This is a genomic window from Stutzerimonas nitrititolerans, assembly GCF_003696285.1.
GTDB classification, from domain to species: Bacteria; Pseudomonadota; Gammaproteobacteria; order Pseudomonadales; family Pseudomonadaceae; genus Stutzerimonas; species Stutzerimonas nitrititolerans.
On sequence record NZ_RFFL01000014.1, the window covers coordinates 56,434 to 148,203 of the forward strand.

At 63.6% G+C, this 91,770-nt stretch carries 69 protein-coding genes (1 of these 69 only partly in view); 36 read left to right on the plus strand and 33 right to left on the minus strand.

Annotated elements, in window-relative coordinates; translation table 11 throughout:
• From EA795_RS16855 to xthA, 7 genes are all read right to left on the minus strand, one after another.
• Window positions 1–789, minus strand: the 5' portion of a protein-coding gene (locus EA795_RS16855; protein WP_122078530.1) for a carbohydrate ABC transporter permease. The gene continues 45 nt to the left of window position 1, outside the view; only the first 789 of its 834 coding nucleotides appear in the window; its start codon is at window positions 787–789; its stop codon lies beyond the left edge, outside the window.
• A 10-nt stretch (window positions 790–799) separates the two neighbouring features.
• The gene (locus EA795_RS16860) at window positions 800–1,744 is read right to left on the minus strand and encodes a carbohydrate ABC transporter permease (protein WP_122078532.1); all 945 of its coding nucleotides are present in this window, start codon (window positions 1,742–1,744) and stop codon (window positions 800–802) included.
• 69 nt (window positions 1,745–1,813) lie between these two features.
• Entirely contained in the window at window positions 1,814–3,121 is a 1,308-nt protein-coding gene (locus tag EA795_RS16865; RefSeq protein ID WP_122078534.1) for an ABC transporter substrate-binding protein, read from the minus strand.
• 289 nt (window positions 3,122–3,410) lie between these two features.
• Entirely contained in the window at window positions 3,411–4,316 is a 906-nt protein-coding gene (locus EA795_RS16870) for an AraC family transcriptional regulator (protein WP_122078536.1), read from the minus strand.
• Between the two features lie 84 nt (window positions 4,317–4,400).
• Window positions 4,401–5,360, minus strand: a complete 960-nt coding sequence (locus tag EA795_RS16875; protein ID WP_122078538.1) for a carbohydrate kinase family protein — start codon at window positions 5,358–5,360, stop codon at window positions 4,401–4,403.
• A 108-nt stretch (window positions 5,361–5,468) separates the two neighbouring features.
• Window positions 5,469–6,836, minus strand: a complete 1,368-nt coding sequence (locus EA795_RS16880) for a substrate-binding domain-containing protein (RefSeq protein ID WP_170162247.1) — start codon at window positions 6,834–6,836, stop codon at window positions 5,469–5,471.
• Window positions 6,837–6,928: 92 nt separating this feature from the next.
• Entirely contained in the window at window positions 6,929–7,741 is an 813-nt protein-coding gene (xthA, locus tag EA795_RS16885; RefSeq protein ID WP_122078543.1) for an exodeoxyribonuclease III, read from the minus strand.
• Between the two features lie 148 nt (window positions 7,742–7,889).
• On the opposite strand from xthA, the gene EA795_RS16890 reads away from it, so the two are divergent.
• From EA795_RS16890 to EA795_RS16905, 4 genes are all read left to right on the plus strand, one after another.
• On the plus strand, window positions 7,890–8,525 hold the full coding sequence (locus tag EA795_RS16890; protein ID WP_122078545.1) for a GNAT family N-acetyltransferase: 636 nt from the start codon (window positions 7,890–7,892) through the stop codon (window positions 8,523–8,525).
• A 177-nt stretch (window positions 8,526–8,702) separates the two neighbouring features.
• Window positions 8,703–10,430 carry an autotransporter assembly complex protein TamA gene (locus EA795_RS16895; protein ID WP_122078631.1) on the plus strand — a complete coding sequence of 576 codons (1,728 nt, stop codon included), beginning with the start codon at window positions 8,703–8,705 and terminating at the stop codon, window positions 10,428–10,430.
• A gap of 8 nt (window positions 10,431–10,438) precedes the next feature.
• On the plus strand, window positions 10,439–14,116 hold the full coding sequence (locus EA795_RS16900; RefSeq protein WP_122078547.1) for a translocation/assembly module TamB domain-containing protein: 3,678 nt from the start codon (window positions 10,439–10,441) through the stop codon (window positions 14,114–14,116).
• A gap of 136 nt (window positions 14,117–14,252) precedes the next feature.
• The gene (locus EA795_RS16905; RefSeq protein ID WP_122078549.1) at window positions 14,253–16,175 is read left to right on the plus strand and encodes a HAMP domain-containing methyl-accepting chemotaxis protein; all 1,923 of its coding nucleotides are present in this window, start codon (window positions 14,253–14,255) and stop codon (window positions 16,173–16,175) included.
• A 63-nt stretch (window positions 16,176–16,238) separates the two neighbouring features.
• On the opposite strand, the gene EA795_RS16910 is transcribed toward EA795_RS16905, so the two are convergent.
• Window positions 16,239–17,648, minus strand: a complete 1,410-nt coding sequence (locus EA795_RS16910; RefSeq protein WP_122078551.1) for a hypothetical protein — start codon at window positions 17,646–17,648, stop codon at window positions 16,239–16,241.
• A gap of 282 nt (window positions 17,649–17,930) precedes the next feature.
• On the opposite strand from EA795_RS16910, the gene EA795_RS16915 reads away from it, so the two are divergent.
• The 3 genes from EA795_RS16915 (at window position 17,931) to nahK (ending at window position 23,048) form a co-directional block, all read left to right on the plus strand.
• Window positions 17,931–19,118 carry a porin gene (locus tag EA795_RS16915; RefSeq protein ID WP_122078553.1) on the plus strand — a complete coding sequence of 396 codons (1,188 nt, stop codon included), beginning with the start codon at window positions 17,931–17,933 and terminating at the stop codon, window positions 19,116–19,118.
• A 218-nt stretch (window positions 19,119–19,336) separates the two neighbouring features.
• Window positions 19,337–20,479 (plus strand): nitric oxide-sensing protein NosP, encoded by a 1,143-nt coding sequence (nosP, locus tag EA795_RS16920; protein ID WP_170162249.1) that lies wholly within the window; start codon window positions 19,337–19,339, stop codon window positions 20,477–20,479.
• Window positions 20,409–23,048 (plus strand): hybrid sensor histidine kinase/response regulator NahK/ErcS', encoded by a 2,640-nt coding sequence (gene nahK / locus EA795_RS16925; RefSeq protein WP_170162248.1) that lies wholly within the window; start codon window positions 20,409–20,411, stop codon window positions 23,046–23,048. Before nosP ends, nahK begins: the two co-directional genes overlap by 71 nt.
• Window positions 23,049–23,129: 81 nt before the next feature.
• Here the strand turns inward: nahK and EA795_RS16930 are convergent, their stop codons facing one another.
• Window positions 23,130–23,795: a response regulator transcription factor gene (locus tag EA795_RS16930; RefSeq protein ID WP_058075897.1), complete on the minus strand. Its 666-nt coding sequence runs from the start codon at window positions 23,793–23,795 to the stop codon at window positions 23,130–23,132.
• Window positions 23,796–24,047: 252 nt separating this feature from the next.
• Window positions 24,048–24,605: a PQQ-dependent catabolism-associated CXXCW motif protein gene (locus EA795_RS16935; protein ID WP_122078559.1), complete on the minus strand. Its 558-nt coding sequence runs from the start codon at window positions 24,603–24,605 to the stop codon at window positions 24,048–24,050.
• Between the two features lie 1,016 nt (window positions 24,606–25,621).
• Between EA795_RS16935 and EA795_RS16945 the strand changes: the two genes are divergently transcribed.
• A complete protein-coding gene (locus EA795_RS16945; RefSeq protein WP_122078561.1) occupies window positions 25,622–26,281 on the plus strand; it encodes a response regulator in 660 nt (219 codons plus the stop codon).
• 32 nt (window positions 26,282–26,313) lie between these two features.
• On the opposite strand, the gene EA795_RS16950 is transcribed toward EA795_RS16945, so the two are convergent.
• Window positions 26,314–26,961, minus strand: coding sequence for a pentapeptide repeat-containing protein (locus EA795_RS16950; protein ID WP_122078633.1), 648 nt, complete (start codon window positions 26,959–26,961; stop codon window positions 26,314–26,316).
• A gap of 87 nt (window positions 26,962–27,048) precedes the next feature.
• On the minus strand, window positions 27,049–28,920 hold the full coding sequence (gene exaA / locus EA795_RS16955) for a quinoprotein ethanol dehydrogenase (RefSeq protein WP_122078563.1): 1,872 nt from the start codon (window positions 28,918–28,920) through the stop codon (window positions 27,049–27,051).
• Between the two features lie 350 nt (window positions 28,921–29,270).
• On the opposite strand from exaA, the gene pedF reads away from it, so the two are divergent.
• Genes pedF through EA795_RS16970 form a run of 3 tightly spaced genes read left to right on the plus strand, consistent with a single transcriptional unit; the run spans window position 29,271 to window position 31,450 of the window.
• On the plus strand, window positions 29,271–29,708 hold the full coding sequence (gene pedF / locus EA795_RS16960; protein ID WP_058075895.1) for a cytochrome c-550 PedF: 438 nt from the start codon (window positions 29,271–29,273) through the stop codon (window positions 29,706–29,708).
• A 29-nt stretch (window positions 29,709–29,737) separates the two neighbouring features.
• The gene (locus tag EA795_RS16965) at window positions 29,738–30,487 is read left to right on the plus strand and encodes a quinoprotein dehydrogenase-associated SoxYZ-like carrier (protein WP_122078565.1); all 750 of its coding nucleotides are present in this window, start codon (window positions 29,738–29,740) and stop codon (window positions 30,485–30,487) included.
• A 33-nt stretch (window positions 30,488–30,520) separates the two neighbouring features.
• The gene (locus EA795_RS16970) at window positions 30,521–31,450 is read left to right on the plus strand and encodes a quinoprotein relay system zinc metallohydrolase 1 (RefSeq protein WP_122078567.1); all 930 of its coding nucleotides are present in this window, start codon (window positions 30,521–30,523) and stop codon (window positions 31,448–31,450) included.
• Window positions 31,451–31,485: 35 nt separating this feature from the next.
• On the opposite strand, the gene EA795_RS16975 is transcribed toward EA795_RS16970, so the two are convergent.
• On the minus strand, window positions 31,486–32,403 hold the full coding sequence (locus EA795_RS16975; RefSeq protein ID WP_058075892.1) for a LysR family transcriptional regulator: 918 nt from the start codon (window positions 32,401–32,403) through the stop codon (window positions 31,486–31,488).
• 270 nt (window positions 32,404–32,673) lie between these two features.
• Here EA795_RS16975 and EA795_RS16980 point away from each other — a divergent pair, with 270 nt between their 5' ends.
• The 11 genes from EA795_RS16980 to glgB all read left to right on the plus strand — a co-directional run bounded on the left by EA795_RS16980 (window position 32,674) and on the right by glgB (window position 50,299).
• Window positions 32,674–33,690, plus strand: coding sequence for a zinc-dependent alcohol dehydrogenase family protein (locus EA795_RS16980; RefSeq protein ID WP_122078569.1), 1,017 nt, complete (start codon window positions 32,674–32,676; stop codon window positions 33,688–33,690).
• A 95-nt stretch (window positions 33,691–33,785) separates the two neighbouring features.
• Entirely contained in the window at window positions 33,786–34,643 is an 858-nt protein-coding gene (locus EA795_RS16985) for an SDR family oxidoreductase (RefSeq protein ID WP_122078571.1), read from the plus strand.
• A 25-nt stretch (window positions 34,644–34,668) separates the two neighbouring features.
• Entirely contained in the window at window positions 34,669–35,637 is a 969-nt protein-coding gene (gene ku, locus EA795_RS16990; RefSeq protein ID WP_122078573.1) for a non-homologous end joining protein Ku, read from the plus strand.
• A gap of 18 nt (window positions 35,638–35,655) precedes the next feature.
• Complete coding sequence (gene ligD, locus EA795_RS16995) at window positions 35,656–36,579, plus strand: non-homologous end-joining DNA ligase (protein WP_122078575.1); 924 nt, start codon at window positions 35,656–35,658, stop codon at window positions 36,577–36,579.
• A gap of 108 nt (window positions 36,580–36,687) precedes the next feature.
• Complete coding sequence (gene fdnG, locus EA795_RS17005) at window positions 36,688–39,762, plus strand: formate dehydrogenase-N subunit alpha (protein ID WP_147456318.1); 3,075 nt, start codon at window positions 36,688–36,690, stop codon at window positions 39,760–39,762.
• Window positions 39,762–40,697, plus strand: a complete 936-nt coding sequence (gene fdxH, locus EA795_RS17010; protein ID WP_014852782.1) for a formate dehydrogenase subunit beta — start codon at window positions 39,762–39,764, stop codon at window positions 40,695–40,697. Before fdnG ends, fdxH begins: the two co-directional genes overlap by 1 nt.
• Window positions 40,694–41,383: a formate dehydrogenase subunit gamma gene (locus EA795_RS17015; protein WP_122078577.1), complete on the plus strand. Its 690-nt coding sequence runs from the start codon at window positions 40,694–40,696 to the stop codon at window positions 41,381–41,383. Before fdxH ends, EA795_RS17015 begins: the two co-directional genes overlap by 4 nt.
• On the plus strand, window positions 41,380–42,318 hold the full coding sequence (gene fdhE / locus EA795_RS17020; RefSeq protein ID WP_058078639.1) for a formate dehydrogenase accessory protein FdhE: 939 nt from the start codon (window positions 41,380–41,382) through the stop codon (window positions 42,316–42,318). Before EA795_RS17015 ends, fdhE begins: the two co-directional genes overlap by 4 nt.
• 299 nt (window positions 42,319–42,617) lie before the next feature.
• Window positions 42,618–44,636 carry an alpha-1,4-glucan--maltose-1-phosphate maltosyltransferase gene (locus tag EA795_RS17025; protein ID WP_014852785.1) on the plus strand — a complete coding sequence of 673 codons (2,019 nt, stop codon included), beginning with the start codon at window positions 42,618–42,620 and terminating at the stop codon, window positions 44,634–44,636.
• A gap of 127 nt (window positions 44,637–44,763) precedes the next feature.
• Complete coding sequence (gene treS, locus EA795_RS17030; RefSeq protein WP_122078579.1) at window positions 44,764–48,090, plus strand: maltose alpha-D-glucosyltransferase; 3,327 nt, start codon at window positions 44,764–44,766, stop codon at window positions 48,088–48,090.
• On the plus strand, window positions 48,083–50,299 hold the full coding sequence (gene glgB, locus EA795_RS17035) for a 1,4-alpha-glucan branching protein GlgB (protein WP_122078581.1): 2,217 nt from the start codon (window positions 48,083–48,085) through the stop codon (window positions 50,297–50,299). Before treS ends, glgB begins: the two co-directional genes overlap by 8 nt.
• A gap of 770 nt (window positions 50,300–51,069) precedes the next feature.
• On the opposite strand, the gene cadR is transcribed toward glgB, so the two are convergent.
• On the minus strand, window positions 51,070–51,519 hold the full coding sequence (gene cadR / locus EA795_RS17040) for a Cd(II)/Pb(II)-responsive transcriptional regulator (protein ID WP_058078634.1): 450 nt from the start codon (window positions 51,517–51,519) through the stop codon (window positions 51,070–51,072).
• Window positions 51,520–51,595: 76 nt separating this feature from the next.
• Between cadR and EA795_RS17045 the strand changes: the two genes are divergently transcribed.
• From EA795_RS17045 to EA795_RS17055, 3 genes are all read left to right on the plus strand, one after another.
• Window positions 51,596–53,797, plus strand: coding sequence for a heavy metal translocating P-type ATPase (locus EA795_RS17045; protein ID WP_058078633.1), 2,202 nt, complete (start codon window positions 51,596–51,598; stop codon window positions 53,795–53,797).
• Window positions 53,798–53,943: 146 nt separating this feature from the next.
• Window positions 53,944–54,981, plus strand: a complete 1,038-nt coding sequence (locus tag EA795_RS17050; RefSeq protein ID WP_122078583.1) for an NADPH-dependent curcumin/dihydrocurcumin reductase — start codon at window positions 53,944–53,946, stop codon at window positions 54,979–54,981.
• A gap of 392 nt (window positions 54,982–55,373) precedes the next feature.
• Window positions 55,374–56,564 (plus strand): MFS transporter, encoded by a 1,191-nt coding sequence (locus EA795_RS17055; RefSeq protein ID WP_083237891.1) that lies wholly within the window; start codon window positions 55,374–55,376, stop codon window positions 56,562–56,564.
• Between the two features lie 3 nt (window positions 56,565–56,567).
• Here the strand turns inward: EA795_RS17055 and EA795_RS17060 are convergent, their stop codons facing one another.
• The 5 genes from EA795_RS17060 to EA795_RS17080 form a co-directional block, all read right to left on the minus strand.
• Window positions 56,568–57,572, minus strand: coding sequence for a lysylphosphatidylglycerol synthase domain-containing protein (locus tag EA795_RS17060; RefSeq protein WP_122078585.1), 1,005 nt, complete (start codon window positions 57,570–57,572; stop codon window positions 56,568–56,570).
• Complete coding sequence (gene clsB, locus EA795_RS17065; RefSeq protein WP_122078587.1) at window positions 57,569–58,825, minus strand: cardiolipin synthase ClsB; 1,257 nt, start codon at window positions 58,823–58,825, stop codon at window positions 57,569–57,571. The genes EA795_RS17060 and clsB overlap by 4 nt, the downstream gene beginning before the upstream one ends.
• Window positions 58,822–59,625 carry an endonuclease/exonuclease/phosphatase family protein gene (locus tag EA795_RS17070; RefSeq protein WP_014852791.1) on the minus strand — a complete coding sequence of 268 codons (804 nt, stop codon included), beginning with the start codon at window positions 59,623–59,625 and terminating at the stop codon, window positions 58,822–58,824. Before EA795_RS17070 ends, clsB begins: the two co-directional genes overlap by 4 nt.
• Window positions 59,622–60,539, minus strand: coding sequence for a DUF72 domain-containing protein (locus EA795_RS17075; protein ID WP_122078589.1), 918 nt, complete (start codon window positions 60,537–60,539; stop codon window positions 59,622–59,624). Before EA795_RS17075 ends, EA795_RS17070 begins: the two co-directional genes overlap by 4 nt.
• 415 nt (window positions 60,540–60,954) lie before the next feature.
• Window positions 60,955–61,860, minus strand: coding sequence for a LysR family transcriptional regulator (locus EA795_RS17080; RefSeq protein WP_122078591.1), 906 nt, complete (start codon window positions 61,858–61,860; stop codon window positions 60,955–60,957).
• Between the two features lie 105 nt (window positions 61,861–61,965).
• On the opposite strand from EA795_RS17080, the gene EA795_RS17085 reads away from it, so the two are divergent.
• Genes EA795_RS17085 through EA795_RS17095 form a run of 3 tightly spaced genes read left to right on the plus strand, consistent with a single transcriptional unit; the run spans window position 61,966 to window position 63,678 of the window.
• Entirely contained in the window at window positions 61,966–62,781 is an 816-nt protein-coding gene (locus tag EA795_RS17085; protein ID WP_122078593.1) for a DODA-type extradiol aromatic ring-opening family dioxygenase, read from the plus strand.
• 59 nt (window positions 62,782–62,840) lie between these two features.
• A complete protein-coding gene (locus tag EA795_RS17090) occupies window positions 62,841–63,122 on the plus strand; it encodes a DUF2218 domain-containing protein (RefSeq protein WP_122078595.1) in 282 nt (93 codons plus the stop codon).
• Window positions 63,123–63,156: 34 nt separating this feature from the next.
• Entirely contained in the window at window positions 63,157–63,678 is a 522-nt protein-coding gene (locus tag EA795_RS17095) for a cytochrome b (protein WP_205891498.1), read from the plus strand.
• Here EA795_RS17095 and EA795_RS17100 read toward each other — a convergent pair.
• From EA795_RS17100 to glgA, 7 genes are all read right to left on the minus strand, one after another.
• The gene (locus EA795_RS17100) at window positions 63,636–64,526 is read right to left on the minus strand and encodes a M23 family metallopeptidase (protein ID WP_122078597.1); all 891 of its coding nucleotides are present in this window, start codon (window positions 64,524–64,526) and stop codon (window positions 63,636–63,638) included. The two genes, EA795_RS17095 and EA795_RS17100, sit on opposite strands and share 43 nt — an antisense overlap.
• Before the next feature lie 213 nt (window positions 64,527–64,739).
• Window positions 64,740–66,890, minus strand: coding sequence for a glycogen debranching protein GlgX (gene glgX / locus EA795_RS17105; protein ID WP_122078599.1), 2,151 nt, complete (start codon window positions 66,888–66,890; stop codon window positions 64,740–64,742).
• Window positions 66,891–67,002: 112 nt separating this feature from the next.
• Window positions 67,003–67,362 carry a DUF2934 domain-containing protein gene (locus EA795_RS17110; RefSeq protein WP_058075872.1) on the minus strand — a complete coding sequence of 120 codons (360 nt, stop codon included), beginning with the start codon at window positions 67,360–67,362 and terminating at the stop codon, window positions 67,003–67,005.
• Complete coding sequence (locus tag EA795_RS17115) at window positions 67,359–70,172, minus strand: malto-oligosyltrehalose synthase (RefSeq protein ID WP_122078602.1); 2,814 nt, start codon at window positions 70,170–70,172, stop codon at window positions 67,359–67,361. Before EA795_RS17115 ends, EA795_RS17110 begins: the two co-directional genes overlap by 4 nt.
• Window positions 70,169–72,250 carry a 4-alpha-glucanotransferase gene (gene malQ, locus EA795_RS17120; protein ID WP_122078604.1) on the minus strand — a complete coding sequence of 694 codons (2,082 nt, stop codon included), beginning with the start codon at window positions 72,248–72,250 and terminating at the stop codon, window positions 70,169–70,171. Before malQ ends, EA795_RS17115 begins: the two co-directional genes overlap by 4 nt.
• Window positions 72,240–74,027, minus strand: coding sequence for a malto-oligosyltrehalose trehalohydrolase (gene treZ, locus EA795_RS17125; RefSeq protein WP_240645034.1), 1,788 nt, complete (start codon window positions 74,025–74,027; stop codon window positions 72,240–72,242). Before treZ ends, malQ begins: the two co-directional genes overlap by 11 nt.
• On the minus strand, window positions 74,014–75,564 hold the full coding sequence (gene glgA, locus EA795_RS17130; RefSeq protein ID WP_122078608.1) for a glycogen synthase GlgA: 1,551 nt from the start codon (window positions 75,562–75,564) through the stop codon (window positions 74,014–74,016). The genes treZ and glgA overlap by 14 nt, the downstream gene beginning before the upstream one ends.
• 279 nt (window positions 75,565–75,843) lie before the next feature.
• On the opposite strand from glgA, the gene EA795_RS17135 reads away from it, so the two are divergent.
• The 3 genes from EA795_RS17135 to EA795_RS17145 all read left to right on the plus strand — a co-directional run bounded on the left by EA795_RS17135 (window position 75,844) and on the right by EA795_RS17145 (window position 77,449).
• Window positions 75,844–76,359 carry a CinA family protein gene (locus EA795_RS17135; protein ID WP_122078610.1) on the plus strand — a complete coding sequence of 172 codons (516 nt, stop codon included), beginning with the start codon at window positions 75,844–75,846 and terminating at the stop codon, window positions 76,357–76,359.
• 199 nt (window positions 76,360–76,558) lie between these two features.
• Window positions 76,559–77,089 carry a ferritin-like domain-containing protein gene (locus tag EA795_RS17140; RefSeq protein ID WP_058075866.1) on the plus strand — a complete coding sequence of 177 codons (531 nt, stop codon included), beginning with the start codon at window positions 76,559–76,561 and terminating at the stop codon, window positions 77,087–77,089.
• 90 nt (window positions 77,090–77,179) lie between these two features.
• Window positions 77,180–77,449: a DUF2061 domain-containing protein gene (locus EA795_RS17145; RefSeq protein ID WP_058075865.1), complete on the plus strand. Its 270-nt coding sequence runs from the start codon at window positions 77,180–77,182 to the stop codon at window positions 77,447–77,449.
• Window positions 77,450–77,453: 4 nt separating this feature from the next.
• On the opposite strand, the gene EA795_RS17150 is transcribed toward EA795_RS17145, so the two are convergent.
• Window positions 77,454–77,726: a DUF1652 domain-containing protein gene (locus tag EA795_RS17150; protein ID WP_058075864.1), complete on the minus strand. Its 273-nt coding sequence runs from the start codon at window positions 77,724–77,726 to the stop codon at window positions 77,454–77,456.
• Between the two features lie 287 nt (window positions 77,727–78,013).
• On the opposite strand from EA795_RS17150, the gene EA795_RS17155 reads away from it, so the two are divergent.
• Both EA795_RS17155 and ligD (EA795_RS17160) read left to right on the plus strand, forming a co-directional pair.
• Window positions 78,014–78,319 carry a hypothetical protein gene (locus tag EA795_RS17155; protein ID WP_058075863.1) on the plus strand — a complete coding sequence of 102 codons (306 nt, stop codon included), beginning with the start codon at window positions 78,014–78,016 and terminating at the stop codon, window positions 78,317–78,319.
• A 10-nt stretch (window positions 78,320–78,329) separates the two neighbouring features.
• Window positions 78,330–80,852 carry a DNA ligase D gene (gene ligD / locus EA795_RS17160; RefSeq protein WP_122078612.1) on the plus strand — a complete coding sequence of 841 codons (2,523 nt, stop codon included), beginning with the start codon at window positions 78,330–78,332 and terminating at the stop codon, window positions 80,850–80,852.
• A gap of 25 nt (window positions 80,853–80,877) precedes the next feature.
• On the opposite strand, the gene EA795_RS17165 is transcribed toward ligD (EA795_RS17160), so the two are convergent.
• The 6 genes from EA795_RS17165 to EA795_RS17190 all read right to left on the minus strand — a co-directional run bounded on the left by EA795_RS17165 (window position 80,878) and on the right by EA795_RS17190 (window position 87,102).
• Window positions 80,878–81,114: a DUF2790 domain-containing protein gene (locus EA795_RS17165; protein WP_014852813.1), complete on the minus strand. Its 237-nt coding sequence runs from the start codon at window positions 81,112–81,114 to the stop codon at window positions 80,878–80,880.
• A gap of 255 nt (window positions 81,115–81,369) precedes the next feature.
• Window positions 81,370–82,320 (minus strand): LysR family transcriptional regulator, encoded by a 951-nt coding sequence (locus tag EA795_RS17170; RefSeq protein ID WP_043942785.1) that lies wholly within the window; start codon window positions 82,318–82,320, stop codon window positions 81,370–81,372.
• A 162-nt stretch (window positions 82,321–82,482) separates the two neighbouring features.
• The gene (locus tag EA795_RS17175; RefSeq protein WP_122078613.1) at window positions 82,483–83,943 is read right to left on the minus strand and encodes an efflux transporter outer membrane subunit; all 1,461 of its coding nucleotides are present in this window, start codon (window positions 83,941–83,943) and stop codon (window positions 82,483–82,485) included.
• Window positions 83,940–84,839, minus strand: a complete 900-nt coding sequence (locus tag EA795_RS17180; protein ID WP_043942601.1) for an efflux RND transporter periplasmic adaptor subunit — start codon at window positions 84,837–84,839, stop codon at window positions 83,940–83,942. Before EA795_RS17180 ends, EA795_RS17175 begins: the two co-directional genes overlap by 4 nt.
• Window positions 84,836–85,045, minus strand: coding sequence for a DUF1656 domain-containing protein (locus EA795_RS17185; protein WP_014852817.1), 210 nt, complete (start codon window positions 85,043–85,045; stop codon window positions 84,836–84,838). The genes EA795_RS17180 and EA795_RS17185 overlap by 4 nt, the downstream gene beginning before the upstream one ends.
• Window positions 85,042–87,102 carry an FUSC family protein gene (locus tag EA795_RS17190; protein ID WP_122078615.1) on the minus strand — a complete coding sequence of 687 codons (2,061 nt, stop codon included), beginning with the start codon at window positions 87,100–87,102 and terminating at the stop codon, window positions 85,042–85,044. Before EA795_RS17190 ends, EA795_RS17185 begins: the two co-directional genes overlap by 4 nt.
• Before the next feature lie 181 nt (window positions 87,103–87,283).
• Here EA795_RS17190 and EA795_RS17195 point away from each other — a divergent pair, with 181 nt between their 5' ends.
• The 3 genes from EA795_RS17195 (at window position 87,284) to EA795_RS17210 (ending at window position 91,444) form a co-directional block, all read left to right on the plus strand.
• Entirely contained in the window at window positions 87,284–88,168 is an 885-nt protein-coding gene (locus EA795_RS17195; protein ID WP_122078617.1) for a helix-turn-helix domain-containing protein, read from the plus strand.
• Window positions 88,169–88,598: 430 nt separating this feature from the next.
• Window positions 88,599–89,837, plus strand: a complete 1,239-nt coding sequence (locus EA795_RS17205) for a serine hydrolase domain-containing protein (RefSeq protein ID WP_122078621.1) — start codon at window positions 88,599–88,601, stop codon at window positions 89,835–89,837.
• Between the two features lie 425 nt (window positions 89,838–90,262).
• Window positions 90,263–91,444 (plus strand): integrase, encoded by a 1,182-nt coding sequence (locus EA795_RS17210; protein WP_226924974.1) that lies wholly within the window; start codon window positions 90,263–90,265, stop codon window positions 91,442–91,444.
• Window positions 91,445–91,770 lie beyond the last annotated feature (326 nt).

Sequence of the window (91,770 nt, forward strand, 5' to 3'; positions counted from 1 at the left end):
GCTGATCCAGCCGAAAACCAGGATGGGGGCGCAGGCGAGGGTGGAGACGGCCGAGAGCTTGGCCCAGAACAGCCCCTCGGGACTGGAGTAGGAGGCGATCAGCGCCGTCAGCGGCGCGGCATTGGAGGAGGTGAGGTTGAGCGACCAGAAGGCCTCGTTCCAGCACAGGATCAGCGACAGCAGCATGGTGGACGCCAGGCCGCCCTTGCTGATGGGCAGCAGCACGCGAAGCATCTCCTGCGACAGGGTGGCGCCATCCATGCGCGCCGCTTCGAGGATGTCGCGCGGAATGTCCTTGAAGTAGGTGTAGGTCATCCAGACCAGGATCGGCAGGTTGATCAGCGTGTAGATGACGATCAGCACCGTGCGGCTGTCGAGCAGGCCGAACTGCTTGGCCAGCAGGTAGATCGGCACCAGCACGCCGACCGCCGGCAGCATCTTGGTGGAGAGCATCCACAGCAGCGTGCCCTTGGTCCGCCTGGTCTCGAAGAAGGCCATGGAGTAGGCGGCGGGAATGGCGATCAGCATGCCGAGGAGGGTGGCGCCGAAAGAGATGGTCACCGAATTCCAGGCGTACTTGAAATAACCGCTGCGCTCCTGGATGTGCAGGTAGTTGTCCAGCGTCGGGGTGAAGATGAACTGGGGCGGCGTGGCGAAGGCGTCGATCTCGGTCTTGAAGCTCGTCATGAGCATCCAGAGGATCGGGAAGAACAGCAGCAGCGCCACGCCCCAGGCGAGCACGCCGACCAGCAGGGTGTTGAGGCGGCGACTTTGTTTCAGCGTCAGCATCGGTCTGTCCTCAGTATTTCTCGGTGAGATTCTTGCCGAGCATCCGCACCAGGATGATCGCCGCGATATTGGCGATGACCACCGCGATCAGGCCGCCGGCCGAAGCCATGCCGACGTCGAATTGCAGCAGCGCCTGGGTGTAGATCAGGTAGGCGAGGTTGGTGGAGGCGTAGCCGGGGCCGCCGCTGGTGGTGGTGAAGATTTCGGCGAAGACCGAGAGCAGGAAGATGGTCTCGATCATCACCACCACGGCGATCGGCCGGGCCAGGTGCGGCAGCGTCAGGTGCCAGAAGATGGCGATGGGGCCGGCGCCGTCGAGGCGGGCCGCTTCCTTCTGCTCCTGGTCCAGCGACTGCATGGCGGTCATCAGGATCAGGATGGCGAAGGGCAGCCATTGCCAGGACACGATGATCACGATGGAAGCCAGCGGGTGCTGCGCCAGCCAGTCCACGGGCTGTGCGCCGAAGAACTTCCAGACGGCGGCGAGAATGCCCGAGACCGGATGGTAGATCAGGTTCTTCCAGACCAGCGCGCTGACGGTCGGCATGATGAAGAACGGCGAGATCAACAAGACCCGGACGATGCCGCGCCCGGCGAAGTCCGCCGCTTCCAGCAGGGCCGAGATCAACACGCCGAGCACCACGCTGATCAGCAGCACGCTGCCGACCAGGATCAGGGTGTTGGTCATGCCGGGCATGAAGCCGGCATCGGTCAGGAAGTAATGGAAGTTCTCCAGCCCGACGAAATCGTTCTCGCCCGGATAGAGCAGGTTGTAGCGGATGACCGAGAAGTAGAGGGTCATCGACAGCGGCACCAGCATCCACAGCAGCAATAGCGCAACGGAGGGGCTGACGAGGAACCAGCCGGGGCCGAGCCGCCGGCGATGGCGCTGGTCCGCTTCGCTGCTCGTGCGAGTGTCGGGGGCCTTGGGCAAGGCGGTGCTCGTGGTGCTCATGGGCTCACTCCTGACAGGGCTCTGGCGAACCCTGTCTGGTTGGACGGCTGCGTCGGGGAGGCTGCTGGCCTACTTGGGATAGCCGGCGCGCTTCATCTCGCGCGTGGTCGACTGCTGCACGGCGGTGAGCATCTGCTCCACTGGCATCTGCCCGGTGAGGGCCGCGGCAAACATCTTGCCGACCTGGGTGCCGATGGCCTGGAACTCGGGAATGGTCACTAGCTGGATGCCGACATAAGGCACCGGCTTGGCCGAGGGCGAGGCAGGATCGGCCTGTTTTAGCGATTCCAGGGTGACTTTGGCGAACGGCGCGGCTGCCATGTATTCGGCGCTGTAGGTCGATTCGCGGGTGCCCGGCGGCACGTTGGCCACGCCATCGGTTTCGGCGACCAGCTTGGCGTAGTCTTTGGATGTCGCCCAGGTGGTAAAGGCCTTGGCCGCTTCCTGCTTCTTCGATGTGCTGGGAATGGCCAGCGCCCAGGAGTACAGCCAGGCCGAGCCCTTGTCGGTGTCCTGCTGCGGCGCGAAGGTGAAGCCGACCTTGTCGGCGACCTTGCTCTGCGAGGCGTCGGTGACGAAGGAGCCGGCCACCGTGGCGTCGACCCACATGGCGCACTTGCCGGTGTTGAACAGCGCCAGGTTCTCGTTGAAGCCGTTGCTGGAGGCGCCCGGCGGACCGTATTTGCTCAGCAGGTCGACATAGAAGGTGGCGGCACGGGTCCATTCGGGGCCGTTGAATTCAGGTTGCCATTGCTCGTCGAACCAGCGCGCACCGAAGGCATTGGCGACGGTGGTGACCAGCGCCATGTTCTCGCCCCAGCCGGCCTTGCCGCGCAGGCACATGCCGTATTGGTCCTGATCCGGCTTGTGCAGCTTCTCGGCGAATTCGGCCATCTGGGTCCAGGTCGGGCGCTCCGGCATCTGCAGGCCGGCCTGCTCGAACAGGTCGGTGCGGTAGTAGGTCATCGAGCTTTCGGCGTAGAACGGCAGCGCATAGAGCGTGCCGTCGACCGACAGGCCTTCGCGCACCGAGGGGAACACGTCGTCGAGATCGTAATCGGCGGGCAGGTCGGACATCGGTGCCAGCCAGCCCTTGTCGCCCCACAGCGAGGCTTCGTACATGCCGATGGTCAGCACGTCGAACTGGCCGCCCTGGGTGGCGATGTCGGTGGTCAGGCGCTGGCGCAGGACGTTTTCCTCGAGCACGACCCAGTTGAGATCGATCTCGGGATTCTGTTTTTCGAAAGTCTGGGAGAGGCGCTGCATGCGGATCATGTCCGCGTTGTTGACCGTGGCGATGGTCAAAGTCTGCGCGGCGCTCGCGGCGCCGGCCAAGGCAATACAGGTAGAGCCGAGCAATAATCTGCTGAGGTTCATTTCGGTCTCCTCTTCCAACCCCTGGGGATGTGGAAGCGCTTATTGTTTTTGTTGTTGCTCGCGTACTGCGGTACGAGCGTCTCGGGGTCATTACAGCGCTGCGGCGGCGCCTGTACAAAGCCCTTGCTGCACATCGATCGATACTTTCTTGCACTCCTTCACAGGTGCCGACAGTACCCGTGCTGCCTGTCGCGAATGCGCCAGCGTGCCCGCCGCGACGGCGATGACGAGGAGGACGACGAGGGCTGCGCCAGGGCGAGACCCGGCGCTTTGGCGAGGGTGCTGCGTATCAGCCGGCAAGATTCTGTTCGGTCAGGCGTTGCTCGACCAGGTGACGGTAACGCGAAGGGGTCATCCCCTTGATTTGCTGGAAGCGCCGGTTGAAGTTGGACAGATTGTTGAAGCCCGATTCGAAGCAGATGTCGGTCACCGGCTTTTCGTTGTCCAGCAGCAGTTCGCAGGATTTGCTGATACGCAGACTGTTGACGAATTCCACGTAGCAACGCCCGGTGGCGCGCTTGAAGAAGCGCGAGAAATAGGTGGGTTTCATGCTCAGATGCGAGGCCACTTCCTCCAGCGGCAGCTCGCGCATGTAGTTCTCGAAGATGTAGTTGACGGCCATGTTGGTGCGGTCGCTGTGGTTGTCGTCGCCCAGCTGCGAGGAGGTCGCGCCGGATAGCAGCTGGTAGTCGTCACACTCGGCGAGCAGCTCCAGCATGATGAAGAAATAGCCCAGTCGGGTGGCGCCACGGCTGTCGGCGAGTTTCTGCATCAAGCGACTGGCCTCGGCCAGGGTGTTGGGGCAGCGGAATTCGATGCCGTACTGCGAGCGTTCCAGCATCGGGGTCAGGCGGCGCAGTTCGGAAAATACGCTATTGCCGGCTTCGAACAGCTCGTCGGTGAAATTCACCAGCATGTCCCGCTTGGCGACCACTTCGCCATCCGCGACCTGGCTGATCCAGTTGTGCGGCAGGTGCGGGCCGGTGAGGAACAGGCTGCCGGGGCCGAAGTTGCCGACATAGTCGCCGATGAACACCTTGCCGGCGCTGGCGATGATCAGGTGCAGCTCGTATTCCTTGTGGTTGTGCCAACGCACCAGCGGGCAGGGAAAGCCGTGCTGCCGATAGATGAGCGAATTGCCGTGGTGATCGTCCATCAACTCGTAGGAGGGGTCGGTAGTCTTCAATCCTTTCATTGCGGGTTGCACCGTACTCTTATTGTTCTGGTCTGTTGCTGATAGGGGGCTCTGATGCGTCAGGCGGCAGGCGACCCCTTGTTCTTATAGACACTGTTGCGACGCTGGCCAGTCAATTTCGTATCGGCAGGGCAGGTCGGGGCCGGTGCGTGAGCAAGTGACGGCCGCTGCCTGCACCGCAAAACCAAGCATGCTCTCGAGCTGGTCGCGACCCAGCTCGGCCAGCGCCGCTGCGGTCCGTACACCTTGTTCGTGCAGGTAAGCCAATAGCGCTGCCTGGAAGGTATCGCCGGCGCCGACCGTGTCGCGGACGACCGTAGGCCTTGCCGCTGCGTGGAATTGACCATGGCGACGGCTGAACAGTTGCGCACCTTTGCTGCCGCGAGTCAGCACCACCAGCTCACAGCGATCCTTGAGCCAGCCCTGGGCGATGCGCTCGGGTGCCTCGCCGGGGTAGAGCAACGCGAGATCCTCGTCGCTGGCCTTGATCAGGTGCGCATGCCTGGCGAATGCCTCGACGCGTTCGCGCCAGCGCGGCAGCTTGGGCTCGACAGTGGGACGTACGTTAGGGTCCATCGAGATCAGGCGCCGGTGGCTTTCGCGGGACACCAGCGCGTGAAGCGTGTCGGCGATCGGCGGCACGACCATGCTGTAGGAACCGACGTGGATGGCGCCGATATCGTCGGCGAGTGGCCTGAGGTGCGTTTCCCGGAGCAGGCGGTCGGCGCAGCCCTCGCCGCGAAAGCTGTAGCGTGGCGAGCCGTCTGCGCCAAGCGCGACCATCGCCAGGGTGGTAGGCGCTTCAAAGGGCACCAGGTAATCGTCGATCACACCTTCGTCGCTCAGGATCTGGCGCAGGCGCTCGCCGAAGCTGTCGTTCGAGATTCCGCCGAGCAAGGCTGCCGGCACGCCCAGCCGTGAAAGGCCGACGGCGACGTTGAAGGGTGAGCCGCCGGCAACCGCTTCCAGTGTCAGGCGGTTGCCCGGACCGTCTCCACTTGCAGTGAATACATCGAACAAGGCTTCGCCGCAGATCAGGTACATGAGCAGTCGCTACTGTTGTTGTTTGCGCCGAGCTTAGTACCCACTCGGCTCTTCGGACAGTACGAAGCGTTCGTCTGACTGATACGTTTTTGTCTTGAGCCCGATTCGCTAGTGAACCCAGACTTCCACGCGCTGGTTCTTCAAGCGCCCGGCACCCTGGTTGGAAGCCACTGGAAGTTCATCGCCCAACCCATTGATTTCTTTCACAAGAATGCCGCCGCGCGCCAGCTCGCTGCGCACGGCCATGGCGCGCAGCTTGGACAGCAGCGCGGTGCGCGCCGGGTCGCTTCTGGGGTCGCCGAAACCTACCAGCGTCGCAGCGCTCATGCGCTTGCCGTTGGCGTTGAGGTAGGCGACGAGCCGGTCGATATCGCGCCGGGCCTTGTTGTCGAGGCGTGCGCTGCCCTGGTCGAAGCGGAAGTTCACCGTGAGCCGCTGGGCTTCCCTGGCCAGTTGCTGATAGGTCGGCGGCATGTCGGCCTGGGCCGTCAGCTTTATCGCCCTGATGGACTGCGCCACATAGCCGGATCGCTCGACGATGGCCTGGCCGGCTGCGCCATGCACATAGGTGATGAACGCCTGCAACTGGGCGGACTGCTCGTCGGGACGGGCATAGAGAAATAGCCGGCGCGACAGCGGATAGTCCTCGGTGGCGATCGATGCGCTGGTGGGCGCCATGGGTTGCGAGTCGCCGTCGGCAATGGCCAGTGGCTTGGCCGAACCCACCGAGGCGAGGCCGACGAAGCCGATGGCGCCGGGCACCTTGCTGACGTCCTGCGAGAGCTGGTCGTTGGATTCGTAGCGTCGTGCACGCAAGGCGAGTGTCTTGTCCTGATTGCCGAGCACCAGTTCCTTGAAGGTGTCGTAGGTGCCCGAGCGATCATCGCGGGCAAACAGCTTGACGGCGATGTCGGCACCGCCCAGTTCACGCCAGTTGCTCACCTCGCCAGCGAACAGCTGTGCCACTTGGGCAACGGTCAGGGTGCTCAGCGGGTTGTCCGGATGGACGATGATCGCCAGACCATCGATGGCGATGACTTGCTCCGCCTCGGCACTGCGCAGGTCACCCAGCTCGGCCAGGGCATCCAGTTCACTCTGTTTGATGGGCCGCGAGGCGGCTGCCAGGTCGGCGCTGGCATCTTTCAGACCGGCGAAGCCGGTGCCGGTACCATGCGCGGCCACCTCCGCGAATACCATCCGGCCATCGGCGGCGGTGGCGCTGATGCGCTGTTCGTTCTCCCGCCCAGCGGGGGCGATGCGGACGTCCCGCAGGCCCTGACTTTCGAAGAAACCGGCGATCAGCATGGGCGCAAGCTTGGCGCCGACCGTGTTCGAACCCTGGATGCTCAGCACGGGACGATCGGCGGCTGGGGCGGCGCCGATGGCCAGGCCGGGGAAGCTGTAGCACACGAAACCCAGCAACAGCAGGGAAAACGCTCGACTCCAGACGTCGCGCTCTGAAACGGAAACTGCCAATGCCTGACCCTCTCGACCGATGGAAGTCGCGAGACTAAGTCAGTTGCATGACCATCATGTGACAGGCGCTGCGTCCGTCTGGCCTGCGGGTTTCAGCACAGTGCCAGCCAGACCGGGCAGTGGTCGGATGGTTTTTCCATGCCGCGAATTTCGTAGTCCACGCCGCAATCGATGACGCGGTCATGCAAGGCCTGGGTGGTCAGGATCAGGTCGATGCGCAGCCCACGACGTGGTTCGTCCTCGAAGCCACGGCTGCGGTAGTCGAACCAGCTGAAACGGTCGGCGACTTCCGGGTTGAGCGTGCGGAAGCTGTCCTGCAAACCCCAGTTCTTGAGGCGGGCCAGCCATTCGCGCTCCTCGGGCAGGAAACTGCATTTGCCGGTGCGCAACCAGCGCTTGGCGTTCACCTCGCCGATGCCGATGTCGCAGTCCTCCGGGGAAATGTTGAAGTCGCCCATGACTGCCACTGCGTGGTCGGGGCTGAAGCGCTCTTCTAGCAGTGCCTGCAGGTCGGCATAGAACCTGGTCTTGGCCGGGAACTTGGTGGGATGCACACGGCTTTCCCCCTGGGGGAAATAGCCATTCATGACGGTCACCGGCTGGCCGTTGGCATCGGCGAAACGACCCCAGATGAAACGCTTCTGCGATTCCTCGCCGTCGCCCGGAAAGCCCTTGTGAATCTCCAGCGGTGCCTGGCGCGACAGCAGCGCGACACCGTAATGGCCCTTCTGGCCGTGGTAATGCACGTGGTAACCGAGCGCCTCGATTTGCGCCTGGGGGAACTGCTCGTCGGCCACCTTGGTTTCCTGCAGGCCGATGACGTCGGGCCGATGCTTGTCGATGATCGCAGCCAGTTGATGAGGTCTGGCACGCAACCCATTGATATTGAAAGAAACGAGTTTCATGGGCGATCTCCGGAAGAAGGGCGATTCTAAGGGCTGTAGTCCGGGAAGTGAAAGGCAGAAGCCGTGGGGCATGTGCTACGCAACGGCATATTGCCGATCTGGTGCTAAGGTCCAGATAGATCGAAAAACAACAATAAGAGAGCCTGCGATGCCGATGCCCACCGAAATACGGATGCTGGACAGTGGCTACAACCGGGAAACCCGCTCCCTGCTGTACAACGCCTACCGACACGAGCCGACCTTCGCCTATCTGTTCGAGGCCGACCGCCCCGGCTACGACCAGCGGGTGCGCGCGACGGTGCGGGAGCTGGTCAACCAGCATTTTCTTCAGGACCAGCCCGCACTGGGGCTGATGCAGGGCGACCGGCTGATCGGTGCCGCCCTGATCGCGCCACCGCAACGACGGCTGGATATCACCGAAAGCTGGGCCTGGCGGATGCGCATGCTGCTGACGGCGGGCTTTCGTTGCACCCGCCGTTATCTCGACTACCACCAGGCCATCCTCGGCTGTCTGCCGCCCGGGGCTTTCCACGTGCTGCCACTGATGGCCGTACATCCCCAGTTCCAGGGCCAGCAGTATGGCGAGCGGCTGCTCCAGGCGCTGCATGACTGGTGCGCCGAAGACCCGACCTCTGAAGGCTTGGTCATCGACACCGGCAATGCGCGCTATCGCAACTTCTACCAACGCCAGGGATACGAAGAGATCGGCCAGGTGGCCATCGGGCCGGTGGTCGAATATGTGTTCTTCCATCCGACGCCAAGGGCCGAACGGGCCGAGGGCTGACGGCGAATTACCCCGGGTCGCGGCGGTCACAGGGGCTATGGATGGTGCATTCACGTGCGCTGAAACATCCATCGCCCCAGTTACCGGACGGCCGCCGAAGTTATCCATGCCCCTGCTGAAACGACCGAGACAAAGGCTTTGCAGTGCCAGGTTCGCGCCATGCTAGCATTCGCCGCCATGTGCATATCCAACCGTCGCGGCGTCGCTCTGGCCGGCCTTCTTCTCGTTTCTGCAACCGAACTGGCGGCGGCCGAGCTGGACGTTCGGATCGAGCCCGGCAACCGGACACTGCGCGAGAACATCGAGAACCATATCGGCGACCTCGGTGATCGTGACGAGCGTGAGTTGCTGCGCTACAGCCGCATCGCACGGGAGCAGGCACAGAAGGCGTTGCAGGCGCTGGGGTATTACAACGCGGCGATCGACAGCGAGGTGATCGCCGGCGAGCCGCCCCGGCTGAGTCTGCGCGTCAAGCCGGGGCCACCGGTGCGCTTGCGCACCGTCCGGGTGCGGGTGGAAGGACCGGCGGCTGAACTGAAGAGCTTCCAGAATCCGCAGGGGGCGCTGGAGCCGGGTACCACGCTCAATCATGGTCGTTACGAAGAGGTCAAGCAGCGTATCGCCAATCAGGCTTCGCGCTTCGGTTTCTTCGAAGGCCGTTTCACTCGCCAGCGTCTGGCGGTCGATCCCCGGGAAAATTTCGCAGACATCGAACTGGTGTTCGAGAGCGGGCCGCGTTACCACCTCGGCGAGGTCAGCTTCGAGGGCGACGCGCCTTTCGATGCCGACCTGCTCGAACGCATGGTGCCCTTCGAACCGGGTACGCCTTATGACTCCGAATGGGTGGCCGAGCTGAGCCAGGCCTTGCAGTCGAGCGGTTATTTCGAGGGCGTACGGGTCGATGCCAACCCCGCCAACGCCAGCGAACAGCGCATCCCGGTCAGCGTCCTGCTCACCACGCGCGAGCCCCGCACCCTGGGCCTGGGGCTGGGCTTCTCCACCGACGTGGGGCCGCGCATACGGCTGGACTGGACCCGCCACTGGGTCAACCCGCAGGGGCACAGTTACGGTGCCGAGGCCGAGCTGTCCGCACCGCGGCAGAACGTCGGCCTCTGGTACGACGTGCCGCTCGATCCGCCGCTGACCGACAAGCTGCGCTATGCGGGCGGTTACCAGTACGAGGAGCTGGGCGACAACGACAGCCTGAGCCGGTTGCTGACGGTCGGGCCCGAGTGGCATCGCCGGCTGGGCAACGGCTGGAAACGGGTGTGGTCGTTGAAATGGCAGCACGAGGAATACCGCCTCGGCGATGATTCGGGCGTCAGCACGCTGTTGATGCCGGGCATCGCCTACAGCCTGCTGCGCAGCGACAACCGCATCGACCCCAACCGTGGCTATCGGCTGGAATTCGAGCTGGCGGGCGCAAAACAGGGCCTGATGTCCGATGCCGATCTGATCCACGCCAACGCGATGCTCAAGGGCCTAGGCACGCTTTTCGAACGCCACCGTTTTCTCGGCAGCGTGCAGCTGGGTGCCAACATCACCGACGAATACACCCAAGTGCCGCCGTCGCTGCGCTATTTCGCCGGCGGCGACCAGAGCGTGCGCGGCTACGACTATCAGAGCCTGTCACCGACCAACTCCGACGGTGACCGTATCGGTGGGCGCTACCAGTTCGCCGTATCCGCCGAATACCAGTACTCGCTCACCGAGAAGTGGCGCGTGGCGACCTTCATGGATCAGGGTAACGCCTTCAATTCGGCGGACTTTCCCAGCCTCAAGAGCAGTGTGGGCGTGGGCGTGCGCTGGGTGTCGCCGGTGGGGCCGATCCGGCTCGACCTTGCTCACCCGCTGGATGGTGACGGTGGCGTGCGTCTGCATTTCTCCATGGGGCCCGAGCTTTGAGACGGCCAGTGAAGATACTGGGCTGGAGCCTGTCTGCGCTGTTGGCATTGCTGCTCCTGATAGGCGGGGTTGTTGGCACATTGCTGGGTACGACCGGTGGCAGCCGCTGGTTGCTGGCACAAGCGCCCGGAGTGCAGGTCGATGGCTTCCAGGGGCGTCTCGGCGGCCGCTGGCAGGCCGAGCAGCTGCGCTGGAGCCAGGCGGACAACAGCGTGGTGGTGAAGCAGCCACGCTTGGACTGGTCGGCCGCGTGCCTGTTGCGGATGACCTTGTGCATCGACGAGCTCGCCGCCGAAAGCATCGAACTGGTCTTCCCGCCGGGGACGGAAGAGGCGCCCAGCGAACCTTTCAGCCTGCCGGACCTCCAGCTTCCACTCGAGCTGCAGGTGCTACAGGTCGATCTCGGCCCGCTGCGCCTGAATGGCGAGGAGCTCCTGCAATCACTGCAACTGCGGGCCGATTGGCGCCGTGCCGGGCTGGACATCCGCGAGCTGCGTGCCAGCCGTGCCGACATGAAACTGTCGCTGGCCGGTCGGCTGCAGCCCAGCGGCGCCTGGCCCCTGAGCCTGCAAGGCGATGCCGCGCTGCAGATCGTCGACGAGCAGCCCTGGACGCTGCAATTCGACGTGCAGGGCGATGTGCGCGAGCGCCTTGGGCTGAACGTCGATAGCGCCGGCTACCTGGACGGCAACCTGAGCGGCCAGTTGCAGCCCCTGGCCACCGGGTTGCCCGCGACGCTGAAACTGACCCTGGACGGCTTCAAGGCCAGCCCCGATCTGCCGGACAGTTTGCGTCTGGACGGCTTCGTGCTGACCGCCGAGGGCGAGCTCGACGAGGGTTATCGGCTGCTCGCCAGTGGCCGCCTGGCGGGCGAGGGCGGGGCGGTGGCCTTGCAGCTGGACGGGCTGGTCAACCAGGCGGGCGCGCGCGTGGACAGGGCCGAGCTGGTGGCCAACGAACGGCAGCGGGTCGGCCTCGCAGGGCATCTGGACTGGCGCGAGGCCCTGCAAGGCGAGGCGTCGCTGCAGTGGCAGGATTTTCCCTGGTGGCGCCTGTATCCACAGCCGGAACCGCTGCCGGTGACATTGCGTACCCTGACGGCACAGCTGCAATACGATGCGGGCAACTACCTGGGCCATTTCGATGCCGCCATGAGCGGGCCGGCGGGCGATTTCACGCTGAAAAGCCCGCTCAGTGGGGATCTGCAACGCGTGCACCTGCCACAGCTGGAATTACAGGCGGGACAAGGCGGGGCGGCGGGCAACCTGAGCGTCGGCTTCGCCGATGGCATCGACTGGCGCACCGCGCTGGCGTTGCGCGATGTCGATCCTTCCTACTGGCTGGCGGAGCTGCCAGGCAAGTTGGGCGGGACGCTGGAGAGCCAGGGCGCTCTGCGCGGCGAGCAGCTCGAAGCCCATGTGGCACTGGCCATGGACGGGCGCCTGCGCGGGCAACCGGCTCGCCTGCAACTCCAGGCCAGCGGGCGCGAGGCGCGCTGGGAATTGCCCACGCTGGACCTGCAGCTGGGCGACAACCGCATCCAGGGCAGCGGCCAATGGACCGAAACGCTGCAGGGGCAATTGCGCCTCGAGCTGCCTCGGCTGGCGCAGCTGTGGCCTGAACTCGGTGGCCGCCTGAGCGGCGACCTGAGCATCGCCGGTACGCCGGCAGCGCCCCAGGGCCGGCTTGAGCTAGAGGGCCAGACGATCCGCTATCAGGACAATCACCTGCAGCGTCTGCAACTCGCCGCCAACCTTGCCGATGGCGAACGTGCACGCCTGCGCATGACTGTCGACGGCATTACATCGGGCGATACCGAACTGGGCCAGCTGCAGCTGAACGCCGACGGCACGCTCGATGCGCACCAGGCGGCGCTGCAGCTGCAAGGCGGGCCGCTCGATCTTTCCCTCGCGGCGGAAGGCGGCATGCGGGGCGGCGACTGGCGTGGCCGCCTGTTGCGCGCGGCGGTCGATGCCTACCAGCAGCAATGGGCGCTGCAGCAGCCGGTGGCGATCGAACGCCTGGCAAACGGACGGCTCGACCTGGCCGCGCACTGTTTCGCGTCCGGCCCGGCAACGCTGTGCGCACCGGCCCAGCGCCTGATGCCCGATACGCAGTTGCGCTATCGGTTGCGTGATTTTCCGCTCGAATCGCTGGCGGCCAACCTGCCCGATACCCTGGCCTGGCAGGGTGAGCTCAACGCCGACCTGCAACTGGAGCTCCCGCAGGCGGGGCCGAATGGCGAGATTTCCGTGAACGCAGGCCCCGGAGTGCTGCGTTTTCGCGAAGAGGACATCTGGCACGACTTTCCCTACCAGACTCTGGCTCTGAACAGTCGTCTAAGGCCCGAGCGGATCGACAGCCGGGTGCATTTCGTTGGCGGTGACCTGGGCGAGCTGGACGTGCAGCTGCGCATCGACCCGCAGGGCGAGATCAAGCCCATCGATGGCGAGTTCAGCCTGCGTGACCTGGATATTTCCGTCGCCCGGCCCTTCGTGCCGCAGGTGGACCGGCTGCAAGGTCAGCTCAACGGTGCCGGGCGACTGTCGGGAACGCTGCAAAGCCCGCAGTTGAACGGCGATCTGCGTTTGAGCGAGGCGGAGATTTCCGGCAGTGAGCTGCCCGTCAGCTTCGAAGGGTTGCAGGTCGACATCGGTATCGAAGGGCAGCAACTGCGCGTCGACGGTAACTGGCGCAGCGGCGAACAGGGCCAGGGTCGCCTGAACGGCACTCTGGACTGGCAGCAGGCGCTCGACCTGGATCTGCACCTCGCTGGCACGCGGCTGCCGGTAGTGGTCGAGCCTTACGCCGAGCTGGAAGTCGAACCGGACCTGCATCTGGTGCTGGCCGATGAGCGGCTGGCGGTGAGCGGGCGAATCAAAGTCCCGCGCGGGGACATCACCGTCCGCGAGCTGCCGCCGTCCACGGTGAAGGTGTCCGAGGACACCGTCATCGTCGGCGAAGAGGCGGAGCAAGCGGATACGGCCCTGGCGATCGGCATGGATATCGACGTCGAAGTCGGCGAGGATCGCCTGCGTTTTTCCGGCTTCGGTCTGACCGCCGACCTGGCCGGCTACCTGCACATCGGCGACAACCTCGATGCCCGCGGCGAACTCAAGCTGAACAACGGCCGCTATCGTGCCTACGGTCAGCGACTGACCATCCGCCGCGCGCAGCTGCTGTTCACCGGCGTGCTGACACAGCCGTTCCTGGATATCGAAGCCATTCGGCGGATTCCCGAGGATGACGTGGTCGCCGGCCTGCGCATCACCGGCAGCGCCGAACAACCGCGTATCCAGGTGTTCGCCGAGCCGGCGATGAGCCAGGAACAGGCGCTTTCCTATCTGGTGCTGGGGCGGGCGCTGGGGGCGGACAGCGGCGACAGCAACCTGCTGGCCAATGCCGCGCTCAGCCTCGGCCTGGCCGGCAGCGCCTCCTTCACCGGCGATCTGGCGAACCGGCTGGGCATCGACGACTTCCAGCTGGACACCGAAGGCAGCGGGGCCAATACCAGCGTCGTCGCCAGCGGGCGCCTGACCGAGCGGCTGACGCTTCGCTACGGCGTGGGCGTGTTCGAGCCTGCCAATACCGTCGCGTTGCGCTATCGACTGACCCGGCGAATCTTCCTCGAGGCTGCCAGCGGCCTGGCCAGTTCGCTGGATCTGTTCTACCGACGCAACTTCTGAGGAGGTGGTTGGCTGGGCCCTGGTCCTGTCTAGCGCGGGAGTTGTGGCAGGAATTTTCGTTCCCTCGACCTTCAGCTTTGCCGGCCCTCGCCGATAAGAGTTGACCAGTTGGTCACGGTTCGGTCTGGAGTAGCGAATGAAGAATCTCAAGGTTGCCCTGAAGCTGGGTTCAGGTTTTGGCGCAGTCGGTGTGTTGGCGATCATCGTGGCGATCATCGGGGTTCGCAGCCTCGATAATCTGGTGTCACGCAGCGATAAAGCCCTTGCATCCTACGGGCTGCTCAATGAAGCGAATTACGTCCGGCATCTGCAATCGGTCTTCGACGCTACCGGTGACAGAGCGCATATCAACGAGCTGAACCGGTCGATCGACAAGATCCTCCAAGTTGCGAAATCCACCAGGCAAAACTTCACCTCGGCGGACGATATCGAGAATATCGATGCCGTCACCTCGGCAATGTTGGCTTATCAGGCCAGTTTTCATCGTCTGGCCAGCGCGGCCGAGCAGAAAATCAAGACGCGTAGCGGCTGGTTACAAGCCGGCAACGAGGCGGATCGGCTGGCGGTGGAGCTCGAAAGCGATCTCGCCGGAACGCCCGACGCGCCAGTGATGCATTTCGATGCGCATCAGGCAGGGTTGGCGCTTTTCGCTGTCGAGCTGGCGAAACAGAATCGCCAGTTGCGCTTTGCTGTCAGCCGCTACCTTACGGATGAGGCGGATGAGACCCTTAAGGCGCTGATACAGCAGTTCGACCTGGCTCGGGCAGCTTCCAAGCCGCTCGAGGGCGAACTTCGGGAAGACCAGGCTGAAATGCTCCAGCAATTCCAGACGCGGGTGAACGAGTACATCGGGCACGTAGAGCAACTGCCCCCGCTCGTGGAGCAGGAGCGGCAGGCACGCCGGGACATGGCCGAGCATTTCCAGACGGCCTATGCCAGTGTCGAGAAAATTGTCGAAGGGCAGATCGCGAAGAGTGAATCGGACGCCGCCGCCGCCGAAATATTGATGCTCCTGGTTACCGCTCTGGCGCTGGTGCTTGCCGGCTTGATCAGTTGGCTGATCGTCCGCCAGGTCACGCGGCCGTTGAACAATGCCCTGAAAATCGCCGAGGCCATCGGTGCCGGTGACATGACGGAAGTTGCGATCGAGCGCCGTGGCGACGAGTTCGGCGCGTTGCTCGGTTCGCTGGACAGGACACGACAGAACCTGCGTGGGCTGCTTGCCCATGTGACCGATAGCACCATCCAGCTGGCCTCGGCGGCCGAGCAGCTGTCGGCCGTGACCGAGCAGACCAGCGCCGGCGTCAGCAGCCAGCGCCAGGAGACCGACCAGGTCGCGACCGCGATGAACGAGATGGCCGCGACGGTCCACGAGGTCGCACAGAATGCACAGGAGGCCTCCAGCGCCGCCCAGCGTGCCGATAACCAGGCTGCCCATGGTTCCGTGGTGCTCCAGCGGGCGCTGACCCAGATCGGCAAGCTGACCGATGAGGTGTCGCTTTCCACCGACGCCGTCAACCGACTGAACGAGGAAAGCGTAAGCATCAGCACGGTACTGACCGTCATCAACGGCATCGCCGAGCAGACCAATCTCCTGGCCTTGAACGCTGCGATCGAGGCGGCGCGGGCCGGTGAGGCCGGGCGCGGCTTCGCGGTGGTCGCCGACGAGGTCCGGGGCCTAGCCCAGCGAACCCAGGAGTCGACCGCCCAGATCGAGCAGCTCATCGCCGGATTGCAGAGCCGCGCCCGAGGCGCATCGGACATGATGAATGCGAGCAACACGCTGGCTCAGGACACGGTGGTGCTCGCCAGGGAAGTCGAAACAGGTCTGAACGACGTGGTGCAGACCATCTCGCTGATCCAGGCGATGAACATGCAGATCGCCACCGCGGCCGAAGAGCAGAGTTCGGTGGCCGAGGAGATCAATCGCTCGGTGCTGAACGTACGGGATGTGGCCGAACAGTCGGCGGCGGCGGTGGAGGAGACGGCCGCCTCGACCGCCGAGCTGGCCCGTCTGGGCAACGAATTGCAGTCGAGGGTCAGCTTCTTCAAGGTCTGAGCCCGCTCCGCACGGTGCCGATCAAGGTTCATTGATCGGCGCCGCTTGGCCGGTTGGCCGGACTCAGTCTCGCCGCCACCGACCGGTCAGGCGCCGCCAGCGCGAGGGCGGCAGCTCCGGCGGCTCGGGCCAGTGGGCCTTCTTGCTTTCGCATTGCACGATGCCATTGACCCCGAGCCGCAGGCGCCAGCGCTGGGCCGAGGGGAAATGCTGGCCAGGAACGCGGTGTACCAGCAGCAGGTTGTAGTCGTGCTGTTTCTCGATGGGGTGGGCCTGGATGGCGAACGGGTCCTCGTCGTCGGTACGGACGAACAGCTTGTTGTGGCTGGCCTGGATCATCGCGCAGAGCTGTTCGCAGTCGAGCGTCAGGCGCTCGCGGATTTCGTCATGCTCCAGCGCGGCCTTGTCCAGGTTGAGCAGCGAGCGGTAGCAGATGATCTGCCGTTCCTCGTTGGTGGCCCATTTGCCGGAGTGCTCGCGGATCAGCGGCGGCAGGTCGGGCAGCTTGCGGTAGTCGAGCCAGACCCATTGCTGGGCCAGTAGCTTGCGGGTGTAGGGCATGAGCAGGCGAATCTTCCAGCGCGGCTTGCCCTTGCGCAGCTTGCGGGTGATGGCGGTGATCATGTCGTCGCGCAGCAGGTCGCGAATGGCGTAGACCAGCGCAATGCCCAGCAGCAGGGTGAGCGACAGCTTCTGGCTGGCGTCGCGCGCGTTGAACAGGAAATAGGTGAACAGCGACATGATCAGCATGGTGGAAGCCGCCTTCACCAGCTTGTGGGTGCCGGCGCCCAGTTCGGTGACCTTGGCACGCAGCAGCACGGGATATTCCAGCAACCGGTGATACAGCCCCATGCGGTTCCAGACACGGGTAGGGGTGCCATGGAAGTCGCTCAGGTATTCGCGTTCCTTGCGGTACTTGAGCTCCTGGCGCAGAAACTCGGTCACGGCCTGCTTGAGCTCGTCGTCGAGTTCGGCGAACCCTTCGAGGGTCATGCACTCCAGCAGGAACTGTTCGGCATGCCACGAAAAGTAGATGTCCATCTGCCGGAAATAGCGCAGCTGGTTGCTCTGCTGGGGCACGGACTTGCGCAGGCGCTGGGCGAAGTTCTGGCTCAGGCGCAGGGCACGGGCAATCGGCTCCGCTGCCGCACCGGAAGCCAACAACTGCTGGCGTAACCGTTCCATCGAGGCCTGGTACCGGAAGAACCAGGAGCCGTACATGATTTCGTAGTGGGGGGACAGCAGCACGAAGGAGCCGTCCGCCTTGCTGACGCGGTCTTTCGATGGCATGCCCAGCAAGCCGAAGCTGTGGGTGAGGGCGCTGAAGAAAAACTGCTCCTCGGCCAGGGTCCAGGCGGAGAGGTTGCTCTCGTGCGGGGTGAACAGATACAGCTCGATCCGGTGCCGTCCAGGCTCCTTGAGCGTACGGGTCAGCTGCAGACGGTAATCGCCCTTGCGCTTCAGTGAAAACACGGAACCCCCGATGACAGTTGACCGCGCTCAGGATACCAAGCTTGCCGATGAAAGAGCGCGAGGCCGCTGAAGCCATGGAGCGGCCTGTTGGCCACAAGCGCTACGGCGTAATACCAAAGCGCCAGTGCCCCCGGTCAGCGCCGCTCGTGCGCGGGAGGCAGTACGGATGACAGGGCCAAAGCACTAGCCATTCGCCGCCATCGCAGCGTATGTGTGCCCAGGTGGCCTTTCGATAATCGCTCCCGTCACGACTGCCTGTCGTCAAATACAGCGGAGAGCGCCATGCACAACAACAAGAAAGCCGTTTCAACCCTGCTGCCTGTGGCCCTGGCCGGTGCCGTCGCCCTGTCGGCGAGCCAGTCGGCATTGGCTGAAATCGTGCTTTACGACCAGGATGACACTCGCTTTTCCACCGATGGTTACTTCAACACCTTCTATGTGCACAGCGATGTCGATCGTGCCGGCGAGCAGTTCGACCGCAAGCAATCGCGGGTCAAGATGGGCTTCCTGCCCAACTACATTGGCTTCAACTTCAGCAAGCAGGTCGAGGACCTCAAGCTGGGCGGCCGTTCCTCGTTCTGGGTAACCATCAACGACAGCGACACCAATGGCACCGAGACCGGCATCGACGTCCGCCAGTTCTACGCCACGGTGTCCAACGATGCCTGGGGCGAGGTGCTGTTCGGCAAGGATTTCGGTCTGTTCGCCCGTTCCAACATCCTGCTCGATGAAATGCTCACCGGCTATGGCCAGGTCAGCGACACCCTGGGCCTGGTGGACGGCGGCGGCGTCTCCTTTGGCAACATCGGCACCGGCTACCCCTATCCGTTCCCGACATCCCAGGTCACCTATCGCTCCCCGGTGATGAGCGGGTTGCGCATTGCGGTCGGCATCATGGACCCGGTGGACACCACCGAGGACAGCAGCTCCACCCTGGACAAGGCCTACCAGGAAGAGCCGCGCCTGGAAGCCGAGGTGACCTACCAGTTCGAGCTGGGCGGCACCCAGTTCTATACCTGGATCAACGCCATGCAGCAGAACTCGGACAACACCGACAGCAGCATCGAGGATGTCACATCCAAGGGCCTCGGCTACGGCGTGCAGGCGAAGATGGGCAGCTTCTCGCTGACCGCCTCGGGCTTCCAGGCCGAGGGCATCAACCCATTCTTCACCAACAACGCCGGCGAAGCCTTGCTGCGCGAGGTGGACAGTGATGGCTACCTGCTGCAGGGCTCGTACCGCTTCGGCAAGAACCGCATCGCGCTGTCCTACGGCAAGACCAAGGACGACGGCAACGGCCTGGGCACCGCCGCCGACTACGAGACCCGCGGCATCGCGCTGTTCCACGACATCAACGACAACCTCAAGCTGGTCGCCGAACTCAACGAGTTCGAGATCGCGGGGCGGAGCACCAATGCCGTCGACGAGGAAACCCGGACCTTCGCCGTGGGCGCTGCGCTGAGCTTCTGAGCCCGGCAGGCAGCACAGAGGCTGGTCCCCGCGAGGGGGCCGGCCTTTTCCGTATTCCTCCATCCTCTTCGCGTGACGATCCGGCCAGGCATCGCTACCTAGGCAGGTCCGTTCCGGTACTCAAGTAGCATTTTCGTACCGCAAGCCCTGACCAAGAATGGGGTCAATCCGATACGGGTGAGACGGGAGGACGGTGCGTGAGTGAACAGCAGGCGCAGATGATACGCACGGCAATGTCCGAAGCGCGGCTGGCCGAGACGGTGGCCCAGGACCTGGCGCGCCAGCTGATCCATCCGCACCTCGGTTTCGTGCTGTTCTTCTGCTCGGCCGAATACGATCTGCCGGCCCTGGGCGATGCGTTGCAGCAGTACTTCGGCGGCGTGCGTCTGGTGGGCTGCACCTCGGCGGGGGAGATCACCGCCCAGGGCTACAGTCGCAGTTGCGTCAGCGCCATCGGCTTCGACCACCGCAGTTTTTCGATCGCCTGCGAGCTGATCGACGAAATGGAGCGTTTCAGCCTGATCGATGCCCAGCAACTGGTGGAGCGGCTGGGCAGCGCCTGTCGCAGCAATTCCCTGGCGCCGATCAAGGACCACAGCTTCGCCCTGACCCTGCTCGACGGCCTGTCCAGCCGCGAGGAACAGGTGCTCGCCGCGCTCAGTGCGGCTTTCGGCAGCATCCCCCATTTCGGCGGCTCGGCGGGCGACGACAATCACCTGAGCGATACTCACGTCTACTACGACGGCCGTTTCCACAGTGGTGCGGCCATCGTGGTGTTGGTCAACACCTGGCTGGATTTCGAGGTGTTCACCACCCACCACATCCTGCCCAATGGCGAGAAGCTGGTGGTCACTCGCGCCGACAGCAACGGTCGGCGCGTCTTCGAGCTGAATGCCGAGCCCGCCGCCGAGGAATACGCGCGGCTGATCGGCGTGCCGGTCGCCGAACTCGACCACCGGCTGTTCGCCGCGCATCCCTTGGCGGTGCGCATCAACGAGCAGTACTACGTGCGCTCGATCCAGAAGGTCAACGACGACCTGAGCCTGACCTTCTACTGCGCGGTGGAGAACGGCATCGTGCTGACGGCCATGCAGCCCGGCCCGTTGATGCCCAATCTCGAAGCGCTGTTCCGGCGGCTCGAACAGCGTCTCGGGCCGCCGCTCCTCACCATTGGCTGCGATTGCTTCCTGCGCCGCCTGGAAATCGAGGCCAACGGCGCCAGCGAGCAGGTTTCGGCTTTTCTCAGGCGCCAGCAGGTGATCGGCTTCAACACCTACGGAGAGCAGTTCAATGGCATGCACATCAACCAGACCTTCACCGGTGTCGCCATTGGTCGGCCTGGAGGGCGGGGCGGTCGTTGACCTGCTGGCGCGCCAGGCCGAGCTGGAGCGCGAGAACCACAAGCTGGCGCGCATCAACGCCGCCCTGATCGAACGGGTCGAGTCCAGCGGCGCCGGGCGTGATGCGCCCTATGCAGCCTTCCAGCATTCGGTGGAACTGGCCGAGCAGGTACGCGAGCGTACCGATGCGCTGAACCAGGCGATGGCCGAACTCAAGGGCAGCAACCAGCTGCTCAGCGACGCGCGCCTGCGGGCAGAAACTGCCCACCAGCACCTGGTCGATGCCATCGAGAGCATTTCCGATGCCTTCGTGCTGTTCGACCGCGAGCAGCGCATCGTGCTGTTCAATCGTCGTTTCAAGTCGCTGTGGAGCCGCACCCGCGCGCGTATCAATGCCGGCACGCGGCTGATCGACGTGCGCCAGCTGGCCGAGAGCACCGGATTGATCGTCGAGGAGCACCGCGGCAAGGGCGACGAGCCGACCGTCTACCGGCTGAACAACGGGCGCTGGGTGCAGGTCAGCGAGCGGCCGACGCGCGAGGGTGGGCTGGTCATCCTCTACACCGACATCACCGAGGTGAAAGTCAGCGAAACCATGCGCCGCGAGCAGGCACTGGCACAGAAGTCGCGCCTGCTGCAGCGCGCGGTCGACAACCTGTCCCAGGGGGTGGCCATGGTCGGTGCCGAGGGCGCGCTGGAACTGTGGAACCGACGCTTCCTCGAACTCTGCGGGCTGGCGCCGATCGAGGCGCACCGGCCGTTCGAGGAAGTGATGGCCGAGAGCGAGCTGAAGCTCCTGACGCCGAATACCCGGGATGGGCAGGATCGGCCGGTACGTGAACTGGAACAACGCCTGTTCGACGGCCGCATGCTGGAAATCCGCACCCATGCGCTGCCCACCGGCGGTTTCGTCAACACCTTCACCGACATTACCGAACGCTACCGCCATGCCGAAGCGCTGCGCGAGAGCGAGCGCTGGATCCGCCTGATCACCGATCATGTGCCGGCGCTGATCGCCTACGTGTCGTCCGACCTGACTTACGAATTCACCAACAAGGTCTACGAGGAATGGTACCGCTGGCCCAGCGACGGCATGCTCGGGCAGAGCCTGCCCGAAGTGCACAGCGGCGAGCACTGGCGGCAGCTGGCGCCTTACATCGATCGCGCCTTGTCCGGCGAGAACGTCAGCTTCGAGATATCCGAGCGCAACCATGCCGGTCAGCAGCGCTACATGCTGCGTTCCTACGTACCGAACCGGCTTTCCAGCGGCGAGGTCGCCGGCATCTTCGTGCTGATCCAGGACATTACCGACCGTCGGCGCACCGCCGAGGCGCTGCACCAGGCCTACCAGAACCTGGAACAGCGGGTGCGCGAGCGCACCGCCGAGCTGACCAGCCTCAACGACCAGCTGTTGCGCGAGATCGACGAGCGCAGCCTGGTGGAGGCGCGATTGCGCGAGGCCAAGCGCGAGGCGGAGCTGGCCAACCTGTCCAAGACCAAATTCCTCGCCGCCGTCAGCCATGACCTGCTGCAACCGCTGAACGCCGCTCGGCTGTTCACCAGCGCGTTGCTGGAACAGCCGGCAGAGCCCAGCGGCGGGCTGGTGCGCAACATCAGCAATTCGCTGGAGGACGTGGAGAACCTGCTCGGCACCCTGGTGGATATTTCCAAGCTCGACGCCGGTGTGATCAAGCCGGATATTGCCCCGTTCGCCGTCAGCGAGCTGCTGGAGAACCTCGCCATGGAGTTCCGCCAGATTGCCGGGGCCGAGCGCCTGCAACTGGACTTCATCCCCAGCTCGGCACTGGTGCGCAGCGATATCCAGCTGCTGGCGCGCATCCTGCGCAACCTGCTGACCAATGCCATCCGCTATACGCCGCAGGGGCGCGTGCTGCTGGGCTGCCGGCGGCGTCGGCAGCGGCTGTCGATCGAGGTGTGGGACACCGGCGTCGGCATCGCCGACGACAAACTCGAGGAAATCTTCCAGGAGTTCAAGCGCGGGGAGGGCGTGCGGCCGAACCAGGACCGTGGCCTGGGCCTCGGCCTGGCCATCGTCGAGAAGATCGCGCGCATGCTCGGTCATCGCATTCAGGTCAGCTCGCAGCCGGGGCGTGGGTCCCGGTTCGCCATCGAGGTGCCACTGGCCAGGCGCGCGCCCCTGCTGCGTGCCGAGCCGACCACCACCGAACTGGTACTCCAGCGCCTGCAAGGCGCGCGCGTCTGGGTGCTGGATAACGATACGGCGATCTGCGCCGGCATGCGCACCCTGCTCGAAGGCTGGGGCTGCGCGGTGACCACGGCGCTCTCGGAAGAAGATCTGGCGCGCCAGGTGGACGACTTCCATGCCGAGGCCGACCTGCTGATCGCCGATTACCACCTGGACAACGGCCACACCGGCATCGACGTGGTCGCCAAGGTCAACGCCCGTCGCGCCAACCCGCTGCCGGCGCTGATGATCACGGCCAACTACAGCAACGAACTCAAGCAACAGGTACGCGAGCTGGGGCACATGCTGATGCACAAGCCGGTACGGCCGATGAAGCTGAAGACCGCCATGTGCCATATGCTGGAACACGGGCAGGCGGGCTGAATGGGCAGGCTGCGTTGATGCGTGGGACGTGCCTGTGAACGCACCGCGCCGAGTGCGCCACCGCCGAACCCGGTACTCGCCTTAGCGCCGCAGGTAGGCGGTGAAGTCGATATCGCCGGCCGAGAGGATCGCCTGCACGCGGTTGTGCACGTTGAGCTTGCGCAGGATCGCCGAGACGTGTGCCTTGACCGTGGTTTCGGCGATGTCGAGGTTGTAGGCGATCTGCTTGTTGGATTCGCCCTTGGTCATGCGCTCCAGTACCAGCAGTTGCTTGCGGGTCAGCGCCTGCAGCAGCTCGGGCGGGATCGAGGGTTCGTTGTAGCTGGTCTGGCGCCGGCCGCTTTTCTGGCTGCGGATGATGTCCGAAGGCAGGTAGACGTTGCCGTTGAGAATCTGCTCGATGGCCTCGGTCATCTGGGCCCGCGGCGACGATTTGGTGATGAAGCCGACCGCGCCGTAGGTGATCGCCTGCAGCACGATCTGCTTGTCCTGCTCGGCGGAAACGATCACCACCGGAATGGTCGGAGCCTCGTTGCGCAGGTTGATCAGTCCGTTCAGGCCGTGCATGCCGGGCATGTTGAGGTCGAGCAGGACCAGGTCGAGGTCGTCGTGTTCGAGGGTCAGGGCCAGCGCGCTGTCGAGGTCGGCGGTTTCCAGGATCTCGCTGTCGGGAAAGCCGTCGCGAATGACATTGTGGATGGCTTCGCGAAACAGCGGATGGTCATCGGCAATCAGAATCTTGTACAAGGCCGTTCACCTCTTTGTTGTGGTTATGGTCGGCACGTTCAGCGGTTCACTAGCAGGCCGCTGAAAAAACTATCTGCGTTGGCAATACTGCGTTAAAAACGGCCTCAAAATGCTCATTTAGAACACCTAAACTGCGCTTTTGACTCACTGCGTTCGCCCTGCGGGCCAGCCTACGGCTGTTACTTCGCTGCGCTACGTTTCGGCCGTTTTTGCCTTGTCTTGCCTGCCTCGCCTACGTTTTTCAACGGCCTGCTAGGGGCTGTTCAGCGGCTCCGGTGTTGCTGGATTCAGGGGCAGGCCGGCCTGTTCCCAGCCATCCACGCCATCGCGATACCAGTAGAGCCTCGTATAGCCCAGGGCGTGCGCCCGCCGGGTGGCGTTCCAGCCGAGCCAGCAATCGGAGCGGCAGTAGAATACCAGCGGGCGATCGCTCTGCCCCTGGCTGATGCGAGCCAGGTTCTCGGCGAAGTAATCGGCCCATTGCGGCTGCAGCGTTCCATCACCGGTATTGGCCAGCCAGATGCTGCCGGGCAGGTTGGCGTGCGCCTCGGTTTCGATGAAGCGGCCTGCCAGCCACTGGCGACGATAGACATCCACCAGCACCAGCTGCGGCTCGTTATCCAGCAATGCGCGTAGCGACGCGGTGTCCAGCGTCTGCGCACCCTCGGCGGTGGCTGGCGTCGGGCTGCGGTAGTGCGCCTGGCGGTAACCTTCGGCTGAGAACAGCTCGCCGTCCGTTTGCGCAGGTGCTGCCTGGCTGAGCCCAAGGCAAACCGTCGTGATGAGCAGTAATGGGGGGAACCGCGACATCGTCTTGCTTCCTGAGTGTTCCGGTGACTCGATTACAGAACAATGGTGCTGGCTTTGAAATCCTACGATGGAGGCGAAAACTGGTACCAAAGTAGTAGGGGCTGTTCGTTCATCGTGCTTTCCTTGGGGGAGCACGGGTTGGCACCGGACTGGCAAGTTTGTGTGTTGAATGAAAGTTTCGCTTTCGTGATCGTTTATCGATTTGCTCGATGGCGTGGGTTTCGCCCTGCTGGGCGACTCACTTTTTTCAGTCGCGAAAAAAGTAAGCAAAAACGCTTGCCCCTACATACGGCCCTGCGCTGCGCGCAGGGTTCGTTCGCTCCATCGCCGCTCCGAAGGCCGTCGTACAAGGGCCATCCTTGGCCCTTTACGACTCTCGCCGCATCCCTGCGGCTCGCCCTCTACGCAACGATTCCGCTCACCCTTCTGAAAGGGGCGGTTGGTGTCGCCTGTTGGTTCGTGCAAAAAGAAGCAAAGCCCAAGCAACACCAACAATCTTTCAAGCGACTCGGACCCCATCCCCCGTCAGGAGGCCGAGTGGAGGTGTTGCGCAGGGGGACGCGAGGCATGGACGCCGAGCGAGGAGCGAAGGGGCAGGGACGCCCCTTCGTGACGGCCCCCGGAGCGGCACCGGAGCGAGGGGAGTCTGGCCACAGGCCAGACCCGGATGTCGGGCGCGCTTTCTCTTTGGTTACTTTCTCTTTCGCGCGAGCAAAGAGAAAGTGACTCGGCCGGGGGGCCGAAACCAGAAGTGTCAGCACACTCGGTAATCGCCCTGATCTGCAAGCTACAAGCCTAAGCCAGCTGGCAGCACCACCCAAACTTGCCAGTCCGATATCAACCCTCATGTCGCACCGCGCACCAGACACCAGCGGAAGCCATGAAAATGCACGGAAAGTAGCGCTCCGGCAGTACCAAGGTAGTAGGGGGGCGAGCGTTTCCAGGTTCTAGCATGGGGTTGTCCGAAAACAGAACCGGGGCATACAACGACCACCCCGTGGCATCGGAGGTAGCCTGTGAAGATTCTTCTGGTGGACGACCACGCCATGGTGCGTCAGGGCTGCGCCGCGCTGCTGCGTGCGGTACTGCCCGAAGTGCAACTGAGCGAGGCCTGCGATGGCGAACAGGCGCTGGACGAGTGCCAGCGGGACATTCCCAGCCTGGTGATCATGGACATCGGCCTGCCGGGCATCAGCGGCCTGGAAACCACGCGGCGCTTGCGTCAGCGCTTGCCGCAGTTGCGGGTACTGTTCTTCAGCATGCACGACGAGCTGACCCTGGTTCGCCAGGCGCTGGATGCCGGTGCGGCGGGCTACATCACCAAGGGCGCCTCGCCGCAGGTGCTGATCGACGCGGTGCGGCGCGTCCTCTCCGGCCATGCCTATATCGAGCAACCGCTGGCGACCGAACTGGCGCGCAATCCGGTTCATGGCGGCTCGCCGGACCCGCGCCTGCAGGGCATGACCCAGCGCGAATTCGAAATCTTCGTGATGCTCGCCAGGGGCACGCCTGCCCGGCAGATCGCCGAGCAGCTGTGCATCAGCGGCAAGACCGTCTCCAACTACCTGACCCTGCTCAAGAGCAAGCTTCAGGTCGGCTCGCACGCCGAGCTGGTACACCTGGCCATCGATACCGGCGTGCTGCGCGTTGGCGAGCGAAGGATGGTCCAGGCGTAGTTCCCGCTCGGCAACGCGGCGCTTCGCCAAGGCTACTTTTCCCAATCCATCGGGCAATCCGTGCAGCCTTCCATGTTGGTGCCCTGGAAGGACGCGTAATGCCGCCGCGCACCTGTGAGAATGGCATTCTCGAGGTTGGCGTCATTGAGCTTGGCTTCCTGCAGGTTGGCGTCGATCAGGCTGGCGCCCTTGAGATCGGCCTTGCTCAGCCAGGTCATTTCCAGGTCGGCGGCGCGCAAATCACTGCCGTGCATCTTGGCGCCGCTCATGCGGGCGAACTCGAGGTAGGCGGCGGTGAGATTGGCGCCCTTGAATTGCGCCGCCTGGGCGAACAATCCCCAGCCCTGGATGGCTACCAACTGGGCGTCGGTGAAGTTGGCCAGGCGCAGATTGGCCTGTTGCAGGCTGGCGCGATTGAGGGTGGCGCCGGTGAGGTTGGCCTTTTCCAGGTTGGCGAGATCAAGGATGGCATGGCGCAGGTTGGCTCCGGAAAGGTCGGCGCCGGCCAGGTTGATCTTGCGCAGGTCCTGGTTGCTGAGGTCGGCACCGCGTAGGTCGGCGTTGGCGCATTGGCTTTCCGGCTGCAGGGTGCAACCGTTGACGGTCAGGGGCTGATCGTCCGCGGCGAAGGCCGAGGCGGTAGCGAGCAGCAAGGGGAGTAGCAGGCTGGACGTTTTCATGTTGGGACCCATGCATTGGTCGGGCGCCGGGGCGCCCGTTCCGAGTGAATAGGCCGTGCCCGCGACAGCGCAGGCACGGCCGGGACATCAACGCTTGGCGGTCTTGTTTTCCCATGCGGGCAACTTGAACACCCAGAACGAGCCGCCCTGTGCGACCGGCTTGGTCAGCTCGGCCATGTCGCCGCCCCACAGCGGCACGGCGCCGCCGTAGCCGACGGTCACGCCGATGTACTGCTCGCCGTCCTGCTCCCAGGTCACGGGCGGGGAGATGATTCCGCTGCCGGTCTGGAATTTCCACAGCTCGTCGCCGGTCTTGGCGTCGAAGGCCTTGAAGTAGCCGTCGCTGGTACCGGTGAACACCAGGTTGCCCTTGGTGGCCAGTACGCCGGCCCACAGCGGCAACTTCTCCTTGTGTTCCCACTCCACCTTGCCGGTGGTGGGGTTCATGGCGCGCAGGACGCCGACGTGGTCGTCATACATGCGCTTGATGCGGAAGCCCTGGCCGAGGTAGGCCGAACCCTTCTTGTAGCTGACTTCCTCGGTCCAGTAGTCCTCCTTCCAGTGGTTGGCGGGCACATAGAACAGGCCGGTGTCCTGGCTGTAGGCCATGGGGTTCCAGTTCTTGCCGCCGAGGAAGGGCGGCGAGACCTCGACCGACTTGCCGTGCTTCTCGCCTGGCTCGGGCTTGGGTGGGCGCTGGCCTTCGTTCTCGATCGGGCGTCCGGTCTTGAGGTCGATGCCCTTGGCCCAGGTGATGTTATCGACGAAGGGGAAGGCGTTCTGCAACTTGCCATCCTTGCGGTCGACCACGTAGAAGAAGCCGTTGCGGTCGGCGTGGGCGGTGGCTTTCACCGTCTTGCCGTTCTTGTCCTTGTAGTCGAACAGCACCAGTTCGTTGTTGCCGGAGAAGTCCCAGGCATCGTTCGGCGTGTGCTGGTAGAACCACTTCACTTCGCCGGTGCTCGGGTCGACGCCGACCTGGCCGGAGGTATAGAGGCTGTCGTAGTCCTGCGGCTTGCCATCCTTGGAAGTGCGTGCCCAGCCGTTCCACGGCGCGGGGTTGCCGGCGCCGACGATGATGGTATTGGTCTCGGCATCGAAGCTCGCGCTCTGCCACGGTGCGCCGCCGCCCTGGCTCCAGGCTTCGACCTTGCCGGTGGGGGAGTTGGGGTCGTCCGGCCAGGACGGTGCCTTGATGTCGCCGGTGGGGGTACTGTCCTTGCCGTTCAGGCGGCCCACGTGGCCTTCGACGAAGGGCCGCATCCAGATTTCCTCGCCGGTGTCCGGGTCGCGAGCGAAGAGCTTGCCGACCACGCCGAATTCGTCACCGGAGCTGCCGTGGATCAGCAGCACCTTGCCGGTCTTGCCGTCCTTCACGAGGGTCGGCGCGCCGGTCATGGTGTAGCCGGCGCCGTGATCGCCGAACTTCTTGTTCCAGACGACCTTGCCGGTGTCCTTGTTCAGCGCCACGACGCGGGCGTCGAGGGTGCCGAAGTAGATCTTGTCGCCATAGATGGCGGCGCCACGGTTGACCACGTCGCAGCAGGGGCGAATGTCGTCGGGCAGGCGGTGGGCGTAGCTCCACAGGCGCTTGCCGGTCTTGGCATCCAGGGCGAAGACGCGCGAATAGGAGCCGGTCACGTAGATCACGCCATCGTGGATAAGGGCCTGGGATTCCTGGCCGCGCTGTTTCTCGTCGCCGAAGGAGAACGACCAGGCCGGCGTCAGCTTGAAGACGTTCTTGTCGTTGACCAGAGCCAGCGGGCTGAAGCGTTGGGCGTGGGTGCCCAGGCCATATTGCAGGACGTTATGGGTGGAGAGATGGTCGTTGGCAATGTCTTCCCAGCTGACCGGCTTGGCCTGGGCGGTGCCGATCAGTGCAAGGCTGCCCGCCAGCGCCAGGCATTGCACGGCGAGGGCGAGGGGACGTTTGCTGCCGGGGTGCGATCTTGTTGTCATGGTTGCGATTCCCTTGGTCGGTTCGGACTAGGCCATCGGCGCAATGCGCAGACGTGGTGTCTGGCATGAGCGACGACCTGGCGAATCGATTATTGGAAGCGCGGCGCCGGGGCCGATACGGAAAAACTCCCGCGAACGCCGGGAAAACTTCCCAAACGCCTGGTGATTTGGCCTTGCTCCCCAAGTGCCGTTCGACCTGCTGCCAAAGGCGGTGGCGAAACCCGCTACCAAGGGAGGAGGCGCCGGCATCCAAAGCAGGATTCTGTCGACCCGACAGCATCGCCAACATGACCGCCATGCGCTCCCGACGGGGGCTGCCTTGCACGGTTTCACGAAACGAGGTGGTAGTCATGAACAACAAGAATCCAATGCGCGTACTCCTGGCCGCAGGCCTGCTCGCGATGTCCGGCCTGGCGCTGGCACACGGTGATGTCGTACCCCATGCGGTCGAGACCAAGGGCCTGCCCGAGCTCGGTGAAGAATGGGTGGACGAGAACCCCTATCGTGAACCGGGCGAGCATCACGACCTGGCCGTGGAGATCGGCTCTTCGGCCTACAACCAGAACTGCGCCCGTTGCCACGGGCTGGAAGCCATCTCTGGCGGCATCGCCCCGGACCTGCGTGAACTGGAGGCCGATATAAGCGGTGACGAATGGTTCAAGGAGCGCGTGATCAACGGCGCGGTGCGCGACGGTGCGGTGTACATGCCACGCATGGCCGACACCCTCAGCCAGGAAGCGTTGTGGGCGATCCGCACCTATATAGAAAACGAGGCGGCCAAGCAGTAAAAGACAGCGCTCTGCGCGGGAGAGTCGATATGCGCGTTCGTGAACTGCTGCTGGTCTTCACCCTGTTGCCGCTGGACGGGGTGTTGGCCGCTCAGCCCGACCCGCTGCAATCGGTCATGTGGCAGCACCACCACGAGCGCGTGCTGAACGGCGAGCCCTATGTGTTCGACGATCGCGTCAAGGTACTGGTACCGCCCTTCGCCGAAGACGCTCGCCAGGTACCGATGCATGTCGATGCGCGCGCGCTGGGCGATGAGGTGGTGCGCATCGAAGCCTGGGCCGAGCTCAATCCCATCCCGCGCGTGTTCAGCTTCGTTCCGGGCGAGCAGGTCGTGCCGCTGGTGGCCATTCGCTTTCGCGTGGAGCAGGCCACGCCGATCCGCGCGGCGGTACTCACGCGAGATGGTGTCTGGCACGTGGGCTCGGCCCGGGTGGATGCCGCCGGCGGCGGCTGTTCGGCGCCGAGTGTGGTGCGCACCCAGCCCGGCTGGGAACAGCGGCTGGGAAGGGTAGTGGGCGGTCGTTTCGAGCGCGCTGCCGGCAGCCGTCTGCGCTTGCAGGTCTCGCACCCGATGGACAACGGCCTGGTCGGCGGCATTCCCGAGTTCTTCCTCAACCAGGCCGAACTGCGCGACACGGAAGGCAACACCCTGGCGACGCTGGAACTATACCCCGCCGTCAGCGAGAACCCGACGCTGAGTCTGGAAGTGAAGGGCCAGCAAAGCAGCCGCCTGTGGCTGCGCGACAACAACGGCAACGAGTTCGAAGCGGCGTTGTAGCGTGCCGCAGTTCACTCAAGCCAAGGAGGCCACATGCGCCTGTTCATCCTGACCCTCGCGCTCTGCCTGGCCCTGCCTGCACAGGCCGAGCTGCAATACCGGCTGCAGCCACGCCAGATCGCCGAAGATGTCTGGCTGCTGGAAGGCTCGACGGACAACTTCGACCCGCGCAACGGCGGCAACATCGTCAATACCGGCTTCATCGTGACCTCGAACGGTGTCGTGGTGATCGACAGCGGTCCCTCCAGACGCTACGGCGAGGCCATGCGTGCCGCCATCGCCGAAGTGACCGATAGCCCCGTCATCAAGGTGCTGCTCACCCATCATCATCCCGACCATGTGCTGGGCAACCAGGCCTTCGCCGGCGTGCCCATCGCCGCGCTCGCCGGCACCACCGAACTGCTGCGCGAGCAGGGCGATGCCATGGCCGAGAACATGTACCGGATGGTCGGCGACTGGATGCGCGGCACCGAGGTGGTGCTGCCGAACGAAACGCTGGAGCCCGGCCTGCTGGAAATCGGTGATCGCAGGCTGCACCTGCTGCAATTGCGTGGACACACCGGGGCCGACCTGGCGGTGCTCGATGAAAGCAGTGGCGTGCTGTTCGCCGGCGACATCCTCTTTCATCAGCGCGCCCTGACCACGCCCAACAGTCCCGGGCTGGATGTGTGGCTGGCGGATCTCGATCGTCTCGAAGCCACGCCCTGGAAATTGCTGGTGCCCGGCCACGGACCGCTGAGCCGCGACAGCGCTCCGTTCGAACAGATGCGCGACTATCTGGGTTGGCTCGACGGTCTGCTACGCGACGCGGTGGCCAGCGGCGCCGACATGAACGAGGTCATCCAGAGCCCGATCCCCGAACGTTTCTCCGGCATCAGCCTGACGCGCTACGAGCTGATCCGCGGCGTCAGCCACCTGTATCCGAAGTACGAAGCAGGGCAATTGCAGCGGGTGGACGAGTAACCGATCGGTATATCGCGCAGTGGTTTCCTGCACGCTCAGAGACTGTCCGGGTCGCCCACGAACATCTGGATGCGCGAGCGCAACCAGCGCTCGGCGGGGTCGTTGTCCTGGGCGCCGCGCCAGGCCATGGACAGCTCGAAATCCTGGCTGGTCTCGAACGGCAGTGGTTCGGCGCGTACGCCACCGCTGGCTGCCAGAGCCGCCGCGGCGTAGTCCGGTACCGTGGCCACCAGGTCTGTGCCTGCCAGCAGGCTCGCCAGGCCGTTGAACTGCGGCACGGCGAGCACCACCTGGCGCTTGCAGCCATGCAGGGCCAGCTCCTCGTCGATGTAGCCGTTCAGATCGCCAGCGAAGGACACCATCGCATGCGGGCGGGAGCAGTAGTCGTCCATGCTCATGCGCCCCGGGATGGCATCGGCGCGCAGCAGCATCGGCTTCGGACGGCGTAATACCTTGCGCTTGGCATTGGCTGGCAGTTCCTCGGTGTAGCAGACACCAACGGAGATTTCGCCCGATGCCAGCAGCCCCGGCATCAGCAGGTAGTTGGCACGGCGCACCACCAGCACCACTCCCGGCGCTTCGGCCCGAATGCGGCGCAGCAGGGGCGGCAGCAGGGCGAACTCGACTTCGTCGGTCAGGCCGATGCGGAACACCTGGGTGCTGGTGGCGGGGTCGAAGCTGGACGCGCGACTGACGGCGGTGGAGATCGAATCCAGCGCCGGTGACAGCAGCCGGGCGATTTCCTGGGCGCGGGCGGTGGGCTCCATGCTGCGACCGGTGCGTACGAACAGCGGATCGTCGAACAGCGCGCGCAAGCGGGCCAGCGCGGCGCTGATCGCCGGCTGTCCGAGAAACAGCTTCTCGGCGGCACGGGTCACGCTGCGCTCGTGCATCAGGGTCTCGAAGACGATCAGCAGGTTCAGATCCACACGGCGAAGGTCGTTGCGATTCATGCCATTCACTTCATGTTGCGGTCGGACGACAGGCCCTTCCTCGAAGGTTGCGACTGCATTCTAGACAGATCGAAGCGCGCCACGCATGCCCATTTCCGCTCGCAAATTGCACGAAGCTGTCATGGATGCGTTCATACATACGGAGCTGCATGCAAACCATCATCATCGCTGGGCATGGCGACTATCGACCGGAATGCCGCACGGGCGGCTGGAGTTGTGCCCGCGGGACGGATAGAGTCACCAATACAGTAGTAACCGAGGGGTCTTTCCATGTCCCGCATCATCCGCTTCCATCAGTTCGGTCCCGCCGAGGTGCTGCGCTACGAGCAGCAGGAAACATCCAGGCCCGGCCCCGGCGAGGTGCTGGTGAAGGTCGCTGCGATCGGCGTGAGCTGGAACGACGTGCTCTGGCGACAGGATCTGGCGCCACGCCACGCAAGGCTGCCGGCGGGCCTGGGAAGCGAAGTGGCCGGGTTGGTAATGGCCGTGGGCGAAGGCGTCGAGGGCTTCGCCATTGGCGACCGGGTAGCCAGCTTTCCGGCTCACGACATCAACGACTATCCGCTGTATGGCGAACAGGTGCGCGTTCCGCAGACTTCGCTGGTGCACTATCCGGCGATGCTCAGCCCCGTCGAGGCTAGCGTGCACTACACGCCGTTGCTGATTTCCTACTTCGCGCTGGTGGAGCTCGCGCAACTCGAGCCCGGCCAGCACGTGCTGGTCACTCAGGCCCGGCACTGCACGGGGCCGGCCGTGGTGCAGCTGGCCAAGGCGCTCGGCGCGCGGGTCATCGCGACCTGCGAGCACAGCGAAGACCGGGAATTCCTGCTGGGCCTGGGGGCCGAGACGGTCATCGCCACCGAGGAGGAGGACCTCGTCGGTCGCCTCGACAGGATCACCGGCGGCAAAGGCGTGGAAGTCGTGCTCGACGCCTGCGGTGGTTCGCAGATGAAACTGCTCGGCGATGTGATCGCGCCGCGCGGCAAGCTGATTCTCTACGGCATCATCGGCGGCAACGAGGCGGCTTTTCCCGCATGCGCGGCGTTCAAGAAGAACGTCAAGTTCTTCCTGCATTGTCTCGGCAACTTCACCGGCCAGCCGGAACTGGGCATCGAGCAGAACCGTGAGGCGGTGGAGCGTGCGCTGTTGCACCTCAATCAGCTGACTGCCGATCGGCTGGTCAGTCCCCAGATCGACAAGGTGTTTCCCTTCGAAGAGGCGGTCGCCGCGCACCAGTACATGGAAAGCGGCGAGGCCCGAGGGCGCGTCGTCCTGCAGGTCGAATGAGGCTCCGTAGGCTGCCTCTCATCACCCGCTAGAAACTTTTCGGCTGGCCATCCAGTCCTCCGCAGACAGGTTATTCACTTGACGGAGGACTCGGCATGGCCGACCAGAAGCAGACTATGCCCCCGCAACAGCAACCGGAGCCGGGCAAGGAAGACGAAATGACACCTCGCCCGGAATTCCGTGGCGAGGATTACAAGGCCGCCGGCAAGCTGCAGGACAAGGTGGCGATCATCACGGGCGGCGACAGCGGCATCGGCCGCTCGGTGGCGGTGCTGTTCGCACGCGAGGGCGCCGATGTGGTGATCCTCTATCTGGATCAGTATCAGGATGCCGACGAAACACGCCGCGTGGTGGAGCAGCAGGGGCGCCGCTGCCTGACCTTCGCCGGCGACGTGGCCGACCAGGATGTCTGCCGCAAGGTGGTCGACGAGACGGTAGCCACGTTCGGCAAGCTCGACATCCTGGTCAACAACGCCGCCGAGCAACACCCGCAGAAGCGCTTCGAGGACGTCACCCAGCAGCAGTGGGAAAAGACCTTCCGCACCAACGTCTTCGGCATGTTCCAGATGACCCAGGCGGCGCTGCCGCACCTCGGCAAAGGCGCTTCGATCATCAACACCACCTCGGTCACCGCCTATAAGGGCAACCCGATGCTGATCGACTACTCCTCGACCAAGGGCGCGATCGTCGGCTTCACCCGTGCGCTGTCGATGAGCCTGGTCGAGCGCGGCATCCGCGTGAACGGCGTGGCGCCGGGGCCGATCTGGACGCCGCTGATCCCATCCACCTTCGATGCCGACAAGGTGGCCGAATTCGGCGCCAACGTGCCGCTCAAGCGCCCCGGCCAGCCGGAGGAAGTCGCCCCGGCCTACGTCTACCTGGCCAGCAGCGATTCGTCATACGTCACCGGTCAGGTGATCCACGTCAACGGTGGCACGGTGGTCAACGGCTGACCGTCCGCCGACAGGAGTAAGAGCCATGCCGCGCACGATCTGGAAGGGCGCTGTCAGTTTCGGGCTGGTGCATATCCCGGTGGCCTTGGTCCCTGCCACCAGCCGCAGCGGAATCGATTTCGACTGGCTGGACAAGCGCAGCATGGACCGCGTGGGCTACAAGCGCATCAACAAGACCACCGGCGAAGAGATCGACAGCGAGAACATCGTCAAGGGCGTCGAATACGAGAAGGGCCATTACGTCGTGCTCAGCGACGAGGAAATCAAGGCCGCCCATCCCAAGGCGACCCAGACGGTGGATATCGTTTCTTTCGTCGATGCCAAGGACATCTCCTTCCTCTACATCGACACGCCGTACTACCTCACCCCCGACCGTCGCGGCGAGAAGGTCTACGCGCTGCTGCGCGAAACACTCATCGAGACCGGCAAGGTCGGCATCGCCAACGTGGTGCTGCGCAACAAGCAGCACCTGGCGGTGGTGATGCCGCTGGGCAAGGCACTGGTGATGAATACCTTGCGCTGGGCCGACGAGGTGCGCGGTGTCGAGTACCTGGAAATGAAGGACGAGGCGCTCAATGCCGATCTGAACAAGCGCGAGCTGGACATGGCCAAGCGGCTGGTGGAGGACATGACCGAAGACTGGGACCCGACCCAGTTCAAGGACACCTTCCAGGACCAGATCATGGAACTGGTGGAGACCAAGGCGCGCGAAGGCCGGTTGGAGGCCGTGGGTGGACCGGAAGAGGCGGTGGACCGGCGCAGCGCCGATGTCATCGACCTGACCGAGCTGCTCAAGCGCAGCCTGGCGGCCAAGCCGAAGAGCAAGGCCGGGGCCAGCGAGGAGGTCACCGATCCCGACGAGGACGGGGACGACGGCGAGGAAAACGGCAAGGCCAGCGCCTCCAAGGGCAAGCCCAGGACGCGCAAGACCACCGGCAAGACCGGCACCTCCGCACCCCGCAAACCGGCCGGCAAGAGCCGAAAAACCGGCTGATCGGCTCGGGAGGAACCCATGTCCGAAGGACGCAGCAAGCGGCCGCTGGTGGGTGGGATCGGAATCAGCAGTCCGCAGCGGGTGATCGATGCACGAACGGGCGCCACCAAGCTGCAGCTCGCCGAATACTACCTGTCGCTCCAGGATCGGCTGGTGCCGCACCTGCGTGGCAGGCCGCTGTCGATCGTGCGGGCGCCGGATGGCGTGGATGCGGACAGCTTCTTCCAGCGCCATTGCGGCCGGTTGAAGATGCCGCACATGCGTGTGCTGGATCGCTCGCTGGACCCCGAGCATGCACGCCTGATCCAGGCCGATGACATCTGCGCGGTGATCGAGGCGGTGCAGATGGGCACCGTCGAATTCCATACCTGGAACGCGCGCAGCGACCGGATCGAACGGCCGGACCGGGTGATCTTCGATCTCGATCCCGACACGCAGCTGGGCTGGTCGCGGATGGCCGAGGCGACCTGTCTGACGCTGGACCTGCTCGAGGAGCTCGGCCTGCAGGCCTTTCTCAAGACCAGCGGGGGGCGCGGCATGCATGTGGTGGTGCCGATCGACCGTCGCCACAGCTGGGATACCGTGCGCGCCTTCGCCCAGGGCGTCAGCCTGCGCCTGGCGGAACAGGCGCCCGACCGGCTGGTGGCCAGGATGGGGGCGAAGAACCGGGTCGGCAAGGTGTTCGTCGATTACCTGCGCAACCAGCGCGGTGCCAGCACGGTGGCCGCCTATTCGGTGCGAGCGCGACCGGGGCTGGCGGTTTCGGTGCCTGTCGAGCGTGACGAGTTGCACGAACTCGACGGCGCGGGGCAGTGGTCTATCCTCAATATCAAGCAGCGCCTGGACCAGCAGCGCAGCGACCCCTGGGCGGCCTACGACTCGACCCGTCAGGGGCTCACGAAGGCCATGTTGCGCCACCTCGGTGTTCGCGACCAAGACTGACAAACCTGTTGCCTGGAGCTTTCCCAACGAAGCGGAACCATACAAAAACGAGGCAGTCGACAACATCAGTTGGCTCGCCAACATAATTACAAGGAGATACCCATGACCGTGAGAGTATCCCGTCGCCAGTTCCTCAAGTTCGGTGCCGCCGGTGTTGGCGCATCGAGCATGGCCATGATGGGTTTTGCCCCGGATGAGGCTGTCGCTTCCGTCCGAAATTTCAAACTCAGCGCCTCCCGCATGACGCGCAACATCTGCACCTACTGCTCGGTGGGTTGCGGCATGTTGCTCTATTCGCGTGGCGATCAGTCGATCAACGTCGTCGGCGAAATCTTCCACGTCGAAGGCGACCCGGATCATCCGGTCAGCCGCGGCTCGCTATGCCCCCGCGGAGCCGGCGTGCTGGATTTCATCAAGAGCGAATCGCGGGTCAAGTATCCCGAGGTCCGCGAGCCGCACAGCAACGAATGGAAGCGAATCAGCTGGGACGAGGCGCTCACGCGCATCGCACGGCACATGAAGGATGACCGCGACAAGAACTTCGAGACCCATGACGAGCAGGGCAGGCTGGTCAACCGCTGGCTGACCACTTCGATGGTCGCCGCTTCGGCCTGTACCAACGAGACGGCTTACCTGACGCAGAAGATCACCCGGGCGCTGGGCATCCTTCAGCTGGACAACCAGGCGCGCGTCTGACACGGACCAACGGTGGCAGGTCTTGCCCCAACATTTGGTCGCGGTGCCATGACGAACCACTGGGCGGACATCGCCAATGCTGATGTCATCCTGTCCATGGGCGGCAATTCGGCCGAGGCGCATCCGGTGGGCTTCCGCTGGGTCATGCGGGCCAAGGAGCGCAGCAATGCGATCCTGATTTCCATCGACCCGCGTTTCAACCGCACCACGGCAGTGGCGGATCATCACGCCTGGCTGCGCACCGGCACGGACATCGTCTTCCTCGGCGGGCTGATCAACTACCTGATCGAGAACGACCGCTACGCACACGACTACGTGCGTGAGTACACCGACGCGCGGCTGATTGTGGCCGAAGGTTTCGGCTTCGAGGAAGGCCTGTTCACCGGCTACGACCCGGCCAGCAAGACCTACGACCGGCAAACCTGGAACTTCGAACTCGACGAGAACGGTTTCGCGCGCAGCGACCCGAGCCTGCAGCACCCGCGTTGCGTGTTCCAACTGATGCGCCAGCATTACAGCCGCTACACGCTGGAGCAGGTCGAGAACATCTGCGGCATGCCGCGAGAAAAGGCCGTCGAGCTCTGGGAGCTGATCGCGCAGACCGCGGCGCCCGACAAGACCATGACCATCCTCTATGCCCTGGGCTGGACCCAGCACTCCATCGGCTCGCAGATCATTCGCTGCGGTGCCATGGTGCAACTGCTGCTGGGCAACATGGGCATGCCGGGCGGTGGCGTGAATGCGTTGCGCGGCCACTCGAATATCCAGGGGCTCACCGACATCGGGCTGCTGTCGAACCTGTTGCCGGGTTACCTGAACCTGCCATCGGCCAACCTGCAGACCTACGCCGACTACATGCGCACCCGCATCAAGCAACCGCTGGTCGAGGGTGAGGTCTCGTACTGGAAGTTCTACGAGCGTTTCTTCGTCAGCCTGATGAAGGACTGGTACGGCGATGTCGCCACGGCGGAGAACGACTGGTGCTACGACTGGCTGCCGAAACTTTCGGTGCCGATCTACGACATCCTCTACGCCATCAACGACATGACCCTCGGCAAGATGACCGGTGCGTTCTGCCAGGGCTTCAACATCCTCGCGGCGTTCCCGAACAAGGCGAAGGTGTTCGATGGTCTGTCGAAGCTGAAGTACTTCGTGATCATGGACCCGCTCAAGGTGGAAACCGGCGAGTTCTGGCGCAATTTCGGCGAATACCACGACGTGGACCCTTCGCAGATCGGTACCGAGGTGTTCCGCCTGCCGACCACCTGCTTCGCCGAGGACGATGGCTCCATCACCAACAGCTCGCGCTGGCTGCAATGGCATGACAAGTCCGCGCCGGGGCCCGGCGAGTCGATGACCGATACGGAAATCCTCGGCGAGGTGATGCTGCGGCTCAAGCGGATGTACCAGGAAGAGGGCGGCGCATTCCCCGATCCGATCCTCAACCTGACTTGGAACTACAAGGTGCCCAACTATCCCACGGCCGAGGAGCTGGCCAAGGAATACAACGGCAGGGCACTGACGGACCTGACCGACGACACCGGGCAGGTCGTTCGTCGCAAGGGCGAGCTGTTGAAGGATTTCAGCGAACTGCGTGCCGACGGCAGCACGGCCTGCGGCTGCTGGATCTACTCGGGCGCCTGGACCGAGCAAGGCAACATGATGGCCCGGCGCGACAACTCGGACCCTTACGACACCGGCAACACCATCGGTTGGGCCTGGGCCTGGCCAATGAACCGTCGCGTGCTCTACAACCGCGCTTCGGCGCGGCCCGACGGTACGCCCTGGGCACCGAACAAGGCCTTCATCTGGTGGGATGGCGAGCGCTGGACCGGCGCGGACGTGCCGGACTTCCCGCTGACGTCACCGCCGTCCGAGGGCGTGCGGCCGTTCATCATCACCCAGAGTGGCGGCGGGCACTTCTTCGCGGCCGAATGGCTGAACGAAGGGCCCTTTCCCGAGCACTACGAGCCCATGGAGTCGCCGATCGACCGCAACCCCATGAGCCCGAACAACCCGCAGGCATTCAACAACCCCATCGTCCGGGTCTTCGAGCAGGATCGCGACTCGTTCGGTTCCAACAAGGACTTCCCTTACGCGGCGACGACCTACCGTTTGACCGAGCACTTCCACTACTGGACGACCCATGCGCGGCTCAACTCGATCGCGCAGCCGGAGAAGTTCATCGAGATCGGCGAACTCCTAGCCAACGAACTGGGCATCAGCGCCGGCGACCGGGTCAAGGTGACGTCCAAGCGTGGCTACATCACTGCCGTGGCGGTGGTGACCAAGCGCCTGATTCCGCTGGAAATCGATGGCCGCACCGTCCACCAGATCGGCATTCCGATCCACTGGGGCTTCAAGGGCGTTGCCCGCAAGGCGCATCTCACCAACACCCTGACGCCCTTCGTGGGTGACGGGAACACGCAGACACCGGAATTCAAGTCGTTTCTGGTGAACGTGGAGAAATTCGGGGGGACCGTCTGATGCGTGGCGACCAGATCAATCTGCAGAACATCATCGCCCGCTCCGCGAGCACCGTGCCGTCACCGCAGGTGCGGCACGGCGGCGTGGACAAGGTGACCAAGCTCATCGACGTGTCGGTCTGCATCGGCTGCAAGGCCTGCCAGGTGGCATGTTCGGAGTGGAACGACCTGCGTGACGATGTGGGCACCTGCGACGGTACCTACAACAACCCGCAGGACCTGACGGCCGAATCCTTCGAAGTCATGCGCTTCTCCGAATACGAGGACGAGCAGGGCAACCTCGAATGGCTGATCCGCAAGGACAACTGCATGCACTGCGCCGAGCCGGGCTGCCTCAAGGCCTGCCCGTCGCCCGGCGCCATCGTGCAGTACGCCAACGGCATCGTCGATTTCAACTCCGAGCACTGCATCGGCTGCGGCTACTGCGTGGCGGGCTGTCCCTTCGATATCCCGCGGATCTCGAAGAAGGACAACAAGGCCTACAAGTGCACGCTGTGCTCCGACCGGGTGTTCAACGGGCTGGAACCCGCCTGCGTGAAGAGCTGCCCGACTTCGGCGATCATGTTCGGCACCAAGGAAGACATGCTCGACTACGGCGCCAAGCGGGTCGCGCACCTCAACGATCGTGGCTACGAGAATGCCGGCATCTACGACCCCGCGGGAGTGGGCGGCACCCATGTGGTTTATGTGCTGCAGCACGCGGACAAGCCGGAGATCTACAGCGGCTTGCCACGCGACCCGCATATCGCGCCGACCGTCGAACTGTGGAAGGGCATCACCAAACCGATCATGTCCGTGGCGCTGGGCGTCTCGGTACTGGCAGGCTTCTTCCACTACGTGATGCAGGGTCCGAAAGAAGAACCGGAGGACGACCCCGATCCCGATAGGGCGGCAGCCGAACTTGAACTCGATCGTCGTGGGGAGGACAGGCCATGAGCCATTCCAACACCAGGTACGGCATCCTGCGTTACAGCAAGTGGACCCGGGTCAATCACTGGATAGTGGCGATCAGTTTCGTTCTGCTCACGCTGAGCGGGTTGGCGCTTTTCTATCCGGCGTTTTTCGGGCTGACCGCGCTGTTCGGCGGGCCGGAGCCGACACGCATCGTGCACCCCTATATCGGCGTGTTCATGTCGCTGCTGTTCATTATCCAGGCGGTGCGCTTTTTCGGCGACAACCTGTTCCGTCGTCACGACGTGCAGTGGATGAGGCAGATCCGCGATCTGCTCGGCAACCGTGACGAGCGTCTGCCTCCTGTGGGCAAGAACAACGCCGGACAGAAACTGGTGTACTGGATCTTCCTGGCGACGGTACCAGTGCTGCTGGTCACCGGCATCGTGCTCTGGCGTCCGTGGATCGCCGATGGCATGCCGGTATGGGCGTTGCGCTGGGCCGTTACCATTCATGCCTACGCGGCGTTCATCGCGATCATCACGCTGGTGATCCACATCTACTCGGCCATCTGGGTCAAGGGTTCGATACGGGCCATGACTCAGGGGCGTGTCAGCCACGCCTGGGCGAGGCATCATCACGGGCTCTGGTACGAGGACATCATGCGTAACAGGAAGTCGGATGCGCAGAGCGCTGCGTCGAACAGCGAAGTCCAGCAGGAGCGTCGATGAAAGGATCCGCAGTGAACCACACCTATGGAAGTGCGCCTTCGGGAATCATGGAGGCGCCCGAGGTCGTCCTGGCCGATGCCACGCTGTTCAGTAAACGTGCCTTGCGGCTGCGCGAGCTGGTCCAGCAGGTGCCGGCGCTGGACGAGTTCCTGGAGTTCATGGCGCGGCTGTCGCAGGCGCAGCATCAGGTTCTGAGCGAACGCGAACCGGCCTGGCGCCCTGCGCCCGATGCATTCGACGCCGCATTGCTGCACGGCATGCCGCCGCTCGGGCACCGTGCGCTGCGGCGTGACATGGACTGGCAGGCCGATCTGCTGGCGATTCTCGATGCGCTGGAGTTGCATGTGGGCGAGCGTCAGCGCCCATTGCTGAAGGCCTTGCGCGAGATGCCGGCCGACGAACGCAATGCCCTGGCCGAAGACGTGCTGGAAGCACGCCCTGGCAGCGAGACAACGCGCGGGTTGATGCCATTGGCCGCTGCGGCGCTGCAGGTCAGCTGGTTGCGTCTGGTCCTGGCATTGCCCAAGCCGCCGGCCAAGCCGGGCGAGGAAGCACGCGCGCTGTGTCCCTGTTGCGGCTCCCTGCCGGTGGCCAGCGTGATCCACAACGATCGGCAACGTAGCGGTGTGCGCTATCTGCATTGCAGCCTGTGCGCGACCGAGTGGCATCTGGAACGGGTCAAGTGCAGTGGATGCAACAGCGGCAAGCTGGCGTACCTCACGCTCGATGACGAGAAAGGCAAACCATTCCTGCCGGTGCAGGCCGAAGCCTGTAGCGATTGCCACAGCTATCTGAAACTGGCGCAGCGCGAACTGCACGGTCGCGCCGACCCGGTCGCCGATGACCTGGCGAGCCTGGCCCTCGACCTGTTGCTGGCGGAGCAGGGCGAATACGAACGAAACGGCTACAACCCCTTGCTAATCTTCGGCGATTGATCCGGCAGGGCGGCTCGGCAGATCCTGTCGAGCCGCCTACCGTGTCGCAGCCTTCCTCGAACTCCCTTCAGTTCCCTCCTGAGTGCTCTGCACCCCGGCATCTGTGCGCCTTTCGGCCACAAGCCGATCACCGGCCAGAGCCATCGCTGAACTTTTACGACGACTCCTCGCTCGGAAGTACAGAGCCCGAGAAAGCCCGAGGAACGGGCTTTCAAGGCGATCTACCCAGCCCTCAAGATCAATCTGGATACGGATGGGTATCGCCGTTCTGTCATGCCTCGTGCCTCAGGAGCCCCTCGATGTCCGATACCCAACCCCACGCCACGACTCACCCCGAACTTGAACAGGCGCTGCGAATGTCGCGTATCGCCATCGAGGCGACGCAGCCCGTGCTGGAGGAGGGGCGCTTCGCGGCCAAGGCGGTCATCGGGCAGCCGGTCGTCGTCAGCAGCCGGGTATTCGCCGATGGTCACGATCAGCTCGCCGCGGCCGTGTGCTGGCGGCAGAAGGGTGACGAAGGCTGGCGGCGCGCACCGCTGAAGCGGGTGGATCATGGACGGGACATCTGGCAGGGCCAGTTCACCGCCACTCAGGTCGCCACACACGAATTCCGTATCGAGGCCTGGTGGGACGTCTACGAAAGCTACCGATACGAGCTTTCCAAGAAGCACGCCGCCGGCGTTCCAGTGGGGCTGGAGCTGACGGAGGGCCGCCTGCTGGTCGAACGCGCCGTGCAACGCGCGCAGGGTGAAACCCGGGCGGTGCTGGATGACCTGCTGCATCGGCTCGACAGCGCCCACCTGGACGACGAGCGGGTCTCGGTACTGCTGGCCCATGAAACCGCGGCAGCGATGGCCGCCGCCGACCCACGTGAGCATTGCAGTGCGAGCCCCATCTACCCGCTGGAGGTCGAGCGGCCGCTGGCGCAGTTCGCCAGTTGGTACGAACTGTTTCCCCGCTCCGAGACGGACGACCCGAACCGCCATGGCACCTTGCGCGACGTGCACAAGCGCCTGCCGGCGATTCGTGACATGGGCTTCGACGTGCTCTATTTCCCGCCGATCCACCCCATCGGCCGCGCCCATCGCAAGGGGCCGAACAACAGCCTGCAGGCCGGGCCGAACGACCCCGGCAGTCCTTATGCCATCGGCAGCGAAGACGGCGGCCACGACGCCATTCACCCGCAGTTGGGGACGCTCGAAGACTTCCGTGAGCTGGTCGCAGCCGCCGCCGAGCACGGCCTGGAGATCGCCCTCGATTTCGCCATCCAGTGTTCCCAGGATCATCCCTGGCTGAAGGAGCATCCGGGCTGGTTCTCCTGGCGGCCGGACGGGACCATCCGCTATGCGGAAAATCCGCCAAAGAAGTATCAGGACATCGTCAACGTCGACTTCTATGCCGAAGACGCCATGCCCGACCTCTGGCTGGCATTGCGCGACGTGGTCTGGCACTGGGTGGAGCAGGGCGTGAAGATCTTTCGCGTCGATAACCCGCACACCAAGCCGCTGCCGTTCTGGGAATGGCTGATCGCCGATATCCGCGCACGCGATCCCGACGTGATGTTCCTCTCCGAAGCCTTCACCCGGCCGGCGATGATGGCGCGTCTGGGCAAGGTCGGCTTCAACCAGAGCTACACCTATTTCACCTGGCGCAACGCCAAGGCCGAGCTCAGCGAATACCTGACCGAACTGAACGAGCATCCGCTGCGCGATTGCTACCGGCCCAACTTCTTCGTCAACACGCCGGACATCAACCCTTTCTTCCTGCAGGAGTCCGGCCGTGCCGGTTTTCTCATTCGTGCGGCCTTGGCGACCATGGGGTCGGGGCTGTGGGGGATGTACTCGGGCTTCGAACTGTGCGAATCCGCCGCCATCGCGGGCAAGGAGGAGTATCTGGATTCGGAGAAGTACCAGATCCGGGTACGCGACTATCACGCCCCCGGCAACATCATCGCGGAGATCGCCCAGCTCAATCGTATCCGCCGACAGAACCCGGCGCTGCAGACCCACCTCGGCTTCAAGCCGTACCTGGCCTGGAACGACAACATTCTTTACTTCGGCAAGCGCACGGCGGACCTGTCGAACTTCGTTCTGGTGGCCGTGAGTCTCGACCCGCACAACGCCCAGGAAGCGCATTTCGAGCTGCCGCTGTGGGAGCTGGGCCTGCCCGACGATGCCCACACCCAAGGCGAAGACTTGATGAATGGCCATCGCTGGACCTGGTACGGGAAGACGCAGTGGATGCGGATCGAACCCTGGCATCTGCCATTCGGGATCTGGCGATTCAGTGCAGGCGTCTCGGATCCAGACTTGAAGTGATTTCTAGAATACATATAAAAAACATATGTAATTCATATGCTTATAAATAAATATTAATCCTTCTTGTGAGAGTGCTTCTGTGCTGTCGGACCTAGCTGCTACCGGAGCCTCGAAAGGAACGAAGAACATGGCCAAAGCGCGTAAACCCGCCGCCTTCATCAAAGACCCGCTCTGGTACAAGGATGCGGTGATCTATCAGGTCCACCTGAAGTCCTTCTTCGATTCCAACAACGACGGCGTCGGTGATTTCGCCGGCCTGATCGAAAAGCTCGACTACATTGCCGATCTGGGCGTCAACACGGTCTGGCTGTTGCCGTTCTACCCCTCGCCGCGGCGCGACGACGGCTACGACATCGCCGAATACCGCGGCGTGCACCCGGACTACGGCAACATGGCCGACGCCAAGCGCTTCATTGCCGAAGCCCACAAGCGTGGTTTGCGGGTCATCACCGAGCTGGTCATCAACCACACATCCGATCAGCATCCCTGGTTCCAGCGCGCGCGCAAGGCGAAGAAGGGCTCGGCGGCACGCAACTTCTACGTCTGGTCGGATACCGACGACAAGTACCAGGGCACGCGGATCATCTTCCTCGACACGGAAAAGTCCAACTGGACCTGGGACCCGGTGGCCGAACAGTTCTTCTGGCATCGCTTCTATTCACACCAGCCGGATCTCAACTTCGACAATCCGCAGGTGATGAAGGCGGTGCTCAGCGTCATGCGCTACTGGCTGGACCTGGGAATAGACGGCCTGCGCCTGGATGCCATTCCCTATCTCGTCGAGCGTGACGGCACCAATAACGAGAACCTGCCCGAGACCCATGTGGTGCTCAAGCAGATTCGCGCCGAGATCGACGCCAACTACCCCGATCGCATGTTGCTGGCCGAAGCCAACCAATGGCCGGAAGACACCCAGCTGTATTTCGGTGGCGAGGATGGTGGCCCCGGCGACGAATGCCACATGGCCTTCCACTTTCCGCTGATGCCACGCATGTACATGGCGCTGGCCCAGGAAGACCGCTTCCCGATCACCGACATCCTGCGCCAGACGCCGGATATCCCGGCCAACTGCCAATGGGCGATCTTCCTGCGCAATCACGACGAACTGACGCTGGAGATGGTGACCGACAAGGAGCGCGACTACCTCTGGAACTACTACGCCTCGGACAAGCGTGCGCGCATCAACCTGGGTATCCGTCGCCGCCTGGCGCCGTTGCTGGAACGTGATCGCCGGCGCATCGAGCTGCTCAACAGCCTGCTGCTATCCATGCCCGGCACGCCGGTGATCTACTACGGCGACGAGATCGGCATGGGCGACAACATCTTCCTCGGCGACCGCGATGGCGTTCGCACGCCGATGCAGTGGTCGCCGGATCGCAACGGCGGTTTTTCCCGGGCCGACCCACCCAGCCTGGTGCTGCCGCCGATCATGGACCCGCTGTACGGCTACCAGGCGGTCAACGTCGAGGCGCAGCAGCGCGACCCGCATTCGTTGCTCAACTGGACCCGACGTCTGCTGGCTATTCGCAAGCAGTTCAAGGCCTTCGGTCGCGGCGCGCTGAAGATGCTGGCGCCGAGCAACCGGCGAATCCTGGCCTACCTGCGCGAGTTCACCGGCATCAACGGCGAAACCGAAGTCATCTTCTGCGTGGCCAACGTCTCCCGTTCGGCCCAGGCGGCCGAGCTGGAGCTTTCCCATTACGCCGGCATGGTGCCGGTGGAGATGGTCGGGGGCAGTGCGTTCCCGCCTATCGGCCAATTGCCGTATCTGCTGACGTTGCCGCCCTACGGCTTCTACTGGTTCCAGCTGGCGCCCACGCACCAGATGCCGAGCTGGCACCAGGCACCGGTGGATGTCATGCCGGACTTCCAGACCCTGGTGTTCAAGCGCCTGGATACGCTGGACAGCGGTTGCAAGCGCATCCTGGAGAACGATTCGCTTCCGGCCTACCTGCCGAAACGACGCTGGTTCGCCAACAAGGATGCCTCGATCGACTCGATCAAAATCTGCTACAGCGTGCCGTTCGGCGATCCGCAGCGCCCGGTGCTGTTCAGCGAGATCGCCGTCGAGTCCGCCGGCCATACCGATCTCTACCAGCTGCCGCTGGGGTTCCTCGCCGAGGCCGACTTCGGTACGGCGCTGCCGCAGCAGCTGGCCATCGCGCGTGTTCGCCGTGGCCCGCAGGTGGGATTGTTGACCGACGCTTTCACCCTCGAGCAGTTCGTGCTGGGCGTCATCCAGGGCCTGCGCGACGAGCAGGTGCTGAGCTGCGGTGAAGGTGAAATCCGTTTCCAGCCGTTGCCACAGCTGGCGGACATCGAGCTGCCGGAAGGGGTCGAGGTGCGTTACTCCTCGGCGGAGCAGTCCAACAGCTCGGCGATCATCGGCAACGAGATGATGATCAAGATGCTGCGGCGTGTTTCCCCCGGCGTGCATCCGGAGCTGGAGATGGGGCGTTTCCTGACCGAGCAGGGCTTCACCCACATTTCGGCGATGCTCGGCCAGGTCAGTCGCTTCGACAGGAAAGGCGAGCAGCACGCCCTGATGGTGGTACAGCGCTTCCTGGATAACCAGGGCGATGCCTGGGAGTGGACGCTGAACACCCTCGATCGTGCCGTGCGCGACGAGCTGGCCGGTGGCGTGTCGCTGGTGGAAAACCAGTACAGCGCCCTGGACGAGCTGGAGAATTTCAACCACCTGTTGGGTCAGCGCCTTGGCGAACTGCACATGACCCTGGCCTCGGACACCGACAACCCGGACTTCGCCCGCGAGACCACCACGGCGGCCGACAGCAAGAAATGGGCGGCCAGCATTCGCGAGCAAGTCGGTCGCGCGCTGGATGTGCTCGCTACGCACCGCAGCAGCCTGGGCAAGAAGACGATCGCGGAAGTGGACCGGCTGCTGGGACTGCGCGAAGCCCTGCTGAGCGAGGTGGACAGGCTCGCGCGCGATGCCATCGGCGGCCTGCGCACCCGCGTACATGGTGATCTGCATCTGGGGCAGGTGCTGGTGGCGCAGGGCGATGCCTATTTCATCGACTTCGAAGGTGAGCCGGCACGGTCATTGGAGGAGCGCCGCGCCAAGCTTTCACCATTCAAGGACGTGGCTGGCGTGTTGCGTTCCTTCGAATACGCGGCCTCCATGATCCTGCGCAACGCCCAGGGCAGCGACAGTTCGCCCGAGGCCGACGATGCTCGTCGTCGCATCGCCGAGAACTATCGGCAAAGCGCGCGTTCGACGTTCATGGACGCTTATCGAGAGGCCGCGGCCGGATTGCCCCATGCCTGGCGTGAGGCCAACGGCGCCGAGGCGGCGCTGACACTGTTCAGCTTCGAGAAGACTTCGTACGAGATTGTCTACGAAGCCGAAAACCGGCCGGCCTGGCTCCCGGTTCCCTTGCAAGGTCTTGTCGATATGGCGCAACAGCTTTCCCACGGAGGTTTCAATGAATGATCGGCCGGTGGTGACCCTGCCCGGTGAACAACTTTTGCCCAGCGACGGCGATGTCGATGCGCTGGTTCGCGCCGAGCATGGTGATCCGTTTTCGATTCTCGGCCCCCATCCGGATGGCGACGGCCTGGTGGTGCGTGCCTACCTGCCCAACGCGCTGGGCGTCGAGGTACTGGAGCGTGCCAGTGGCCGTACGCTGGGAACCATGGAGCAGGGCCAGGTCCCGGGGCTGTTCTTCACGCGCCTGACCCACCCACAGCCCTATCTGCTGAAGGTCCGCTGGGCCGGTGGCGAACACGTCACCGAGGACCCCTACAGCTTCGGTCCGCAGCTGGGGGAGATGGACCTGTACCTGTTCGCCGAAGGCAACCATCGCGAACTGGCCCGTGTGTTCGGCGCGCAACCGATGGAGATCGATGGGGTGCCGGGCGTGCGCTTCGCGGTCTGGGCGCCTAACGCGCGGCGTGTGTCCGTGGTGGGCAGCTTCAACGACTGGGACGGGCGGCGGCACCCGATGCGCCTGCGTTTTCCCGCGGGCGTGTGGGAAATCTTCATCCCGCGCCTGCAACCGGGGGATACCTACAAATACGAGATTCTCGGTCCCGACGGTGTCCTGCCACTGAAGGCCGACCCCATGGCGCTGGCGACCGAACATCCGCCGGGCACCGCCTCGGTGATCGCGCGACCGCTCGATTACGAATGGAAGGACGAATACTGGCTGCAGGAGCGGGCGGCACGCCAGTCGCTCGAGGCGCCGATGTCCATCTACGAGCTGCATGCCGGTTCCTGGCAGCGCGAGGGCGGCGAGGGCGGGCGTTCGTACAACTGGCACGAGCTGGCCGAACGCCTGATTCCCTACATCGGCGAAATGGGTTTCACCCATATCGAGCTGATGCCGATCATGGAGCATCCCTTCGGCGGTTCCTGGGGCTACCAGCTGCTTTCGCAGTTCGCCCCCAGCGCGCGTTACGGCTCGGCCCATGACTTCGCCGCCTTCGTCGATGCCTGCCACGCGGCGGGTATCGGGGTGATCCTCGACTGGGTGCCGGCGCATTTTCCCACCGACGCCCATGGCCTCGGCATGTTCGATGGCACGGCGCTGTACGAGTACGCCCATCCTTTCGAGGGCTTCCACCAGGACTGGGACACCTACATCTACAACCTTGGTCGCACCGAGGTGCACGGCTTCATGCTGGCCTCGGCGCTGCACTGGTTGCGTGAGTTCCATGTCGACGGCCTGCGCGTGGATGCCGTGGCTTCAATGCTCTACCGCGACTACTCGCGCAACGAAGGCGAGTGGATTCCCAACCGCCACGGCGGGCGCGAGAACCTCGAAGCCATCGAATTCCTTCGCCACCTGAACGACGTGGTCGCGCTGGAGGCGCCGGGTGCGCTGGTCATCGCCGAGGAATCCACGGCCTTTCCCGGCGTGAGCAAGCCTGTCGCCGACGGCGGCCTGGGTTTCTCCTACAAGTGGAACATGGGCTGGATGCACGACAGCCTCATGTACATCCAGGAAGACCCGATCCACCGTAGCTATCACCACGACAAGATGACCTTCAGCATCGTCTACGCCTATTCGGAGCACTTCGTGCTGCCGATCTCCCACGACGAGGTGGTGCACGGCAAAGGCTCGCTGATCGGCAAGATGCCCGGCGATCGCTGGCAGAAGTTCGCCAACCTGCGGGCCTATCTGTCGTTCATGTGGACCCATCCCGGCAAGAAGCTGCTGTTCATGGGCTCCGAGTTCGGCCAATGGCGCGAATGGCACCATGACCGCGAACTGGACTGGCACCTGCTCGGCGAGCCCGATCACAAGGGCGCCCAGGACCTGGTGCGCGATCTCAACCGCCTGTACCGCGAGGAACCGGCGCTGCACGAACTGGACAGCGTCCCCGCCGGCTTCCAGTGGCTGATCGGCGATGACCGCAGCAACAGCACCTTCGCCTGGTTGCGCAGAAGCTCCAGCGGCCATCCCTTGCTGGTGGTGGCCAACTTCACGCCCGTGGTACGCGAGAACTATCGCGTCGGCGTGCCGGCAGGAGGGCACTGGCTGGAAATCTTCAACAGCGACGCGGCTCGTTATGGCGGCTCCAACACCGGCAACGGCGCAGGAGTTCTGACGGAGGAGGTCGAACGCCACGGGCAGTCGGTTTCTTTGTCATTGATCTTGCCGCCCCTGGGCGTGGTGATTCTTCGACCGCAGGCGTGAGCAGAAAGGTAAAACGGGGCCGCGCGAGTGGTCCCCTGGCACCGATTTTCCGCTGTTGATCGAGGCGGTCTGGAGGCCGACGAAAATAACGTGAATAAAGTCGAAAAAATGTCGTTTTTTCGCTGCCGAGAATGTGACTCCGAAAGCTTTGCGAAGTCTCACCTCACATGCTGAGCAAGCGGAACCGGCAACGCCTCGTTGCCCGGGCCGTTCAGACAGCAAACCCATGTAAACGCCGAGCCTCGTACAAAGGAAGCCTTGGATTGATTTCCTCAATTCACCCTATGACTTTTGTACGTTTCCCCTGGGAATGCAGGCGAGGCAAACTTCCAACCCATTCCCCGATCACTCGGGACAACCCATACCCATGCCACTGGAGGCAATCGTGAATTTCCCGCATCAGGTCTACCTCGCCGAGTTTGCTGTGCAGCACGCGCGTCGCGGAGTCGTTACCTACTACATGGCCAGCGCTGTAAAGCGTTGCCCACCCGCGAAAGGTACCGACGCCTGAATTCGAACTTCAGTTCGGCTGCTCCCCTGAACGGGTGAACAGCCAGGCGGCTTTCTCTTCGAGCCGCCATTCGAAACCCATGATCCGAGGCCACGTCAGGCTTCGGGTCATGCGGGCATCAGAAGAGCCTCTCCATTCGGGCGCCAGGTCCGAACCAGCCCAGCCGCTGAAAACTCCTCGATCCATTCATCTGCCCGAAATTGAACCGCCACCATTGGGCGTCTCGCGAATCAGCTATGTTGTGATTGCCTCGACGAAGTCAGACGTGATGCTTGTTTCGCGTTACGGAGAATGACGCTTCTGTGCCCTGAACACCTTCGCCCCGGGTGAGCTGCTGAAGAATCTTGCAAGCGGCGGCTTCGCGACCCTCGGAACAGGTGCGCCGCAGCTCGATGAGTTGCGCTTCCAGCGTCTGCAGGCTGGCGATACGGGACCTGACGTGCTCGATATGTTCGTCGACCAATTCATTGACCCCGGCGCAATTGCGGGTCGGGTCGTCGCGATAGCGCAGCAGCTGGCGAATTTCCTCGTGGGTCATGTCGAGCATCCTGCAGGTGCGGATGAACCTCAGCCTTTCGAAGTGCAGCTGCGTATAGAAGCGGTAATTTGCCTCGGTACGACCAGGTGCAGGCAACAGGCCCTCGCGCTCGTAATAGCGAATCGTCTCGACCTGGCAGTTGGTCATTTTCGCCAGTTCTCCAATTTTCATCGTCGCAGTCTCGTTCGTGGCTTGACCCTATAGTGGCTACAGGGTGTTCACTCGGCAACAGCAGAGGAGAACCACGATGGCTGACTGTTGCAACCAGACTTCCAAGGCGAGTGCCTGCAATGGCGCTTCGAAACCCGTTCGTTTTCATGCCGCGCCCGCGAACGACCGCAGCCAGGGGATAACCGAAACACGGGTGGTCATCGCTCAGATGGACTGTCCCACGGAGGAACGATTGATCACCGACAAGCTGTCGGGCATGCCGGGGATCACGGCCCTGCAGTTCAACCTGCTGCAACGCACCCTGACGATCAGCCATGAGCCGCAAGCGCTTGCGCCGGCTCTGGCTGCGATACGAGCGCTGGGCTTCACCCCCCAACTGGTCACCGATGCGATGCCCTCGACTGAAACCCAGCCGTCATCGAAAGGGCAGTGGTGGCGGCTTGGATTTTCCGGCCTGGCTGCGGTCACCGCCGAGACTCTGCATTTCGGGGAGTGGGCGCCGGAGTGGTCCATCGCGGCCATTTCCATCGTCGCCGTGCTGCTATGCGGGTTGACCGTCTACAGGAAAGGCTGGATCGCGCTGACGAACCGTAATCTCAATATCAATGCCCTGATGAGCATCGCCGTCACGGGGGCGATCCTGATCGGGGAATGGCCCGAAGCGGCCATGGTGATGTTCCTCTTCGCAGTTGCGGAGTTGATCGAGGCAAGGTCGCTGGACCGGGCTCGCAACGCAATTCGTGGCTTGATGGATCTCGCGCCGGAAAGGGTGACTGTCCAGCAGGACGATGGCCGTTGGCTGGAAGTAGCGGTGGCGCACGTCGCCATCGGCAGCCTGGTCCGAGTGCGCCCGGGCGAGCGTATCGGCCTGGATGGCGAGGTGGTGAGAGGCCATTCGACGATCGACCAGGCCCCCATTACCGGCGAAAGCCTGCCCGTCGAGAAAGCCACCGGCGATCCGGTTTTCGCCGGCACCATCAACCAGCACGGGGAACTGGATTACCGCGTCACCGCACAAGCCAGCCAGAGCACCCTGGCTCGAATCATTCATGCGGTGGAGGAGGCCCAGGGCAGTCGGGCGCCGACGCAGCGCTTCATCGATCGGTTCTCCCGCATATACACCCCGGCGGTGGTCCTGTTCTCGGTGGCCGTGGCGATCGTGCCGCCGCTGCTGGCTGACGGGCAGTGGTTCGACTGGCTCTATCGGGCCCTGGTGTTGTTGGTAGTCGCCTGTCCCTGCGCCCTGGTCATTTCCACGCCGGTAACCATCGTCAGCGGTCTCGCGGTGGCTGCTCGCAGGGGCATCCTGATCAAAGGTGGGGTTTACCTGGAAAACGGGCGGAAGATCACCCATCTGGCCCTGGACAAGACCGGCACCATTACCTGCGGTAAACCGGTGCAGACGGACTTCCTGGCACTCGCCGATGGATCGTACGAGACCAGCCGTTCAGCCGCCGCCAGCCTTGCCCATCGCTCGGACCATCCCGTCTCGCAGGCCATCGCCCGGACGGCTGCCGAGCAATCGGTCGCTCTGTACGAAGTGGAGAATTTCGAAGCGTTACCGGGCCGCGGCGTTCGTGGCAGCATCGATGGGCGTCGCTATCAGTTGGGTAACCAGCGCCTGCTGGCAGAACTGGGTTTCGGCTCGCCGGCACTCGAAGGCGCGCTGGATCAACTGGAGCGGCAGGGTAAGACGGCAGTAATCCTGTCCGACGAACATCGGGTGCTGGCCTTGTTCGGGGTGGCCGATACGCTCAGAGAAACCAGCAAGACCGCCATCGACGAGCTCCACGCGCTGGGCGTGAAAACCCTGATGCTGACCGGCGACAACCCCCATACCGCCCAGGCCATCGCACGTCAGGTCGGCATCGACAAGGCCAGGGGCAGCCTCCTGCCGACTGACAAGCTCGACGCCATCGAAGCCCTGATGGGCGGCCAACACACCATCGGGATGGTGGGCGACGGCATCAACGATGCACCGGCACTCGCGCGAGCCGACATAGGTTTCGCCATGGCCGCCGCCGGCACCGACACCGCAATCGAGACCGCCGACGTCGCCATCATGGACGATGATCTGCGCAAGATCCCGGCATTCATAAGGCTCTCCCGCCAGACAGTCGCCGTGCTCGCGCAGAACATCACGCTCGCGCTGGGCATCAAGGCCGTCTTCCTGGTCGTCACGCTGATGGGGCACGCCACCATGTGGATGGCGGTATTCGCCGACATGGGCGTGAGTTTGCTGGTCGTCCTGAACGGACTACGGCTGCTGCGAAGATGAGAAGGCGAGGCTTGGTTCGGTGCGGAGCGGTCGTCGGCTGGATCGAACCTCGATGATCCAGGTCAGATGCATTCGCGAGGCGCAATAGGCTAACGTCTCGCCGCAGTGCGCTGGCACTTCCTATTTGCACGACGAGGAGACCGATCATGTCGCAGAGCTCGCAGCAGAATCGCCAGATTCATCTGGCTTCCCGGCCGCACGGTGCACCGACGCTGGATAACTTCCGCCTGGAGAGCGTGCCGGTGTCCAGGCCTGAAGAGGGGCAATTGCTGCTGCGCACTGTATATCTGTCGCTGGATCCCTATATGCGTGGCCGCATGAGCGAAGGGCCATCGTACGCGCCACCGATGGCGATCGGTGATGTGATGATCGGCGGCACCGTATGCCGGGTCGCCGAATCCCGTCATCCGGATTACCAGCCAGGCGACTGGGTGCTCAGCGGCAATGGCTGGCAGGACTATGCGGTGTCCAATGGCGATGGTCTGCTCAAGCTCGCCAGCGACATGAAACATCCGTCCCATGCGCTGGGCGTGCTCGGGATGCCGGGCTTCACTGCCTACATGGGACTGCTGGACATCGGTCAGCCGAAGGCCGGCGAAACCCTGGTAGTGGCCGCCGCCACCGGGCCGGTTGGCGCAACCGTGGGCCAGATCGGCAAGCTCAAGGGCTGCCATGTGATAGGTATCGCCGGTGGTGAGGAAAAATGCCGCCATGCCGTCGAGACCCTGGGTTTCGATGCCTGCATCGACCATCGCCAGCCGGGCTTCCCTGAGGAACTGGCACGCCAGTGTGGCGAGGGCATCGACATCTATTACGAGAACGTCGGCGGCAAGGTCTTCGATGCGGTGCTGCCACTGCTCAATACCAATGCGCGCATACCCGTGTGCGGTGTGGTCGCGCAGTACAACAGTACCGGCCTGCCGGACGGGCCGGATCGCCTGCCGCTGCTGCTCGAGACCATCTTGAAAAAGCGCATGCGCATGCAGGGCTTCATCATCTTCGATGATTACGGGCATCGTTACGGCGAGTTCCACGAGGCGATGAGCGCTTGGTACGCCGACGGCAAGATCCAGTATCGCGAGCAGGTAGTGCAAGGGCTGGAGAATGCGCCTGAAGCCTTCATCGGTCTGCTGGAGGGGAAGAACTTCGGCAAGCTGGTGGTGCAGGTCGGCAAGGTCGATTGACCCGGGTCGGGTGAAGGCCGCTGCCGTTCGATTTCCCGGCCCTGAAAACGAACGCCCCGAAGCCGTTGGCTCGGGGCGTTCTTCCATGCTGACCGTGTCGCTGGGTGGCCGCTGTCGTGACCGGCGTTGCTCAGCGCCTGCAAGTGACTCTCTGCAAGCCGATCTCGTCCGTTAACAGGCTCGCAGCTGATGCCATCGAGCGCTCTGGTGACCATTTGACGCAGCTCGGGTGCCGCTTTCAGCGCTATCGCTTGTGACTTGCAGGCCGCATCTATTTACTCTTGCTCGGCTTCCTGATTAGGGTGTGATGGCGTTTCATACCGAGTCGCGCCGGAGCACACGACCGCGCCGGCGAGAGCAGAACCCAACTCAAGAATTACAGGCGTTCAAGCATGAGAGTGAAGTGGTCAGCGTTTCCCTGGGTGTGCTTCGCCATGTGCGTAGGGGTGATGGGAACGGCGCTCATTTCGCCGCTGTACCCGCTGTACCAGGAGGCATGGCAGCTACGTACCAGTGACATTTCGCTGATCTACGTGGTGTACATGCTGGGTGCCCTGTCCGGGCTGCTGTTCATGGGGCGGCTGTCCGATACCCTGGGTTTTCGCAACGTGATGCTGGTGGGGCTGCTGCTGGGCTGGGGCGGTACGCTGCTGACGATGATCGCCTGGGATGTCTCCAGCCTGAATGTCGGTCGCTTCGCCGTCGGCCTGTCTTCCAGTCTGATCGTCACCAGCGCCTCGGTAGGCCTGGTGCATATCTCCAGCGAGAGTGCCTCGCAGCGGGTATCGATGATCACCAGCTTCCTGCTGGCCTTCGGCTTCGGGTTGGGGCCGATAACCGGCGGGCTCATCGGCCAGTGGTTGCCGTATCCGCTGACGGTCACCTATATCCCGACGCTGATTCTGGGCGTTTTGGCGATCTATGCCTTGATGCGTCTCGACCTGGAAGCTCACACGGCTACGGAGTCGCTGGGCTGGCGGACCTTCATGCCGCGCCTGGCCTGGACCGCAGCCAGCGATTCACAAGCATTCATCCTGACCTGCGCTTGTCCGTTCTTCGCCTTCGGCGTGTTCGGGCTCTACGCCTCCATGTCCCCGTTGTTCCTGGAAAAGATGCTGCCTTGGCACGGACCGGTGGTGAGCGGTTCCTCCATCGGCGTCATCCTGCTGGCTTCGGCGGCAACGCAGCTGCTCTGTGCCAGGCTGCACGTGCGCTGGTGCGGCTTCATCGGGCTGATGGCGATCGTCGTGAGCAACGCCTTGCTGGTGGCCAACTTCAGGGTCAATTCGAGCCTGGTGTTCATGATCGGCGTCGGCGCCACGGCGATCGGGCACGGGACCTGTCTGCTCGCGGGGCTCAGCATGGTCAACCGCATCGCCAGTCCGGCCGAGCGCTCAGGGCTGATCTCGACCTACCTGGTATGCGGCTACGTCGGCAGCATCGCGCCGCTGATCGGCGTGGGCTGGGTCGCCGACCACTATGGCTTGCCCACCGCGATCACGCTGTTTGGCGGCGCGGTCGTCCTCGTGGCGACGCCGCTGGCGGTGTGCTTCTACCGGCATCCCAGGATGCGCACGGTCTGACGATCATCGGGCTGCGGGCTGGGGCGGCTCGCTGTCATCGCGCTGCTTGCGCAATTTCTTCGCCCGCGCTTCGAGCAGGATGTAGACCAGGGTGGCGAAGAGCAGGGGAATGAGGAAGTAGATCACGCGGTAGCCGATCAGTCCGGCAACGATGCTGCCCTTGCTCATCTCGCCGGAGAGCAGGGCAACGAAAACGGCCTCGATGACGCCCAGACCCGCCGGGATGTGAGTGATCACCCCGGCGATGCTGCTGATCAGCAGGATCCCGAGCACCAGCGGGTACTCCGCCTTCTGCGACAGCATGAAATACACCACCAGCGCCATGAGCGACCAGTTCGCCGCGCCCAGCAGCATCTGGATCACGGCCAGGCGCCAGGAGGGCAGCTGGATCTCGTGCCCGCGAATCGTCCATTCGCGACGCGTGGAAAAGCGGCACAAGCCCAGATAGAACAGGCTGATCGCGATCAGCCCCACCCCCAGAAAGCGCAATGCGGTCGCCCCGATCTTCCAGCTCTCGGGCGGCGTGATCCAGCCCATGGCGAATATCGCCCCGGCCAGCCAGAGGTAGCCTATCCAGTTGGTCAGCACGCTCATGGTGAAGATGCGGGTGATCTGCGAGGCGCGCAACCCCAGGCGCGAGTACAGCCGGTAGCGCAGGGCGATCCCGCCGACCCAGGCACTCAGGTTGAGGTTGAAGGCATAGCAGACGAAGGTGATGGGTACGACCTGCCTGATCGGCAGGTTGTGGCCCACATACGCCTTGCCGAGCACGTCGTAGCAGCAGTACACGGCGTAGCTGGCTAGCGCCGCGCCGCCTGCCATGAACAGGGTTTCGGCGCTGTAGCTGCGCAGGGTCCGGCTGACCTCGGCCCAGTCCAGATTGCGCGCCAGGCTGATCAGCAGACCGGCGACCAGGAGGAAGAAGACGTAGGTGAGAATCTTCTTGATCATCGGCCATCGGCGACGCCAAGGGCCCGGTGCGTCCGTTGCTGTGGAGGTTTCGCTCATTGCTGTTCTCGCTGTAGGGGTGCGTCGCTGACCTGATGCGATTGCGATTGCGCAGGGCGATTGTTCGGATCGAGCAGCTCCAGCTTGGGCTTGTGCGCGGGAAACATGCCCACCAGCGCCGGAAAGTGGCGCAGGAAGTGGAAAATCAGAAAGGCCAGCGGTGCGCGCCACCAGTAACCCCGCATGATCCGCTCCAGCGGAATCCGCCGGCAGTCGTTCTGCAGCAGATGATCGAGGCGTTCGTGCAGCAGACGGTTGAACATGTGGTCGCGAATGATCAGGTTGGCTTCCAGGTTCAGCGACAGGCTCAGCGGATCGAGGTTGCTCGAGCCCACGGTCGACCACTCGTAGTCGGCCAGCGCGACCTTGCCGTGCAGTGGTCGCCGGCAGTATTCGTGAATCTCCACGCCGTCGTTCATCAGGTAGTTGTAGAGCATCCGCGCGCCGAACTTGGCGATCGGCATGTCCGGTTGCCCCTGCAGGATCAGGCGTACCCGCACGCCGCGGCGCGCCGCGTTGCGGATTTCCCTGAGCACGCGGTAGCCGGGGAAGAAATAGGCGTTGGCGATCACCAGCCGTGAGCGGGCATCGCGAATCGCCTGCAAATAGTGCTGCTCGATGTCCGTGTTGTGTTCGTCGTTGTCGCGCGTGACCAGCAGCGCCCGCGCCTCGCCGCGATTGCTGCCGACGTAGGTATCGGCAAGCGGCCGGATGCGGCGCTGCCACCAGCGCCGGGAAGGGTTCGGCGGCGCGACGGTGGTCAGCGCGAAGCGGTGAATGTCATGCACCACCGGACCTTCGACCTGCAACGCGTAGTCCTGCTTGGCGCCGGGGCCGAAGTCACCCAGGTGATCGGCGGAGAAGTTGATACCGCCAATGAAGGCGACTTCCCCGTCGACCACCACGATCTTGCGATGCAGGCGGCGGAACAGGTTGACCCGCTTGCCCAGCAGCCGCTTGCGTGGATCGAACATCTGGATGCGGATGCCGACATCGGTCATCGCCGCCACGAACTCGGCAGAGAGGTCGGCCGAGCCATACCCATCCACGGTGATATCCACGGACGCACCGCGCTGCGCCGCCGCGATCAGCGCCTTCTGCAGTTCGATGCCGACCTTGTCTTCGAAGAAGATGAAGGTCTCGAGCAGGACTTCGTTCTTGGCCTCTCGAATGGCCTCGAACACACGCGGAAAGAATTCCTCGCCGTTTTCCAGCAACTGAAGACGATTTCCGTCTCTCCAGTGAAACTTCATAGATGCAACTCCACCGCCAGTGGCAGATGATCGGACAGGTGCGTCCAGGGTTTGTTACCGAGAATCTGTGGGCGGTGGCTGGTGGCGTTACGGACGTAGATGCGGTCGAGCCGCAGCAGCGGCCAGCGTGCGGGGAAACTCTTGGCCACCTTGCCTTGGGTGACGGCGAACACTTCATGCAGGCCGGCGCAGCGGTTCAGCGTGGCGGTCGCCTTCAGGCGCCAGTCGTTGAAGTCCCCGGCGACCACCACCGGTGCGTCCTCGGGCAGCGAGTCCAGCAACTGGCAGAGCAGCTCCAGCTGTTGCTGTCGGTGGGTTTCGCGCAGGCCCAGATGCACGCAGATCGCATGGAATTCTTCGTGCCCCGGCACTTGCAGCACGCTGTGCAGCAGCCCGCGCCGTTCGGGCCCGGTGATCGACACGTCCAGGTTCTCGTAGCGCAGGATGGGAAACTTGGAGAGCAGCGCATTGCCGTGATCGCCGTCGGGGTAGACGGCGTTGCGACCGTAGGCGAAGTCGGTCCAGATGCTGTCGGCGAGGAACTCGTACTGACTCATCTGTGGCCAGTTGTGAAAGCGCAGGGCATGTTTTTCGTGCGTCCCGAGCACTTCCTGCAGGAACACGATATCGGCGCCCACCGACCGAACCGCCTCGCGCAACTCGGGCAGGATGAACCTGCGATTGAGCGCAGTGAAACCCTTGTGGGTATTGACCGTGAGAACGCGAAGCGAATTGACCGCCGTGGCCAGATGAGAGTCCAGATCCGTGCTGTCGAGGGGGTGGTTCTTATCTAGGGTCACACCATGGCTCCTTCAAGCTGGCCCGGGCTGGTTTCCAGGTCTTTGTCCAGTCCGAGCCGGCGCAGTAGTTGCCGCGCATCGTAGGGCGCCCGGACCTTCACATCGTTGTCGAAATAGCAGTACACCGCGCGCGGACGCTTGTCGGGCTCATGCTCCGGGTCGATCAGTTGCGCATCGTCCGGCTGGCGGCCCTCGCTCCAGCAGCGAATCCGCTCGCACCAGCGCTCCAGCGCCGCGTCGGTATAGCCGCTGGTGTAGAGCTGTTCGGCACCGTGCAGGCGCAGGTAGACGAAGTCGCTGGTCAGGTCTTCGCGATAGGGCCACTTGCCGGCGGTGTCCGCGATTACCAGCGCCACGCGGTAACGGCGCAACAGCTCGACGAATTCGGGTGTGACGAAACTGTCGTGACGAATTTCCACGGCATGTCGCAGCGGCCGTGAACGGTCGATCGCCAGATAGTCGCGGCCCGCCATGCGTTCGTCGCAGCCCTTGGCGATGCGCAAGGCATCCTGGGTGTTATGCGGTAGAAGTTTCAGAAAGGATTCAAAGAGTTGCGGGTCGAACTTGAAGCTGGGTGGAAACTGCCAGAGCAGCGGGCCCAGCTTCTCCTTGAGCTGAAAGAGTCCCGAGGCAAGGAAATTCGCCAAGGGCGTCTCGACGTCCCGCAAGCGACGTACATGGGTCATGAAGCGCGGCCCCTTCACGCTGAAGACGAAGCCTTCGGGCGTGTCGGCATACCAGTTCGCATAGCGTTCCGGCGTCTGCAGCGCATAGAACGACCCATTGATCTCGATGCTGCTCACTGCGCGGGAAGCGAACCGCAGTTCGTGCTTCTGTACCAGGCCCTTGGGGTAGAAGTCACCTCGCCACGGGGCGTAGCGCCAGCCTGAAATGCCGATATGGATGGCTGCCATCAGGTTGCTCCTCGAACCAGGGTCACTGCGGAGAGATGAATCGGTGCTGCACTGCTACTTCCGGTGCTCGCTACGGGGCTCATCGAGCGCTCCTGGCTGCGCCACGGAAACGCTCGGTGCACAGTTCTTCCGACTGAGCCTGGCTTTGGCGGTTCCTCTTTTCGGGATGAAAGGCGAAGCGGGAGGGTGCAGCAGAGGGCCGGGATCGGTTGCCGAGCGGATCGTTGCAGGCGCCATAGGCCTGGCGCAGTTACTGGATCGTCGGGCTTTCGGCCGTGTTTCAGCGCTGCGGGGGCGCTGCAGAACGCATCGGGACCAATCGATGCGGTGCCCACTCCAAGCGCGGGATGCGCATTATTTTTATTTACCTAATAATCAGTTAGTTATGGAGTTATATGAATGTAGATTAGAGATTTCAGGCGAGCGCCCATGGCACCTCGTCCTTGAAGGATTCGACTAGGTAGTCGGCCATCACCCGGACCTTCGCGGGCGGGCGGCGATCCGGCGGGTAAAGGAGGTGGATGCCACCCACGTCCATCGCGGGCTTGTCGAGTTCCAGCACCACCAGTTCGCCTCTTCGCAAAGCGCCCGCGACGATGAACTGCGGTTGATAGATGATGCCCTGGCCACCGACCGCTGCAGCGACCAGAGCCGAGCCGTTATTGGCGAGCAGATCGCCACTGACCGTCACCCGCGCGTTCCCGTCGCGCCCGAACGCCCAGTCCTTGCTCTGCGATAGCGTGTAGCTCAGGCAGTTATGCTGCGCCAGGTCGGCCACCTTGCGCGGGACGCCTCGCTCATCCAGATAGGCGGGAGCGGCGCAGACCACCAACGGGCAATCGGCCAGCCTGCGCGCCTGCAGCGTACTGTCGGCGAGCCGACCGATTCGTACCGCCATATCCCAGCCGCCGTCGATCAGATCCACCTGACTGTCATTGAGACCCAGTTCCACCCGGACCGCCGGATGACGCTGGCTGAACGCCGGCACCAACGGCGCGATGTAGCGGCTGCCGAAGGTCAGCGGCACGTTCATCCGTAGCAGTCCGCGCGCTTCGACCCTTTGCGAGGCGGCGCTGGCTTCGGCTTCCTCTATTTCCGGCAGGATGCGCAGACAGGCTTCCAGATAATCACTGCCGGCCTCGGTCAGGCTCAGGCGGCGCGTGGTCCGGTGCAACAGCTTCACACCCAGATGCGACTCCAGCGCATCCACATGCTTGGTGGCCATCGCCGGCGATATGCCCAGGTGGCGGCCTGCAGCGGACAGGCTACCGGCGCTGACCGCACGTACGAAGATACGCATGCCAGTGATGCGATCGAGCACTTATTTAATCCTCCTGGTAGGAAGTGAAAGCATTATTCTGCGGATTATCAATGTAAAGGATTCAAGTGATACTGGCCTCCGTGAACTAACGGTACGGAGAGTGCCATGACCATCGTCAACGATAGCCGTATGCCTGCCTTGTTCGTGCCCCACGGTGCCGGCCCCTGTTTCTTCATGGACTGGAATCCGCCCACCGCCTGGAACCGGATGGCGGACTTCCTCAAGCACGTGGCTTCTACCTTGCCTGCGCGCCCCAAAGCCATAGTGCTGGTCTCGGGCCACTGGCTGGAAGCGGCCTTCAGCGTGACCAGCGGTCCGCAACCGAAGCTGATCTATGACTACCACGGTTTTCCGGCCCACACGTACGAGTTGCGTTATCCGGCGCCCGGTGAACCGCAACTGGCGGCGCGCATCGCTGGCCTGCTCGGAAAGGCGCGGTTGCCGGCACGGCAGAATCCCACTCGTGGGTTCGACCACGGCATGTTCATCCCGCTGAAACTGATGTTCCCCGATGCGGACATCCCGGTGGTGCAATTGTCGCTGCATCATGACCTGGACCCACAGGTGCATCTGGAGGCCGGTCGGGCACTGGCGCCGTTGCGCGATGAAGGCGTGCTGATCGTCGGCAGCGGCATGAGCTTCCACAACATGCGTGGCTATGGCGATCCGCGGTTCGGTCCGATTTCCGCCGAGTTCGATCATTGGCTGGTGCAGGCGGTCGAATCCGCGGCGCAACAGCGCGAACAGGCGCTGGCCAACTGGACCCAGGCGCCTTCGGCACGGCTGTGTCATCCACCACGTGCCGAGGAGCATCTGCTGCCGCTGATGCTGGTCGCCGGGGCGGCGGGCGAGGACGCCGGCCAACGCATATTCACCGATCGCGTGATGGAAACCACGCTGTCGGCTTTCCGTTTCGGTTAGCTCATGACCATCAACCGGCCCGCGGTACAGCCGCCGGGCTGATTCACAGGAGTTTCAACATGCTGGTTTCAACTGCTCGGATCACCACGGAAAATCCGCAACGACTGATCACACGCCTGTGCAAACACTGGGGCCACAAGTTTCCGGTGAGCTACGACGAACACCAGGGCGAGATCGAGCTCACCCTGGGGCATTGTCTGCTCGAGGTGCACGAGAATGGGCTGCAGGTCCGCCTGCAAGCCGCCGACGAAGAGCAGATCCAGCGGCTGCAGCAGGTGGTCGCCGAGCATCTGGAGCGTATGGCGGCGGGCGAAACCCTCGTCTTCAACTGGCAACCATGATTTTTCAGAACGAACAGCGAAGGAGCAGTGACAAATGATCCCGGATTCGAAAGAGCGCTACGGCACGGTCAGCAAATGGTTTCATTGGCTCATGGGTGGGCTGATCATCTGGCAATTCCTCAAGCTGGGCGACCGCATCAGCGAGGGTGAGCACTGGATCGGCCAGACGTTGGTGCCCTGGCACGTTTCGATCGGCGCGTTGCTGATGGTGCTGATCGTGTTGCGAATCTTCTGGGCGTCGGGCCAGCTCAAGCAGCGCCCGCTGCATGACCCGGCTACCGCATTCGTGGTCAAGGCCGGCCACCTTGCGCTCTATGTCGGCATGCTGTTATTGCCGATCACAGGACTGCTGACCATGATCGGCAATGGCTACGGCCTGAAGGTGTTCGGCGTCCAGCTCGTGGCCAAGGGGCCGGAGATCGACTGGGTTGCGACCTTGGGTAGCGCGCATTCGCCATTGGCCTGGATCATGGTGTTCCTGGTGATCGGTCATATCGGCATGGCGCTGCTGCATCACTTCGTCAAGCGCGACGATGTACTGCGGCGCATGCTGTGATCCCATGGTTCGCGGCTGGCGAAGTTGGGTAACGACTCGACCGGCTGGGCAAACCGAAAGGGGACGGACACCATGCCGTCCCCTGTTTTTTTCTGCACCACGAAATGCAGGTGCGGGCCGGTACTGCGGCCGGTATTGCCTGATTCACCCAACGGGGTACCGACCTTCACCCGCTGCCCCGTGCCGACTCGTACGGATCCCCGCGACAGATGCAGGTAGGCACTCTCGCTGCCGTCGGCATGGCGAATCCGAACGTAGTTGCCGGCGGGATCGGGATGCCGGCCGGCCTGGCCATTGTGCACCGCTACCACCGTACCGGCGCGCGCCGCGAGTATCGGCGTGCCAATCGGCATGGCGATATCCACCGCATGGCGACCGCGTGGTGTGTTGTGGCTGTAGTCGCCTCCCGCCCCCTGGGAGATGCGAAACGGCCCGCCTTGCCAGGGCAGGGCATAGGCCGGCCCCGCAACGGAGCCGGGCTGCCTCGGCTCCGGCGTGAAGAGCGGCACGTAGCTGAACGAATGCTTGAACATGATCGGCCCGCCTGGCTGACGCTTGCTCAACGTCGCCACCCGCACACGGCTGTTGGCAGGCACTCTGGTGCGGATCAACCCGTTGCCGACACCGGCGACGTTCACCCTGCGTGAGATCCGCAGCGTCACGTCCACCGGCACATCCAGTGTATTGCTGACGTCCATCGCCTTGCCGCCACCGGCACGGTTGATGAACAGGCGCACCGTCCCCGGCTTGGTGGCGCCGGATTGATTGTTGGCGGCCAGCGCAGCCGACCAGGGCGCGAGACCGAGAAGAAACAACAGCGGATAAGCGAAGGGTCGCAGGAAGGGCATGTCGTGTGATCCATCACGGAAGGGACAGCTGCCCGCGGCGGGCGTAACGAATCCGTCGGTTGGTGGAAAAAACCGCGCTCGCCTTGGGACTGGATACGAACGTCCGGGTTCATGTCCGTGCGTCGGGTTTGTGGGATCGCGGCGAGAAAGAGCGACAACTTGCTGCGCACCCTACGCGGAGCATCGGCATGCTCCGTAGGGTGCGCCAAGCCGCTACTCTTCTTCCTTGATCAACTCCAGCAACAGCAGCGAGCGGCCGGTGGTGGCATATTCGTCGCCGAAGTCGAAGCGTTCTGGCCGTGCCGTGGGGTTGTTGGTGTCCACCAGGCGATTCCAGAAGATGCCCTGGGGCACTTCCGGCAGCGTGAAGTTGACCAGGTCGTGGTGGGCGTTGATGACGATCAGCAAGGTGGCGTCGGAGCCTGCCCGGCGTATGCCGGTTGCCTGGGCGCGACCGTCGAGCAGCATGCCCATGCAGCGGTTGTTGGCGTCCTCCCATTGCTCGACGCTCATTTCTTCGGCGTTGGGTGCCAGCCAGGTGACGTCCTTGACGCCCAGTTCCTCGTTGTAGGCGCCGACCAGGAAGCGTCCGCGGCGCAGCATCGGGAAGCGTTGGCGCAGGCGGATCAGCTTGCGCACGAAGGCCAGCAACCCCTGGCTGTTCTGGCAGATGTCCCAGTTGACCCAGCCGATCTCGCTGTCCTGGCAGTAGGCGTTGTTGTTGCCATGCTGGGTGCGACCGAACTCGTCGCCGGCGACGATCATCGGCGTGCCTTGGGCGAACAGCAGGGTGGCGAAGAAGTTGCGCATCTGCCGATAGCGCAGCCCGACGATTTCCGGATCGTCGCTCGGGCCCTCCACACCGTGGTTCCAGGACAGGTTGTTGTCGCTGCCGTCGCGGTTGTCCTCGTCGTTGTCCTCGTTGTGCTTGTGGTTGTAGGACACCAGATCCTTGAGTGTGAAACCGTCGTGGGCGGTGACGAAGTTGACCGAGCTGAACGGCCTTCGGCCACGCTGGTTGAACAGGTCGCCCGAGCCCGTGAGACGGCTGGCGAAGTCGGCGAGCTGGCCGTCATCGCCTTTCCAGAAGGCGCGTACCGTGTCGCGGAACTGGTCGTTCCACTCCGCCCAGCCCGGCGGGAAGCCCCCGACCTGATAGCCACCGGGGCCGCAGTCCCAGGGCTCGGCGATCAGCTTGGTCTTGGCCAGCACCGGGTCCTGGCGGCAGGCGACGAGAAATCCGTGGCGTTCGTCGAAGCCTTCGTGCTCGCGACCGAGGATGGTCGCCAGATCGAAGCGGAAGCCGTCCACGTGCATCTCGGTGGCCCAGTAGCGCAGCGAATCGGTGACCATCTGCAGCACGCAGGGGTGGCTCATGTCCAGGGTGTTGCCGGTGCCTGAATCGTTGATGTAGTAGCGCTTGTCGTCGGGCATCAGGCGGTAGTAGGAAGCGTTGTCGATGCCGCGCATTGACAGCGTCGGGCCCAGCTCGTTGCCCTCTGCGGTGTGGTTGTAGACCACGTCGAGGATGACTTCGAGATCGGCATTGTGCAGGTGCGCGACCATCTCCTTGAATTCGCTGATCTTGCCGCTGGCCAGGTATTTCGGGTGCGGCGCGAAGAAGGCAATGCTGTTGTAGCCCCAGTAGTTGTTCATGCCTTTTTCCAGCAGGTGCTGATCCTGGACGAAGGCGTGTATCGGCAGGAACTCGATGCTGGAAACGCCCAGCTTGCGGATGTACTCGATGATTTCCGGGGTCTTGAGACCGGCGAAGGTGCCGCGCAATTCGTCCGCCACCGCCGGATGGCGCATGGTGTAGCCGCGCACGTGGGTCTCGTAGATGACGGTGCGGTCCCAGGGCACCTGCACCGGATGATCGCGCCCCCAGGTGAACGCCGGGTCGATGATCTTGCACTTGGGCACGAAGGGCGCGCTGTCACGCTCATCGAAACTCAGGTCGCCATCGGGGTGGCCGATGGTGTAGCCGAACAGCGCTTCGGACCAGCGCAGTTCGCCGACCAGCTGCTTGGCGTAGGGGTCGATCAGCAGCTTGTTGGGGTTGAAGCGATGGCCGGCTTCCGGCTCGTAGGGGCCATGTACCCGGTAGCCGTAGATCTGGCCGGGATGGGCGTCGGGCAGGTAGCCGTGCCAGATCTCGTCGGTGTATTCCGGCAGCTCGATTCGCTCCAGCTCGGTTTCGCCACTGGCATCGAACAGGCACAGCTCCACCTTGGTCGCGTGCGCCGAGAAGATGGCGAAGTTGACACCCAGGCCGTCCCAGGTCGCACCTAACGGGAAAGGAAGCCCTTCGCGAATGCGTGAAACTTGCTGGAACTGAGGGGCTGAAGACTTGCGTTTGCTCATGAGTGCTCCGGGGACCGAGTCCAGACAATATGGTGCGAGACCTTCGAGACCTTCTTCCCGTAGGTCAGCCTGTTGTTGATCCTTGCCGCTGAAGTGACGCCGACAACAGACTCTAGCGCTCGGTCGTTTTGGCCGATCGTGGCGTCCGGGTCTTCTTGATAGCGTCCGGGGTTCCCGCCTGAGCATCGGTGGCCGCTTTGGAGGTGGCCTTGGCGCTGCCTTTGGCGGCGGCTGCGGCTTTCGCAGGTTTCACGCCCTGTGCGCTGCCCGCCGCTTTCGCAGGAGTCGCATCGGTCGGCTTCGTGGCGGTCTTGCGGGTCCGGCCTGCGGGTTTGGCGGGGGCCGTGCCGCTCTGTGCCTCGGCCAGTTTGCAGGCCATTTCCCAGTGCCGCGCGTCCTGTCCCTCGGGGCGGCCTTCGGATAGCCAGATCTCGTACGCAAGCTCGCGGATGCGTTGCTCTTGTTGGTTCATCGTTGCTGATCTCCTGACGAGTTGATTGTTATTTGAAAAAGCGCCACCGGCAGCGCGCCCAGAGCTTGCCGGGCGTGCAAAGCCGCTTGTTTGGGTGTGACTGTATTTCCGTCGAAAAGTCGCGTGAGCGGTACGCCGTTCAGCGCATCGGGCAACTGGATTCGGGTATCGCCCCAGCGCTCGGCGGCTATCTGCGGTGTCGGGCTGTCGCCCAGCAGCGCTGCTGCCAGGCGAGCCGCCACCACGATCAGCCAGCTGCCCTCGAACTCACGGGCGAAGGCGACCAGGCACTGGGCATGCTCGCCGGCGACCTTCAAGGGAAGGTAGCGGCCTTCGGTGAACAGCCGGGGTTGCGCCAGGCGCAGCTTCAGCGTCCGCGCGATCAGCCATTGCTTGATGCGCCCGTCCTGCCACCGGCTAAGCAGGTGTTCCGGTCGTGCGTCCAGGTCGAGTGCGCTGCGGCGGGCGGCGAAATCGACGGGGCGGCGGTTGTCCGGATCGACCAAGCTGAAGTCCCAGAAATCCGCACCCTGGTACAGGTCCGGAACGCCCGGCGTGGTCATGCGCAGCAGCGTCTGGGTCAGGCTGTTCAAGACGCCGGCCGGGGCCAGCTCGGCGGCGGCAGCGGCTATCTCGCCGCGCAGGGCCTGGCAATGCTCGCCGAGCAGCAGGCCTTCGGTGTATTCATGGCAGGCGCGCTCGTAATCGCTGTTGGGATCGCTCCAGGTGCTGCGCAGCTTGGCTTCGCGAATGGCCTTTTCCTGCCACCGGATGATTCGTTGGCAGAAGTCACCCATCGCTTCGCGATCATCGGCAGCCAGTTCCGGTGGCCAACTGGCGAGGAGCACCTGGAACAGCATCATTTCGTCGCCTGCCGAGGGCGCGCTGCCATCGGCCAGCTCCTGGCGCAGGGCGTCGGCCGACTGCCGCCAGTGGCGAACCTTGCCGGCGAACCATTCGGCACGCTCGCTGAGTACCGCCAGGCGCGCGCGGGTATCCTCGCCGCGCTTGTGGTCGTGGGTGGCGGTGGTCAGCAGATTGCGCGGGAAATGTTCGGCACGGGCCAGACATTCGTCGTGGAAGGACTCCACCGGCGCGCTGAATTGCTGCGGATCGAAGCCCACGTCGTTGCGCGAGAGCAGGGCGCCAGAGCGATAGCAGGCGGTATCCTCGACGGCCTTAGCGGCGGCGGGCGAGGTCAGCTGCTGAAAGCGCACGCAGGCGTAGCGGCGAATCCGCCGGGCCGGCCCTGGCGGTAGCGAGCGCAACGGCTCGCCACCCAGCCAGCGGTCCAGGTGATCGAGCAGTGGCCAGTCCGCCTCGCCGAGTGTCGTGCGTGCGCCGGCCAGGGCTTGCTGGAAGAACGGCTCATCGGCGCTGCGCCGCCCCTGGGCCGCGATATAGGTGCGATACACCGGGAAATGCACGATCAGCTCCAGCAGCGCGCGGCGTATCGCGCCGAGGGTGATGTCGCGGGTCATCAGGTCATGCCGGGCGACCTGCAAGAGCGCCTGCGCAACGGTCTCGAAATCGCCGGCCAGGGGCCCGGTGAGCACCAGCTGGCGAGCCTGTCGCACCTCGTCCATGAAGTCCTCGGGCCGCTCGGCCGTTTCGCTCCACAAACCGCAGAGCACGGCTTTGCCGGCCGGGTCGTGCTGCAGCAGCGACACCTGGTTCATGAATTCGTAGCCGGTGGTGCCGTCCACGCCCCAGTCGTCGTGCAGCCGCTCGCCGGCGGCGAGAATCTTCTCGACGTAGATCGGCACGTGATCCTGCGCCGCTTCGGCGGGCCGCCCGGCGTTCAGCCGATCGACGCGACGGCGCAGGCGTCGACAGTAGCCACGCGGGTTGGCCAGGCCGTCGATGTGGTCGATGCGCAACCCGTCGACCAGGCCTTCGCCGATCAGCTCGAATATCTTCGCGTGGGTTTCTTCGAACACCACCGGGCGCTCGACGCGCAAGCCGCCCAGTTCGTTGATGTCGAAGAAGCGTCGCCAGTTGATGTCGTCGCCGGCGGTACGCCAGCTGGCGAGGCGGTAGTGCTGGCGTTCGAGCAGGCCGTGCAGGCGCCTGAAGCCTTCCTCGGTGGTGGAGTCGTAATGCCCGAGCGCGGCTTCGAGGCGTTGCCGGGTAGCACCGTCTTGCAGTCGCTTCGCCAGCTCGGCACGTAATTGAAGAGCAGTCTGGTAGGGCGCCGGCTCGGTCTTCAGCGCGTCGAAATGCTGGGCCAGCGAGCGCAGCTCGGCATCGTCGCTCAGGCGCAGCACTTCGCCGTAGCTGGGTGGCGTGATGGGGAAGCGGTGCTCGTAGTGTTCGGCATAGAGGGCGCCGTGCTCGGCATCCAGGCGCAGCGGGATACTGCCTTGCTGCAGCGCCTCGCCGTAGTCGCTGCCGAGGAAGGGCACCAGCAATTGGCCTTCGAGCAGGGGGTCGGGCGAATTCCATTCGATGTCGAAGAACTGCGCATAGGGGCTGCGCCGTCCCCACTCCAGCACGTCCAGCCACCAGGTATTGCCGCGGCCGCCGACGGCCATGTGGTTGGAGACTATGTCCAGGATCAGCCCCATGCCTTCCCGGCGCAGCGCCTCGACCAGGCGGCGCAGGGCCGGTTCGCCGCCCAGTTCGGGATTGATACGCGTGGGGTCGATGACGTCGTAGCCATGCATCGAGCCGGGACGCGCCGTGAGCAGGGGAGAGGCATAGAGGTGGCTGATGCCGAGACTGGCGAAGTAGCCGACCAGCTCGGTGGCGTGATCGAGAGTGAAGTCGCGGTGGAACTGCAACCGCAAGGTCGCGCTGAGAGGTTTCATCGCGGTTCTTCTCCTTGTGTCCGGCGGCGTCGTGCTTCAGCCAGGCAGCGCAGGCGCCGAGTGCTGTCCGGTTGATCGAGCAGCGTGGCGCTATCGCCGGGGTAGCGCCGCCGCCAGTTGGGGTGAGCGTCGACGATGCCGGGCATGTTCGGCTGCTCCTCCAGCGCCAGTACGTCTTCCATCGGCAACAGCGCCAGCGGCGCTGGGGTTTGGCCGATGAAGCAGGCGCTGGCTTGCACCGCACTCATGGGATCGAGCAGCTCTTCCGGGGACTCGGTCGCATATGGACGCAGCACGGCATTCAACCCCCGGCGTTCCCGGTCGCGCTCCTCGGTCTGCTGCTGACGATCTTCCTCGCGGTTCTGCCCGACGCGGATGCGCCAGTCGATGTCATGTCCGCCCCACCAGCCCCGGATTGTCGGCAGATCGTGGGTGGTGGTGGTCGCCAGCGCATCCGCCGACCATTCGCTGGCCGGTCTGAAGCACGCCTTGCCGTCATGTTCGAACAGCAGTACGCGCATGCCGAGGATCCGCCGCGATATGAGTTTTTCGCGCAATCCCTCGGGGACCGTGCCCAGGTCTTCGCCGAGGATCACCGCATTGTGGCGCCAGGCCTCGAGCGTGAGCAGGCGCAGCAAGTCGTCGAAGGGGTAGTTGAGGTAGGCGCCATGCTCGGGGCCGGCGCCGACCGGCGTCACCCACAGCCGCATCAGCCCCATCACGTGGTCGATGCGCATGCCGCCAGCGTGGGCGAGGTTGGCGCGAAGCATCTCTATGAAGGCACGGTAGCCATGGGCCTTGAGTCCCCAGGGGGAGAAGGCGGCAATGCCCCAGCTTTGCCCGTTGCGATTGAGGATGTCCGGTGGCGCGCCCACGCTCAGGGCGGCCAGCACTTCGTCCTGCCGGCTCCAGGCCTGGCTGCCGCCGCCGTCGGCGCCCACGGCCAGATCGCTGATCAGCCCGATGGCCATGCCCGCGCCGCGCGCCGCCGCTTGTGCACGTTCCAGGCCGCGGGCGATGAGCCATTGGCAGAATGCGTAGAAGCTCACTTCGTCGGCGTTTTCCTCGGCGAAGCGCTGCACGGCCGGGTTTTCCGGCGTGCGGTACCGCTCGGGCCATTGCCGCCAATGCTGCGAGTAACCGTTCTCGTCGAGCAGGGTGGCGTGCAGGGCTTCGAACCGGCAATGGTTCTCCAGCGCCTCGCCACCGGCTTCGCGGAAGCTGGCGAAGTCCTGCTGCAGGGCATTGCCGCCGGTCATGAAGTGCTCATAGAGCGTGCGCAGCAGGCACTGACGCGTCTCGGTCACGGCCGCCCAATCGATCAGATCGAGTGCTTCGAGCTGCCGCAGCGGCCCCTCGAGCCCGCAGGCTTCGATGGCCAGGCGCAACGGTTCTTCGCCGAGGATGGCACCCGGCGCGGCGTGCAGCACGTTGTAGAAGAGCCGACTGGAGGGCGAATAGGGGCTGTACTGATCGCCGCGCCCGACGAACATGGCGTGCAGCGGGCTGATGCCCAGTGCGGCCGCGCCCTGTGCCGCGGCACTGCGTGTCAGGGCTTCCAGCGCCAGGGTATCGCCCAGGCCGCCATCGCCGGGGCGCCGCAGGCTATAGAGCTGGACGGTGATCCCCCAAGCCGATTGGCCGGCGATGTCCTCCACGCTGGGGCAGACCGGTGGCGCGACGGCGAGGGTCAGCTGCTGCCCGGCGATCTGCAACTGGTGGTAGCCGGGCACGTCGATGGCGGCCAGGCGAGCATGGGCATCCAGCTCGCCCGTCTGCCGGGAACCCTCTTCGAGCTGCAGCTGGTAAGGCGTGTGGGCGTCGAAGAAGTCCTCCAGGCTCAGCGGAACTCCCTGGTCCGCCGTGATCAGCGGCGGCAGGTCAGCAGCTTGGTGGCCAAGGTGAAGTTTCTCCAGGCTTTGCTCGATGTCCTCTTCCGTTTCGGCGCTCAGGCCGAGGCCGGCGAGTACGGCGCGTAGCACTTGCGGCTGTACGCGCTGGTCGCGACCGTCGGCGTCGATCCAGTCGATGGACAGCCCAGCCGCCTTTGCCAGGTGTTCGAGGCGCTCATCGCTCATTGGACTCATCCAGATAGATTGCGGCGGTGCCCGCGGGCAGCTGATCGGCAAAGCGTCCGTCGCTCAGGTCACGGTTGGAGAACAGTAACCGCGCGGCGCCGCGCGGGGCGGTGAGCGGCACCGAAGCCGGGCCCAGGTTCAGTTCCAGCCGCAGGGTGCTGCCGTAGGCCATCTTCCAGCGCGCAAGGACCGCGGCCTTGCCGAGCGCCGCCGAACCGAAGAAACGGGCACCAGGCAGCCGCGGGACGATCTCGGCATGGCGGATCTGCAGCAGGGTCCTATAGAGGGCCAGCCATTCGGCATGGCCCGGTTCGCTGGCGCTGGTGAAGTCCGGCCGGGATGCCTCGAAGGTTTCCACCGCGTTGGGGTCGGGAATGCGTGCGCGGGTTTCGGCATCGGCGAAGTCGTCGAATTCGGCGAACTCGCCCCGTCGGCCCTCGCGTACCGCATCGGCCAGCTCGCCGTGGTGGCTGGTGAAGAACAGAAACGGCTGACGCGCACCCCATTCCTCGCCCATGAACAGCAAGGGGATCATCGGCGAAAGCAGCAGCACCACGGTCGCCGCCCTCAAGGCATCGGGATCGCTCAGGCTGACCAGACGCTCGCCGAAGGCGCGGTTGCCGATCTGGTCATGGTTCTGCAGGAACAGTACGAAGGCGCTCGGCGAAAGGTGCGCGCTGGGTTCGCCACGCGGTTCGCCGCGGCGATTCTTCTGGCCCTGGTAGATGAAACCTTCGCCGAGGAAACGTGCCAGCTTGTCGGTGGCGTCCTGGTAGTAGTCGGCGTAATAGCCCTGGTTTTCACCGGTGAGCAGGGTGTGCAGCACGTTGTGGCCATCGTCGTTCCACTGCGCGGTGAAGCCCTGTTCGAGCAGGCTGGCTCGGTTGTCTTCGTTCTCCAGGACGAGATGCACGTAACGGTCTGGTCCGGTTTCGGCGCGCACGCGATCGGCCAGTTCGAGCAGAAAGTCGCGGTCGGGAATGGCATGCACCGCATCCAGGCGCAGGCCGTCGAAGCGGTATTCGTTCAGCCACATCAGCGCGCTATCGATGAAGAAATCCCGCACCTCGCGCCGGCGAAAGTCGATGGCATCGCCCCAGGGCGTGTGTTGGTCGTGGCGGAAGAAGGCGCTGGCATAGCGCCCCAGGTAGTTGCCGTCGGGCCCGAAGTGGTTATAGACAACGTCGAGAAACACCATCAGCCCGTGGCCATGGGCGGCGTCGATCAACTGCTTGAGCTGTTCCGGCGTGCCGTAGGAGGCTTCGGGCGCGTAAGGCAGAACCCCGTCGTAGCCCCAATTGCGATCGCCGGGAAATTCCGCCAGCGGCATCAGCTCGATGGCGGTCACGCCCAGTTCGGCCAGAGCGGCAAGCCGTTGCTCGATCTGCGCATAGCCACCATAGGCGCCCACATGCAGTTCGTAGAGCACCGTTTCGTGCCAGGGGCGGCCTCGCCAGTCCGGGTTGCGCCAGCGATAACCGTCCGGGTCGACCACCACGCTCGGTTGCTGTACGTCACCGGCCTGGGCGCGTGAGGCCGGGTCCGGTACTTCCAGCTCACCATCGATCAGGTAGCGATACTGCGTGCCCGCGCCAACGGGCGCTTCGATGCTGTACCAGCCATCGTCCCGCGCCTGCATCGGCAAGGGCTTGTCAGCCACGAGCAGGGCGACGCTCTTCGCATCGGGTGCCCACAGATTGAATCTTGTGGTGGATGGGTCGAGCAGGTGCGCGCCGTGTCGGTGAGTCATCGGGTGATCCTGTTCAAGCAGTGGCATGGGCGACTTCTCGCACCTCCAGCAGTTGCCGGTACAGGTGGTCGTAGGGCTCGATCGCATGGCGCCAGAAGAACCCCGTGCCCATGGCCCGGCAGCGCATGGCGTCGAGCAGCTGTGGTTGGCGGAAAACGGACAGGGCGCGGTCCACGGCCTGGCGATAGCTCGCCACCGTCGGCTCATCGAAGAGGAAGCCGGTCACGCCATCGTCGATGCTGTCGGCCAGGCCGCCGGTGCGCCTGGCCACAGGCAGCGAGGCGTAGCGCTGGGCGTACATCTGGCTCAGGCCGCATGGCTCGTAGCGCGAGGGCATGAGCAGGAAGTCGCTGCCGGCGAACAGGCGGCGCGCTTCGGTTTCGTCGAAACCGATACGCGCGGCGATCTGCCCGGGATTGCGTCGGGAAAGCTCGCGCAGCTCTTCTTCGATGGAGGCTTCGCCGCAGCCGAGGATCGCCAGCTGGCCACCGGCCTCGACGATGTTCCGGGCGACGCCGATGGTCAGGTCCAGGCCTTTCTGGCGGACCAGTCGCGACACCACGGCAAACAGCGGTCCGTTGCTCGGCGCCAAGCCAAAATGCTCGCGTACATGGGCGGCGTTGGCTGCCTTGCCCGCCCAGTCATGAACGCCGAAGCCCTGGATCAGGTGCGCATCGTCTTCCGGCTCCCAGCTCTCGTCGATGCCATTGATCAGGCCGCTGAGCAGACCCTGGCGGGCCTTCATGCTCAGGAAGCCTTCCATGCCGCAGCCGAACTCGGACGTGGTGATCTCCCGGGCATAGGTGGCACTGACGGTGGTGACCCGCCTGGCGTAGGCGATACCGGCCTTGAGTAGCGAAAGCTTGCCGTAGAACTCCATGCGTTCGGGGCTGCAGGCTTCACCGGGAATCCCCAGCGAGCGCCGCAAACTCATGTCGATATTGCCCTGATAGGCCAGGTTGTGAATGGTGAAGACGCTTGGTGTGCGCAGGCCGCGCCAGTGCATGTAGGCCGGCGCCAGACCTGCGGGCCAGTCGTGGGCATGCACCAGCTCCGGCGCCCAGCGGATGCAGGCGGTGCCGGCAGCGATGTCCGCTGCGGCGAGCCCCAGGCGGGCAAAGCGCAAGGGGTTGTCCGGCCAGTCCTGACCGTTGGCGTTGGTGTAGGGCAGGCCTTCGCGCTCGTAGAGCTCGGGGCAGATCAGAATGTAGATGATCAGGCCGTCCGGCATGTCCAGTCGGCCGATTCGGGCAGCCGGCAGGTCCGCGTGGCCACTGACGCTGCCGACGATACGGATCGGCAGGCCGCACCGCATGACCTGCGCGTATCCGGGTATCAGCACGCGCACGTCGTGCAAGGCCGCAAGCGCGCGGGGCAGGGCGGCCGAGACATCGGCCAGGCCACCGGTCTTGATCAGGTCGGTCAGTTCGGATGTAACGAAGAGGATCTTTTTCTTGCCCTCCTGCATGCTGCGCAACTGCAGCAGAGGGCGCTCCGCCGGCGGTTGCGCCGGACGCAGGTGATTCAAGCGAAAAGGCCGTGCATCTACAGCAGCAACACTCATAACACCCACTCCCCAGCTCGGCACGGCCGAGCAGCTACGAGCACGTTTCTCCCATGCGAAGGCCGGAAGCCGTCGCCACCTAACGCAAGACTTTTGTTTTGTTGTTCTTCGAGGTTGTCGCGGTTGTTGCAAGATGCGCGCGGTAGAGCGTGCGCCTATCTCAAAACAAGACCTGTCGGTTCCGGATAAAGTTCGGCCCCTTTGGGCGGAAACCGGAAGCCGGGAACTTGCGCCTGACGGCCGGTTCGGAAACTCAACGAATCCAGTGGAGTTCCGGACATGCAAGACCTCGCCGAACTGGTCGATTTCCTCGCCGACAAAGAACTCAGGCTGACGACTGCGGAGTCCTGTACCTGTGGCCTGATGGCCTCGCTGCTGGGGGATGTGCCGGGCTGCGGCCAGGTGCTGGACAGCGGCTTCGTGGTCTATTCGCCGGAGGCGAAGCAGGGGCTGCTGCAGGTCAGTCCCGAGACCATCGAGACGTACGGCCTGACCAGCGAAGAAGTCGCGAGCGAAATGGCCCTCGGTGCGCTGCAGGCGAGTGTCGCCGACATTGCCGTCGCCAATACCGGCGTCGCCGATGACAGCGAGGAAGATGCCGGCGGTACGCAGTGCTATGCCTATGCCCTGAAGGATGGCGAGCAACGGGTATGCATCAGCGAGACCGTCAAATTCGAGGGCAGCCGGGTGGAGATTCGCAAACAGGCTGCGCGCCATGGGCTGGATCAGCTGCCCGGCAAATACCGGCAACTGATCCAGAGGCTGGAGAAAGTGAAAGGTAGTGACCTGTCCTGATCAGTTTTTCGGCCAGTCTATCTTCGGCGTTCAACCGGCCGTTTCGCCATGGGCGAATCCTTTTCGAAAGCCGCCGCATGACCAGCGCAGCGCAATCCTTACCTTCAGTCGAACGCGCGGAACTCATGAGTTGGGTGCTCCTCACACTTGATAAGTGGCGCGTCGCAGCGCCTTGGTTTCAAACCATGGGAGACAACTCATGCAAAGCGCACAGACTGGCAATGACATCCGTGTCGAACGTTTGATCGAATGGCTGCGTGACGCGCACGCGATGGAGGCTCAGGCCGAAACCATGCTGAACAAGCAGGCCAGCCGCATCGAGAACTATCCCGCCCTGAAAGCGCGTATCGAACAGCACATCACCGAAACGCAGAACCAGGCCAAGCTGGTGGAGAGCTGTCTGCAGCGTTATGACAAATCCTATTCGGGCATCAAGGATCTGGGCGGCAAGATGATGGCGATGGGGCAGGCGCTCGGTGGAATGGCCGTCAATGACGAGATCGTCAAAGGGGCGCAGGCAGGTTATGTCTTCGAGAACCTGGAGATTGCCTCCTACACCATTCTCATCGCCGCCGCCGAAGCCGTGGGCGATACCCAGACCCGGGATATCTGCGAGCGAATCCTCGCCGAGGAAGTGGCCATGGCCGACTGGCTTCGCGAGCACCTGCCGGAGCTGACCCAGGCTTATTTGACCCGGGCGGCCACGCCGGAAGTGGAAGCCAAGCGCTGAGCGGCTTGTCGAGTGGGAACGTGGCGGGCCGGGCCCGATCCGGCATCGCCGCTACGTTCCTTGTTGTGAGCGAGCGCGGCTGGATGATCGATGCGTAGTAAAGAACCCCTGCTGAAAACCTTCACCTTCGCAATTCTGCATTTCACCACGGCATTTCTGGTGGTCTACGCGCTGACCGGTAGCGTGACCATTGGCGGCGCCGTCGCGCTGATCGAGCCGTTGTGCAACACGCTGGTGTTCTACCTGCACGAAAAGGCCTGGCGCCGCTTCGGGCGCCATCGGGAAAAGCGCACCCGAGGCTACGGCCATGACCTGATCCTGCGCTATCTGCGCAACCGGGAGAGCGAAAGGAAGGCCTGAGGCTTCAGTCGTCGGCCCCGGCGGGGCGTGACAGCAGAGCCCCGCGGGTGGCGTACAGCTCGACGCGCAGTTCCTGAGCCAGCCGGACCAGATTCGCCGCATCGCGACATTGATCATCGGTGATGCCCAGCACGGTCAGCTCCTCACCCTGATAGCGTTCACCATAAAGGCGGACGCTGAGAGTGCTGTTGGCTTGAGCGTGGCAATCGCAACGAAAAGGGTAGAGGTGGTTGCGCAGAATGCTCTCGATCTTCAACAAAGGTAAGCGCGTGTTCATCTCAGGCCTCCATCTGGTGGACCAGATTCACGCATGAATTCATGCGGACTCGGCGTAACCAACCCTTCATCGCACCTTGAACGCTAGCAGGCCGGCATCGATTGTAAACCGCAGGGTCCATACCGTCTGGCGCAAGAGCTGCGCACCCGCGCGCCTGCTGGTCGTGCGGCTGTTCCGTTCGTCGGATAGGCAGACAGCGGAACGCCTGAACTCCCCGAGCGCGTCCGTTGCCCAAGAAGACAGCGACGTTGCAAGCGTCGACCAGGCAGCCACCGAGGACTTTCCGCATGAAGAAATCCATCCTGATCATCGCGCTGTCGACTCTGGTCGCCGCGCCTGCCTTCGCACAGCATCCAGCGGGCACACCGGAAGATCGGGAGGGCTCGTCGTCGAGCACGATGGGCAACCCGGCGCCCCAGGAAACCGTCGAGACGCAAAAGGATCACAAAGGCCGTACCGTGACCGAGGATGGCCGCCCCGCGGCGCAACCTGACAACGGCGATGATGGTGACGCCGATTCCAAGGACCCCACCCGACACTCCAGCCCCGGTGGTGTGAGCGACCCGGCTTCCGACCCGGGCTCACTGGAGTAGCCGCCACGCCATGGCCCTGGATGAGTACAACCGCAAGCGTGATTTCAGCGCGACCCCCGAACCCGGCGGCACACCCGCAGGCAAGCGCGGCAAGCAGGGGGCGCTGCAGTACTGCATCCAGAAGCACGACGCCACGCGGTTGCATTACGACTTCCGCCTGGAGCTGGACGGCACCCTGAAAAGCTGGGCGATTCCCAAGGGGCCGTCGCTCGACCCCAAGGCCAGGCGCCTGGCGGTGCACGTGGAGGATCATCCGCTCGAATACGCCACCTTCGAGGGCAGCATTCCCGAAGGGCACTACGGTGCCGGTGATGTGATTGTCTGGGATCGCGGCGTGTGGGTACCGCAGGGCGACCCTGAGGAGGGCTATCGCAAGGGCAAGCTGAAGTTCGCGCTCGAGGGGGAAAAGCTCTCAGGAAGCTGGAACCTGGTGCGCACGCGGATGGACGGCAACAAGGAGCAGTGGTTCCTGATCAAATCCAACGACGAGACGGCGCGGCCGGAAGGCGAGTACGACATCGTCCGCGAGCAGCCGGACAGCGTGCTCAGCGACCGCACCCTGATCCCACGTCAGCGTGGCAAGGCGAAGGCCGAAGCCGCAGCCAAACCGGCGAAGACACCGGCGCGGCGCCGCAGTCGCAAGGCAGAAGAATCTGCCACCACGCTTTCCGGCGCTCGCCCGGCGCCGCTGCCGGAAAGCCTGAAGCCGCAACTGGCGACGCTGGTCGAGTCGGTGCCCGATGGCGACTGGCGCTATGAGATCAAATTCGACGGTTACCGCATTCTGGCGCGAATCGAGTCGGGCCAGGTGCGGCTGTTCACCCGCAACGGCCATGACTGGACGGCGAAGATGCCGCAGCAGGCAAAGGCGCTGGCGGCGCTGGGGCTGGAATCCGCCTGGCTCGACGGCGAGGTGGTGGTGCCCAACGAGGAGGGCACGCCGGATTTCCAGGCCTTGCAGAACGCCTTCGAAGCCGGCCGCAGCGGCCGCATCGTTTTCTACCTGTTCGACCTGCCTTATCTGAACGGCATGGACTTGCGCGAAGTGCCGCTCGAAGAGCGTCGGGCGGCGCTGCGTCAGGTTCTGGAAACCGGGACGAGCGATTTGCTGCGCTTTTCCGCCGACTTCACCGAACAACCGGACAGCATCCTGGAGAGCGCCTGCCAGATGAAGCTCGAAGGGCTGATCGGCAAGCGCGCCGGCAGCAGCTACGTCTCCAGGCGCAGCAGCAGTTGGGTGAAGATCAAGTGCAAGAACCGGCAGGAGTTCGTCATCGTCGGCTTCACCGACCCCAAGGGGGCGAGGAGCGGGTTCGGTGCATTGCTGCTCGGCCTGCACGATGAACAGGGCGAACTGCGTTACGCCGGCAAGGTCGGCACCGGTTTCAACCAGGCCACGCTGAAAAGCCTGCACGCCAAGCTCGAGCCGCTGGTGGTGAAGCGTTGCCCGCTGGACAAGCCTCCGCCGGCGGCAGAAGTGCGCGGCGCGCACTGGCTCAAGCCCGAGCTGATCTGTGAAGTGGCCTATGCGGAGATGACGCGCCAGGGCGTGGTGCGCCATTCGGTTTTTCACGGCCTGCGCGCGGACAAACCGGCCAGGGCGATCACCCACGAACGCCCCGTCAGCACGCCGGCGAAGAAGAGTGACGCCATCCGGATTTCCAACCCGGAGCGAATCATCGACCAGTCGATCGGCGCCACCAAGATGGAACTGGCGCGCTTCTATGCCGAAATCGCACCCTGGGCATTGCCCCACCTGCGCCATAGGCCCCTGGCGCTGGTGCGCGCCCCGGAAGGTATCGAAGGCGAGCTGTTCTTCCAGAAACACACGGAGAAACTGAGCATTCCGCACATCACCCAGCTGGACCGCGCGCTCTATCCGGAACACGCGGCGCTGATGACCATCGACAGCGTCGAGGCGCTGATCGGTGCGGCGCAGATGGGCACCATCGAGTTGCACACCTGGAATGCGTTGGCGCCGGAGCTCGATCACCCGGACCGCTTCGTCCTGGATCTCGACCCCGATCCGGCCTTGCCGTGGAAGCGCATGGTCGAGGCGACCCAGTTGACCCAGACCCTGCTGGACGAAATCGGCCTGCAATCCTTCCTGAAAACCAGCGGCGGCAAGGGTTTGCATATTCTGGTGCCGCTGCAGCCCGTCCATGACTGGAGCGAGGTGAAGGGTTTCAGCCAGGCCATTGCGCGCTACCTGGCGAAACTCTTGCCGCAGCACTTCTCGGCGGTCAGCGGGCCGAAGAATCGTATCGGCCGGATCTTCATCGATTACCTGCGCAACAGCCAGGGTGCCAGCACCGTGGCGGCCTATTCGGTACGGGCGCGCGAAGGGCTCCCGGTGTCGGTGCCCATCCACCGTGACGAACTGGCGGAACTGAAGGGCGCCAATCTCTGGAACATCCGCAACCTGATGCTCCGGCTGGAAGAGCAGGGCGATGACGATCCCTGGTCGGGCATCGACCAGACCGGGCAAAGGATCACCGCGGACATGCGCGAACGCCTGGGTTTGAAACCCTAAATGCCCTGAGCTACAACCTGGCGACTCAGTAGTCGTGGCAATCGGTGCCTTGGCGCAGGTAGCTCACGGAGTGGGTTTCGCCCTTGGAGTCGAGGTAGGTCATGGTGGCCTCGACCACCTCGCAGCCGCCGGCCGGAACGTCCAGCGAGACGACCTTGGCGATATCCAGGTGATCCCCGTACTGATACGGGACCGCTTGCGACTCGGCATTGGCCAGTTGTGCGACAAGGGACAGGCCGGCAATCCAGAACAGGTTTTTCATGGTCGACTTCTCCATGTGGAGGCAAGCCCGCACAGGATGGCAGGGCATTGCCTGGGGAATAAAAGAGGCTGCCAACGAGGGTGCAGCCAAAGGTGACCATCCCAATCGAGCAAAGGAGCGAACATCGATCGATGGGCAGCGGGTCCCGCGGAGGGAGGCGCTGCGATGTCACCGGACAAGCGTAAGGGCTGGCAAAGGCTGGAAAAATACTGCCCCAGGCGATGGATTCTTACCGGATGGGTAACAGTCCGGGGCTCACTCGTCATCGCCCCTCGCCCAGTACTCGCGGTTCTGCAGCACTTCGTGGTAGCCGGTCAGCGCTTGCGGTAGCTCCTGTTTGAGAAAGTCCACCCAGGTTTTGACCTTGGCATCCAGAAAACGTCTTGAGGGATAGAGCGCATGGATGTGCTTTTCCGGCAGCCGGAAATTCGGCAGCAGCCGCACCAGCGAACCGCGCTGCAGCGCAGGGGCTGCAACGTAGTCGGGCAGCAGGCAGATGCCCATGCCGGCTTCTGCGGCACTGCTCATCGCCTCGGCGACGTTCACCCGGAAGCTGTCGCCGGGCGTGATGGATTGCTCGCCTCCGTCGACGAGGAAGCTCCAGGTATCGGTGAATGCCGGGTCCGCCAGGCGCAGGCAGCGATGGGCCTGCAGGTCCGCCGGCACCCTGGGCACGCCATGCTGCGCGAGGTAGAGCGGTGAAGCGCAGACGACATGAAACACGGTGCCGAGTGTCTGGGCGATCAGCTCGGAGTCCGGCAGTTCATGGGACAGCGTGATGACCACGTCGAGGTTGTCTTCCAGCAGATCGGGCTGACGTTGGGAAAGCACCAGGTCCATGGTCACTTCGGGATAGCGTTCGTGGTAGCGCCCGGCCAGCGTGGCGAGTAGCTGGATGCCCAGGCCCGTCAGCGCATGCACGCGCAAGCGTCCTCGTGGGGTCAGGTGCGCGCCGCTGGCTTCGGCCCGCGCGTATTCGATCTGTTCGAGAATCTGCCGGCATTGGGCCAGAAAACGCTCGCCGGTCTCGGTCAGCGCCAGGCGCCGGGTGGTGCGGTGCAGCAGGCGCGCGTGCAGCTGGTTTTCCAGGTCGGATACCAGCCGGGAGACCTGCGCCGTGGAGGTTTCCGTTTGTTGCGCCGCTGCGGTGAAACTTCCCGCATCCACCACCCGTACGAAGACGCGCATTGCATGCAGCATATCCATCGGAAGTACCTTGTTGAGCCACATCCTGGCCCTGTAGGAGCGAGCTTGCTCGCGATCGAAGGTGAAAAACCTGGATGATTGTCGATGGGATCGCCAGCAAGCTGCTCCTACCGAAATGTCATGAAGGGTCACATACCCGCATGTGTGACAACCGGGGCTCTGTTAAGGCTCCACTGGGTGCCGGGCGGCAATTTCCGCCTGGCCACTGCCTTCCCAGCCGCCACCCAGGGATAGGAACAGGTCGACCTGGTCCCGCGAAAGCTGCGCTGCGGAATCGGCCAGCGCCGCTTCGGCCGCTGCCAGGGTGCGCTCGGCATCCAGGCTGTCGAGGTAGGCCAGGCGACCTTCCTGATACAGGCGGCGCGTATCGTCCGCGGCGCGGCGGGCCGCATCGCGCGCATCGCGCAGGGACTGGTTGCGTTGCAGGTCGTGGGCGTAGTGGCTCAGCAGCGTCTGCGTTTCGCGCAGGGCATCGAGCACCACGCCATCGAAGCGGGCCAGCGCGGCCTCGGCGCCGGCTTCCATGGCCCGGACGCGCGCCCGGTCGACCCGGGTCGGGAAGTGCCAGGAAATGCTGGGGCCGAAGCTCCAGCGGCGGGTAATGGGATCGCCTATATGCTCCAGCATGCCGGTGTAACCGGCGCTGGCACCGAGGGTGATTTCGGGGTACATCATCGCGGTGGCAACGCCGATGTCGGCCGTCGCCGAGGCCAGCATGCGCTCGGCAGCGCGAATGTCCGGACGGCGCTTGAGCAGGGCGCCGCCATCGCCCACCGGCAGCGGCTGAGCCAGTTGCGGCGCGTGGTTGCAGGCCGCCACCGCCGCAGGCAGATCGCCGGGCGTACGGGCGAGCAGCGCGGCGATCTGGTAGAGCGCAGCGGCCTTCTTCGATTCGAACGGAGAGAGTTCGGCGCGCAGCATCTCGACCTGCGTGCGGGCCCGTGCGACGTCCACTTCATTGCCGCGACCGCCGGCCAGCAGCCGCTTCGCCACGTCCAGCTGCTGTTGCTGGATCCCCAGCGAATGCTCGGCGATCGCCAGCTCCTCGCTGGCATGGCAGGCTGCGAGGTAGTTGCGGACCACCTCGGCCACCACGGTGATGCGCGCCGCATCCAGTGCGGCTGCGCTGGCATCGGCACTGGCACCGGCCGACTCCGCCGCACGCTTGAGCTTGCCGAACAGGTCGAGCTGATAACCCACCGAAAGGCCGGCATCCGCGAGGTTCATGACCGGTATCTTTTCAGCCAGGGCCAGCGACTCGCTGGAAAGCTGGCCGCGAGCGAGCGAGCCGGCTGCGCCGAACTCGACTTCCTGGGCGTGGTGGGCCATCTGGAAGCCTTCGTAGGCGTGTCGCAGGTTGTGGTAGGCCAGCCGCACATCGGTGTTGTTGGCCAGCGCTTCGTGGACCAGCCGGTCGAGGAGGGCGTCGTCATAGAGCTTCCACCAGTCGGCAGGCAGCGGCGCCTGGTCCACCTGCGCATTGTCCAGCAGGTCGAACGGGGCGCCCGCGTCGGTCCGCTGGATCACCGCGTCGCTCGGCACCTGATAGTCGGGGCCGACCATGGTGCAGGCGCTTAGCATCCCGGCCAGGGCAAAGAGGGTGGCGCGACAAATCGACCTCATAGCGCCGCCGACTCCGCGTCGTCCGCTGGCCAGGGCAGGACGGACAGCGTCGCGGTGCGGCCGATGACCAGGCGGATATCGGTCTGCTGATCCTCGTCCAGCACCACCCGCACCGGAATCCGCTGGGCCAGCCGTACCCAGTTGAAGCTGGGATCGATGTTCGGCAGCAGCGAAGTGCCGCGCACGCGGTCGCGGTCCTCGATGCCGGCGGCGATGCTCTGCACGTGGCCACGCAAATGCTGGGACTCGCCCATGACCTTGATGTCCACCGGCTGGCCGATCTCGATGGCGTGCAGCTTGGTTTCCTCGAAGTAGCCTTCGATGCGCAGCGATTGGGTGTCGACGATGGAGAGTACCGGCGTGCCGGTTTTCACGTAGTCGCCGACGCGCATGGTCTGGTCGCCCAGATAGCCATCCACGGGGCTGAGCACGGTGGTGCGCTCCATATCCAGGCGGGCGACGCCCAAGGCGGCTTCGGCGGTGGCCAGGGCAGCTTCGGCACGTTTGACCAGGGTATCGCCGATCTCCACCGTTTCCGCGGCGATCAGGTCCTTCAGTACCCGGTTGCGCTTCGCTTCACGCTGCGCCTGATCGAGCTGGGCGCGCCGTTCCATCACCAGCGCTTCGGCTTCGGCCACGGCCAGTTCGAAGCGGGCCCGATCGATGACGAACAGCACCTGGCCGCGGCTGACCTTCTGGTTGTCACGCACCTTGAGCTCGGTGACCAGGCCGGATACGTCCGGCGCCACCTGAATGATGTCGGCATGCACATGACCGTCGCGGGTCCATGGCGATTCCATGTAGTAATCCCAGAGATGCAGGCTGACGACGACGGCGATGGCTACGGCCAGCAGGGTCAACAGCACGGAGCCAGCGGCAGGTATCCATTTATTCACGAAGCGAGTCTCGCGCAGAGGTTGAACAGAACGCCGAGCACCATGACGTACAGGGCGAGGTTGAACAGCGGGGGGTGCCAGACCCAACGGTAGAAACCCAGGCGCTGCAGCAGCGTGCCGAGCAGGCTCTTCACCAGGTAGGCAGCCAGCATGGCCACCAGCAGCATGGGCACGTAGACGCCATAGATATTCAGATGGCCGGTCATATGGAGGCTCCAATCGATCCGCTGGGCAGTACCGGGTTTGCTGGCTGTATGCAGACGCTGGCGGGGGCGTCCGCATACAGCGCCAGCCTCAGTCCGTGCAGCGTCTGGGCCGTGCTGCGGGCAATACGTGTGGGGTTCGCCTGCAGGGCGCGCAGCAGGGCATCCAGCTCCTGTCGCAACCGCGGCGGGGCGGGCAACTGCCGGTGCGTTTTCGCGCAGGCGATGAAATAGTCGTGAATGCCGTTCAGCACGGGTTGCAGCTGCTGCTCCAGTGCAGGGGTAAGGCGCAGCTCGTGCAGTTCCAGCAGGCGAAAACAGATGCGCAGTTCGCGGGTCGCGTCGTTCAGCGCCAGGCCGTTGTCACCCAGCTGGCCCAGGCGCGGCAATAGCTGGCCGGTCCGGTCGATGATGCTCGAGGCGACATCGGCAGGGTTCTGCCGGCGCCCGCTGATGGCAAGTTCGGCCAGCTTCAACCAGCCGTGTCGCGCCAGACGTCGCGCTGCCCAGAGCGTGCCGAACGGCTTGGTCAGGCGTGCCCAGAGCAGGGCGAAGATAACTCCGAGCACCGTGGAAATGGCGATATCGGCGAACAGCTCGAAGTCGGCCTTGAAGCTGTCCTGAAGCGTGATGCTGGAAATGGTCTGCACCGCCACCAGAATCACCGTGCCCGCATATTGCGGTCGCCCGGCCAGCGTGCCGAGCAGCAACAGTGGAATGGCGAGCAGGGTCGCCAGGCTGCCGAAATCGTGCACGTTGGGCATGAGCGCGAACAGGTAGATGCCGGCGGCCAGCATGGAAATCACCGTGGCCACCAGAAACGACTTGATGAAGGGCGCGGGGTTGTCCTGGTTGGCGAAGAAACAGCCCGAGACGGCTGCGATGAACACGCCGCTGTAGCCATGTTCCCAGCCGGACACGAACCACAGCATGCTCAGGCAGAAGACCGACACCGCGACCGACGCGGCCGAGAATGCCAGCAGGCCACGATCGTAATGGCGTGGGCCGCCCACCAGCTGCTGAACGCGGTAGCGCAGCTCGACGGGCTTGTCGGCATGCCCCTGGAGAAACTGCTGGTGCAGGTTGCAGCAGTCCTGCCACAAGTCGATCAATGCACGCAGCTGGCGCAAGCCGCTGTCGATGACCAGCGCGTAATGCGGATGGGTATCGCACAGCCAGGCTTCCAGTTGCAGACTGCGCTCGCGCAACTGTTCGGCCGTGGTCTGGCGATCCGCTCCCTGAATCCAGGCGTCCACCCAGGCCAGGTGTTCCTCCAGCTCCGGCAGCAGGCCATCCGCTTCCCGTTGCAGTCGATGCAGCGCATCGGCGGTGGAGATCAACTGTGGCATCAGCATCGCCATGCGTGCCCGGAACTCGCGGGCATGAACGGTCGAGCGATGGCTGCTGCTGTCGTACGCCAGGTGCGTGATCATGCTGTCGAGCCCCATCACGTCCACCAGCAGTACGTTCAGCGCATGCTGGTCCGTCTCACCCAGGTGATGCGAATTGAGCATGCGACTGACGGCGGCCCGGCCATCGTGCAGCAACAGCCCCATCTTCTCGCCCAGCACCGGGGCGATCCGGCTGGGAAACAACACGGCATTGACCAGGCTGGCGCAGACGATGCCCAGCAGGATCTCTTCCGAGCGGGCGAGCGCGACGTCGAAGATGGTCGCCGGATGGTTGACCTCGGCCAGGCTGATCAGCGGCACCGTATAGGCCGCGAGCAGGAAGATGTAGCTGCGCGGAGAGCGATCGCTCAGCGCCAGATAGAGCAGGGCGCCGATCCAGACGGAAATCGCCAGGCTGAGCATCACCGGCTGCTGGGCGAACATCGGCAGAAGGACCACCGACGCCGCCGCGCCCAGCAAGGTGCCAAGCGCACGGTAGATCGCCTTCGACCGGGTGGCGCCGGACAAGGGATGAGAGACGACGTACACCGAGGCCATGGCCCAGTAAGGGTTGTCCAGCGGTATCGCGAGGGCGAGATAGAGCGCAAGCAAGGCGGCAATCAGCGCTTTGGCGGAAAACAGCCATTCACGCCAGGTCGGCATGTTCATGGATAGAATGTTCGATCTTTTTCTGATGCCGTACCGAAGAGGAGGATTACCGAGGCGGTACGGCTGCACACAAGTCGTTACATTTAACGTCAAGGCGACGTGACAGATCGAACAACCAATCGGACAAATCGCTCAAATTCCTACCTGCGCGTTTATGTCGCGCCCGGACTTCGGAAATCCGATGAAAGACATCCCCAACTACGCGCTGTATGGTGAGCGTGCGCGGCCGGCATGGCAGGACATGCTGCATCTGGAGTGGATCAACGAGCGCAGCGAACTGCACCAACGTGAGATCAAGCCCCACCAGCACGACTCATTGCTCCAGATTCTCTATATCCGCAGCGGTGTGGGTGAGGTGTCGCTGGAAAACAGCCGCATGCCGTTCGAGGCCCCGTGCCTGATATTGCTGCCGCGCCGGACCGTACATGCCTTCACCTATAGCCAGGATTGCGACGGTCCGGTGATCACCGCCGCGCAGCGACCGCTGGAATCGATGGCGGGCATCCTGTCCAGCGAGCTGCTGGCCATGATCCAGCGTCCGCGCGTATTTCCGCTGCCATGGCAGGCCAACGGCGAAGAGCCGATCTGGCCGCTGTTCCGCCTCATCGAGGAGGAGGCGGACAGCCCCGAGCGCGGCAACGTGGCGGCGGGGCACGCCTTGCTGCTGGCCCTGCTGATGCGCATCGCGCGCCTGGAGGCACCGGCTCCGGCGCAGCCGATCAGCAACCCGCGCCATGTCGCCGTGCTGAATCGATTCCGCGAGCTGGTGGACGCGCATTTTCGCAATCACTGGTCACTCGCACGCTACGCGGAAACCCTGGGCGTTACGCCGACGACGCTGGGCCGTATCTGCCGCAACGAACTGGGCGAATCGCCGACATCTGTGATCAACGAGCGCACCATCCGTGAAGCGCAGAGGCAACTGGCGTACACGGAACGGGAAATCAAACAGATCGCCCATGAACTGGGATTCGCCGACAGCGCCTATTTCAGCCGTTATTTCCGCAAGCATGCCGGCCAGAGACCCAGTGAATTCCGCATGGCGTTTCGCCGGGTAGGGAGTTAGGGTCTGTTCCCGTTTCGTCGCACTCCGCGTTGCTGCGGCAAATGTCGCCAGGCCGGGCGGCGTTCCGCAAGGCGCGGGACTCGCTCCCTTGCCAAGTTCCGCAACGCCGCATGGCGACATTTGCCGCGCAACCCTTCGGGCCGGGCCTGTTTTTGCGCGATGCGGCGTTTCTCGTCGCTTATTTGGAACGACCAAACTTCGCTTCTCGTGCCTTGCCTCGCGCAAAAACAGGCTCCGGCGCGAACGCGTACGAAACGGGAACAGACCCTAGGCGCATTTCGTGCCTCAGCGCGGCTGAAAGGGGCAGGGTAGAGCCTTGGAACGAACTGTTGCAGGCAAAGAGGCTCCACATGCAAGGGAGAAAGCCCAGCGGCAGATATTGCCCGTCGGTCTTCCCCTGACATAAGAAGAAAATCCATGGAGTCGCTCAATGCCTGTCGTATCCAATGTCGTTCCTTTCAAACGCCTCATCCTGGCTACCGCAATGACCCTTTCAGCCTCCCTGTGCCTGGCTGCCGAAGTGACGAACCCGCATGCCGATGAGCCCATCGGCACCGTCCAGCAGGTCTATGACGGCGCGCTCATGCCTGGCATCCAGGTGAACACCTTCCGCAACATCGATCGACTGTTCGCCACTGGTGCGGTCAGGCAGGGCGGTAAGGTGCTGCCGCTTCCCGCCGCACAGAAGCCGCTGGAGAACTTCAAGTTCGAGTCCAACGGCAAGCCATACGACCTGTACGACTACGTGTCGCTTAACCGTGTCAGCGGCTTGCTGGTCATCAAGGATGGCAAGATCGCCCACGAGAACTACCAGCTCGGCAACACCGAAGACACCCGCTGGATGTCCATGTCGGTGGTGAAATCCATCACCGCCACGCTGGTCGGCGCGGCCATCCAGGACGGGCACATCAAGAGCATCGACGATCTCATCGTCCAATACCTGCCGGAGCTCAAGGGCAGCGCCTATGACGGTGTGAGCGTGCGCAATCTGCTGCAAATGGCCTCAGGCGTGGGCTGGAACGAGACCTACACCGACCCGAAATCGGACCGTCGCCGCATGCTCGAAGTGCAGAACGCCCAGACACCCGGTGGCGTGCTGGCATTGATGGCCAAACTGCCTCGCGCCGCCGAGCCAGGCACACGCTGGAACTACAGCACGGGCGAAACCCACGTCGCCGGGGCGCTGGTTCGCGCTGCGGTCGGCAAGCCGGTGAGCCAGTATCTGTCGGAGCGGATCTGGAGCAAGGTCGGCATGGAGTCGGACGCCACCTGGTGGCTCGAATCGCCCGATGGCCTCGAGGTAGGCGGCAGCGGCCTTTCCGCGACGCTGCGCGACTACGGCCGTTTCGGCCTGTTCCTGCTCAACGACGGTGTCGCCGGTGACGAACGCATCCTGCCCGAGGGATGGATCGAAGAAGCGGGCTCGCCGAAGACCATCGACGGCAAGCAGGTCGACTACGGCTACATGCTGTGGCCGATTCCCGAGTCCGAAGGCACGCCGAACGAAGGCGCCTTCGAAGCCCGCGGCATCTTCGGCCAGCACGTCTACATGAACCCACGGGAGAACGTCGTGATCGTGGTATGGGGCGCGCTGCCCAAACCGCAGGGCATGGCGCCGATCAAGGACAACGATTTCTTCGCTGCAGCCGTCGAGGCGCTGAAGCGGTAATCGTCGTTTCGTTGACCGAGCCCGTCCTTAACTTGGGCGGGCTTGGTATCGCAGCGCTGCTGAGGAGTCAGTGCGATCACTCAACGATCAACGATGGCGCATCCATCATTTCCCACCCGACCTCAGCTTATCATGCTTCGCATAATCTATATTATGTTAAATAAGCCGTTATGGTTACGCCTGAGGCATATGTGGCTCCTGACAATAAAAGAGACAAATCTTGCTCAAAAAAAATACAGATTAATCAATGATATGGAAGCTGCAGGATCCTGGAGACCCTTTCGTTGCCCGCCGATATACAGTCAAAAAAGTGGACTCCTGAAGCAATTTTGACTGGTTAAAAAAAATAAAAACAAGACTAGAAATGCTCTGCTACGGTTACGGAAAGCAACTCTAGATTTCGCCACCGGCCGCTGGAGTCTCCGATGCCAGCATACACCATAGACCCGCATCCACTCTTTGCCGGTCCCGAGTCAATGGTCCTGGGCATCGAGCAGTATTATGCTCGCTACCCCTGTGTTGCGGCCTACCTCAAGAGTTTCTCGACTGAGCTTGATGTCGAGAAGGATTTTAAATGGAGCCTGCGCTTCCTTGCGCGCCATAACCGTGCCCCGGGGACTTTCGGTAATTACCGTACATTTGTTGAGCGCTTGCTTCTTTGGAGCTGGGTTTTTGCCGGAAAATCGGCGTTGACGTTAAACCGTGATCAATTTGGACAGTTCCTCTCTTTCTGCAAAAAGCCACCTTCGAATTGGGTCGGTGCTTCGCCGGCGGTCCGATTTATTCAAGATGATGGGAATTGGACTTTTAACGAAGGCTGGCGACCTTTCGATATTCGAAGCCAAACAGAGGCTGACTCCTATCGACCGTTTACGGGTACCTTGCGACAGATACACAGCATCTGTAGTTCTTTTTACAATTTTCTCCATGCAGAAGATGCGGCAGCACTCAATCCGGTCACTGCGTCTCGATCGCACAATGGAAATGCAGAGAGTGGGATTTACCCTGTTCGCAGATATCTTAGTTCAGACCAGCTATATCATGTATTACGGATTCTAGAGTGCCGCGCAGTAGTCAATCCGACAGACGAGCGTGCTCTTTTTATAGTGGCGGCGACGGTTTTTATGTACTTGCGAGCTGCGGATCTCGCAAAATCTGGCGAATACTGTCCAAGTATGGATTGCTTCGTGCTTGAGGACGGCAAGTGGTGGCTGGTGCTAGATGCTCCAGGCACGCCGTCGCAAAGGCTCGCAGTCAACCCAAAATTCTTGCCCTATCTGAAACGCTACCGGAAAAGCCGAGGTCTATCGCCGTTGCCGGAGCAAGATGAGGGAGTACCCATGTTGGAGACTAGCTATGGGCGTCCGGGGCTTTCTGTTCGTCAAATTCGAGATATTGTTCAAGGAGCTCTCAGACAGGTGCATGCGGCTATTACCTCTTCAGGAGAATGTGGTGATCATTGGAATGTTTTACTTGGATCTAGCCTCAGGTTTTTGAGGGACAGTGGCGCGAGGAGTGCTGCTCAAACCCGCGAGCCCGCCGAACTGCAGCGAGATCTACGTATTACGAGTATCGCTTACACCTACGGCAGATATTACCGTGAGTGAAGTAACGACCAGCTTGCGGTCAAGGTGCTTGTAATATCCGATAATCACCAGACCCGGATATTGCTCTATACTGATCCAGAAGCGCTGATTTAGATGCATTCTTTAGTGATCTGAACTAAAGATTCGAATTTCTGGTAACTACAGATTCGAAACGGGATTGAGCTCTCCGTTTCTAACCTTCGGTTCACTCTGTGCCCTCCCGTTTCCAATCTTTGGTTCACGTGCTTCGCCGTTTCTAATCTTCAGTTCACCGGAGCGTCCATTCGATTCGGTCACGCATCTCTCGATCAGTTGATGAATCACCCCGGGTTTCGTGGAGGCCTCAA

Excerpts from the sequence above, each read along its gene's own strand:
- EA795_RS16915 (WP_122078553.1), top strand. The coding sequence starts at position 17,931 with ATGCACAACAACAAGAAAGCCGTTTCAACCCTGCTGCCTGTGGCCCTG.
- EA795_RS16870 (WP_122078536.1), bottom strand. The coding sequence starts at position 4,316 with ATGAAAGGATTGAAGACTACCGACCCCTCCTACGAGTTGATGGACGAT.
- EA795_RS16935 (WP_122078559.1), bottom strand. The coding sequence starts at position 24,605 with ATGTCGCGGTTCCCCCCATTACTGCTCATCACGACGGTTTGCCTTGGG.
- EA795_RS17165 (WP_014852813.1), bottom strand. The coding sequence starts at position 81,114 with ATGAAAAACCTGTTCTGGATTGCCGGCCTGTCCCTTGTCGCACAACTG.
- EA795_RS17195 (WP_122078617.1), top strand. The coding sequence starts at position 87,284 with ATGAAAGACATCCCCAACTACGCGCTGTATGGTGAGCGTGCGCGGCCG.
- EA795_RS17210 (WP_226924974.1), top strand. The coding sequence starts at position 90,263 with ATGCCAGCATACACCATAGACCCGCATCCACTCTTTGCCGGTCCCGAG.
- cadR (WP_058078634.1), bottom strand. The coding sequence starts at position 51,519 with ATGAAAATTGGAGAACTGGCGAAAATGACCAACTGCCAGGTCGAGACG.
- EA795_RS17145 (WP_058075865.1), top strand. The coding sequence starts at position 77,180 with ATGCGTAGTAAAGAACCCCTGCTGAAAACCTTCACCTTCGCAATTCTG.
- EA795_RS17055 (WP_083237891.1), top strand. The coding sequence starts at position 55,374 with ATGAGAGTGAAGTGGTCAGCGTTTCCCTGGGTGTGCTTCGCCATGTGC.
- EA795_RS17140 (WP_058075866.1), top strand. The coding sequence starts at position 76,559 with ATGCAAAGCGCACAGACTGGCAATGACATCCGTGTCGAACGTTTGATC.
- pedF (WP_058075895.1), top strand. The coding sequence starts at position 29,271 with ATGAACAACAAGAATCCAATGCGCGTACTCCTGGCCGCAGGCCTGCTC.
- EA795_RS17015 (WP_122078577.1), top strand. The coding sequence starts at position 40,694 with ATGAGCCATTCCAACACCAGGTACGGCATCCTGCGTTACAGCAAGTGG.
- glgA (WP_122078608.1), bottom strand. The coding sequence starts at position 75,564 with ATGAGTGTTGCTGCTGTAGATGCACGGCCTTTTCGCTTGAATCACCTG.
- EA795_RS17135 (WP_122078610.1), top strand. The coding sequence starts at position 75,844 with ATGCAAGACCTCGCCGAACTGGTCGATTTCCTCGCCGACAAAGAACTC.
- EA795_RS17150 (WP_058075864.1), bottom strand. The coding sequence starts at position 77,726 with ATGAACACGCGCTTACCTTTGTTGAAGATCGAGAGCATTCTGCGCAAC.
- ligD (WP_122078612.1), top strand. The coding sequence starts at position 78,330 with ATGGCCCTGGATGAGTACAACCGCAAGCGTGATTTCAGCGCGACCCCC.
- EA795_RS17185 (WP_014852817.1), bottom strand. The coding sequence starts at position 85,045 with ATGACCGGCCATCTGAATATCTATGGCGTCTACGTGCCCATGCTGCTG.
- EA795_RS17110 (WP_058075872.1), bottom strand. The coding sequence starts at position 67,362 with ATGAACCAACAAGAGCAACGCATCCGCGAGCTTGCGTACGAGATCTGG.
- EA795_RS16865 (WP_122078534.1), bottom strand. The coding sequence starts at position 3,121 with ATGAACCTCAGCAGATTATTGCTCGGCTCTACCTGTATTGCCTTGGCC.
- EA795_RS16985 (WP_122078571.1), top strand. The coding sequence starts at position 33,786 with ATGGCCGACCAGAAGCAGACTATGCCCCCGCAACAGCAACCGGAGCCG.
- nosP (WP_170162249.1), top strand. The coding sequence starts at position 19,337 with ATGATACGCACGGCAATGTCCGAAGCGCGGCTGGCCGAGACGGTGGCC.
- EA795_RS16975 (WP_058075892.1), bottom strand. The coding sequence starts at position 32,403 with ATGAATCGCAACGACCTTCGCCGTGTGGATCTGAACCTGCTGATCGTC.
- nahK (WP_170162248.1), top strand. The coding sequence starts at position 20,409 with ATGGCATGCACATCAACCAGACCTTCACCGGTGTCGCCATTGGTCGGC.
- EA795_RS16875 (WP_122078538.1), bottom strand. The coding sequence starts at position 5,360 with ATGTACCTGATCTGCGGCGAAGCCTTGTTCGATGTATTCACTGCAAGT.
- EA795_RS16905 (WP_122078549.1), top strand. The coding sequence starts at position 14,253 with ATGAAGAATCTCAAGGTTGCCCTGAAGCTGGGTTCAGGTTTTGGCGCA.
- EA795_RS16890 (WP_122078545.1), top strand. The coding sequence starts at position 7,890 with ATGCCGATGCCCACCGAAATACGGATGCTGGACAGTGGCTACAACCGG.
- ku (WP_122078573.1), top strand. The coding sequence starts at position 34,669 with ATGCCGCGCACGATCTGGAAGGGCGCTGTCAGTTTCGGGCTGGTGCAT.
- EA795_RS17115 (WP_122078602.1), bottom strand. The coding sequence starts at position 70,172 with ATGAAACCTCTCAGCGCGACCTTGCGGTTGCAGTTCCACCGCGACTTC.
- malQ (WP_122078604.1), bottom strand. The coding sequence starts at position 72,250 with ATGAGCGATGAGCGCCTCGAACACCTGGCAAAGGCGGCTGGGCTGTCC.
- EA795_RS17190 (WP_122078615.1), bottom strand. The coding sequence starts at position 87,102 with ATGAACATGCCGACCTGGCGTGAATGGCTGTTTTCCGCCAAAGCGCTG.
- EA795_RS17100 (WP_122078597.1), bottom strand. The coding sequence starts at position 64,526 with ATGCCCTTCCTGCGACCCTTCGCTTATCCGCTGTTGTTTCTTCTCGGT.
- EA795_RS17170 (WP_043942785.1), bottom strand. The coding sequence starts at position 82,320 with ATGGATATGCTGCATGCAATGCGCGTCTTCGTACGGGTGGTGGATGCG.
- EA795_RS17045 (WP_058078633.1), top strand. The coding sequence starts at position 51,596 with ATGGCTGACTGTTGCAACCAGACTTCCAAGGCGAGTGCCTGCAATGGC.
- EA795_RS16860 (WP_122078532.1), bottom strand. The coding sequence starts at position 1,744 with ATGAGCACCACGAGCACCGCCTTGCCCAAGGCCCCCGACACTCGCACG.
- xthA (WP_122078543.1), bottom strand. The coding sequence starts at position 7,741 with ATGAAACTCGTTTCTTTCAATATCAATGGGTTGCGTGCCAGACCTCAT.
- EA795_RS17095 (WP_205891498.1), top strand. The coding sequence starts at position 63,157 with ATGATCCCGGATTCGAAAGAGCGCTACGGCACGGTCAGCAAATGGTTT.
- ligD (WP_122078575.1), top strand. The coding sequence starts at position 35,656 with ATGTCCGAAGGACGCAGCAAGCGGCCGCTGGTGGGTGGGATCGGAATC.
- EA795_RS17175 (WP_122078613.1), bottom strand. The coding sequence starts at position 83,943 with ATGAGGTCGATTTGTCGCGCCACCCTCTTTGCCCTGGCCGGGATGCTA.
- EA795_RS17085 (WP_122078593.1), top strand. The coding sequence starts at position 61,966 with ATGACCATCGTCAACGATAGCCGTATGCCTGCCTTGTTCGTGCCCCAC.
- EA795_RS16970 (WP_122078567.1), top strand. The coding sequence starts at position 30,521 with ATGCGCCTGTTCATCCTGACCCTCGCGCTCTGCCTGGCCCTGCCTGCA.
- treZ (WP_240645034.1), bottom strand. The coding sequence starts at position 74,027 with ATGCCACTGCTTGAACAGGATCACCCGATGACTCACCGACACGGCGCG.
- EA795_RS17025 (WP_014852785.1), top strand. The coding sequence starts at position 42,618 with ATGTCCGATACCCAACCCCACGCCACGACTCACCCCGAACTTGAACAG.
- EA795_RS16950 (WP_122078633.1), bottom strand. The coding sequence starts at position 26,961 with ATGAAAACGTCCAGCCTGCTACTCCCCTTGCTGCTCGCTACCGCCTCG.
- EA795_RS16980 (WP_122078569.1), top strand. The coding sequence starts at position 32,674 with ATGTCCCGCATCATCCGCTTCCATCAGTTCGGTCCCGCCGAGGTGCTG.
- EA795_RS17155 (WP_058075863.1), top strand. The coding sequence starts at position 78,014 with ATGAAGAAATCCATCCTGATCATCGCGCTGTCGACTCTGGTCGCCGCG.
- EA795_RS16895 (WP_122078631.1), top strand. The coding sequence starts at position 8,703 with ATGTGCATATCCAACCGTCGCGGCGTCGCTCTGGCCGGCCTTCTTCTC.
- EA795_RS16965 (WP_122078565.1), top strand. The coding sequence starts at position 29,738 with ATGCGCGTTCGTGAACTGCTGCTGGTCTTCACCCTGTTGCCGCTGGAC.
- exaA (WP_122078563.1), bottom strand. The coding sequence starts at position 28,920 with ATGACAACAAGATCGCACCCCGGCAGCAAACGTCCCCTCGCCCTCGCC.
- treS (WP_122078579.1), top strand. The coding sequence starts at position 44,764 with ATGGCCAAAGCGCGTAAACCCGCCGCCTTCATCAAAGACCCGCTCTGG.
- glgB (WP_122078581.1), top strand. The coding sequence starts at position 48,083 with ATGAATGATCGGCCGGTGGTGACCCTGCCCGGTGAACAACTTTTGCCC.
- clsB (WP_122078587.1), bottom strand. The coding sequence starts at position 58,825 with ATGAAGTTTCACTGGAGAGACGGAAATCGTCTTCAGTTGCTGGAAAAC.
- EA795_RS17205 (WP_122078621.1), top strand. The coding sequence starts at position 88,599 with ATGCCTGTCGTATCCAATGTCGTTCCTTTCAAACGCCTCATCCTGGCT.
- EA795_RS17075 (WP_122078589.1), bottom strand. The coding sequence starts at position 60,539 with ATGGCAGCCATCCATATCGGCATTTCAGGCTGGCGCTACGCCCCGTGG.
- EA795_RS17090 (WP_122078595.1), top strand. The coding sequence starts at position 62,841 with ATGCTGGTTTCAACTGCTCGGATCACCACGGAAAATCCGCAACGACTG.
- fdxH (WP_014852782.1), top strand. The coding sequence starts at position 39,762 with ATGCGTGGCGACCAGATCAATCTGCAGAACATCATCGCCCGCTCCGCG.
- fdhE (WP_058078639.1), top strand. The coding sequence starts at position 41,380 with ATGAAAGGATCCGCAGTGAACCACACCTATGGAAGTGCGCCTTCGGGA.
- glgX (WP_122078599.1), bottom strand. The coding sequence starts at position 66,890 with ATGAGCAAACGCAAGTCTTCAGCCCCTCAGTTCCAGCAAGTTTCACGC.
- EA795_RS17060 (WP_122078585.1), bottom strand. The coding sequence starts at position 57,572 with ATGAGCGAAACCTCCACAGCAACGGACGCACCGGGCCCTTGGCGTCGC.
- EA795_RS17050 (WP_122078583.1), top strand. The coding sequence starts at position 53,944 with ATGTCGCAGAGCTCGCAGCAGAATCGCCAGATTCATCTGGCTTCCCGG.